This is a genomic window from Streptomyces lomondensis (assembly GCF_014651035.1).
Classification (GTDB): Bacteria; Actinomycetota; Actinomycetes; order Streptomycetales; family Streptomycetaceae; genus Streptomyces; species Streptomyces lomondensis.
This window is the reverse complement of record NZ_BMWC01000014.1, coordinates 1-109951: the sequence shown is the minus strand read 5'-3', so window position 1 is coordinate 109951 and position 109951 is coordinate 1. Positions and strand designations below refer to the sequence as shown.

The 109951-nt window shown below is 74.0% G+C and carries 104 protein-coding genes and 6 pseudogenes (1 of these 110 cut by a window edge); 56 read left to right on the top strand and 54 right to left on the bottom strand.

Going from position 1 to position 109951, the window contains the following annotated elements; genetic code table 11:
- Positions 1-684, top strand: partial view of an SCO4651 family lipoprotein gene (locus IE255_RS34040; protein WP_190054265.1) — the 3' portion only. Its footprint begins 186 nt before the window's first position; the window shows 684 of its 870 coding nt (coding positions 187-870); the start codon falls outside the window, past its left edge; its stop codon occupies positions 682-684.
- A 7-nt stretch (positions 685-691) separates the two neighbouring features.
- Here IE255_RS34040 and IE255_RS34035 read toward each other — a convergent pair whose 3' ends face one another.
- Positions 692-1642, bottom strand: coding sequence for a TIGR01777 family oxidoreductase (locus IE255_RS34035; protein WP_190054264.1), 951 nt, complete (start codon positions 1640-1642; stop codon positions 692-694).
- Between the two features lie 117 nt (positions 1643-1759).
- On the opposite strand from IE255_RS34035, the gene IE255_RS34030 reads away from it, so the two are divergent.
- The gene (locus IE255_RS34030; protein ID WP_190054263.1) at positions 1760-2086 is read left to right on the top strand and encodes an antibiotic biosynthesis monooxygenase family protein; all 327 of its coding nucleotides are present in this window, start codon (positions 1760-1762) and stop codon (positions 2084-2086) included.
- Positions 2087-2152: 66 nt separating this feature from the next.
- Here the strand turns inward: IE255_RS34030 and IE255_RS34025 are convergent, their stop codons facing one another.
- Positions 2153-3505, bottom strand: a complete 1353-nt coding sequence (locus IE255_RS34025; RefSeq protein ID WP_190054262.1) for a diacylglycerol/lipid kinase family protein — start codon at positions 3503-3505, stop codon at positions 2153-2155.
- Positions 3506-3818: 313 nt separating this feature from the next.
- Here IE255_RS34025 and IE255_RS34020 point away from each other — a divergent pair, with 313 nt between their 5' ends.
- The 3 genes from IE255_RS34020 (at position 3819) to IE255_RS34010 (ending at position 6101) form a co-directional block, all read left to right on the top strand.
- Complete coding sequence (locus tag IE255_RS34020; protein ID WP_190054261.1) at positions 3819-4325, top strand: SRPBCC family protein; 507 nt, start codon at positions 3819-3821, stop codon at positions 4323-4325.
- Positions 4325-5353 (top strand): LLM class flavin-dependent oxidoreductase, encoded by a 1029-nt coding sequence (locus IE255_RS34015; RefSeq protein WP_190054260.1) that lies wholly within the window; start codon positions 4325-4327, stop codon positions 5351-5353. Before IE255_RS34020 ends, IE255_RS34015 begins: the two co-directional genes overlap by 1 nt.
- Positions 5354-5426: 73 nt before the next feature.
- Positions 5427-6101 carry a hypothetical protein gene (locus IE255_RS34010; protein ID WP_190054259.1) on the top strand — a complete coding sequence of 225 codons (675 nt, stop codon included), beginning with the start codon at positions 5427-5429 and terminating at the stop codon, positions 6099-6101.
- A gap of 4 nt (positions 6102-6105) precedes the next feature.
- Here the strand turns inward: IE255_RS34010 and IE255_RS34005 are convergent, their stop codons facing one another.
- The gene (locus tag IE255_RS34005; RefSeq protein ID WP_190054258.1) at positions 6106-8076 is read right to left on the bottom strand and encodes a HEAT repeat domain-containing protein; all 1971 of its coding nucleotides are present in this window, start codon (positions 8074-8076) and stop codon (positions 6106-6108) included.
- A 295-nt stretch (positions 8077-8371) separates the two neighbouring features.
- On the opposite strand from IE255_RS34005, the gene IE255_RS34000 reads away from it, so the two are divergent.
- Together IE255_RS34000 and IE255_RS33995 are read left to right on the top strand one after the other, a co-directional pair.
- Positions 8372-8761, top strand: coding sequence for a hypothetical protein (locus IE255_RS34000; RefSeq protein WP_229906706.1), 390 nt, complete (start codon positions 8372-8374; stop codon positions 8759-8761).
- A gap of 115 nt (positions 8762-8876) precedes the next feature.
- Positions 8877-9962, top strand: coding sequence for a GNAT family N-acetyltransferase (locus IE255_RS33995; protein WP_190054257.1), 1086 nt, complete (start codon positions 8877-8879; stop codon positions 9960-9962).
- A 106-nt stretch (positions 9963-10068) separates the two neighbouring features.
- Here the strand turns inward: IE255_RS33995 and IE255_RS33990 are convergent, their stop codons facing one another.
- Positions 10069-10659, bottom strand: a complete 591-nt coding sequence (locus tag IE255_RS33990; protein ID WP_190054256.1) for an AMIN-like domain-containing (lipo)protein — start codon at positions 10657-10659, stop codon at positions 10069-10071.
- 171 nt (positions 10660-10830) lie between these two features.
- On the opposite strand from IE255_RS33990, the gene IE255_RS33985 reads away from it, so the two are divergent.
- Together IE255_RS33985 and IE255_RS33980 are read left to right on the top strand one after the other, a co-directional pair.
- Positions 10831-13401, top strand: coding sequence for a SpoIIE family protein phosphatase (locus IE255_RS33985; RefSeq protein WP_190054255.1), 2571 nt, complete (start codon positions 10831-10833; stop codon positions 13399-13401).
- A gap of 111 nt (positions 13402-13512) precedes the next feature.
- Positions 13513-14205: a GAF and ANTAR domain-containing protein gene (locus IE255_RS33980; protein WP_190054305.1), complete on the top strand. Its 693-nt coding sequence runs from the start codon at positions 13513-13515 to the stop codon at positions 14203-14205.
- Here the strand turns inward: IE255_RS33980 and IE255_RS40035 are convergent.
- Positions 14150-14434 carry a SpoIIE family protein phosphatase gene (locus IE255_RS40035; RefSeq protein ID WP_268255766.1) on the bottom strand — a complete coding sequence of 95 codons (285 nt, stop codon included), beginning with the start codon at positions 14432-14434 and terminating at the stop codon, positions 14150-14152. The two genes, IE255_RS33980 and IE255_RS40035, sit on opposite strands and share 56 nt — an antisense overlap.
- Positions 14435-14492: 58 nt before the next feature.
- Positions 14493-14669 (bottom strand): annotated as a pseudogene (locus tag IE255_RS40030) (SpoIIE family protein phosphatase); the annotation flags it as partial.
- Between the two features lie 199 nt (positions 14670-14868).
- Between IE255_RS40030 and IE255_RS33970 the strand changes: the two are divergent.
- Complete coding sequence (locus IE255_RS33970; protein WP_190054254.1) at positions 14869-15597, top strand: ankyrin repeat domain-containing protein; 729 nt, start codon at positions 14869-14871, stop codon at positions 15595-15597.
- A gap of 39 nt (positions 15598-15636) precedes the next feature.
- Here the strand turns inward: IE255_RS33970 and IE255_RS33965 are convergent, their stop codons facing one another.
- Positions 15637-15819 (bottom strand): hypothetical protein, encoded by a 183-nt coding sequence (locus tag IE255_RS33965; protein ID WP_190054253.1) that lies wholly within the window; start codon positions 15817-15819, stop codon positions 15637-15639.
- Positions 15820-15938: 119 nt separating this feature from the next.
- On the opposite strand from IE255_RS33965, the pseudogene IE255_RS39590 reads away from it, so the two are divergent.
- Both IE255_RS39590 and IE255_RS33960 read left to right on the top strand, forming a co-directional pair.
- A pseudogene (locus tag IE255_RS39590) lies at positions 15939-16033 on the top strand (chitosanase); the annotation flags it as partial.
- Between the two features lie 151 nt (positions 16034-16184).
- Positions 16185-17057 (top strand): annotated as a pseudogene (locus IE255_RS33960) (EamA family transporter); the annotation flags it as partial.
- A 33-nt stretch (positions 17058-17090) separates the two neighbouring features.
- On the opposite strand, the gene IE255_RS33955 reads toward IE255_RS33960, so the two are convergent.
- The 4 genes from IE255_RS33955 to IE255_RS33940 all read right to left on the bottom strand — a co-directional run bounded on the left by IE255_RS33955 (position 17091) and on the right by IE255_RS33940 (position 21779).
- A complete protein-coding gene (locus tag IE255_RS33955; RefSeq protein WP_190054252.1) occupies positions 17091-17855 on the bottom strand; it encodes a sulfite exporter TauE/SafE family protein in 765 nt (254 codons plus the stop codon).
- Between the two features lie 212 nt (positions 17856-18067).
- Positions 18068-20008, bottom strand: a complete 1941-nt coding sequence (locus tag IE255_RS33950) for a DUF1996 domain-containing protein (protein WP_229906713.1) — start codon at positions 20006-20008, stop codon at positions 18068-18070.
- 253 nt (positions 20009-20261) lie between these two features.
- Entirely contained in the window at positions 20262-20942 is a 681-nt protein-coding gene (locus tag IE255_RS33945) for a lytic polysaccharide monooxygenase auxiliary activity family 9 protein (protein ID WP_190054250.1), read from the bottom strand.
- Between the two features lie 204 nt (positions 20943-21146).
- Positions 21147-21779: a GNAT family N-acetyltransferase gene (locus tag IE255_RS33940; RefSeq protein ID WP_190054249.1), complete on the bottom strand. Its 633-nt coding sequence runs from the start codon at positions 21777-21779 to the stop codon at positions 21147-21149.
- Between the two features lie 120 nt (positions 21780-21899).
- On the opposite strand from IE255_RS33940, the gene IE255_RS33935 reads away from it, so the two are divergent.
- Positions 21900-22439 (top strand): MmcQ/YjbR family DNA-binding protein, encoded by a 540-nt coding sequence (locus IE255_RS33935; protein ID WP_190054248.1) that lies wholly within the window; start codon positions 21900-21902, stop codon positions 22437-22439.
- A gap of 75 nt (positions 22440-22514) precedes the next feature.
- The gene (locus IE255_RS33930; protein ID WP_190054247.1) at positions 22515-23585 is read left to right on the top strand and encodes a YihY/virulence factor BrkB family protein; all 1071 of its coding nucleotides are present in this window, start codon (positions 22515-22517) and stop codon (positions 23583-23585) included.
- Between the two features lie 3 nt (positions 23586-23588).
- On the opposite strand, the gene IE255_RS33925 is transcribed toward IE255_RS33930, so the two are convergent.
- The 3 genes from IE255_RS33925 to IE255_RS33915 form a co-directional block, all read right to left on the bottom strand.
- A complete protein-coding gene (locus tag IE255_RS33925) occupies positions 23589-24041 on the bottom strand; it encodes a flavodoxin family protein (protein ID WP_190054246.1) in 453 nt (150 codons plus the stop codon).
- Positions 24042-24102: 61 nt separating this feature from the next.
- Positions 24103-24591: a DUF3618 domain-containing protein gene (locus tag IE255_RS33920; protein WP_190054245.1), complete on the bottom strand. Its 489-nt coding sequence runs from the start codon at positions 24589-24591 to the stop codon at positions 24103-24105.
- The gene (locus IE255_RS33915) at positions 24588-24935 is read right to left on the bottom strand and encodes a phage holin family protein (RefSeq protein WP_267975124.1); all 348 of its coding nucleotides are present in this window, start codon (positions 24933-24935) and stop codon (positions 24588-24590) included. Before IE255_RS33915 ends, IE255_RS33920 begins: the two co-directional genes overlap by 4 nt.
- Positions 24936-25013: 78 nt before the next feature.
- Here IE255_RS33915 and IE255_RS33910 point away from each other — a divergent pair, with 78 nt between their 5' ends.
- Positions 25014-25463, top strand: a complete 450-nt coding sequence (locus IE255_RS33910) for an SRPBCC family protein (protein ID WP_190054243.1) — start codon at positions 25014-25016, stop codon at positions 25461-25463.
- A gap of 64 nt (positions 25464-25527) precedes the next feature.
- Here the strand turns inward: IE255_RS33910 and IE255_RS33905 are convergent, their stop codons facing one another.
- From IE255_RS33905 to IE255_RS33895, 3 genes are all read right to left on the bottom strand, one after another.
- Positions 25528-29862, bottom strand: coding sequence for a cation-translocating P-type ATPase (locus IE255_RS33905; RefSeq protein ID WP_190054242.1), 4335 nt, complete (start codon positions 29860-29862; stop codon positions 25528-25530).
- Positions 29863-29878: 16 nt separating this feature from the next.
- Positions 29879-30454, bottom strand: coding sequence for a hypothetical protein (locus IE255_RS33900; RefSeq protein ID WP_190054241.1), 576 nt, complete (start codon positions 30452-30454; stop codon positions 29879-29881).
- A gap of 120 nt (positions 30455-30574) precedes the next feature.
- On the bottom strand, positions 30575-30784 hold the full coding sequence (locus IE255_RS33895) for a hypothetical protein (protein WP_190054240.1): 210 nt from the start codon (positions 30782-30784) through the stop codon (positions 30575-30577).
- Between the two features lie 220 nt (positions 30785-31004).
- On the opposite strand from IE255_RS33895, the gene IE255_RS33890 reads away from it, so the two are divergent.
- From IE255_RS33890 to IE255_RS33865, 6 genes are all read left to right on the top strand, one after another.
- Positions 31005-32891: a protein-arginine deiminase family protein gene (locus tag IE255_RS33890; protein ID WP_190054239.1), complete on the top strand. Its 1887-nt coding sequence runs from the start codon at positions 31005-31007 to the stop codon at positions 32889-32891.
- A 134-nt stretch (positions 32892-33025) separates the two neighbouring features.
- The gene (locus IE255_RS33885) at positions 33026-33703 is read left to right on the top strand and encodes a nucleotidyltransferase family protein (protein WP_190054238.1); all 678 of its coding nucleotides are present in this window, start codon (positions 33026-33028) and stop codon (positions 33701-33703) included.
- Between the two features lie 11 nt (positions 33704-33714).
- Complete coding sequence (locus tag IE255_RS33880) at positions 33715-34002, top strand: BON domain-containing protein (RefSeq protein WP_190054237.1); 288 nt, start codon at positions 33715-33717, stop codon at positions 34000-34002.
- Positions 33999-34763 carry a metallophosphoesterase family protein gene (locus tag IE255_RS33875; RefSeq protein ID WP_190054236.1) on the top strand — a complete coding sequence of 255 codons (765 nt, stop codon included), beginning with the start codon at positions 33999-34001 and terminating at the stop codon, positions 34761-34763. Before IE255_RS33880 ends, IE255_RS33875 begins: the two co-directional genes overlap by 4 nt.
- 221 nt (positions 34764-34984) lie before the next feature.
- Entirely contained in the window at positions 34985-36649 is a 1665-nt protein-coding gene (locus IE255_RS33870) for an alkaline phosphatase D family protein (RefSeq protein WP_190054235.1), read from the top strand.
- A 158-nt stretch (positions 36650-36807) separates the two neighbouring features.
- Positions 36808-38175 (top strand): alpha-lytic protease prodomain-containing protein, encoded by a 1368-nt coding sequence (locus IE255_RS33865; protein WP_190054234.1) that lies wholly within the window; start codon positions 36808-36810, stop codon positions 38173-38175.
- Between the two features lie 61 nt (positions 38176-38236).
- On the opposite strand, the gene IE255_RS33860 is transcribed toward IE255_RS33865, so the two are convergent.
- The 6 genes from IE255_RS33860 to IE255_RS40235 form a co-directional block, all read right to left on the bottom strand.
- Positions 38237-39505: a serine hydrolase domain-containing protein gene (locus IE255_RS33860; protein WP_229906705.1), complete on the bottom strand. Its 1269-nt coding sequence runs from the start codon at positions 39503-39505 to the stop codon at positions 38237-38239.
- Complete coding sequence (locus IE255_RS33855) at positions 39502-40419, bottom strand: DUF6895 family protein (RefSeq protein ID WP_190054233.1); 918 nt, start codon at positions 40417-40419, stop codon at positions 39502-39504. The genes IE255_RS33860 and IE255_RS33855 overlap by 4 nt, the downstream gene beginning before the upstream one ends.
- The gene (locus tag IE255_RS33850) at positions 40416-41384 is read right to left on the bottom strand and encodes a DUF6895 family protein (protein WP_190054232.1); all 969 of its coding nucleotides are present in this window, start codon (positions 41382-41384) and stop codon (positions 40416-40418) included. Before IE255_RS33850 ends, IE255_RS33855 begins: the two co-directional genes overlap by 4 nt.
- Positions 41381-42088 carry a hypothetical protein gene (locus IE255_RS33845; protein ID WP_190054231.1) on the bottom strand — a complete coding sequence of 236 codons (708 nt, stop codon included), beginning with the start codon at positions 42086-42088 and terminating at the stop codon, positions 41381-41383. Before IE255_RS33845 ends, IE255_RS33850 begins: the two co-directional genes overlap by 4 nt.
- A gap of 21 nt (positions 42089-42109) precedes the next feature.
- A complete protein-coding gene (locus tag IE255_RS33840) occupies positions 42110-42298 on the bottom strand; it encodes a hypothetical protein (protein ID WP_190054230.1) in 189 nt (62 codons plus the stop codon).
- A 122-nt stretch (positions 42299-42420) separates the two neighbouring features.
- Complete coding sequence (locus IE255_RS40235) at positions 42421-43881, bottom strand: aminotransferase class I/II-fold pyridoxal phosphate-dependent enzyme (protein WP_190054229.1); 1461 nt, start codon at positions 43879-43881, stop codon at positions 42421-42423.
- A 248-nt stretch (positions 43882-44129) separates the two neighbouring features.
- Between IE255_RS40235 and IE255_RS33830 the strand changes: the two genes are divergently transcribed.
- From IE255_RS33830 to IE255_RS33815, 4 genes are all read left to right on the top strand, one after another.
- The gene (locus tag IE255_RS33830) at positions 44130-45314 is read left to right on the top strand and encodes an amidohydrolase (RefSeq protein ID WP_190054228.1); all 1185 of its coding nucleotides are present in this window, start codon (positions 44130-44132) and stop codon (positions 45312-45314) included.
- Between the two features lie 63 nt (positions 45315-45377).
- On the top strand, positions 45378-45911 hold the full coding sequence (locus IE255_RS33825) for a DoxX family protein (protein WP_190054227.1): 534 nt from the start codon (positions 45378-45380) through the stop codon (positions 45909-45911).
- Positions 45912-45991: 80 nt separating this feature from the next.
- Positions 45992-46555 carry a hemerythrin domain-containing protein gene (locus tag IE255_RS33820; RefSeq protein WP_190054226.1) on the top strand — a complete coding sequence of 188 codons (564 nt, stop codon included), beginning with the start codon at positions 45992-45994 and terminating at the stop codon, positions 46553-46555.
- Between the two features lie 351 nt (positions 46556-46906).
- On the top strand, positions 46907-48217 hold the full coding sequence (locus IE255_RS33815) for an MFS transporter (protein WP_190054225.1): 1311 nt from the start codon (positions 46907-46909) through the stop codon (positions 48215-48217).
- Positions 48218-48239: 22 nt separating this feature from the next.
- On the opposite strand, the gene rfaE2 is transcribed toward IE255_RS33815, so the two are convergent.
- The 10 genes from rfaE2 to IE255_RS33765 form a co-directional block, all read right to left on the bottom strand.
- Positions 48240-49646 (bottom strand): D-glycero-beta-D-manno-heptose 1-phosphate adenylyltransferase, encoded by a 1407-nt coding sequence (rfaE2, locus tag IE255_RS33810; protein ID WP_190054224.1) that lies wholly within the window; start codon positions 49644-49646, stop codon positions 48240-48242.
- Entirely contained in the window at positions 49643-50278 is a 636-nt protein-coding gene (locus IE255_RS33805; RefSeq protein ID WP_190054223.1) for a D-sedoheptulose-7-phosphate isomerase, read from the bottom strand. The genes rfaE2 and IE255_RS33805 overlap by 4 nt, the downstream gene beginning before the upstream one ends.
- Before the next feature lie 76 nt (positions 50279-50354).
- Positions 50355-51632: a glycosyltransferase gene (locus IE255_RS33800; protein WP_190054222.1), complete on the bottom strand. Its 1278-nt coding sequence runs from the start codon at positions 51630-51632 to the stop codon at positions 50355-50357.
- Complete coding sequence (locus IE255_RS33795; RefSeq protein WP_190054221.1) at positions 51629-52594, bottom strand: glycosyltransferase; 966 nt, start codon at positions 52592-52594, stop codon at positions 51629-51631. Before IE255_RS33795 ends, IE255_RS33800 begins: the two co-directional genes overlap by 4 nt.
- Positions 52591-53664 carry a glycosyltransferase family 9 protein gene (locus tag IE255_RS33790; RefSeq protein ID WP_190054220.1) on the bottom strand — a complete coding sequence of 358 codons (1074 nt, stop codon included), beginning with the start codon at positions 53662-53664 and terminating at the stop codon, positions 52591-52593. Before IE255_RS33790 ends, IE255_RS33795 begins: the two co-directional genes overlap by 4 nt.
- Positions 53661-54269 (bottom strand): D-glycero-alpha-D-manno-heptose-1,7-bisphosphate 7-phosphatase, encoded by a 609-nt coding sequence (locus IE255_RS33785; protein ID WP_190054219.1) that lies wholly within the window; start codon positions 54267-54269, stop codon positions 53661-53663. The genes IE255_RS33790 and IE255_RS33785 overlap by 4 nt, the downstream gene beginning before the upstream one ends.
- Positions 54266-55339: a glycosyltransferase family 2 protein gene (locus IE255_RS33780; protein WP_190054218.1), complete on the bottom strand. Its 1074-nt coding sequence runs from the start codon at positions 55337-55339 to the stop codon at positions 54266-54268. The genes IE255_RS33785 and IE255_RS33780 overlap by 4 nt, the downstream gene beginning before the upstream one ends.
- Positions 55336-57084, bottom strand: coding sequence for a carbamoyltransferase family protein (locus tag IE255_RS33775; RefSeq protein ID WP_229906703.1), 1749 nt, complete (start codon positions 57082-57084; stop codon positions 55336-55338). Before IE255_RS33775 ends, IE255_RS33780 begins: the two co-directional genes overlap by 4 nt.
- 115 nt (positions 57085-57199) lie before the next feature.
- Positions 57200-58165, bottom strand: coding sequence for an NAD-dependent epimerase/dehydratase family protein (locus tag IE255_RS33770; RefSeq protein WP_190054217.1), 966 nt, complete (start codon positions 58163-58165; stop codon positions 57200-57202).
- Positions 58166-58362: 197 nt separating this feature from the next.
- Complete coding sequence (locus IE255_RS33765) at positions 58363-58890, bottom strand: hypothetical protein (RefSeq protein ID WP_190054216.1); 528 nt, start codon at positions 58888-58890, stop codon at positions 58363-58365.
- 220 nt (positions 58891-59110) lie between these two features.
- Between IE255_RS33765 and IE255_RS33760 the strand changes: the two genes are divergently transcribed.
- Positions 59111-59740, top strand: a complete 630-nt coding sequence (locus IE255_RS33760) for a hypothetical protein (RefSeq protein ID WP_190054215.1) — start codon at positions 59111-59113, stop codon at positions 59738-59740.
- On the top strand, positions 59737-60270 hold the full coding sequence (locus IE255_RS33755; RefSeq protein WP_190054214.1) for a hypothetical protein: 534 nt from the start codon (positions 59737-59739) through the stop codon (positions 60268-60270). The genes IE255_RS33760 and IE255_RS33755 overlap by 4 nt, the downstream gene beginning before the upstream one ends.
- 16 nt (positions 60271-60286) lie before the next feature.
- Here IE255_RS33755 and IE255_RS33750 read toward each other — a convergent pair whose 3' ends face one another.
- Positions 60287-60610: a hypothetical protein gene (locus IE255_RS33750; RefSeq protein ID WP_190054213.1), complete on the bottom strand. Its 324-nt coding sequence runs from the start codon at positions 60608-60610 to the stop codon at positions 60287-60289.
- 128 nt (positions 60611-60738) lie between these two features.
- On the opposite strand from IE255_RS33750, the gene IE255_RS33745 reads away from it, so the two are divergent.
- Positions 60739-61593 (top strand): fructosamine kinase family protein, encoded by an 855-nt coding sequence (locus IE255_RS33745; RefSeq protein WP_190054212.1) that lies wholly within the window; start codon positions 60739-60741, stop codon positions 61591-61593.
- Positions 61594-61597: 4 nt separating this feature from the next.
- Here the strand turns inward: IE255_RS33745 and IE255_RS33740 are convergent, their stop codons facing one another.
- Together IE255_RS33740 and IE255_RS33735 are read right to left on the bottom strand one after the other, a co-directional pair.
- Complete coding sequence (locus IE255_RS33740) at positions 61598-63256, bottom strand: catalase (RefSeq protein ID WP_190054211.1); 1659 nt, start codon at positions 63254-63256, stop codon at positions 61598-61600.
- A gap of 133 nt (positions 63257-63389) precedes the next feature.
- The gene (locus IE255_RS33735) at positions 63390-64745 is read right to left on the bottom strand and encodes a hypothetical protein (RefSeq protein WP_229906702.1); all 1356 of its coding nucleotides are present in this window, start codon (positions 64743-64745) and stop codon (positions 63390-63392) included.
- A gap of 96 nt (positions 64746-64841) precedes the next feature.
- On the opposite strand from IE255_RS33735, the gene IE255_RS33730 reads away from it, so the two are divergent.
- Positions 64842-65492 (top strand): hypothetical protein, encoded by a 651-nt coding sequence (locus IE255_RS33730; protein ID WP_190054209.1) that lies wholly within the window; start codon positions 64842-64844, stop codon positions 65490-65492.
- A 152-nt stretch (positions 65493-65644) separates the two neighbouring features.
- On the opposite strand, the gene IE255_RS33725 is transcribed toward IE255_RS33730, so the two are convergent.
- Positions 65645-65881, bottom strand: a complete 237-nt coding sequence (locus IE255_RS33725) for a hypothetical protein (RefSeq protein WP_037939187.1) — start codon at positions 65879-65881, stop codon at positions 65645-65647.
- 328 nt (positions 65882-66209) lie between these two features.
- Here IE255_RS33725 and IE255_RS33720 point away from each other — a divergent pair, with 328 nt between their 5' ends.
- From IE255_RS33720 to IE255_RS33695, 6 genes are read left to right on the top strand one after another with little or no spacing between them, the layout of a single operon-like run.
- Complete coding sequence (locus IE255_RS33720; protein WP_190054208.1) at positions 66210-67862, top strand: ATP-binding protein; 1653 nt, start codon at positions 66210-66212, stop codon at positions 67860-67862.
- Positions 67859-68281, top strand: a complete 423-nt coding sequence (locus IE255_RS33715) for a roadblock/LC7 domain-containing protein (protein ID WP_190054207.1) — start codon at positions 67859-67861, stop codon at positions 68279-68281. Before IE255_RS33720 ends, IE255_RS33715 begins: the two co-directional genes overlap by 4 nt.
- Complete coding sequence (locus IE255_RS33710; protein WP_190054206.1) at positions 68278-68640, top strand: DUF742 domain-containing protein; 363 nt, start codon at positions 68278-68280, stop codon at positions 68638-68640. The genes IE255_RS33715 and IE255_RS33710 overlap by 4 nt, the downstream gene beginning before the upstream one ends.
- A complete protein-coding gene (locus tag IE255_RS33705; RefSeq protein WP_190054205.1) occupies positions 68612-69238 on the top strand; it encodes a GTP-binding protein in 627 nt (208 codons plus the stop codon). Before IE255_RS33710 ends, IE255_RS33705 begins: the two co-directional genes overlap by 29 nt.
- The gene (locus IE255_RS33700) at positions 69235-70473 is read left to right on the top strand and encodes a cytochrome P450 family protein (RefSeq protein WP_190054204.1); all 1239 of its coding nucleotides are present in this window, start codon (positions 69235-69237) and stop codon (positions 70471-70473) included. Before IE255_RS33705 ends, IE255_RS33700 begins: the two co-directional genes overlap by 4 nt.
- Positions 70470-71696: a cytochrome P450 family protein gene (locus tag IE255_RS33695; protein WP_190054203.1), complete on the top strand. Its 1227-nt coding sequence runs from the start codon at positions 70470-70472 to the stop codon at positions 71694-71696. The genes IE255_RS33700 and IE255_RS33695 overlap by 4 nt, the downstream gene beginning before the upstream one ends.
- Before the next feature lie 229 nt (positions 71697-71925).
- Here IE255_RS33695 and IE255_RS33690 read toward each other — a convergent pair whose 3' ends face one another.
- Positions 71926-73413 carry a helix-turn-helix domain-containing protein gene (locus IE255_RS33690; RefSeq protein ID WP_190054202.1) on the bottom strand — a complete coding sequence of 496 codons (1488 nt, stop codon included), beginning with the start codon at positions 73411-73413 and terminating at the stop codon, positions 71926-71928.
- A gap of 530 nt (positions 73414-73943) precedes the next feature.
- Here IE255_RS33690 and IE255_RS33685 point away from each other — a divergent pair.
- The 5 genes and pseudogenes from IE255_RS33685 to IE255_RS33665 all read left to right on the top strand — a co-directional run.
- Positions 73944-74564, top strand: coding sequence for an L-threonylcarbamoyladenylate synthase (locus tag IE255_RS33685; protein ID WP_190054201.1), 621 nt, complete (start codon positions 73944-73946; stop codon positions 74562-74564).
- 145 nt (positions 74565-74709) lie between these two features.
- Entirely contained in the window at positions 74710-75465 is a 756-nt protein-coding gene (locus IE255_RS33680) for a dienelactone hydrolase family protein (protein WP_190054200.1), read from the top strand.
- A gap of 119 nt (positions 75466-75584) precedes the next feature.
- Positions 75585-76421: an MHYT domain-containing protein gene (locus tag IE255_RS33675; RefSeq protein WP_190054199.1), complete on the top strand. Its 837-nt coding sequence runs from the start codon at positions 75585-75587 to the stop codon at positions 76419-76421.
- Positions 76422-76468: 47 nt separating this feature from the next.
- Positions 76469-77974 (top strand): metallophosphoesterase family protein, encoded by a 1506-nt coding sequence (locus IE255_RS33670; RefSeq protein ID WP_190054198.1) that lies wholly within the window; start codon positions 76469-76471, stop codon positions 77972-77974.
- Positions 77975-78029: 55 nt separating this feature from the next.
- Positions 78030-78507: pseudogene (locus IE255_RS33665) on the top strand (LLM class flavin-dependent oxidoreductase); the annotation flags it as partial.
- A 45-nt stretch (positions 78508-78552) separates the two neighbouring features.
- Here the strand turns inward: IE255_RS33665 and IE255_RS33660 are convergent.
- The gene (locus IE255_RS33660; protein ID WP_190054197.1) at positions 78553-79527 is read right to left on the bottom strand and encodes a TauD/TfdA dioxygenase family protein; all 975 of its coding nucleotides are present in this window, start codon (positions 79525-79527) and stop codon (positions 78553-78555) included.
- An 87-nt stretch (positions 79528-79614) separates the two neighbouring features.
- Entirely contained in the window at positions 79615-81159 is a 1545-nt protein-coding gene (locus IE255_RS33655; RefSeq protein ID WP_190054196.1) for a glycoside hydrolase family 32 protein, read from the bottom strand.
- Positions 81160-81319: 160 nt separating this feature from the next.
- On the opposite strand from IE255_RS33655, the gene IE255_RS33650 reads away from it, so the two are divergent.
- Genes IE255_RS33650 through IE255_RS33635 form a run of 4 tightly spaced genes read left to right on the top strand, consistent with a single transcriptional unit; the run spans position 81320 to position 85927 of the window.
- On the top strand, positions 81320-82729 hold the full coding sequence (locus IE255_RS33650; RefSeq protein ID WP_190054195.1) for an extracellular solute-binding protein: 1410 nt from the start codon (positions 81320-81322) through the stop codon (positions 82727-82729).
- Positions 82726-83682, top strand: a complete 957-nt coding sequence (locus tag IE255_RS33645) for a carbohydrate ABC transporter permease (RefSeq protein ID WP_190054194.1) — start codon at positions 82726-82728, stop codon at positions 83680-83682. Before IE255_RS33650 ends, IE255_RS33645 begins: the two co-directional genes overlap by 4 nt.
- A 17-nt stretch (positions 83683-83699) precedes the next feature.
- Complete coding sequence (locus IE255_RS33640) at positions 83700-84554, top strand: carbohydrate ABC transporter permease (RefSeq protein WP_190054193.1); 855 nt, start codon at positions 83700-83702, stop codon at positions 84552-84554.
- Entirely contained in the window at positions 84551-85927 is a 1377-nt protein-coding gene (locus IE255_RS33635; RefSeq protein WP_190054192.1) for a glycoside hydrolase family 32 protein, read from the top strand. The genes IE255_RS33640 and IE255_RS33635 overlap by 4 nt, the downstream gene beginning before the upstream one ends.
- Here the strand turns inward: IE255_RS33635 and IE255_RS33630 are convergent.
- Positions 85890-86954, bottom strand: coding sequence for a LacI family DNA-binding transcriptional regulator (locus IE255_RS33630; RefSeq protein WP_190054303.1), 1065 nt, complete (start codon positions 86952-86954; stop codon positions 85890-85892). The two genes, IE255_RS33635 and IE255_RS33630, sit on opposite strands and share 38 nt — an antisense overlap.
- Positions 86955-87051: 97 nt before the next feature.
- Here IE255_RS33630 and IE255_RS33625 point away from each other — a divergent pair, with 97 nt between their 5' ends.
- The gene (locus tag IE255_RS33625; protein ID WP_190054191.1) at positions 87052-87882 is read left to right on the top strand and encodes an aldo/keto reductase; all 831 of its coding nucleotides are present in this window, start codon (positions 87052-87054) and stop codon (positions 87880-87882) included.
- Positions 87883-87919: 37 nt separating this feature from the next.
- A complete protein-coding gene (locus IE255_RS33620; RefSeq protein WP_190054190.1) occupies positions 87920-88534 on the top strand; it encodes a DNA polymerase ligase N-terminal domain-containing protein in 615 nt (204 codons plus the stop codon).
- Positions 88535-88546: 12 nt separating this feature from the next.
- On the opposite strand, the gene IE255_RS33615 is transcribed toward IE255_RS33620, so the two are convergent.
- Entirely contained in the window at positions 88547-89440 is an 894-nt protein-coding gene (locus IE255_RS33615; protein ID WP_190054189.1) for an alpha/beta hydrolase, read from the bottom strand.
- A 90-nt stretch (positions 89441-89530) separates the two neighbouring features.
- Here IE255_RS33615 and IE255_RS33610 point away from each other — a divergent pair, with 90 nt between their 5' ends.
- Entirely contained in the window at positions 89531-90403 is an 873-nt protein-coding gene (locus IE255_RS33610; RefSeq protein WP_190054188.1) for a helix-turn-helix domain-containing protein, read from the top strand.
- Positions 90404-90418: 15 nt separating this feature from the next.
- Here the strand turns inward: IE255_RS33610 and IE255_RS33605 are convergent, their stop codons facing one another.
- The 4 genes and pseudogenes from IE255_RS33605 to IE255_RS33590 all read right to left on the bottom strand — a co-directional run.
- Positions 90419-92761 carry a SpoIIE family protein phosphatase gene (locus IE255_RS33605; protein WP_190054187.1) on the bottom strand — a complete coding sequence of 781 codons (2343 nt, stop codon included), beginning with the start codon at positions 92759-92761 and terminating at the stop codon, positions 90419-90421.
- Between the two features lie 61 nt (positions 92762-92822).
- Positions 92823-93290, bottom strand: a complete 468-nt coding sequence (locus IE255_RS33600; RefSeq protein ID WP_308280901.1) for a peroxiredoxin — start codon at positions 93288-93290, stop codon at positions 92823-92825.
- On the bottom strand, positions 93287-93667 hold the full coding sequence (locus IE255_RS33595; protein WP_190054186.1) for a DoxX-related protein: 381 nt from the start codon (positions 93665-93667) through the stop codon (positions 93287-93289). Before IE255_RS33595 ends, IE255_RS33600 begins: the two co-directional genes overlap by 4 nt.
- 71 nt (positions 93668-93738) lie before the next feature.
- Positions 93739-94479 (bottom strand): annotated as a pseudogene (locus IE255_RS33590) (AraC family transcriptional regulator); the annotation flags it as partial.
- A 90-nt stretch (positions 94480-94569) separates the two neighbouring features.
- Here IE255_RS33590 and IE255_RS33585 point away from each other — a divergent pair.
- The gene (locus IE255_RS33585; protein ID WP_190054301.1) at positions 94570-95727 is read left to right on the top strand and encodes an MFS transporter; all 1158 of its coding nucleotides are present in this window, start codon (positions 94570-94572) and stop codon (positions 95725-95727) included.
- A gap of 57 nt (positions 95728-95784) precedes the next feature.
- Here the strand turns inward: IE255_RS33585 and IE255_RS33580 are convergent, their stop codons facing one another.
- Positions 95785-96300 (bottom strand): MarR family winged helix-turn-helix transcriptional regulator, encoded by a 516-nt coding sequence (locus IE255_RS33580; RefSeq protein ID WP_190054185.1) that lies wholly within the window; start codon positions 96298-96300, stop codon positions 95785-95787.
- 170 nt (positions 96301-96470) lie between these two features.
- Between IE255_RS33580 and ligD the strand changes: the two genes are divergently transcribed.
- The 4 genes and pseudogenes from ligD to hemC all read left to right on the top strand — a co-directional run bounded on the left by ligD (position 96471) and on the right by hemC (position 100493).
- On the top strand, positions 96471-97451 hold the full coding sequence (gene ligD / locus IE255_RS33575) for a non-homologous end-joining DNA ligase (RefSeq protein ID WP_190054300.1): 981 nt from the start codon (positions 96471-96473) through the stop codon (positions 97449-97451).
- A 144-nt stretch (positions 97452-97595) separates the two neighbouring features.
- The gene (locus tag IE255_RS33570) at positions 97596-98369 is read left to right on the top strand and encodes an NPP1 family protein (protein WP_190054184.1); all 774 of its coding nucleotides are present in this window, start codon (positions 97596-97598) and stop codon (positions 98367-98369) included.
- A gap of 98 nt (positions 98370-98467) precedes the next feature.
- A pseudogene (locus IE255_RS33565) lies at positions 98468-99489 on the top strand (questin oxidase family protein).
- A gap of 68 nt (positions 99490-99557) precedes the next feature.
- Positions 99558-100493 (top strand): hydroxymethylbilane synthase, encoded by a 936-nt coding sequence (gene hemC / locus IE255_RS33560; RefSeq protein ID WP_190054183.1) that lies wholly within the window; start codon positions 99558-99560, stop codon positions 100491-100493.
- A gap of 24 nt (positions 100494-100517) precedes the next feature.
- On the opposite strand, the gene IE255_RS33555 is transcribed toward hemC, so the two are convergent.
- The 4 genes from IE255_RS33555 to IE255_RS33540 all read right to left on the bottom strand — a co-directional run bounded on the left by IE255_RS33555 (position 100518) and on the right by IE255_RS33540 (position 103351).
- A complete protein-coding gene (locus tag IE255_RS33555; RefSeq protein ID WP_190054182.1) occupies positions 100518-101039 on the bottom strand; it encodes a hypothetical protein in 522 nt (173 codons plus the stop codon).
- Between the two features lie 191 nt (positions 101040-101230).
- Positions 101231-102091 carry an ABC transporter permease gene (locus IE255_RS33550; protein WP_190054181.1) on the bottom strand — a complete coding sequence of 287 codons (861 nt, stop codon included), beginning with the start codon at positions 102089-102091 and terminating at the stop codon, positions 101231-101233.
- Positions 102051-102899 carry an ABC transporter ATP-binding protein gene (locus IE255_RS33545; RefSeq protein WP_190054180.1) on the bottom strand — a complete coding sequence of 283 codons (849 nt, stop codon included), beginning with the start codon at positions 102897-102899 and terminating at the stop codon, positions 102051-102053. The genes IE255_RS33550 and IE255_RS33545 overlap by 41 nt, the downstream gene beginning before the upstream one ends.
- Positions 102896-103351, bottom strand: a complete 456-nt coding sequence (locus IE255_RS33540) for a MarR family winged helix-turn-helix transcriptional regulator (protein ID WP_190054179.1) — start codon at positions 103349-103351, stop codon at positions 102896-102898. The genes IE255_RS33545 and IE255_RS33540 overlap by 4 nt, the downstream gene beginning before the upstream one ends.
- Positions 103352-103651: 300 nt before the next feature.
- On the opposite strand from IE255_RS33540, the gene IE255_RS33535 reads away from it, so the two are divergent.
- Positions 103652-104443: an RNA polymerase sigma factor SigF gene (locus IE255_RS33535; RefSeq protein WP_190054178.1), complete on the top strand. Its 792-nt coding sequence runs from the start codon at positions 103652-103654 to the stop codon at positions 104441-104443.
- A 34-nt stretch (positions 104444-104477) separates the two neighbouring features.
- Here the strand turns inward: IE255_RS33535 and IE255_RS33530 are convergent, their stop codons facing one another.
- Positions 104478-104819 (bottom strand): ANTAR domain-containing protein, encoded by a 342-nt coding sequence (locus IE255_RS33530; RefSeq protein ID WP_190054177.1) that lies wholly within the window; start codon positions 104817-104819, stop codon positions 104478-104480.
- 249 nt (positions 104820-105068) lie between these two features.
- Between IE255_RS33530 and IE255_RS33525 the strand changes: the two genes are divergently transcribed.
- Positions 105069-105872, top strand: a complete 804-nt coding sequence (locus IE255_RS33525) for a VOC family protein (RefSeq protein ID WP_190054176.1) — start codon at positions 105069-105071, stop codon at positions 105870-105872.
- Positions 105873-105892: 20 nt separating this feature from the next.
- Here the strand turns inward: IE255_RS33525 and glgX are convergent, their stop codons facing one another.
- Positions 105893-108061 carry a glycogen debranching protein GlgX gene (glgX, locus tag IE255_RS33520; protein ID WP_190054175.1) on the bottom strand — a complete coding sequence of 723 codons (2169 nt, stop codon included), beginning with the start codon at positions 108059-108061 and terminating at the stop codon, positions 105893-105895.
- On the bottom strand, positions 108058-108570 hold the full coding sequence (locus IE255_RS33515; RefSeq protein WP_190054174.1) for a pep a2: 513 nt from the start codon (positions 108568-108570) through the stop codon (positions 108058-108060). Before IE255_RS33515 ends, glgX begins: the two co-directional genes overlap by 4 nt.
- Before the next feature lie 361 nt (positions 108571-108931).
- Between IE255_RS33515 and IE255_RS33510 the strand changes: the two genes are divergently transcribed.
- On the top strand, positions 108932-109231 hold the full coding sequence (locus IE255_RS33510) for a DUF5133 domain-containing protein (RefSeq protein WP_190054173.1): 300 nt from the start codon (positions 108932-108934) through the stop codon (positions 109229-109231).
- Between the two features lie 73 nt (positions 109232-109304).
- Positions 109305-109951, top strand: a 647-nt coding sequence (locus IE255_RS33505; protein ID WP_190054172.1) for a maltotransferase domain-containing protein, incomplete at its 3' end; no start/stop codon positions are given.

Below are 109951 nucleotides of genomic sequence, written 5' to 3'. Positions count from 1 at the left end.
GACACCGCCCGGGTGAAGCTGCGGGTGCGGACCTCCGCGCAGGGCGCCTCGGCGACCGCGGACGGGCAGGGCGTGGTGGACCTGGACGACGGCGACAGCGTCCTGACGGTCACGGCGCAGGGGCAGCGGATCGAGCAGCGCGTGGTCGACCAGGTCCTGTACCAGAAGATGCCGAAGGGGCAGGCGCCGGGCGGCAAGCCGTGGATCAGGATCGACCTGGGCAAGGTCGCCGCGCAGCAGGGGTCCGGCGGCCAGTCCGTGAGCGACCCGGCGCAGTCCGCGGCGTTCGCCAAGGCGATCACCGACAAGGACGTGACGGAGAAGGGCACGGCCACCGTCGACGGCGTCGAGACCACGCACTACCGCGTCTCCGTCGACGTCGCCGAGCTTCCGAACGGCGACGCCCTGCGCCGGCAGGTCGGTCCGACTCTGCCGATGGACGTGTGGCTCGACGAGCAGGGCCGTATGCGCCGGCAGCAGTTCGACATGACCCTCGATCCCGCGGCGTCGACACAGCGGTCCGCCGAAGCGTCGTCCTCGCCGCGGAAGGTCACGGTGCGCACGCTCATGGAGTTCACCGACTTCGGCACCGAGGTGGAGGCGGAGGCGCCCCCGGCCGGGCAGGTCACCGACATGACCGGCAAGGCCCTGGAGCAGGGCAGGCAGGGCAAGGGCCAGTCCTGACCCGGGCTCACCTCGCGCGCCCGCCGCGCAGCCGCCGTACGAGGTCGTCCGCGGCCTCCGGCCAGGCAGGACGGTCGAAGGTGAAGCCCGCCTCCAGGAGGCGGCCGGGGACGACACGGCGGCTCTTCAGCAGCAGTTCGGTGTCCGAGCGCAGGACGAAGGCGCCCGCCTCGGCCATCCAGCGCGTGGCGGGCAGGCCCACCGGCACACCCCACGCGGCGCGCAGGGCGCGCATGAAGGCGCGGTGCGGCAGGGGCTCGGGAGCGGCGAGGTTGACCGGGCCGTCGAGGTCGTCCCGGGCGACGAGGAACTCCACCGCCCGGACGAAGTCCTGGTCGTGGATCCACGACACGTACTGCGCTCCGCCGGCCACCGGGCCGCCGAGGCCGAGCCGGGCCAGCCGCAGCAGGACGTCGAAGACGCCGCCCCGGTCGGGGCTCATCACCATGGCGGCGCGTAGGGCCACCTTCCGGGTGTGCGGGGTGTCGGCCTCCTCCTGTGCGCGCTCCCAGGCCTTGGCGATGTCGACGCTGTAGGCCCAGTAGCCGGGGACGTCGGGCTCGGCTCCGCCGATCACACCGGTGGCCTCGTCGTGGGGCGCGTCGAAGCGGTGGGCGTAGACGGTCGCGGTGCTCATCTGGAGCCAGACCCGAGGCGGCCGGGCGGTCGTGGCAATCGCCTCGCCCACGGCCCGGGCGGAGTGGACCCGCGAGTCCATCATCTCCCTGAGGTTGGCCGGGGTGTAGCGGCAGTTCACGCTGCGGCCGGCCAGGTTGACGACGACGTCGCTGCCGTCGATCTCCTTCGTCCAGGGGCCCGGGGTCGCGCCGTCCCAGTGCACTTCGCCCTGCCGTCCCGGGCGTCTGCTGAGCACCACGACGTCATGTCCCGCCGCGCTCAGCGCGCGCTTCAGGACCGTGCCGACCTGGCCGGTCCCGCCGGGTATCACGATCTTCATGAAGGCCTCCCCCTCGACGTGTGAGAGCGACCCTAGCCCATATTTGAACGCGTTCAAAACATCCGGGAGGGGCGGGGGCTCGGACGGGGCGGACGTGCCGTCGGGCAAGATGGGGCCATGAGCGTAGTCAAGATCAACGTACTGACCGTGCCCGCCGAGCAGCGGGAGACGCTGGAGAAGCGGTTCGCCTCCCGCGCGCACACCGTGGAGGGCTCCGACGGGTTCGAGTGGTTCGAGCTCCTCCGCCCGGTGGAGGGCACCGACACCTACCTCGTCTACACCCGGTGGCGCGACGAGGAGTCGTTCCAGGCCTGGATGGAAGGGCCGATGAAGGCCGCGCACCAGGGCGGCGGCGAGGGCGGCGAGCGGCCCAGGCCCGCGGCGAGCGACTCGACCCTCTGGTCCTTCGAGGTCGTGCAGCAGGCGGGGCCGAAGGGCGCGTAGCGCCCGGCGGCGCACATGCGAGGTCCCCCCTGCGCGGAACGGCAGGGGGGACCTCGTGTGCGGTGCTCAGGAACGCCAGGAACGGGAGGGTGCGGCGGTACGGCTCACGGCGGCCGCCAGTTTGCGCAGCCGGCGCCAGTCCAGGCGCGGCGGCGCCTCGGGGACCCCGGGCCGGTCACGGGGCACCCGGACGCGCAGGGCCCGGCGCGCGATGCGGCAGTGGACGGGGGCGGGCAGGGTGAGCGCCTCGCCGTCGAGGCCGACCTCCAGGTGCGGTGCGTCGGCGTGGACGACGACGTGCTGGGCGGTGAGCACCGTGAGCCCCTCCGGGCGCGGGGACAGCAGGAGTTCGGCCGCTTCCACGGCACTGTCCACGCGGACGGCGAGCACGCCCAGCCGCCCGGAGTTGAGCCGCTCGCGCCGGCCGAAGCCGAACGGGTCGTCCATGCGGTAGGGGTTGTTGCTCACGAGGACGGCCTGCGGGTCGGCGATCGTCGTACCGTCGGCGCTCGCGGTCAGACGCGGGCCGCGCTGCCGGGTGAGCAGCTCGGGCAGCCGCTCCAGGGCCGCGCCCACCTTGTCCTCGCGGTAGCCGGGGCTCTGGACGACGGCCCCGTAGACGCCGAAGGACGCGTTGTTGACGAACGGGCGGTCGTCGGCGAACCCGAGGTCGACCCGGAGTTCGACGCCGTCGGTCAGGGCGTCGAGGCACCGGGACGGGTCGTCCCGGTCCAGCCCCAGGTCCATGGCGAAGTGGTTGCGCGTGCCGGCCGCGATGACGAGGAACGGCAGCCCGTGTTCCGCCGCGACGGCGGCGACCAGGGCCTGGGTGCCGTCGCCGCCCGCGACGCCCAGGAGGTCGGCCCCGTCGGCCACGGCGTCCCGGGCGAGGGCGGTGACGTCCTGGCGCTGCTCCGGGTCGAGCAGGACGACCCGGGCGCCCAGTGCCTCGGCCTTCTCCTTCAGGGCGAACTTCTCGACCTTGCCGCCGCCGGAGCGCGGGTTGAGCAGGAGGAAGGGGCGCTGCGGCGGCGGAGTGCGGTACTCCTTGACCCGGACCGGCCGCAGGCCGGTGCTGCGCAGGGCGTAGCGGCCGCTCCAGACCGCCGCGCACCACAGCAGCAGGGACAGGAAGACCACCCAGAGCAGGTTCGCGGTCGCGAAGAGGGTGATGAGGCAGACGGGCGCGGCGACGGCCAGCGCGGCCGCCGCCATCCGCACCGGTCCGCGCCGGGACAGGACCCACCAGAGCGCGGCCGCGGTCAGGGCCAGTCCCGCCAGGCCGGCCACGAGCAGCAGCAGCCCCGCCAGACCGCCGGCGACGAGGGGCAGCAACGCGGCCGAAGCGGCTGCGGCCAGGGCTCCCCTGGCGGCCCATCTCTGCCGGCGGTGATACCACTCGCTCATCGCCGATCCCATCTCGTCCCTCCGCTCGAAGGCAGGCGCGGGCGGACCCGTGAGGCCCCGCCCGGCCGTGTGCCATGGTGCCCGCCCATGGACCGGCCCGGCCACCGCCATCCCTGATGGCTCCCCCGTCGGCGAGCACGTCAGACGTGAAGATCCCCCGGGGCGGAGCCACCGGTAGCGTACGCGGCCCCGCCGGCGCGGTTCCGCGCGCCGGGGCACATCGGCACCCGCATGGCCCTCCCCTGGCGGCTCTCCCTCTTGACCTAGTGAGTCTCATTACGCAACTCTGCTGTCCAGTCCCTGTCGTCGAGGAGGCCGGCACGCGATGGAGTGGACGGGCGCGCGGTACGCGGACAAGCCGACGGTCGAGGTGACGACGTGGATCGCCGCCCCGCCGGGGAGGGTGTGGGAGCTGGTGTCGGATGTGACGGGGATGCCGGAGCTGAGCGCGGAGTTGCAGTCGGTGCGGTGGCTGGACGGAGCCGCCGGGCCGGCCGTCGGGGCCCGGTTCGCCGGCCGCAACCGGCACGAGGCGCTCGGCGAGTGGGAGACGACGTCCACGGTCGTCGCGTACGACCCCCAGCGGGTCTTCTCCTGGGCCGTCGGGGATCCGGACGAGCCCGGTGCGGTCTGGCGGTTCCGCCTCGAACCCCGGGACGGCGGGACCGAGTTGTCGCAGTGGATGCGGATGGGGCCCGGCCGCTCCGGCCTCTCCCTCGCGATCGACGCCATGCCGGAGAAGGAGCAGAAGATCGTGTTCGTGAGGCTGCGGGAGTTCGAGCGGGGCATGACCGCCACGCTGGAGCACATCAGGCAGCGGGCGGAGGCGTGATGCGGACGGCGACGACCGTCGAGGCGGCGGCCCTCGGCTCCTGGTCCCGGCAGGCCGACTTCGTCGTCGAGGCGGAGAAGCTGGGCCTCGACGTCTGCTGGGTGGCGAGGCCGCTCAGCGCGGTGAGGGCGGAACGGATGCTGCTCGGCTCCGCCGTCATGCAGGTCGGCACGCGCACACCGGTGGCGCTCGCCCAGACGGCCATCACCCTGTCCAACCTGTCGGGCGGGCGTTTCCTGCTGGGTCTGGGGCCGTCCGGCCCGCAGGTGATGGAGGGGCTGCACGGGGTGCCGTTCGCCCGTCCCCTGGCGCGGATGCGCGAGACGGTGGAGATCGTGCGGCAGGTGTTCGCGGGCGGAAAGATCTCCTACTCGGGCTACGAGTTCACGATTCCGCTGCCCGGCGGGGAGGCGGTGCCGATGCGCCTGTCCGTGCGCGCCGAGCACCCCGTGCCCGTCTACCTGGCCGCGCTGTCGCCCGCCATGCTGCGGCTGACCGGCCGGGTCGCGGACGGCTGGCTAGGCACCAGCTTCGTACCGGAGGGCGCGGCGCAGGCCTACTTCGCCCCGCTGGACGAGGGCCTGGCCGCCGCCGGCCGCGGGCGTGCCGGGTTCGACGTCTGCCAAGGGGCCGAGGTCGGGTTCGCCCGGGACGAGGAGGAACTGGGCGCCATGGTCGCCGGACGGAAGAGGGAACTCGCCTTCAGTCTGGGCGGCATGGGTTCCGCGTCGACCAACTTCTACCACCGGGCCTACAGCCGCCAGGGCTGGGCCGAGGCCGCCGCGGAGGTACGGGAGCGCTGGCAGTCGGGCGACCGCGACGGCGCCGCCGGTCTGGTCACCGACGAGATGGTGCTGGCCACCACGCTCATCGGCACCGAGGAGATGGTGCGGCGACGGCTGCGCGTCTGGCGGGAGGCCGGGGTGGACACCGTCCGCCTCTACCCGGCCGGCGAGACGCTCGCCGACCGGCTCGACACCCTGGGCAGGGCCATCGAGCTGGTCCGTGCGACCGGTGACGGCGCGTAGCGCGGAGGCGGGCGAGTAGGCTCCCTTGCTGATCACCGGCCGACACGAACAACAGGGGGGCTCCGTGCGGGCCATGGCTACCGTGACGACGACCGCGCTGTGCCTGCTGGCGGCCGCGGCCCTGGCCGGGTGCGGCGCCGGCGACGCCCGCGAGGACAGGTCCGCCGGCGACATCCTCGACGAGGCCAACGCGACGATGCGGAAGCTGGACTCCGTCACCGTCGACATCGCCAACCGCACCACGAGCGGCACGGTCACCAGCCACCTCGTGACCGACCTCGGCAGCCGGTGCCGGTCCAGGACCACCTGGCCCGGCGGCGGCGCCCTGGAGCAGGTCCGCCTGGGCGGCACCGACTACGTCCGCCCGAACCGGGCCTACCTGCAGAAGTGGAAGAACAACCCGGGCCTCACCGGCGAGCAGAAGCTGTGGGTGAAGACGCCGGTGGACCCGGTGAGCACCGGTGACGGTCTCACCTCCTGCGAGCGGCCCTTCGACTCCTTCGGCACGGCGAAGAAGGGCGGATCCACCCGCGTCGGGGGCACGAAGCCCGTCGAGCTGATCGTGACCGACAAGGCGGACAAGGAAGGGACCTACACCTTCTACGTGGCCGAGGAAGGCGAGCCGTATCTGCTGAAGACGGTCTACAAGAGCGGTGCGCAGCACACCACCACGTCGTTCAGCGGCTTCGGCGAGCCCCTCGACATCCGGCCGCCGAAGCCGGCCGAGGTGCTGAGCCTCGGCGGCTGACCGGTCAGGAGGCCGCGGCGAGGAGGTCGTCGACCGCCGCGCGGAGGGACTCGTCGTCGGTGAAGGCGCGCCGGCCGCCGCCGAAGCGCAGGCGTTCGTCCAGGGCGGGCACGGCGCTCAGCAGGTGCGCGGCGGGCCGGGCGGCGCGGCCCATCAGGGTCAGGCAGCGCACGGCGGGGAGCATGACCGGCAGACAGATGCCCTCGGCCAGGGGGCGGACGGCCGCCAGCAGGGGCTCGAGCGTGTGGGCGGTGTCGCCGGTGGCGGCCCACAGGGCGTGCGCGGCCCGCACCCTGGTCCAGGCGTCCGAGGCGGTGGTGAGCCGGCGCAACCGGTCGGCGTGGCCGGCGGCGTGCGGGCCCAGGTCGGCGAGCTTGCGCAGGGCCGGGTGGGGGTGGTCGCCCTCCGTCGCCGCGGGGCCCAGCACGGCCAGGGCCGGTCCGGGCTCGCCTCCCAGCCGCCAGTAGGCCCAGGCGGCGAGTTCGGCGTCCGCGCCGCCGGTCGCCGTGCGCGTGAGCAGCAGGTCGCGGGCGGCGGTGTCCGCGACGCCGATGCCCGCCAGGGCCGTCGCGGCCGACGCCCAGGTCCGCTCGTCCTCCAGCAGTCCGGTCAGCCGTGGAACCGCCGCTTCCGCCGCGGGCCCCCATGCGGCGAGCACCTCGGCGAGGCCGTTCCGCACGCGAGGGTCGGTGGCGGTGCCGAGCCGGTCGCAGACCGCCGGCACCAGCGTGCCGGCGTGGTCCGGCAGCAGGACGAGCGCTTCGTGGAGGGCGGGCAGGGACGGGTGGTGGAAGTCGCCGCCGAAGTACTGGGCGGCGGGCGGGAAGCCCGACGGCGCACCCGCCAGGCAGGCGATCAGGCCGGGCAGGCAGCGCGGGTCGTTCATCCGGGCCAGCGCCCACAGGGCCGCGTCGGCGACCGTCTCCCCCGCCCGGGCGGTCCGGGCGGCGTCGTCGTCCAGCAGGCCGGCGACCGCGTCGGCGTGGGCGGCGGCCGACGGGCCGAGGCAGGCCAGGAGTTCGGCCGCCCGGTACCTGACCTCCGCGACCGGGTCGTCCAGCCGGGCCGCGAGGGCCGGCAGCAGATCGCGGGCCGGAGAGCGCCACTTGACCAGCAGTTCGCCCGCCTGCGCCAGCGCGCCGATCCTGTGCTCCGGGTCCGGGTGGTCGGCCAGCAGGCCCCGCACGAACGTGGCGGACGCGCCGGGGAAGAGCCCGGCGGTCCAGTGCTGGACCCCCATCGTCCCGTTCTCGACGGAACTGGTGTGCCGCCACACCGCCACGCTCGGATCCCGGACCGCTACCAGCAGGTCGTCCAGGGCCCGCGTCGGCAGGTCCGGGTCACTCACCGCCAGGACCTGCACGGCCGCCAGGCGCAGTTGCGGCTCCGGATGGCCGAGGAGTCCGCGGACCAGGGCGAGCGCTTCGGCCGCCCGGGCACCGGCGGGCTCCCGGAGGGCCGAGCGGCCCAGGGCGAGGACGAGGTCCAGGCGGGTCGCCAGGTCGTCCTCGGTGTGCCAGCACCGCAGGAGGGCGGGCAGGGTGGCCTCGCCGGGGCTTTCGCAGTCGGCGATCGTGTCGGCCGCTCCCCGGCGGATCCGCGGGTCGGGGTCGGCCAGCAGGGCGAGCACGTCGGGCAGTGCCCGTTCCCACGCGGGGGCCCAGCCGGGGTCCTTGGAGCGTGCGGGGACCTGGGCGGCCTCCGCGGCGAGCATCGACACGAGGTCCAGCACCGTACGACGGCACGGCACGTCCGGGTGCGCGGCGAGGCGGAGCAGGAACGGCAGCGCGGCCGGGGCGGCGGAACAGATCCATCCGCCTTGGTGGAAGAGCAGGTTGAGCACCTCCTCCGCCGCGTACTCGGCCTGGTCGGCCGGTGGCCGCGCGCACCGGCGCAGCAGACCGGACAGGTCCCGGGCGGACCCGTAGTTGTGCTCCAGTCCTGCCCAGTCGACCTCGTCGAGCCCCTCCCACATGGCGCGACCCTATCCGTGCGGCGAGGGCCGGCCGCAGGGGTTTTCCGTAGCGGCCGGCCTGGTCGGGAAGAGGCCGGGTGGGGCTGGGGATGCGGTGTTCGACGGGAGCGCTTTCCGTTGGTTTTCGGCGGCAACCGGCCGAACGGGGCGAATCGTCTCACCAGGGCTTGACGGGGCGGGACGGGCTCGGCCTACTGGAAGGCGCAGCCGGCCGTGTCGGGGGTCTGGTCCGGCGCCGGCCCTGTGGGCCGCAGCACTCCCTCCTCCCCCGGCCGAGACACGAGTCAGGGGTCTGATGGTGCGACGACGGGCGGCAGCGGTGGGGCTGGTGGCCTGCCTGCTGTTGCTGCATCTCGTCGTCCCGGGATTCGCGCCCGGCGGGCGCGCGGCGCAGGCCGGGGTCGCGGCGGCCGTGGAGGTGGACGCCGCGGAGCCGGGTGCGGCTGCGGGCGCCGGGGCCGAAGGGGCGGACGAGCCCTGTCCGTGCGAGGAGGAGCCGTCGGCCCGGCAGCCGGCGGCGCGGACGCCGCGGGCCGCCGGAGCGGCCGGGGCGGGCGCGGTGGTGACCGGGGCGCCCGTGGTGGACCGGGGCGGTACGGGCAGCCGCGCGGCGGGAACGCCCCGGTGTCCGGGGGCGGTCGGGGCCGCCCCGAACGCCGTGGAGCTACAGACGTTTCGCTGCTGAGTGACGGCAGTACCGACCAGGGCCTGCGCCGTGCGGCCCGAGTACTGCCTGGTGCCGGTACGCGGTGTTGTGCAGGCCTTCGTGTGTCCCCAAGCCGACGACACAGGAGGCAGATGTGCCTGGAAAGCGCGTTCTCGTTCTGAGGCCGGACGAACTGAGCCCGAACGACCAGAAGATGTGGCGGGAGATACGGACGGAGTCCGCGGCCCCGGCGAATCCCTTTCTCGACCCGGCGTTCACCGTGGCGGTGGGGCGGGTCAGGCCGGGGGCCCGGGTGGCGGTGCTCCAGGACGACGGCTCGCCGGTCGGGTTCTTCCCGTACGAGAGAGGGCCCCTGGGCCAGGGCCGGGCCATCGGCCTCGGGGTGTCGGACAGTCAGGGGGCCGTGTTACGCCCCGGGATCCGGCTCGACGCCCGCGGGCTGCTGCGGGCCTGCGCGTTGTCGTCCTGGGAGTTCGACAACCTCGAGGCCGGCCAGGGGGCGTTCGTGCCGTACGCGGCCGAGGAGCTCGCCTCCCCGGTCGTCGACCTCGCCGGGGGGTTCGAGCGGTACACCGAGCGGCTGCGCGCGACGTCGCCGAGCTTCCTCAGACAGACCCTGGCCAAGGAGCGCAAGCTGGCCCGGCAGGTCGGCGAGGTGCGGTTCGTGTACGACGCCCGGGACCCCGGCGCGCTGCGGGCGCTGATGGGCTGGAAGTCGGCGCAGTACCGGCGGACCGGCCGGCGGGACCGGTTCGCGCAGGAGTGGATCACGCGGCTGGTGGGCCTGCTCGGGGAGAGCGAGGAGCCGGAGTGCCGCGGGGTGCTGTCGGTGCTGTACGCCGCGGACCGGCCCGTGGCCGCGCACTTCGGCCTGCGCTCGCGCACGGTGCTGTCCTGGTGGTTCCCGGCCTACGACCGCGCCTACGCCAAGTACTCCCCCGGTCTCGTGCTCCAGCTGAGGATGCTGGAGGCCGCGGCGGCCGACGGGATCGGGACGGTCGACCTGGGCAGCGGCCCGGCCCGTTACAAGGAGTCGCTCAAGACCCGTGATCTGCGGGTGTACGAGGGGGCGGTGGTACGGCCGGTGCCGGGCGGAGCCGCCCACTGGCTGGGGCGGGAGCCCGCACGGGCCGCCCGCCGCTTCGTGCGCAACCGGCCCCGTCTGGCCGGTGCGGCCGCCCGGGCGCTGGCGGAGGCGGGGCGGCTGCGCGGCCGCTGAGCCGGTCCGGGACGGCTGCACGGCCGCTGAGCCGGTCGGGACGGTTGCGCAGCCGCTGCCTGTCCGCCCGGGGCGCCCGGCTCGGGGAGAGCCGGGCGCGCCGTGGTCAGCTCGTGGCGCTCCAGCTGTGGGCGACGTCCACGATGACGCGGTCGTCCAGCTGGAGCACCCGGAAGGGCAGCCGGGCACGGACGCCCAGGCCGATCTGGGTCTCCCCCTCGAAGCTGCCGGCGAAGCGGGTGTCCCGGAAGGTGCGGTAGCCGGTGAGGTCCACGCCCGGCAGCGGGCGCGCCACCCGGCCCGGATAGGTGGCTGCGCCGGTCTCCGGGTCGTAGGCGGGCGCGGCCACCCGCACCTCGAGGACGGCGCCGCCGGCCACGGGTATGTGGCGGCCGGATCCGTCCTGGTGGAGCCGGTCGACGTACTGGACGGTGTAGCCGACGCCGCTGCCCGCGCCGGGCACGTCGACGACCATCCGGTCGAAGCAGGCGTGGCGGCCGGTCCTGACGTTCGTCAGCGGTGCGACCGTGGAGCTGGTGCCGGTCTTGGCGACGCTTCCCCAGCCGGTCGGACAGGTCGTGGTCTGCGTGGCGGCCTGCCGGGCCGCGGCCGGTGCGGCGCCCGCCGGGAGCGCCGCCACGGCCACCGTGGCACCGACGAGCGCGAGCGTCGCGCATGCTGTTCTGATTCGTACCATTGCCGCCCCCGGGGCTTGCGTGGTTGTGATATCCGGTGAGACGGCCGTCTTGACCCAAAGGTTGCACCCACGTGAACGAAAGATTGCACCCACCGCGCCGGAGCGCCGACCATGGCACATCCTGGTGGGGAGCGATTGGTGTCCGGTGCGTCCGTACCGGGAGGACGCGAGATGGATGAGGCAGCCGCCGTACCGGACGGGCCGCGGTCATCCGGTGGCCGGATCCGGGGCGGGGGTGACGGCCGGGCCGGGACCGGGGACACGGGGCGGATCGAGGACGCCCTGACCGGCCCGCTGGTCCAGGCCGTGCGGGACCTCGGGGGCTACGGCGGACTGGTCTACCTGCGCTCCCGCGACCGGCGCTCGCTCGTGCTCGCGATGGTCACCGGGGTGCCGAGGTCGCTGCTCAAGAGCTGGTGGCGGGTGCCGGTGGGCGGTGCCCTGCCGATGGCGGAGGCCTACCGGCGCGACGAGACCCTGTGGCTGCCGGACGAGCGCGCCACGATGGTGCGCTTCCCGCACTTCACCGCCGGGCTGCCGTACTCGTTCGGCTCCGCCCACCAGCCCCTGCGGGCCGGCGGCGAGCCCGTGGGCGTCCTCGTCGTGCTGCGCTCGGCCGCCCGGACGCCGACGGACGCGGAGACGGTGGCTCTCGCGCTGCGCCCCGCCGGGCGGGACATGGAGGAGCGCCTCGGCCGCCTCGCCGCCGGCCCTTCCGGCCCGGGCTCCGCCGCGCATCGCGTCGAGTACGACGGCGAGCCCGTCGGCGTGCGGCTGCCCACCCCCGCCGTGCACCCCGTCCGGGTCGGGCTCGTCGACTGGGACCTGGACACGGACCGGTGCACCCCGGACGACGAGGCCCTCGCTCTGCTCGGCCTCGGCCGGGCGGACTTCGGCGGCACCCTGGCGGACATCGAGGCCCGGGTCAGCCCCGACGACCTGCACGAACTGCGGGCGTGCCGGCACGACGCGCTCACCCACGGCCGGGTCAGGTCCCGGCACTTCCGGGTGCGGGACGAGTCCGCGGGCAGCGGGGAGACCGGCTACCGGCCCGTCGAGCTGTGGGGCCATCTCGTGGGCGGCGGCGCCGGTTCCGCCCGGATCCTGGTGGCGGCCCTGGTCGACGCGGCCGGCGGGCTCACCGCGGCCGAGGCCGCCGAGCGGCTGCCCGACGGGATCTTCTCCCTGGACCAGGACGGCCGCCTGACCTACGCCAACCGGCGCTGCGAGGAACTGCTCGGCCGCGGCCGGGAGGAGCTCCTGGGCCGCTGTCCGTGGGAGGTGGTCACCTGGCTCCGGGATCCCGCGTACGAGGACCGCTACCGGGCGGCGATGCTGTCGCAGGAGCAGGTGTCCTTCCTCGTGCGGCGTCCGGACGGGAACTGGCTGAGCTTCGTGCTCTACCCGGACGTGCACGGGCTGACCGGCCGGGTCTCCCCGACCGGCGCGCCCACGGGCGTCGAGCCCGGGTACGCGGCCGGGTCGGCGGTCGGTCTCGTTCCCGGTGCCGCCGTGGCGCCGCCGCCCGAGCCGGTCGCCGCGGCCCGGGCCGGGGCGCTGTACCACGTGGTGCAGATGGCGAGCGTGCTCACCGAGGCGGTCACCGTGCGGGACGTGTGCCGGGCCGTGTCCGAGCAGCTGCTGCCGGCGTTCGGCGCCCGGGAACTCGCCCTGTACACCGTCCGCGAGGGCAGGATGTACCTGCTGTGGGAGTCGGGCTACCCCGAGGGCTTCCTCACCCCGTTCGAAGGCGTCACCCTCGACACGCAGCTGCCCGGCGTGCACGCCCTGACCACGCGGCTCCCGCTCTTCTTCGAGTCGCCCGAGGACCTCTCCGTCGCCTACCCGGGCATCGCCCTGGACCGCATGAACGCCTGGGCGTTCCTGCCGCTGATCGCCTCCGGGCATCCCGTCGGCTCCTGCATCCTCGGCTGGGACACCCCGCACCGGTTCACCGCCGACGAGCGTTCCGCCCTCACCGCGCTGAGCGGCCTCGCCGCCCAGGCCCTGGAGCGGGCGCGGCTCTACGACGCGGAGTCCGCCGTCGCCCGCGGCCTCCAGGAGGGGCTGCTGCCGCACCGGCTGCCCGCCGTGGAGGGGCTGCGCACCGCCGGCCGCTATCTGCCCGGCACGCAGGGCATGGCCATCGGCGGTGACTGGTACGACGTGATCAGGACGGGGCGTGGCGTGGCCCTGATCATCGGGGACGTCGAGGGGCACAGCGTGGGGGCCGCCGCGGTGATGGGGCAGCTGCGCAGTGCCGTGCACGCCTTCGCCGCGAGCGAGCGCCCGCCGCAGGAGGTCATCACGCACACCAACCGGCTGCTCACCGAGCTGGAGTCGGACGCCTTCGCCACCTGCTGCTACGTCGAACTGGACCCGCGCGGCGGCCGTGCCCTCGCCGTGCGGGCGGGCCATCCCCCGCCGCTGCTGCGGCATCCCGACGGGCACGCTGAGACGCTGGATCTGGCGGGCGGGGTCATGCTGGGTGTGCAGCCCGACGCGGTCTATCCCGTCACCGCGCTGAAGCTGGCCCCCGGCAGCGTCCTCGCCCTGTACACCGACGGGCTCGTGGAGCGGCCCGGCAGCGACATCGAGACGGGGATCGAGCAGGTGCGCCGCTGCCTGGCCGACACGTCGGCGGATTCGGTGGAGCACCTCGCCGACCGGCTGATGAGGACGGCGCGGCGCGCCACGGAGCGGCCGGACGACGTGGCGCTGCTGCTGACGGCGTACCGCTGAGCGGGTACGCGGGTTCCCGGGCCGCGACCGTGCCCCGCCCGGCGGGCGGTCGGCGGGGCGGACGCGGCGCGAGTACCGTGGTCGGAACGGGCGAGGAGAGCGGTGGTGGCGGTGGAGTGGCAGCGGTACGCCGAGCAGATGGCACTGCTCGCCCGGGACCTGGTGGCGCAGGAGTCGTTCCAGGCGACGCTGGACGAGATCGCGGCCTCGGCGGTGAAGCTCGTCGAGGGCTGTGACGCGGCGGGCATCCTGACGGTGTCCAAGGGCAAGGCCGTGACGCTGGCCGTGTGCGGCGACATGGTCGAGGAGTCCGACCGGCTCCAGGGCGAGCTGGGCGAGGGGCCCTGCTTCGACGCGGCCCGCCGCGTGGACGGCGAGCGGCTGTTCCGCATCGCCGACATGACCAGACCGCAGCCGTCCTGGCCGCGCTTCTGCCAGGCGGCCCGCGACCTCGGGATCGGCAGCATGACCGGTGTGCTGCTCTACACGGAGCAGGACGACTTCGGCGCGCTGAACCTCTACTCGCGCCGTCCCGGCGCATTCGGCAAGGACATCGAGGCCGCGGGCTGGCTGCTCGCCTCCCATGCCGCCGTCGCGCTGGCCACCGCCCGCACCGTCGACCAGCTCGAGCACGCCCTGGAGACCCGGCACGCCATCGGGGAGGCCATGGGGATCCTGATGGAGCGCCACCGGCTGAGCGAGGACGAGGCCTTCGGTGTGCTGCGGCGCATCTCGCAGCACCACAACATCAAGCTGCGCGACGTGGCGCGGCGGGTCCGGGCCGAGCGTCCCGGTCAGGCCTGACCGTCCGGGGTGGGGCCGGCGCGCAGGAGCAGCACGGCGATGTCGTCGGTGTGCTGTCCGGTGGGGGCCGTGTGGTGGACGAGCCGGCCTCCAGGTGCCGGGCGAGGTCGGAGGTGGTGCGGGTGGCGTCGATGCCGGGGATTTCGACCAGGCCGTCGGTGTAGAGGGCGAGGGTGGTGCCGGGGAGCAGGGACGCGGTGGTGACCGAGTAGCGGGCGTGGGTGCTGATGCCCAGCAGCGGCCGGGCTCGACGTCGAGGACGCCGGCGCTGCGGGGCGGGTGCGCAGCAGCGGGGGCACGTGGCCGGCGCCGGCGAAGGACGCCTGGTGGCGGGCCAGGTCGAGGTGGGCGTAGAGGCAGGAGACGAGCAGTTCGGAGTCGAGGTCGGCCAGGAGCCGGTTGGTGCGGGCGAGGACCTGGCCGGGCGCGGCGCGGGCGTGGATGGCGGTGCGGACCTGGCCCATCACGGACTCCCTAGGGGAGGCGGCCGGGCGATGACGCGGGTCGGCCCTCCTGACACCGGGCGCGGTGAGCGCCGCCGGCGGGGCCCGTCGCGGAACCTGCTGGGCGCTGGGGCCGTCGCGGCAGTCGGTCGGTTCGCCTGCCCCGGTGGGTGCCGGGCTGGCAGAATCGGAGGGCCTGGACGGTGATCGGGAGGCCGGTTTGCAGACGCTGACATCGCGGGACACGCTCGCCGTCGCCGTCACCGAGGCGATCCGCACCGGTGATGTACCCGGGCTCCGGCGGTTGCTCGACGACCATCCCGGTCTGGCCACCGCCCGCGTCACCGAGCACGGGGAGGACGGCAAGGGCACGCGCAGTCTGCTGCACATCGCGACCGACTGGCCCGGTCACTTCCCCAACGGCCCGGAGGTCGTCGCCGCCCTGGTCGCGGCCGGGGCGGATCCCCACGCCCGGTTCGGCGGCGCGCACTCGGAGACCCCGCTGCACTGGGCCGCCAGCAACAACGACGTGCCCGTCCTGGACGCGCTGATCGCCGCCGGGGCCGACATCGAGGCCCCCGGGGCGGTGATCGCGGGCGGCACCCCGCTCGCCGACGCCCGCGCGTTCGGCCAGTGGCGCGCGGCGCACCGCCTCGTCGAGCACGGCGCCCGCACGACGCTCCAGGACGCCGCCACGCTCGGCCTGCTCGACCGGGTCCGGGCCTGCGTCGAGGAGGGCGAGCCGCCGTCGCCCGAGGAGATCACCAGTGCCTTCTGGGGTGCCTGCCACGGCGGGCAGCTGGTCACCGCGCAGTACCTCCACCGGCACGGCGCCGACATCGACTGGTGCGGCTACGACGACCTGACCCCGCTCGACATCGCCCGCGCCCAGGACGCCGACGACGTCGTGCGGTGGCTGCGCGGCCTGGGCGCGAAGGGCCGCTCGTAGCGGTCGGGGGCCGCCGCGCCCGGACGTGAGCCGGGCGTCTCACAGGCAGTAGCGCACGAGCCACTCGTCCTGGTTGTACGCGGTGCGGGCGGGGTCGGGCGTGCTCGCCGCCCGTTCCTCGACCATGTCCTCCACGCGCACCGGCTCCGGCAGTGCCCCGAAGCGGGACCGGCGTGCGGCGGCCTCCGCCTCGCTTCCCTGCTGCGACGTCGCGTCGTCCACGGCGATTCCCCTCTCCGGCTGGTCTCTCCGACCGATCGGCCCTCCCTGGGCAAAGAGTTGACGTGCGAGCGCCCCTCTTGGTTCCCGCCGCGCGCGCTTGGTCGACCCGACGAACCTTCGTGAGGCACGGCGACGGCACCGACCCCCGAGCTTCCGCACCACCCGCAGGCGTGCGCTTCGCACGGCGAAGCCGCCCGCGCAGGGCGGTGACGAGGTGAGGTAGTACGGCGACAGCCACCACGTCGGCTGACCGCCGAGGGACCGTGTCAGGTTCCGAGCCGACGCGGCCCGGGGCGGATTGGTCCACCAAGGTGGCGGGGAAGTGGACCTCCCACCGGGCCGCAGGGCTGCCTAGCGTCACCGGCATGAACGCCACCACGCGCGGAGCCCTGCTCGCCGCGCTCGCCTGTGTCCTCGTCGGAGGGTCCTTCACCGCCAACAGCCTCCTCGGCGACTACCCGTACGCGGGCGGCCAGTTCCTGCGCTACGGACTGGCCTGCCTGCTGCTGCTCCCCGTGGCCGGGAGGGGCGCGGCCGCCCGGCTGAGGGCCCTCGCGCCCCGTCAGTGGGTCCGTCTCGCCCTGCTCGCAGCGGTCGGCATGGTGGGCTTCAACCTGGCCGTCATCGCCGCGGAGCGCACGGCGGAACCGGCGGTTCCAGGCGTGTTCGTGGGCTGTGCGCCGGTGGTCGTCGCCGTGCTCGTGCCGCTGCTGGACGGGCGCGGGCCCCAACGCACGGTTGTGTACGGGGCGTTGCTCGTGGCCGTCGGCGCCTTCGCCGTCCAGGGCTGGGGGCGTACGGACGGGGCCGGCATCGCCTTCTCCGTGTGCGCCCTGGCGGGGGAGGTCGGGTTCGCCGTGCTCGCCGTACCCGTGCTGCGGCCGCTCGGACCGCGGCTGCTGTCCGCCACGGTGTGCGCGGTCGCCGCGCTGGAGTCGGCGGCGGCCGGTCTGCTGGTCGACGGGGGCGCCTGGCTGCGGCGTCCGGACGGCGTCGAGACCGCCGCGCTGCTGTGGCAGGCGGTGGTGGTCACCGTGGTCGGCTTCGTGTGCTGGTACGTGGGCATGCAGCGGATCGGCGCCGAACGCGCCACCCTGTTCTCCGGCCTCATCCCGGTCGCGGCGGCCTGCACCGCGCCCCTCGTCGGCACGGGCTCCTACGGTCTCGCGCAGGCCGCGGGCAGCGCGCTGGTGGGGCTCGGTGTGGCCCTGGGATCGGGAGCGCTGGGGCGGTCCCGATCCCGGGGCGGCCCGCCGAGTGGCCACCACGGCTCAGTGGAGCACCAGGTGGACGAGGGCGACGGTGCCGACCGACACGATCAGCGTGCGAAGGACGGCGGGGCTGAAGCGGCGGCCGGTTCTGGCTCCGGCCAGGCCGCCCAGCGCGGATCCGACGGCGATGAGCAGGACGGCCGTCCAGTCGAAGTCCGCGAAGAAGAGGAAGAGCAGGGCGGCGACGGTGTTCACGACGGCCGCCAGGACGTTCTTGACGGCGTTGAGCCGCTGGAGCGTCTCGTCGAGCAGCATGCCCATGAGGGAGACGTAGATGATGCCCTGCGCGGCGGAGAAGTAGCCGCCGTAGACGCTGGCGAGCGTGAGGCCGGTGAACAGCAGCGGGCCGCCGTCCCGGCGGGTGGTGCCGCCCCTGTCGCGGCGGCGGCGCACTCTCCTCGCGATCAGGGGCTGGCAGGCGACCAGGACGAGCGCGAGGCCGACCAGGGCGGGCACGATCCGCTCGAAGGCCGCCGCGGGCAGGGTCAGCAGCAGCACGGCGCCCGCGAGACCGCCCAGGACGGCGCCGATGCCGAGCAGCAGGACGCGCCGGCCCTGGCCGCGGAGTTCCTCGCGGTAGCCGATGACCGCGCTGATCGAGCCGGGGACCAGGCCCAGCCCGTTGGACACCGTGGCGGTGACCGGGGGCAGTCCGGTGGCGAGCAGCACCGGAAAGGTGATCAGCGTTCCCGAGCCGACGACGGCGTTGACGGCACCGGCGCCCGTGGCGGCGGCGAACACGGCCACCATCTCCCCGGGCGTCACGCCACGGCTCCACCGCGTGTGCGGTTCCCTATGAGGTTCATGGGAGCACGCTAGGCGGTGAGCACTTCGGCGCCGATCGAAGGGTCCCGGAGAAGCCCGGGAGCGGGCTGTGGGCCCCGGCCGCACGGACGCGCCGGACTCCGACGACGAACGGCGGCGCGCTCCCGGTGGGGAACGCGCCGCCGTTAACGGGCCCGTGAGGGCGCTGCGGGTCAGGCGCGCCTGGCTCGGCGGAGGACGACGAACCCCGCCATGACCAGGAGGGCGCCTGCCGCGGCCGGCCAGAGCTGGGCGCCGGTGTCGGCCAGGCCGCCTTCGCCGACGGCCTGCGGTTCCGTCCGCGGCGGGACGGAGGGCGTCGCAGCGGCGCTGGTCGCCGTTCCGACGGCCTGGGACTCGCCGAGGCCGTCCGCGTCCTCGCCGGCGTCGTCCTTCGCGCCGCCCGGCTCACCGGCGTTCGCGGTGCCGCGGTCCGCGGACGGCGTCGCGTACACCTCGGGTTCGTCGGTGCGGGGGGCCGCGGAGGCGTCGTCGCCGGGCTCCGGTTCGGGAGCCGGCCTGCCCGTCGCCGGCGGCTTGGGGGCCTCGCCCTTGCCGCCGCCGGCGCCCGTGTCACCCGGCCTGCCCCCGGCGTTCCCGTCCTTCGGCGCGTCGGGGGTGCGCGTGGGCTGCTCCTGCGGAGCCTCGGGGGTTCCGCTCGGCTCCTCCCCCGCTCCCGGCCCGGAGCCCGCCCCGGCACCGCACGTGCGGCCCTCGTTGATGCAGTCGACCATCTCCCGCATCAGGTCCTCGTCGAAGACGTTGATGAAGTCGCCGTGGTCCGTGACCGGCTTGTGCAACTGCTCCGGGAAGGAGTCCACCGCGAACAGCGGGGTCGTACGGCCGCCGTCGTCCAGGCTCGGCGCGTCGACGTCGTAGACGATGCGCTGGACCAGCTGCGGGATGGGCCGGAAGCCGGCCGGGCAGGTGCCGGCGGCGTCCGCGAACGCCACGTGGGTGCGGTGGTTGGCGCTGTCGATGTTGCGGCCGTCCCAGCAGCTCTGGAACGTGAAGGTGCGCACCACGTCGCTGCCCCGCGGGCACAGCGGATACTTGTCCTTCAGCTGCCGGTCCTCGAAGCCGGTGCAGCTCCAGGACGCGTTGGCGTTGGCGGGGCCGTTGACGAACGACTTGGCGTCGCCGGTGATGATGCGCAGCAGCCGCGGCATGGCCGTGACCTTGTCGCGCGGGTTGCCGACGAACGTCAGCGTGACCTGCTTCGGCGTCACGATCTCGCCGGCGTTGCCCTCGATGCCGCCGCCGGGCGAGTTCGCGTCCTGCTCCTGGGTGCCGTTCTGGAGGCGCAGCACGGGCCAGTAGTAGGAGGACTTGTCGCCCTGGTCGGCGCAGCTGGTCTCGGCGCTCGCGAGGTCCTGGTCACTGGCGAAGGCGTTGTTGGCCTGGTTCCCGACGTAGTCGTGGAAGTGGTGGGCGCCGTTGGTGACGCCCGGCGCGGCGATGATGTTGTCGGAGTTGAACAGGCCGTTCTCGTTCACGCCGCAGTCGGTGGCGAAGGAGCCGCGGGAGGCGTTCCCCTTCGGGCGGGCAGTCTCGACGTCGGGCCGGACGCTCCTGATGTCGGCGAAGTCGGCGGCGACCGGGCCGTTGCCCGCCTGCCCGCCGTTGCCGCCCTGGCCCTCGCCCTCGCCCTGGCCGTTGCCCTCTTCCTGGCCGGGCTGCTCGCTGCCGTCCTCGCCCTCACCCGGCGCGGGGGCCTGGTTGCCGGAGTCGCGCACGGTGCACGCCGCGAGGGATTCGAGCCCTTCCGGGCGGTCCCCCACACGGTCGACGGCGATCGCGATGCGCTCGATGGTCGCGGCCCGCTTGTCCTTCAGGGGATTCATGATCGCGTTGTCGGCGAAGCCGGCGTCCTGCCGCACCTGTCGCGCCGACGCGCTCAGCCGCTGGTAGGCCTGGGCGATCTGCTCGTCCAGGAGGGCGAGTTCCTTGTCGACCTCCGGCCGCGCCTGCTCGGGGACCGAGGTCAGCCGGCTGCCGACGTCCGGGCAGTCGATCGTCGCGCCCGCGGTCCGGACCCCCGTGCCGGACCGCGGCTGTGCGGTCGCACCGCCCGAACCGCCGTCCGTGGCCGAGGCGTAGACGTTCGCCGCCATCAGGCCGCCTCCGCCCAGGATCAGCGCGACCGCGGCGAAGGTCGCGCGTCGTGGGCCGGTCGGGCGTCTTCGCGTGTTGCGTCCCAAGGGTGCTCTCCTGCGCTTCATGGCGTGCCGGGCATGAAAATCCCCTCGCCCCATACGTACGGGAGCACCGGCGCGTTCAATCGCCCGGGAAATTCTTGGAGAACTCTCAGGAAGCACGGACGGCCCGGGCCCCGCCGGCCCCGGCGGCCGGCGGGGACACGGCAGGTCAGCGGAAGTTCACGTCACTGCACAGGAAGTACGTCTGGTCCATGTGCGACGCCTGCCAGATCGTGTAGACGACGTGCCGTCCGCTCAGTCCCGACGTGCTCACCGGGATCGAGTAGTTCTGGCTGGGCGCGTACCTGCCGGTGCGGGCGACGAGTTGGAGGTCGTTCCAGGTCAGCGGCTGGGTGGTGGGGTCGAAGCCCTGCCGTGTGACGTACACCAGGAAGTAGTCGGCGCCGTGACTGGCCTGGTCGTACAGCTTCACGGTGAAGTTGCCGGTGACGTCCGTGGTCTTCCAGGCGCCGACCGTGTCGAGGGAGTTGTACCGGCCGCCCTCGGTCCGGCCGCCGCTGCACAGCTGACCGTCGGGGATGACGGCCTGGAAGTTGCCGCCGGAGCCGTTGCGGTACAGGCCGTTCCAGTTCCACATGGCGTTGGGGTTGTCCTGCCACGCCTGCCAGCACATGGGGTCCTGCTGGGCCATCGCGGGGTTCTGGAAGTCGTTCCCCCACCGCAGCCAGCAGCCGTAGTTGCGTGATGCCGGGTCGACGACGGAGCCGTGCGCGACGGCGGTGCCGCTCCACGGGAGCAGGCTGAGCAGCGCGGCGACCAGCACGCTCAGGGCGAGCGTCAGGCGGGACCTGACTCCGAGGACCTTAAGAGCATGATCATGACAATTCATGATCTCCTTCTTTCCGGTGTGGGGGTGGTCGTGCTTGCGTGGGGTGCTTGTCGTGCTCGCGGTGTGCTTTTCGTGGGGGTGCGGACGGCGCGTGGGAGCGCTCCCGCAAGGCACAGGCTGCGCCCGATGCCCCGGGTCGGCAACGCGCGATTGCGCCACTTCCGCACCCCCTGGCGCGTTCGATTCGTTCGACGGGAGGTGCCGTCAGAGCCGGTCCAGTTCCTTCGTGGTGCGGCCCAGGTAGGTGACCGGCCCGTCCTCGGGGACGTCGAGCTCGTGGAAGCCCATGCGGTCGTAGAAGGCCCTGGCCGCCGTGTTGGCGGTCGCCATCGCCAGGTGGACGGCCGGGACGCCCTGGTCCTGGAGGGCCGCGAGGAAGGTCCGCATCAGGCGGCGGCCATGGCCGCGGCCCTGCCACCCGGGGAGCAGGTCGATGTGCAGGTGGGCGGGATACGCGGCCAGTTCGGGGACCACCATCCGCTCGGGGTGGTGCAGCAGGTGCGCCACCGTCTCGTCGGGGGTCCGCGGCGGCCGGGGAGGTGCCGGGTAGCGGTCGGCGACCAGGGGGAGCCACGTCGTGCGGAAGGCCTCGGCGAAGCGCGGGGTGTCGGCGGCCCCGAGGATGTAGCCGACCGCCCGCCCCTCACCGTCGTCCAGCACGAAGGCCAGTTCCGGCTCCAGATGGACGTACGGGGCCGCGAAGGTCACCGGGAAGATGCCCGGGTCCGTGTAGTGGGGGCGGCTGTCCTGGCCGTGGTGCGCGGTGCGGACGCAGATGTCGTCGAGGGCCGGCCGGTCCTCGGGCCGGTAGCGCCGGATGGCGGGGTGCGTGGTCATGGCGGCATCGTGCCGGGGCGGGAGCGCTCCCTCAACCCGGTTGCGGGCTCTGCCGGCATCCCGGTCACGGGCTCCTCCGACGCCCTGAGCGCGGCGCGGCGCGTGTGCCAGACTCCGGCCATGACCACCGTGACGCAGCTGCGCAAGGCGGCCCTCGCCCTCCCCGAGGCCGAGGAGGGGAGCCGCTCCGGCAGGGCCGCCTTCTCCGTGCGGGGCAAGGGCTTCGCCTCGGTGACGAAGGACGGCCGGGTGCGGCTGCATCTGCCGCCGGACGAGACCGAGGCCGCGGTGGCCGCGCATCCGACGGGTGAGCGCCTGGTGCGCGCGGGAGCGCCGGCCGGTTTCGTCGTGCCGCTCGCGGACGTCGACGGCAAGGACCTCAACGCGCTGGTGCGGGCGGCCTGGTTCAGCCGGGCCCCGAAGCGGCTCGCCGCGTCCCTGGCCGCGGCCGAGGCGGCGGCCGGCGCCCCCGGCGGGGACCTGCCGGCCGGGATCGGGAGGCCCGCCACCCAAGCCCTGTGCGGCGCGGGCCTGACGACGCTGGAGCAGGTGGCCCGGCACTCCCGGGCGGAACTCCTGGCCCTGCACGGGGTCGGCCCGAAGGCCGTGCGCGTCCTGGCGGAGGCGCTGGAGCGACGGGGGCTCGCGCTGCCGGGATGACACCACGCACCCGGATGCCGGGCGCGGCTTGGACGAGCGCGGCTTAAGAGCACGGCCAGGGGTTACCCGGCCCTGATGGTGAAGCTGCATATTCCGGGACGAAAAGAACACCACGCGGCCGAGGCCCGGCCTCAGGCCTCTGCTCCTCCCCCGGCTCCGGCGGAGCCCGGGCCGGGCCCCGAAGTGGAGCGCGCGGCACCGGACACGCCGAGTGAGCTGCCCCGGAAGTCGTGGAGCGCGGTGCTGAAGGGGAGCCTGCGGGAGTTCAAGGACGACGAGCTGGCCGACCGGGCGGCCGCGCTGACCTACTACGGGGTGCTGGCGCTGTTCCCCGCTGTGCTCGTGCTGGTGTCGCTGCTCGGCATCACCGGCAGGTCGACCACCGAGAGGGTGCTCGACAACGTCCAGCAGCTGGCCCCCGGCCCGGCTCGCGACATCCTCACCCGGGCCGTCGAGCAGTTGCAGGGCAACGCCGGCATCGGCTCGCTGATGGCGATCGTCGGCCTGGTCCTGGCGGTGTGGTCGGCCTCCGGCTACGTGGGGGCGTTCATCCGCTCCGCCAACGCCGTCTACGACATGCCCGAGGGCCGGCCGGTGTGGAAGCTGCTGCCGGTGCGGGTGGGCGTGACCGTCGTGCTGATGGTGCTGGCCGTGATCAGCGCGCTGATCGTGGTCTTCACAGGCGGACTGGCCCACCAGGCCGGGACGGCGCTCGGGCTCGGCGACACCGCGCTGACGGTGTGGTCGATCGCGAAGTGGCCCGTGCTGGTCCTGCTGGTCACGATCATGATCGCGATCCTGTACTGGGCGACCCCGAACGCCAAGGTGAAGGGGTTCCGCTGGATCACCCCGGGCAGCCTGCTGGCCCTGCTGATCTGGATGGTCGCCTCCGCCGGGTTCGCGGTCTACGTGGCCAACTTCGCCTCGTACAACAAGACCTACGGCACGATGGCCGGTGTCATCGTCTTCCTGGTGTGGCTGTGGATCACCAATCTGGCGATCCTGCTGGGCCTGGAGTTCGATGCGGAGACGGTACGGCAGCGGGCCATCGCCGGCGGTCACCCGCCGGAGGCCGAGCCGTACACCCAGCCGCGCGACACCCGCACCTGGGACGAGCAGGACCGGCGCCGGCTGGAGGAGACCTGACGCTCAGCCCATGAGCCCGGCGGCGACCGTCGCGCCCAGTTCCCAGCACCGCTCGACGTCGCCCTTGCCCGGCTCGCCGGTCACGGTCACGGCCTCGGCGGCGCGGCGCCAGCCGAGGCCCGTCGTGATCGACTCGATGCCCCGGACCGCTCCGGTGACGTCGTTGCCGCCGTGCACCCAGTAGCCGAAGGGCCGGCCGCGGGTCGCGTCCAGGCACGGGTAGTAGATCTGGTCGAAGAAGTGTTTGAGGGCGCCGGACATGTAGCCGAGGTTCGCGGGGGTGCCGAGGAGGTAGCCGTCGGCGGCGAGGACGTCGGAGGCGGTGGCGGACAGCGCGGGCACGCGGACGATGCGCACGTCCTCGATCTCGGGGTCGCTCGCCCCGGAGACGACGGCTTCGAAGAGCGCCTGGCAGTTGGGCGAGGGCGTGTGATGGACGATCAGCAAGGTGGCCACGGCACCCGACCTTGCCGTCCCGGCCCCCGTCGCCGCAAGCGGCGACGGGGGCCGGTGTCGCTCAGGTGTGGCTGCGGCGGCGGATCAGCAGCCAGGCCACGAGCAGGCCGCCGGCGCCCGCCAGCAGCGCGCCCCGGTGGTCGCGTACCGGCTGCGGGGCCTTGTCCTGCCAGGCCTGCTCGGCCTGTGCGGCCTTCTGTCGCACCGGCTCCGGCAGCTTCTCCTCCACGGCGTGGGCGACCTGCGCGGCCTTCGCCTTCGCCTCCTGAGCGGCGGCGGTGCCCTTCTGCCGCACCGGCTCGGGCACCTTCTCCTCCACCGCGTGGGCGACGTGCGCGGCCTTGGTCCTGGCCTGTCCGCGCCAGGCGTGCGCCTTGGTCTCGGCCCGTTCCCTGACCGCCACCGCCTTCTCGCGGGCGCGGGTCTTCACGTCGGCCCGGTCCGCCAGCGCCTCGACGGTGTCGCCGAGTTCGTGACGGGTGCGCTCCACCTGTTCGCGCAGTTCGTCCTGGCTGCGCGCGGTGGGCTCGTCGTGCGGGGGCTGGGTCATCGCTGTGCACTCTCCTTGATCTCGGCCACGTCGGCCTTGACGCTGTCGATGGTTCGCTGCGGGGCGGGCGGGGTGGCGCGGCGCACCTGGCGGCGGCCGGCCAGCGCCGTCACGCCCGTGGCGGCGGCGAGGACGCCCGTGACGATCAGCGCCGCCGCCCAGACCGGCAGCGGTACGGCCAGGGCGGCGATCGCCGTGGCCACCAGGGCCTGGAGCGTGACGAAGCCCAGCACGCCGGCGCCGCCGAACAGGCCGCCGCCCTTGCCGCCATGGCGTTCACCTCCCGGTCCGTCGGTGCGGGCCGGGTACCCCGGTTGGGGCGGGAAGGACACCTGGCCGGACAAGTCGTGATGATCACGCGTGGCCGGCGCGAGAACTGGTACCCGCCCGTTGCTCATCGCAGGAGAAAGGGAGGTATCGCCTTGTCGCAGGTAGAGGAATCCATCGAGGTCCGCGTGCCGGTGCACACCGCCTACAACCAGTGGACCCAGTTCGAGACGTTTCCCAAGTTCATGGACGGTGTCGAGCGCATCGAGCAGCGCACGGACACGCTGACGCACTGGGTGACGAAGGTCGGCGGCCAGGAGCGGGAGTTCGACGCGGAGATCACCGAGCAGATCCCCGACGAGCGCGTCGCCTGGACCACCGTGGGCGGCGAGGCCCGGCAGGCCGGTGTGGTGACGTTCCACCGCATCCAGGAGGACACCACCAAGGTCATGCTCCAGATGGACTTCGACCCCAGTGGCGTGGCCGAGACCGTGGGCGACAAGCTCGGGTTCGTGAAGCGGCAGGTCTCCGGTGATCTGCGGCGGTTCAAAGAGTACATGGAGGCCCGTGGCGCGGAGACGGGGGCCTGGCGCGGCGAGGTCTGATCCCGCGACAGCGGGCGGCCGCCACCACGTGCGCGTGGTGGCGGCCGCCTGTTGTGCGCCTCCGCTACGCCACCGGGCTGCCGATGCCGCTGTGCAGCAGCTGCCGGGCCTGGCGGACCAGGTCGTTCAGGCGCAGGGCGAGCTGGGCCGCGCCGTCGTAGAGGCTGTGGACGGCCTGGAGGCGTTCCAGGCGTGGCGCCAGGGCGGAGAGGGCGATGGCCGCCGCGACTCCGGCCCAGGCCACGGGGCCGAGCGGGGTGCAGCCGAAGAAGTGGCTGACGCCGGGCGTCTGGACGAGCGCGGCGAGGACGGCGGCCGAGCCGAGGGCGGTGACCCACACCAGCGGGCTGTGGCGCCGCCCGGAGAGGGTCTGCACCAGCTGGGCGCCGACCACGCCGCACAGGGCCATGGTGGTGGACCGGCGTTCGGTGCCGGGGGTGAGGCGGCCGATGAGGTAGGCCGTGACCGCGCCGAGGCAGGTGGTGACGCCGCGGCGGCGGATGGAGCGCAGCAGGGGCGCGCCGAGGACGTCGAGGCCCATCGGGCCGGTCGCGGCGTGCGCCGCCGTCGAGGGGTCGTCGCTCGGGGTGACCGCGACCGCCATGGCCGGGAACATGTCGGTGAGCAGGTTGACCAGCAGCAGCTGACGTGTCGACAGGGGTGAGGCGCCGGCCAGCAGGGTGCCGAGGACGCTGAAGCCGACCTCGCCGGCGTTGCCGCCGATGAGGATGCTCACGGCGTCGGCGACGCTGCGCCACAGGGCGCGGCCCTCGATGACCGCGTCGACCAGGACGGACAGGTCGCCGGTGGTGAGCACGAGGTCGGCGGCGTTGCGGGCGGCGGCGGAGCCGCGGGACTCGATGCCGACCCCGACGTCGGCGGCGCGGATGGCGGCGGCGTCGTTGGCGCCGTCGCCGGCCATCGCCACGACCCGGCCGGCCTGTTGCAGGGCCTCCACGACGTGCAGCTTCTGCTCGGGGGCGACTCGGGCCACGACGCCCGCGCCGCGCAGGGCCCGGACGCGTTCGCGGCGCTCCATGGCGACCAGTTCGTCCCCGGTGACGACCTCGGTCTCCTCCGGCCAGCCCAGCTGGAGGGCGATGGCGCGGGCGGTCTCCGGGTGGTCGCCGGTGAGCATGACGGGCAGGATGCCCGAGCGGCGCAGTTCCGCGAGCAGGGCGTGCGAGGTCTCGCGGGGCACGTCCGCGAGCGCGACGAAACCGCTGAACTCCAGGTCCGCGAGCGGCGCGTCGAGTTCGCTCTCGGCGTCGCCGGCCACGCAGGGGCGCCGGGCGACGGCGAGGACCCGCAGGCCCTGTGCGGCCAGTTCGTGGGCGGTGTCGGTGGTGTGGGCGGGGAGGTCCCGGCAGGCGGGCAGGATCGTCTCGGGGGCGCCCTTGACGACAAGGAGTTCGCCGAAGTCGGGGTCGCCGTCGCGGCCGACAGCGGCGGCGTAGCCCCGGCGTGTCTCGAAGGGCAGCTCGCCGGTGGGTGTCCAGCCCTCGTCGGGCGGGGCGACGTCGAGGACGGCCTCGTCGGTGGCGTGGGCGACGCGGCGGCCCTGACCGGTCTCCTCCTGCGGGCAGGCGCGCGCGGCCAGGCGCACGATGGGTTCGGCCTGTGCGGTGTCCGTGGCCAGGACGGTGCCGTCGGCGGTGGCGACGCGGACCAGGCGCAGTTTGTTCTCGGTGAGGGTGCCGGTCTTGTCGAAGCAGACGGTGTCGACCCGCCCGAGCGCCTCCAGGGTGCGCGGGGTGCGGACCAGGACGCCGCGCCGGGACAGCCGGCGGGCGGCCGCCATCTGCGCGACCGTCGCAACGAGCGGGAGCCCCTCGGGGACGGCGGCGACGGCGACCGCGACACCGCCGCTGACGGCGCGTCGTACGGGGCTGCCGCGCAGCAGGGACAGCCCGGTCACGGCCGCGCCGCCGGTGAAGGTCACCGGCAGGGCCTTGCGGGTCAGTTCCTGGAGCCGGGCCTGGACGCCGGCGGGCGGCGGGGTGCGGGCGGCGAGGGTGACGGCCCGGCCGGCCTCGGTCTGGTCGCCGGTGGCGACGACGAGGGCGGTGGCCCGTCCGGCCACGACGGTGGTGCCCTCGAACACCATGCAGGCGCGCTGGGCGACCGGTGCGCCGGGCGTCGCCTCGACGGCCTTGGTCACCGGCAGGGACTCGCCGGTGAGCGCGGACTCGTCGACCTCCAGGCCGTCGACGTCCAGCAGCCGGGCGTCGGCGGGCACGACGTCGCCGGCGTCGAGGCTGATCTCGTCGCCGGGGCGCAGCCGGGCCGCGTCGACGGTGACCGTGTGCCTGCGGCCGTCCTGCCTGCGGGCCTTCGGCTGCTGCCGGGCGGCGAGCCGGGCCAGGGCCTGTTCGGCGCGCAGCCGCTGGAGTCCGCCGGTCACGGCGTTGAGGTCCATGGCGCCGACGACGAGCAGCGCGTCGACGAGCGAGCCGAGCAGCGCCGAGGCGACGGCGCCGGTGGCGAGGACGGGGGTGAGCGGGTCGTCGAGTTCGCGGCGGACGGCGCCGGCCGCCTGCCACGTCCAGCGGGCGGGGGCGACGGCCGGGTGGCGGCCCAGGCGTGCCGCCTGCCGGCGGGAGCGGTCGGCGAGCAGGGCGAGTCCGCGGGGCTCGCCGTCGCGGCTGGTGCGTCCCAGCCGGGCGCGGGCCTCGTCGGGTTCCAGGGCGTGCCAGGGGATGTGCAGCCGGGGCGGGGGCGGGGTGGCCCGGGCCACCCGGGTGGCCTGGAGCCAGCCGGTGAGCAGGGCGTTGGCGGCGGCGATGTTGACGGGGGCGTGCCGGGTGAGGGGCCACAGGAGGTGCCGGCCCGGGGGCTGCCCGCCGCGTGCGACCAGGAGGCCCGACAGGGCCGCGCCCGCGCGGGCGAGGGTCTGGGAGCGGCGTCCGACGCGCCGGGCCGCCGGGATCGCGGTCAGCAGCCGCCAGACGTCGGCGAGGCCGCCCGGTGCCAGCGCGTCGGCGCCCCAGGAGACGGCCGCCCGGCCGTCGGTGAGGGCGATGGCCACGTCGCCGGCGGGCAGTCCGGCCACCATGTGCCCGTCGCCGGACTCGTCCAGGCGGGCGACGGTCACCACCACGTGCCCGTCGTGCTGGAGGGCCCGTACGACGTCCCCGAACGGCTTGGCGCTCGGGGCGACCTCGTCGGCGAGCCGGGTGATGTCCTTCAGGTCGGAGCCGCCGGCGATCACGACGTGCAGTCCCGCCCTGCGGGCGGCGTCGAGGACGGCCTCGGCGCAGGGGTGGATCGGGTCGTCGGGCAGGCCGTCGAAGTCGCTTCCGGCGTCCGGCCGCCGGCTGCGCAGGGCGTCGGCGTGCAGCACGAGGGCGTCGGCGATCTCCAGCTGCCGCAGGCGCTCCCCGCTGCGTACGAGGATCCCGGCCCGGGCGAGGAAGGTGCCGAGGGTCGCGCTGAAGGCGGCCGGTCCGTACCGGGCCGCCTTCGGGGATCCGGCGAGGACGGCTTCGGCGGCCTCCCGCGCGCTGTGCGTGACGAGGAGGGTGGCGGCGGCGCCGGCGAGGCTGCCGGTGCTGGCGTGGGAGGCGTACTCCTGGGCCGGTGTCACCTTGAGCGGCGGCCGGATGCCCGGCGGGCAGGGCAGGCTGGTGCGCTGTTCGCGGCAGATGTCGTCGTGCAGTGCCTCGAAGGCCGCGGCCCTGGCCACGGCTTCGGTCAGCTGGCTGCCGCGCAGCAGGCCGTCGAGCACCAGGGCCAGCGGGGACTGGCCGGCGCCGTGCGCGGCGGCGTTGACGGCGGCGAGGACGAGTTCCATGCCGGACTTGCCGAACCGCTGCCGGAGCAGGGCGCGGAAGCGGGGGTTCTCCCGCAGCAGCGTGACGGTGGCGGTGACGATGCGTGAGGTGGGGGGCAGGCGCAGCGAGCGGCCGGCCAGGGCACCGGCCGCTCCCGCGGCGTCCAGCAGGATCGCTCCCGCGGCGACGCGCACCTCGCGGGGGTCGCCGGGGTGGGTGGCCTCCTCGGCGACCGGATCGGCCCCCTCTGTCAGCCCGAGGCGGGCGGCGAGCGCGGTGGCGCGCTCGGTGACGCGGTCGGTGGCGGCGTCCTCGGCGACGGTGATCACCAGGCGGGAGAGCCCCCCGTCCCAGTACGCCGCCAGCACCTCCGGGTGGTCGAGCAGTTCCCCGGCCACCTTGCGGGCGAGCGCGCCGGCGTCGCCGTCGGCGTGCCGCAGGGCGAGGTGGACGCGCTGCCCTGCCGTCCAGTGCTGCCCGCCGGTCAGGGCGTTGCGCGCGACGTTGCGGACGCGGCGCGTGGTGTCGTAGACGGACGTCGCTCCCTGGGCGGTGCTGCGGGCGGCCCCTGCGGCCGCCCCGGCCACGGCCCCGACGAGCGGGGCGACGTCGAAGCGTGTGAGCATCTGCTGTGATCCCGACTCAGCCGGTGGGGCGGTTGTCGTGTCCGGGCCGGTGGGCGTGCTCCCGGTCCGGTTCCTCGCCGTGGGTGCCGTGGTGCGCGGTGGCTTCGGCGACCTGCTTCAGCGCGGAGGCGGTGGCGGTGTCGCCGACCTTGGCGGGTTGTTCGTGGACGTGGTGTTCGGGTCGGTCGTGCCGGTAGTGGGACGTGGCGAGTTTGTCGCCGGGGCCGTACGAGGAGGGGTCCGGCTCCTCCCGCCTGTCCTGGGCGGCGGGGCGTTCACCGGTCGTGCCGGTCTGCGTTCCGCCGTTCGGTGATCCGTCGTCGGGCCGCTGTCCGGGCCGCGGCTGGGTCAGCCAGGCGACGGCCGCGCCGGTCAGCGCCACCGGCCACTCCACCACTCCGGCCACGCCGAGCACACCGGCACCGGCGTAGACGGCCATGCGGCGGCCGCGCGGCGAGACAGCGCCGATCCGGTCCAGGGCGTCTTCGGCGACCTTGCCGACCTGTTCCGCGCCGGGCAGGTGCCTCAGGCCCGAGGCCATGGCCCGCAACGGCTGCGGAAGATCAGACGAACGTGATGGCTCCTGGTTCATGTCGACCTCCACAGGCGCGTTGTCCAGCGGCTTCAACCGGTTTCCCAGCTTTTTGCCCCATATTCCGCCTTTGGTGAAGCGATCGCTTGTCTTGTTCGGCCGACGTAAGTCCGCGGGGGTTCAGACGACCGTCCGGCCGTCGTGGACGCCGCCCGCGCAGCGCTTGGTCCACCCCTGCGATCCGTCGCCCACGGCGGAGATGATGATCATGCCGCCGCCGGCGATGCACTGGCTCGCGGTGACGTCCGCGGGGCGGGCCACGGCCCGGGCGGGGGCGGCCGGCGCCGCCAGGACCAGGGCGGTGAGCAGGGCGTACGACAGCTCGCGCATGGGTGCTCATCGAGATCGGCGGTCCCGGCGTGGGTGCCGTATCAGCGTCGCCAGGGCGGGCGGGGCCGCCAGCCGGGAGGAGGGTCCGGGTGTCCCGGTAGATCGATGGATGTAGTCGTCGCCTCGGCTCCCAGCAGGATGTAGGGCGCTCGACGGCGGGCGAGCATGGTGCGCGGACGTCCTCCCGTACCGGCCCCTCATCTGCCCGAGGAGACTCGTCATGCCCGAAACGCCCAGGGCGCGCCTGCCGCGCCGCACGGCGGTGGCCACCGTGGCCCTGCTGGTCGCCGCCACCGGAACGACGGCCGCCGTGCAGAAACCGTCACCGGTCGCGGATCTGCGCGCCGATGTGAACCAGGACGGCCGCGTGGACGTCGCCGGGGCGTCCGACGAGGCGGGCGAGGAGGCGTGGCGGCCGGGACGCGGCGCGGTCTTCCTCGCGAACGTCGACGACGACTCGCGGCGCTGCCGGATGCGCCCCGGTGACCTGGACCGGATGGATCCGGCGGTGGACGAGCGGCTGGCGGCGTGCCATGACGCGGCGGACGAGCGGGTCAACGGGGTGCGGGACGAGGCGGATCTCGCCCCGTTGCGCATCCCGCCGTCCCGGGTCGGCGAGCACGCCTCGGGACACGTGGAGGTGGTGGCGGCGCAGGCGCCGTACGCGCGGCTGTTCGTCCGGCGCGACGGGGCGCTGCGGGCGCTGCGCGGGCCGCTGACGGCCCGGGAGCTGCGGGCCGGCGTGGAACTGGCCCTGGAGGGGCGGGACATCGTCCGCGACCCCCAGCGCTGGGACGGCGAGGTCACCGTCACCCTCACGGTGACCGACCGCGGGCGCACCGCCTCCGACCGGGTGCGGCTGAGGGTGGCGCCCGTGCTGTTCCAGCACGACCTGCAGCGCGCCGAGCGGGTCTTCGCGGCCCGGCCGGGCCCGGGCCGCGGGGTCCCGCCGGGGCCGTGGAGCGTGGGCGAGGCGTACCGGCCGCGGGAGTGGCGGCCGTTCGCCTCCTCGCTGGTGCGGGCGGCCCGGGCCGCGGGACTGTCCCGGCGGGACGTGACCTTCACGGCCGGTACGGAGCAGTGGTGGCGCGACATCTGGCGGCAGGACATGGTCGAACCGGCCGTGGCGAGCGTCCCGGCGCCCGGCGGAGGGGAGCACCGCATGCGGGTGCTGCTGCGCGCACCGGTGCTGTGGGCCCCGCCGGAGGGCAGCGAGGCCACGCTGAGCCGGTCGGCGCGGCTGCTCTACCGTGACTTCCGCGGGCCCGACGTCGGGGTGGTGCAGCAGTTCACGCCCGGACGCGGACCGAGCGGCATCGACCTGCAGAACTTCACCGGGAACTTCGAGTCCGTACCGCCGTACGAGGGCCACCCGCACGGGCGGGTCCTCTACGGCACGGCCCCGCACCGGGCGCCCGATCCGGCGTTCGTGCGGATGATCGAGGCGCAGGGCAGGCAGCCGGCGATCACCATCGACACATCGTGGCTGCTGGTCGGTCACGTGGACGAGACGGTCCACGTCGTCCGGGCCCGCTCCGAGCGCGGCTGGACGCTGGCGGTCGCCGACCCCCGTCAGGCGGTGCAGTTGCTGCGGCAGGCGCAGCGCGCCGGGGAGGGCGGGCAGCGGATGTTCGCGGACACGTCCGCGCAGCGCACGCCCACGGTCGACGCCCTGCTGGGGGACGACGGCTTCCTCGCCGGCAACGAGGAGGCGGCGCGCCGCATCGACGACCAGATCGCGGTGCTGCTGCGGGAGACGGGCCTGTCCCGGGACGACCTGGTCCGTGTGCCCGTGCTGTACGCGATGGCCTCCGTGGCCCCCGGCGTCCCCGAGGGCGCCGTCGCCTACTCCCCCAGCATCGCCAACGGCCTGTCCCTGACGGCCCGGGACTACGCCGCGCCCGATCCGCACGGGCCGAAGGTGCGCGGCCGCGATCTGTTCCGCGCCGCCGCCGAGGAGGCACTCGCCGCCGGCGGGGTGCGGGTGCACTGGGTGGAGAACTTCGCCTGGTCGCATCTGGCGGGCGGGGAGGTGCACTGCGCGACGAACGCCCTGCGGGACACCTCCGGGGGCGCGCCGTGGTGGAGCACGCGCCCCGGGCGGTGACCGGGATCCCGGCGCTCTTCGGAAGCCTTCCGTGTCGGCACGGGAGCGCCGGGTACTCAGAGCAGGCACGCAGGCCGTCTCGGGTCCGGGCACCGCACGGCAGCGCGGTGTCCGGTTCGGCGAATGGAGTGGTCATGACGCAGAACGGTGAGGACGCGACGCTCGTCCGGCGACCGGGCGTGCCCGATCTCCGGCCGGCGCCGGCAGGGTCCGAGCCCGCGCCACCGCAGGATCCGCAGGCCGACGAGCCGCCGCAGGAGCTGCCCCTGGACCGCAACCAGGCGATCCTGGAGGCGGCCAAGCAGGTCGGTGCCCTGCTGAAGCGGAAGGGGCACCGCTTCGCGCTGGCCGGCAGTGTGGCCGCGTACGCCCACGGCGGCGAGAAGAACCTCCAGCACGACGTCGACTTCGCCATCCGGCCCGAGGACGCGGACGCGGTGGCGGCCACGCTCCGCGAGGCGGGGCTGACGGTCTACACGCCGCCGGAGGACTGGCTGATCAAGGCCACGTGCTTCGGCCAGCCGGTCGACATCATCTTCGAGCTGGCGCACCGGCCGGTCGGCGCGGACATGCTGGAGCGGGCGGAGGAGCTCTCGGTCGACTCGGTCCGCATGCCGGTGCTGGCCCCGACCGACCTGCTGTGGAGCCTGATCGCCGCGTTCTCCGAGCACCACTGCGACTTCGGCGCGGCCCTGCCCATCGCACGCGCCCTGCGGGAGAAGGTCGACTGGGAGGAGGTGCGGCGCGAGTGCGGGGACGAGCCCATGCCCGCGGCCTTCTTCTTTCTCCTGGAGCGCCTGAACGTCATCTGAAGGAGCACCCCATGAGCACCCACGGTTCCCAGGACACGGGCGGCGGGCCGCCGGCCGAGAACCTGGACTACCGCATCGCGCACCTCCAGGACCGCCTCGCCTCGGGCGAGCTGGGAGAACTCGGCGTCCGGGTCGAGGCCCGCGGCCGGTCGGTACTGCTCACCGGCACCGTGCCCTCGGCGCCCTGCCGCGACGAGATCCTGCGCACCGTCCGAGAGGAGTTCGCCGAGGTCCCGGTGCACAGCGACCTCGTGGTCACCGAGGCGTCCTCCCCCGACCACGCGGAGGAGCTCGCATGATCCGCATCGCAGCCGTCGGGGACATCCACATGGGGCCCGACAACCAGGGCCTGCTCCGCCCCGCGTTCGAAACCCTGCCCGAGTGCGCCGACCTGCTGCTGCTGGCCGGGGACCTGACCCGGCACGGCACGCCCGAGGAGATGCGGGTGGTGGCCCGGGAGGTCCGGGACCTCGGCGTCCCGGTGGTCGCGGTCCTGGGCAACCACGACCATCACGACGACCGGCCGGACGAGGTCACGGCCATCCTGCGGGACGCCGGCGCGCACGTCCTGGAGGGGCAGGGGACCGTCGTGGAGAGCGGCGGGACCCGGATCGGCGTGGCCGGCACCAAGGGGTTCGGCGGCGGCTTCGTCGGCCGCTGCGCCGGGGAGTTCGGCGAGCCGGTCATGAAGGAGTTCGTCCGGCACTCGCGGCGCAGCGCCGACGCCCTGCGAGCCGCCCTGGAGCAGCTCGGCGAGGCGGGCTGTGACGCGCGGATCGCCCTGACCCACTACTCCCCCGTCGCGGACACGCTGGCGGGCGAGCCGCTGGAGATCTATCCGTTCCTGGGCAGCTATCTGCTGGCCGAGGCGATCGACACCGCCGGCGCCGACCTCGCGGTGCACGGGCACGCGCACGCCGGCACCGAGCACGGCATGACGAGCGGCGGCGTGCGGGTGCGCAACGTCGCCCAGCCGGTCATCGGGCGGGCCTTCCACGTCTACCACCTGCCGGTCCGGGAGCCCGCCACGACCGGAGCCGCCGCACAACAGGCCAGTTAGACCGACCCCTTTTCCCACCGCCGCCGGCGTCTCGCCGGCGGCGGTTTCCGTTGTGCGCCGTCATCTGATGCGCTCCCGTACCCCCTCTGGTGTGAACGCCCCGCACGTCGTGCCAGTTTCAGGCATTTTGTCTGCTTAGCATGCGATCTCCGCGCTCCGCACGTCGGCGATGTCCCCACGCGTCCGCCCGGGGCGCCCTGCCCCGTACAAGAGGACCCCAGATGGCGCTGACGGGCCGTCAAAGACCACCGTCCGAGCATGCATTCTCCCCGCACGACGCCGTACTGCGCACCGCGGCACCGCATGTGGCCCGGCGCCGCTTCCTGACCGTCACCGCGGCCGCCGCGATGCTCGCCTTCACCACCAACCGGCCGGCCCGCGGAGCCACCGCCGCCAAGGAACTGGACGCGGCCCGGATCACCCACGACCCGTTCACCCTCGGCGTGGCCTCCGGCGACCCGCTGCCCGACTCGGTGCTGATCTGGACGCGGCTGGCTCCCGAGCCGTTCGCGGAGGACGGCGGCCTGGGCCAGCAGCGGGTCGTGGTCTACTGGGAAGTCGCCATGGACGAGTGGTTCTTCTTCGTCGAGCACCGAGGTGTCGCCACGGCCCACCCCGAGTACGCCCACAGCGTGCACGTCGACGTCAAGGGCCTGATGCCGGACAGCACCTACTACTACCGGTTCCGGGTGGGCGCCTGGATCAGCCCCGTCGGCCGCACCCGGACGGCACCGGCCGAGGGCAGTGACACCGAAAGCCTGCGACTGGCCGCCGTCGCCTGCCAGGCCTACCAGGACGGCTACTACACCGCCCACCGGCACCTGGCGCAGGAGGACGTCGACCTGGTCTTCCACCTCGGCGACTACCTGTACGAGTACGCGGTGGACTCGGCCGGCGGGGCTCGCCGCTACACCGACCGCAAGCTGCCCGACGTGTTCAACCGCGAGACGACCACGCTGGCGGACTACCGGCTGCGCTACGCGCTCTACAAGAGCGACCCGGACCTCCAGGCCGCGCACGCCCAGCACCCGTTCGTCGTCACCTGGGACGACCACGAGACGGAGAACAACTACGCGGGCGCCACCGACGAGAAGGGCAGCCCCCCGGAGCAGTTCCTGGTGCGGCGCGCCGCCGCCTACCGGGCGTACTGGGAGAACCAGCCGCTGCGCGCCGACCAGTTGCCGCAGGGGCCCGACGCCCGGCTGTACCGCCGTCTGGCCTGGGGCTCGCTCGCCCAGTTCGACATCCTCGACACCCGCCAGTACCGCTCCGACCAGGCCTACAACGACCGGCCGCACGCGCCGGGCACCGAGTCCGACGACCCGGCCCGCACGCTCACCGGCGACGCCCAGGAGCGCTGGCTGCTGGACGGCTGGCGGACCTCGCAGGCGCTGTGGAACGTGATGCCCCAGCAGGTGTGCTTCTCCCAGCGCAAGTTCGACCTGACCGCGCCGGCCCGGGTCTCCATGGACGCCTGGGACGGCTACCGCGCCTCCCGCAACCGGGTCATGGCGGGCGCCAAGGCCGCCGGCATCGACAACTGGATGGTCCTCACCGGCGACGTCCACGTCGGCTACGCCTTCGACATCAAGGAGGACTTCGACAACCCGCAGTCAAGGACGGTCGGTACGGAGTTCACCTGCACCTCCATCGCCAGCGGCGGCAACGGCGCCGAGAAGCCGAGCGACTGGGACACGTACATGAAGGCCAACCCGCACATGAAGTACTTCGACGGCCGGCGCGGCTACGTCCGGGTCGAGCTGGGCCGCGAGAACGCCCAGGTCGACTTCCGGACCGTGTCGGCCATCACGACACCCGGGGGCGCCATCTCGACCTCTGCGTCCTTCGTCACGGAGGTGGGCTCGCCCGACCTGAAGTCCGCGTGAGGCGGCTGCCCGTACTGCACATGGAGCCCTTCCCGGCGCAAAAGCACGAAACGGCGTCGCCCGGCACATCACGCCGGGCCGTTCCGGCAAGGCCTGTGCCGGAGCTTCACCGTGATCGACATGCCTATCGGACACCCTGACCGAAGGAGACACATCGAATGGTCCACAGACATGCCGTGACCGGTCGCCGGGCGGCCCTGGCCGCGCTCGGGGCGCTCGTCGCCACCGGGATTCCCGCCGCCCAGGCGGCCGAGCCGACGCCCGCCGCGGGCCCACTGCCCTCGGCCGCCCAGACCCTCGGCGCCGACCGGCCGTCGCCTCAGCTGCTGCGCGCCCTGGAACGCGATCTCGGGCTGACCCCGGCCCAGGCGTCCCGGCGGCTGGTCAACGAGGCGGAGGCGGGCACCCGGGCCGGGCGGCTGCGCAACGCCCTGGGCTACCGCTTCGCGGGGGCCTGGCTGCGCGGTACGACCTCACAGGAGCTCGTGGTGGCGACCACGAGCGCCGCGGACGTACCGACCATCAAGGCCCAGGGCGCGAAGGCGGCCGTCGTGAAGAAGACGCTGCGCGACCTCCAGATTGCGAAGAAGAAGCTGGACGCGGCAGCGGCCCGGGTCAGCACCCGCGACACGCCCCTGTGGTACGTGGACGTCCCCGCGAACCGGGTCGTGGTGCAGGCCCGGAACAAGGCCGCGGCGGCCGCGTTCGTCAGGGCGGCGGGCCTCGACGCCAAGAGCGTGGGCGTGAAGGTGACGGCGAACCGGCCGCGCCTGATGGAGGACGTCGTCGGCGGCGACGCCTACTACATCGACGGCGCCGCCCGCTGCTCCGTCGGCTTCTCCGTCACCAAGGGCGAGCAGGCGGGCTTCGCCTCGGCGGGCCACTGCGGCAAGCAGGGCGCCAAGACGACCGGGCACAACAAGGCGGACCAGGGCACGTTCCAGGCCTCCACCTTCCCCGGCAAGGACATGTCGTGGGTGGCCGTCAACGCCCAGTGGACGGCCACCCCGAACGTGAAGGGCGAGGGCGAGCAGAAGGTGCAGATCACCGGCTCGGTCCAGGCGCTCGTCGGGGCGGCGGTGTGCCGCTCCGGCTCGACCACCGGGTGGCACTGCGGCACGGTCGAGCAGCACGACACGAGTGTCAGCTACGCCGAGGGCAAGGTGGACGGGCTGACCCAGACGACGGTGTGCGCCGAGCCGGGTGACTCCGGCGGGCCCTATGTCGCGGGCGTCCAGGCGCAGGGCGTGACGTCGGGCGGCACGGGCGACTGCAAGAGCGGCGGCACCACGTTCTTCCAGCCGGTCAACCCGCTGCTCAGCGAGTTCGGTCTCACGCTGAAGACCGCGGAGGCCGAGGCCCCGGCACCGCAGGACAACGTCGCCCAGGCGTGGGCCGCGGGCCGGGTCTACGAGGCCGGTGTCACGGTGAGCCACGCCGGTGTGCGCTACCAGTGCCTCCAGACCCACCAGGCCCAGGGCGCGTGGGCGCCCACCCGGACCCCGGCGCTGTGGCAGCGGGTGTGACGCAGGGTCAGGGCTGTCCGGCGCCGGTGCGGCACGCGCCGCCGGCGCCGGGCGGGGCCCGCTACTCCTCCGCGAGCAGCGCGTACGCGGTGGCCACGAACGGGTCGTGGGCGCGGAAGCGGCGGGTGCAGACGGCGGCCAGGGCCGTGCCGGTGCCGGGGCGGAAGCCCAGGAACGCCTGCTGGCCGAGGGTCGCGCCGCTGTGGAAGTACATGGGTCCGCCGTCGGCCGGGTGACGGAACCAGGCGATGGTGTGCACGTGCCGGTGCCCGAGGCCGCGGCGGAGCACGGGGCGGCGCACCGCGCGCAGGGCGGGGGCCAGCTGCTGGGGCGCACCGGCCGGGTCCAGCTGGGCTTCGAGGAAGGTGAGCAGGTCGTGGGGCGTGGCCCGTACGGCGCCCGCCGCCTGGAAGCCACCGGCGTCGAAGGGGGGTACGGGTGTCTCGCCGTCCTTGCCGTGCCCGGGGGCGTCGAGTCCCGATTCGTCGGCGCGCAGGGCGGTGCCGTGCAGGCCGAGCGGGCGCAGGACCTGGTCGGTGAGCAGGTCCTCCCACGGGGTGCCGGTCGCCGCGGCCAGGGCGTGTCCGAGTACGGCGACGCCGTAGTTGGAGTAGCGCCAGCGGGTGCCGGGGCGGTGACGCGGGGGGTGGCGCAGGAAGGCGTCGACGACCCGGGCGGCCGGGAAGCGGGCGTAGGGGTTGGTGTGCCAGGCGGGCAGGCCGCGCAGGTAGAAGCCGGCCGGCAGGGCGGGCAGGCCGGAGGTGTGGGTGATCAGGTGGGCGAGGGTCACCGGGGTCGCGCCGACGGGCCGTCCCCGGTCCAGGAGGGCGGTGGCCGGTTCGCCGCCGGACAGCTCACCGCCCTGGATCAGGCGGGCCAGGAGCAGGCCGGTGAACGTCTTGGTGGCGGAGCCGATTTCGTAGCGCAGGGCGTCGCGGGGCAGGGGCGGGTGTTCGGCGGTGCCGCCGCTCATGACGGTGCGGCGGCCGTGGCGGGAGAGGGCGAAGACGACGTCTGGGGCGTCCGCGGCGGCAACGGCGTCCGCGAGCCGCCCGGCGAGTGTCCCGTCGTCCGGGGGGACGTGCGCCGACGGGACGCGGTGGGCGGGGTCGGCGGGTGTTCCCTGGGGGCTCCGGCCCGGGGCAGCGCCCGTCGGCGCGGCCGGCCGGGCCGGGGTCCCGCCCGGCACGGCGTCCGGCGCGGTCCGGGGCTCGTCCGCCGGCGCGCCGGGTCGGAGCCGGGAGGCGTTCACCGGCGTGGCGGGCGGCGCCGCGGGCTCCTCGTCGTCGAGGGCGTCACCCGGCCAGGGGGTGTGCCGACGGCCCGTCATGACGCGTGCGCCAGTGCGGACAGGGCCCGGGACGTGGCCAGGAAGGACGCGAACGCGGCGACCAGCGTGGGGTGGTAGACGATGTCGAACACCTCGTCCGGCTCTCCCTCGGGCATCGTGCGGACCGCGGGCATCGCTCCGTCGGGCTGCTGTGCGGCGGCGAAGGCCTGCCAGGCGGGTTCGTCCAGGGTGGGGTGGGGCAGACAGGCGTCGACCACGAGCAGCTCGCCGAGCAGGTCCCAGCGCTCCAGGTCCAGCCAGTCGTCGATCCAGACCGGCAGCCAGGCGGCGAGGTAGTCGGCGATGCCGGGCGGCAGGCCGTCGGGGTTCTCGCCCCAGTCGGTGAGGTGGAACACCGTGTGCGTGACGTCGTAGGCCGTGTGGCCTTCCACGGTCCAGGGTTCCGGGGTACGGGCCAGCCAGGTCGCGCCGACGAGGCCGGCCTCGGGCGGGCGGGGTGTCAGGCCGAAGCGGCGCTGGAACGCGGACAGGCCCAGCCTGCGGGTCGGGGTGGTCTCGAAGGCCACCCAGCTGTCCAGCCGGTGGTTCAGTACGACGGCCCGCTCCAGATCGGGCCGGCTGTAGCCCAGTTCCTTGAACGGCACGTAGACCTCGAACGGGATGGGGGACGCCGGCTCGGTGCGCTGCCCGCGCACCAGCATCCGGCCGCCGTCCAGCGTCTCGCGCCAGACGTGGTCGAGGAGCCTGCGGGCCAGCTCCGCCTGGCGCGATCCCGCCACGCCCTCGCGGAAGAGCACGCGGCAGATCAGGGCGAGTTCGCCGATGGGCTTGAACCGTTCGAGGAAGCCGGTCTCCGGGTCCACGTCGGGCTCCAGCCGGAAACCGTCCCGGTGGGCCCACAGCCATTCCATGGCGCGGACTCCGACGGTGTGGATCAGGCGGGTGTCGGTCATCCCAGCACTCCTTGCGCGCCGTGCCTGCGGTGCGGGCCGGCCAGGGCCCCGTCGTCGAGGCGTCCGGTGGTCAGGGCCGCCGCGTAGACGGCCATGAGGGTGGAGTGGTAGTGGCGGGCGAAGTCCGGTTCGACGCCGTCGTCGCTGTCCCCCTCCTCCGGCAGCGCGCCCGAGGGGTGCTGCGCCGCGGCGATCCGCTCCCAGGCGTCCCGGAGCACGGCGGGTTCGGGCAGGTCGGGCAGGCTCGCCGCCACGGCCAGCAGCTCGCAGCCCAGGTCCCACATCCGGGCGTCCAGGCAGGTGTCGAGCCAGGGCGGCAGCCAGTCGGCCAGGTAGGCGGCCAGGTCCGGTGGCAGGCCCGCGGGCCCGGCGCGTCCCCAGTCGGTGAGGTGGAAGACCACATGGGTCAGGGCGTATCCGGAATCGCGTTCGAAGGTCCAGGGTTCCGGGAGTCCGCCCAGCCAGGTGCTCCGCAGCGCCCGGGGCATCCCGTCCGACCGGCGGACGCCGGTGCGTTCCTCGGCGTTCAGGACACCGAGCCGCCGGGTGGCGGTCTGCTCGGTGAGCTGCCAGCCACGGGTCCGGGCCACCACGCCGGCGGCCGCCTCGTAGCCGGGGTGCCGCAGCCCGGTGGAGGCGAGGGCGGCGTACACCTCCAGCGGGTAGGTGGCGAAGGGCTCCAGCCGCTGGAGGCGCGCCAGCAGCTCGCCGCGGCCGGTCTCCTCCCAGGCGAAGGCCAGCAGGTCGGCCGCGCGTGCGTGCAGCGGATCCGAGGGCGCGGTGTTCCGGGTCACGGCCGCGCACATCAGGGCGAGTTCCCCGAGCGGTTTCCAGCTGCGGTTCACCTCGCCGTCGGCGGCCAGCGCGTCGTCGCCCAGCGCGAAGTCCGCCCGGCGCGCGGACAGCCACGCCAGCGCGGCCTCGGCCGGCTGCCGGATCACCCGCGTGTCCAGCGCCGCCGTCACGCGAACGCTCCCGTCCGGGTCAGGCGTGCCGCGTGTACCTGGAGAGCCACGAGCGGATCCTCACCGCCCATCAGCTCCACGAAGTCGAGGCCGGTTTCGAGTCCCAGCGTCTCCGGGACGCCGTCCAGCAGCGTCAGCCAGCGTCCCGCGCCGGCGGCCTGCCGCCAGTCCCTGCGGCGCACCGCGCGGACGAAACCCCGGGCGACGTCGAGCGAACGGCGCCCGGCCAGGCGGGCGACCGCGCAGTCCTCACCGGGCAGGGCGAGCGCGGCCAGCACCGCCAGCTGATGTGTGAGGGACTGCCAGCTCGCGCGGTCGAGCCCGTCCGCGTCGGGTTCCGGTTCCGGGCCGTGCGCGGGCCCGTCGACGAAGGACGGGTCGAGCCGCCGCAGCGTGCGCCGCATGGCCCAGTGACTCCACACGACGGTGGGAGCGGCGTCCGCGCGGGGCGGGTAGGCCTCCACCGCCTTGCGGAACACGGCGAGTTCGTCGGGCAGCGGCGGGGCGTGCAGCAGGGTGCTCGGCAGCAGCGCGTCGGCTCCCAGCACGCGGACGGCCGCGACTGCGAGGCCCTCGGCTTCCCCGTCGACCGCCGCCGGGGCGGTCGCGTGAGTGTGGTCTCCGCTCCGGAGAGCGGAGACCACACCGGAAGCGAGGTCCCGCACCGCGCCCTGAAGGAGGGTCGAGGTGCCAGACTGCTCCATGGACTACTCCTGTCGGTCGGTTCAGCCCTTCTTCGGACGCGGGGTCGGCGGCGACAGCAGCAGCTTGCCGCCTCCTGCCTGAAGCGCCAGCGCCGCGCACTCACGGCTGTCGCGGTAGACGCCGTCGACTTCGGCCGGGTCGAGTGCCGCCTCGATGTCGACACTCGGAACACCGGTGAGTTCCTCGATGACCTTTTCCTTGGAAGGCATAGCACCATCTCCCTGAACTGAAGCGAGTACCTTCACCTTCCGGATCACCGGAATCGGACAAAGCATGCCAACTTTCTCAGAATTCACTTAAATAACATTTTCAACATCTCAGGCTGAGTGGTTCACCGCGCCACGACCCGCAGCGTGCGCACCGAGGAGTCGGCCGCGACCGGGATGAGGACGCCGTGCTCGGCACTGCTGCGCAGGTAGTCCAGGACCGCGTCGGTGACGACCTCGCCGGGCGCGATCACGGGGACGCCCGGAGGGTAGGGGCTGATCATCTCCGCGGCGATGCGTCCCGCGGCCCGCTCGGCCGGCACGTGCTCGACCGGGGCGAAGAACGCCTCGCGGGGCAGCATCGCCTGCTCCAGTTCCAGCGCCGAGGGCTCCGGGAGCCGCACCGGCGGGCGCCGTTCGATCGAGTCCGCGTGCTCGACGAGCGCGCGCAGGGCGGCCACCAGGACCTCCTCGGTCTCGTCGTCGTCGGCGTGGGTGATCGAGGCGCTGATCCGGCAGCTGTCCGAGCCGCCGACGTCCACGTGGCGGTGGTCGCGCAGCCACTCCGCGGCCTGCATGCCGCTCACGCCGAGCTTGCGCACGTCGATCACCAGCTTGAGCGGATCGAGGTCGGCGGCGAGCCCCTCCTCCACGACCTCCCGGCCCATGAGCCGCAGCCCCGGCAGATCGGCAACCGCCGCCCGGATGCGGTCGGCGCGGCGGAGGGCGGCGTCCAGGAGCTCGTGCCCCTGCTCGACCATCTGGCGGCGCCAGCCGTCGAGCGTGGCGTGGACGAGGGAGGAGGCGCTGGTGGTGCCGAGCAGGTCCTCCCGCTGCTTGAGGGCCTCGGGCGACACCCGGTCGTGCTGGAAGTGGAAGACGGAGCTCTGCTCCACGGCCCCGCCCATCTTGTGCACGCTGGTCACCACCAGGTCGGCCTCGGCGTCCATGCCCCAGGCGGGCAGGGCGGGATGGAACGGCAGGTGGGCGCCCCAGGCCTCGTCGACGATGACGGGCACGTCGAACGCGTGGCACACCCGGGCCACTCCCCCGATGTCCGCGCAGGAACCCCAGTCGGTGGGCGTGATGAGGAGCATGCCCTTGGCGTCCGGGTGCTCCTCGAGGCGCCGGCGGACGTCGTCGGGCTCGGGCGGGTGGGCCAGGTGCCGTTCGGTGTCGAACTTGGGGTGCACCCAGATCGGCTCGACGCCGTTGACGACGACGGCCGCGATGACGGACTTGTGGGCGTTGCGCGACAGCAGCAGCTTCTCGCCCGGGCCGGCCACGGCCAGCATGGCGGTCTTCACGGACAGCGAGCTGCCGCAGGTGGAGAAGAACGCGTGCTCGGCGCCGACCGCGTCGGCCATCAGCTCCTGGGCCCGGTTCAGCACGCCCTGCGACTGGCGGCGGTCGTCGAGCCCGTTGAGGGAGAGCACGTCGGAGCGGAAGACGTCGAGCCCGACGATCTCCGCCACCCGCGGGTCCACTCCCCTGCCCTGCTTGTGGCCCGGCGGGCCGTAGGCGATGTCGCCGCGGCGCCGGAAGTCCTCCAGCGCCTCCAGCACGGGCACGCGCGAGTGGTCCATGGTTCCTCCCGGGTCCGGCCCGCCCGGCCGCCGCCGCGGCGTCCACGCTGTCGTGGCCCGGCGGGTACACCGACCGTGTTGCACCGGAGCACCGGCCGAAACGCGGCGGGTGTCGCGGCGGCGGGCGGTGAAACCCGGCCGGGAGCACACCGGAACCGGCGGTGGAGCCCGGCCGGGCCCCGGGGAGCACACAGGCCCCCGGCCGCGCCCCCGGGGAACCCCACCGCCCCTGACTCCGAGGAGGCCCCGTGGCCGGCACGCTCGACGACGTTCACCGCGCCCTGCGCAAGGAGGTGGCGGCCCGGGCCGACGCGCTGTGGGACGTGGCCCTGCGGCTGCACGCCGACCCCGAGTACGCCTTCGCCGAGCACCGGGCGGCGGCGCTGCTGTCGGGCGAGCTGGAGCGCGCCGGTTTCGCCGTGGAGCGGGGCGTGGCGGGGATGCCGACCGCGTTCAGCGCCACCGCGGGCCGCGGCCGGCCCGCGGTGGCACTGCTCATGGAGTACGACGCCCTGCCCGGCCTCGGCCACGCGTGCGGCCACAACCTCATCGCGGCGGCGGGCCTGGGCGCCGCGCTGGCGCTGGCCGCCGTGCCGGAGGCGTCCGCCGGGACGGTAGTGGCGGTCGGCACACCGGCCGAGGAGGGCGGGGGCGGCAAGGCCGTCGAGACGGAGGCCGGGGTGTTCGACGACGTCGACGCGGCGCTGATGTTCCACCCGGGCGTGTACAGCTGGGCGCGGGCGCCGCTGACCGCGCAGGTGCAGTACCGGGTGGCCTTCCACGGCCGCGCCGCGCACCCCACGGGCAACCCGACGGAGGGCGTCGACGCGCTCGCGGCGCTGGTGGAGCTGTTCAACGTGCTGGCCGTGCTCGGGCGGCGGCTGCCGGAGGGCTCGCACGTGCAGGGCATCGTCACCCACGGCGGCACCGCCACCAACATCGTCCCCGAATACGCCCAGGGCCTGTTCGGTCTGCGGGCGGCCACCACCGAGGCGCTGGAGGACCTCACGGAGCGGCTGCGGGTGTGCGCCGACGGCGTGGCCCGGGCCACCGGCACCACGACCGAGGTGGAGCGGGCCACCGTGCGCTACGAGCACTTCCGGGACAGCGGGGTGCTGTCCGAGCGGTTCGCCGCGCACCTGGCCCGGGCCGGGATCCCGCTGTCGCCGCCCGCGCCCGGCGTGTACCTGGGGTCGTCCGACATCGGGAACGTCAGCACGCGGGTGCCCGCCATCCACCCGTTCGTCGCGATCATGGGCGAGGACGGCTCCGACCACACCCCGGAGTTCGCCGAGGCGGCCGCCTCTCCCCGGGCCCGTGAGGTGCTGGTCGCCGCGACGGGGGCCCTCGCGTGCACCGCCGCCGACGTGCTGCTCTCCGAGGAGCTGCGCGAGGCGGCGTGGGCGCGGCACCGTGCGGCCCGGACCGGGTGAGTGCTTCCTCGCCCGGTGGGGAACCCGGCGAGCGCTGGACCCACCGACACCCTGGAGAGGGCCATGAGTCTGTTGCGTGTGCTCGGCCGCCCCATGCTGGCCTCGATGTTCCTCGCGGGCGGCCTGAACTCCGTCCGCGACCCCAAAGAGGTCGCCGACGCCGCCGAGCCTGTCGTCCAACCGGTCACCGAACGCGTCTCGGCGCTGCCGGACCGCACCGAGCAGGTCGTACGGCTGAACGGCGCGGTGCAGGTCGTGGCGGGACTGATGCTGGCCACGGGACGCATGCCGCGTCCGGCCGCGCTCGCCATCGCGGCCACGCTGGTGCCCACGACGCTGGCGGGGCACCGCTTCTGGGAGGCGGAGGACCCCTCGGAGCGGGCCCAGCAGCGCATCCACTTCTTCAAGAACATGTCCATGCTCGGCGGACTGCTGATCGCCGCCGACGACACCGGCGCCCGCCCCTCGGTGCTGTGGCGCGGCACCCACGCCGCCCGCGGCCTGCGGCACGACGCGGGCCTGGTCCGGCGTTCCGTGCGCGCCACCGCGCGCCCGGCCGCCGCGGCCGGGCGGGTGCGGGCCAAGCTCCCCGCCTGAGCCCCCGGCGGGCCCGAACCGGACCGATCGCGCGTTAGCCCCTGGGGGCCCGGGGGACCCGGGGGCTGGAGGTGAAGGACATGGGACACGGAGGAAACGTCATCGACGAGCTGGTGACCGATCACCGCGAGGTCGAGGAGATGTTCGGCAGGATCGAGTCGCTGCCGTCCGGTCACCAGGACCGCAAGGTGTACGCGGACCAGGTCACGATCGAGCTGGTGCGGCACTCGGTGGCCGAGGAGGCCTACCTCTATCCGGCCGTACGCGAGCATGTGGCGGGCGGGGACGCCCTGGCCGACCAGGAGCTCCAGGACCACGCCACGGCCGAGCGGATCATGAAGGACCTGGAGGGCTGCGACGCGGGCGACGCGGACTTCGACCGCCTGATGGGCATGCTGATGAGCGAGATCCGCTCGCACATCGCGGACGAGGAGGGGAACCTCTTCCCGCGGCTGCGGCAGGCCTGTCCGATGGACACGCTCAACGAGCTGGGCGACAAGGTGCGCACGGCGAAGAAGACCGCCCCGACCCGGCCCCACCCGGCGGCTCCCGACAAGCCTCCGGCCAACAAGCTCCTGGCTCCCGGCACGGGGATGGTCGACCGGCTGCGTGACGCGCTGTCCGGCCGGGGGAAGTTCGAGTAACGCGCACACCACCGCACGAGAGAAGGGCCCGTCGCCTCGGCGACGGGCCCTTCTCCGTTTTCTGTGGCCGCCGTCACGCGACGCTCTGTGACCGCCGTCACGTGACGACGACCATGATCGACGACTGTGATCAACCACACTCGCGGCCCCAAATCCCTCCGAGCCGCAGGCATTTGAGATGTGCAGGAGTCGTGGACGAGGTGTGGACGGAAACGACTCGGGGTGCCCCTCTGTCACGATGGTCGGCGCCGTATCCCGGCGAGGAGAGCCACCGCGCAGCGCAGCCGGTGCCTCTCGTTCTCCTCGCCCCCTCCTGCTGAGTCCTCCGACTCGTCTTGCGAGTACCGCACTGTGTCTTCCTCGCCCTCCCCTGCCCAGCTCGCCCAGCCCGCCTCGCACTCGCCCTGGCGGTCGCTGAGGTACCGCAGCATGCGCTGGTGGTCCGTAGCGAACTTCGTCTCCAACGCCGGTACGTGGATGCAGCTCACGGTGCAGAACCTGCTGGTCCTCCAGATCACCGGGTCCGCCGCCGCGACCGGCCTGTCCATGTCCGTGCAGGCGGCACCCGCTCTGCTGATGAGCGTCCTGGGCGGCGCGGCCGTCGACCGGTGGCCCCGGAAGCTGACGGCCGCCGTGAGCCAGGCGCTGCTCGGCGCGATCGCGTTCACGACGGCCGTCCTCGTGGCACTGGACCGGCTCGACATGACCTCGCTGATGGTGCTGGCCGCCGTCACGGGTGTCGTCGCGACCGTCGACAACCCGGCGTGCGCGCTGCTGGGCAACGACCTGGTTCCGGCGGAGGACGTGCCCTCGGCCATCGGGGTCGGGGCGCTGGTGCACCAGTCGGGCCGGCTCGTGGGAGCGGCTCTCGCGGGTGTGGCGGTCGGGTTCCTCGGCACGTCCGCCGCGTACTTCGCGAACGGGCTGTCGTTCCTGTTCGTGGCCTCGGTCATCCCGTTCTTGCGCCCGGCGGCCGGAGCGGTCCGGCACGTCGCCACGGGCGGCAAGCGCACCGGCTCCGACCTGACCGTGCGCGAGGGGCTGGCCTTCTTCGCGCGCCGGCCGCGGCTGGTCGCGCTCGCCGGTGTGACCGGGATCAGCGCGGTGTTCGGCCGCAACTACGGGCTCACCCTGGCCGTGCTCGTCACCGGGCCCCTGGCGGGCGGAGCCGGTTCCTTCGGCACGGTGTCGACCGTGCTCGCGATCGGCGGCATCCTCGGCGCGGTGCTCGGTGCCCGGCTGCGCCGGCCGTCGGTGCGGCTCGTGGGCGCGCTGGCGGCTGCCGGGGGGCTGCTCCAGGTGGTGGCGGGGCTGTCGCCGTCGCTGGTGGTGCTGATCGCGCTGGTGCTGCCGATGGCCGTGGTGGAGTCCGTCTCCGACACCGCCGGCACGGCCGTCCTCCAGACCGACCCGCCCGCCCACCTGCGCGGACGCGTACTGGGCGTGTGGGGCAGCATCGGCACGGTGTGGAGCCTGGGCGGTCCGCCCGCCCTCGGCCTGCTCATGGAACTGGCCGGGGCCCGCGGTGCCCTGGTCACCGGCGGGCTGCTCATCGCCGGGACGATCGGGGCGGGCTACCTGCTGCGGCAGCGCCGTGCCGCGACCCCGGTGGTGCTCCGCACGGAGGAGGGCGACGTGCCGGCCCTGAGCAAGGCGGCCTGACCGGCCTCACCAGGGGCTCCTGTCAGGACCCCGACGGCCTGAGCGCCCCTGCCACCGCCTTCGCCGCCCTGCGGGTCAGCAGGGTCGTGGAGCGGCCGTCGAGGTACGGCAGGACGACGGCCTGGCCGCCCCAGCTCCGCAGGACCTCCGCCTCAGGCAGGTCCTGGACGGAGTAGTCGCCGCCCTTGACCCAGACGTCCGGGCGCAGCCGGGCCAGGACCGCCTCGGGGGTGTCCTCCTCGAAGACCACGACCGCGTCGACGCTGCCGAGGGCGGCGAGGACGCGGGCCCGGTCGGCCGCCGGGTTGAGCGGGCGCCCCGGGCCCTTGCGGCGGGTGACGGACGCGTCGGAGTTCAGGCACACGATGAGGCAGTCGCCGATGCGCCGGGCGCTCTCCAGCAGGCCGACGTGCCCGGCGTGCACCAGGTCGAAGCAGCCGCCGGTGGCGACCACGGTGCCGCCGCGGGCCCGGACGCTCTCCGCGAGGCCGAACGCGTCGGTCGCGGGGTCGTCCGCGGGGCCCGGCGCCGGCTGGGTCCGCCACAGGTCGGGGTTGCCCGCGCCGCCCGCCGCGACGAACGCGGCCGCCTCCGCCACGGCCCGTTGCAGCGCCTCCTCCGGGAGCAGGCCGTCGGCGAGGGCCGCCGCCGTCGTCGCCGCGAAGCAGTCGCCCGCGCCGCAGGGGTCACCGGCGGCCCGGTAGGGCACGGGGACCAGCATCGGCGTACCGGAGCCGGGCCGGGCCAGCAGGACGCCCCGGTCGCCGAGGGTGACGGCGACGCCCGCCGCGCGCCAGCGCTCCGCGAGCCGCGCCCCGCGCTCGGCGTACTCGCCCAGTGATGTCCCGCCGGAGCCGGGGTGCAGGGCGCGTGCCTCCGCCGCGTTGGGGGTGACCAGCCGTGCTCCGGGCACGGGCGGGTCGCCCTGGGGGTGCGGGTCCCACACCAGGGGTGTGCGGCGGGCGATGTCCTCCAGGTACGGCCGCAGGGCGCCCGCGGTGTGGCGGCCGTAGTCGGCGACCAGGACGGCGTGCGCGTTCGCCAGGGCGGCGCGGACCGCGTCGTCCGGTTCGCCGGGGGTGCCGCCGCCCCGGTCGATGCGGACGACGGGCCGGCCGCCCGCCAGGACCCGGGTCTTCACCGGTAGCGTGCCCTTCAGCGGGATCTCCAGCAGCCGGACCCGGCCGCGCAGGTCGCGCCGTACGGCCTCGCTGGCGTCGTCGTCGCCGAGTGCGGTCACCAGGACCACGTCCCGGCCGCCGCGGGCCGCGAGGGCGGCGGCCAGTCCGGCCCCGCCGGGGTGCCGCCGGTCGCCGGTGACGTCGACGACGGGTGCGGGGGCGTCCGGGGAGAGCCGGATGGAGACGCCTTCGATGTCCTCGTCGAGGAGGGCGTCCCCGACGACGGCGAGCGGTTTCGGCCCGGTCATGGCGTGCTCCCGTGGGTGAGGACCGTGCGGCGTGCGAGGGGCGTGGACACGGCCGTGTCGAAGCACTCGCAGAGCAGGTGGACGGCGACGAGATGGGTCTCCTGGACGGTCGCGGTGCTGTCCGCGTCGATGCACAGGGCGTCGTGGGCGGCTTCCGCCAGGGGGTTCGGGCCGCGTCCGGTGAGCGCCCACACGCGCAGTCCGGCCTGCCGGGCGGTCACGGCCGCGGCGATGAGGTTGGCGCTGCGGCCGGAGGTGGACAGCAGCATCAGGATGTCGCCGGGGCGGCCGTGGGCGGTGACCTGGCGGGCGTAGACGTGGTCGAAGCCGTAGTCGTTGCCGATGGCGGTCACGCTGGAGGTCTCGGCGTGCAGGGCGAGCGCGGAGTAGGCGCGGCGCTCCTGGCGGTAGCGGCCGACGAGTTCGGCGGTGAGGTGCTGGGCCTGGGCGGCGCTGCCGCCGTTGCCCGCGGCGAGCAGCCGGCCGCCGCCGGTGAGGACGTCGGCGAGCCGGCCGCCCCAGTCCGCGATCCGGTCCAGGCCGTGCCGGCGGAACCGGCCGAGTGCCTCCTCCAGCGACTCGCAGTGCCGACGCGCGGCGTCGAGGGCGGGGTGTGCGGGGAGTTCGTCCATGCGGATCGGGCGTGCCGCCGCGGGGGTGGCGGCGGGCCCACACCTCCTTCGGGCTCTGGGCGGGGCGCGGGCCGGTTCAGCCGGCGCCGGTCGCGGCGGGCTCGGCGTCGAGGACCTCGCAGTAGGCCGCCTCGGTGGCCGCGGCGACCCGGCCCCAGCCGTACCGGCTCAGGACCCTGCGGCGGCCGGCCGCCCCGCAGGCCGCGCGGGCCGCCGGGTCGGCGAGCAGTCCGGCGACGGCACGGGCCAGGGCCTGGGGGTCGCGGGGCGGCACCAGCCGTCCGGTGCCCGGGTCGGCGACGGTGTCGAGCTGCCCGCCGACCGCGCTGGCCACGACGGGCACGCCGCAGGCCATGGCCTCCAGCGGGACGATGCCGAAGGGCTCGTAGTCGGCGGGGCACACCACCACGTCGGCGGAGCGCAGCAGCGCGGGCACGTCCTCGCTGGCCACGGCGCCGGTGAAGCGGACCCGGTCGGCGACGCCGGCGTCCCGGGCGATGCCGCGCAGCCGGCGCACCTCCGGGTCGTCGTCGAGCCGGTCGGCGGGCGGCCCGCCGACCACGACCAGCTCGGTGCCGGGCAGCCGGGCCAGCGCGGCGACGGTGACGGCAGCGCCCTTGCGCGGCACGAGGCGGCCCAGCTGGAGCAGCCGGTGCGGGTGCGGTCCGCGGGGCGCGGCCGGGCCCTTGGGGGTGAACCGGTCGGTGTCGACGCCGCACGGCACGATGCCGACCTTGTGCGGGGGTATGCCCATGCGGGCCAGTTCGACGGCCTCGTCGCGGCAGGTGGCGATGACCCGGTCGCAGCCCAGCCCGATCTCGATCTCGCCGGGGATCCGCTCCGGCGGGCTTGTGTCGGCGAGCCGCTGGTGCCGCTTCTTCACCGTGCCGAGGGCGTGGTACGTGTGCAGCAGGGGCAGGTCCCGCGCGCGGGTCGCGCGCAGGGCGGCCAGGCCCGACATCCAGTAGTGCGAGTGCACGAGGTCGGGGGCGCGGGTGCGCCAGCTGCGGGCCAGGTAGCGGCCGAACTCGGCCATGTACGGCAGGAGCGCGTCCTTGGGGAGCGGCTCGGCCGGCCCGGCGGGCACGTGGTGCACCTCGACGCCGTCGCGCAGCTCCACCCGGCAGGGCAGGTCGGACGCGTCGCGGCGGGTGTAGACGGTGACGCGGTGGCCCCGGTCGGCGAGTGCGCCGGCGAGGCTGGCGACGTGCACGTTCTGCCCGCCGGCGTCGACCCCGCCGAGCGCGGCGAGCGGGCTGGCGTGCTCCGAGACGAGCGCGATCGCCAGGACGCCCGGGTCGAGGGGGTCGCCGCCGAGCGGTCCGGTGGGGAAGGGGCTGAGGGACGGGGTCATGAGCACACCTCCGTGAACAGGCGCTCCCAGTCGGCCAGGAAGCGCTTGAGCCCGTAGCGCTGGAGGGCCGCCTGCCGGGCCCGGGCCCCGTCCGCGGCCGCGGCCTCGGGTTCGTGGAGGTAGCGGCGGGCGGCGCGGGCCAGGACGTCGGGTCGGGTGGAGAGGGTGCCCGCGCCGGGCGGGACGGCCTCGACGGCCTCGGTGGTGGCGAGCGCCAGCACGGGCAGGCCGAGGTGCATCGCCTCCAGCAGGGACAGGCCGAGGGAGGTCCAGCGCACCGGGTGCAGGTACATGCGGCGTTCGGCCAGGGCCGTGTGCAGGTCGCCCTGGGCCAGGTCGGCGGTGCGGCACCGGTCGGGCAGCAGGCCGAGGTGCCCGGCCAGGCCCTCGGTGCCCATGCCGAACACGTCGAGCGGCACCGCCTCGGCCAGGGCGGGCAGCAGGTCCGTGCCGGTGTACCGGGCGCGCCGCACGGGTTCGTTGACGACGACGGCGGCGCGGGCGAGCCGCCCGGTGTAGCGGTGGCCGGGGTCGACGACGCCGTGCTCGACGACCTCGGTGCGGGTGCTGCCGCAGTCCCAGAACAGCCGGTTGAAGTGGGTGACGTGCACGATCGTCAGGTCGGTGCGGTCGGCGCACGGGTGGCGGGTGTCCGGTACGTCGCCGTCGGGCGCGTTGTGCTCCAGGTACAGCGCGGGCACGTCCCGGCCGGGGCGGCGCCCGCCGAGCCACCGTTCGGCCAGCTCGATCTCGTGCGGGCGTTGCAGCAGCACCAGGTCGACGGGCGTGTCGCGGAGTTCCTCGGGGGTGGCCTCGCGGACCGAGGCGGGCCAGGGGAAGGTGCGGGCCCGGCCGAGGCCGTCCGGGTCGCGGCCGGGGGTGACGGGGACGAGGTAGGTGTGCGGTCCCTGGACGAACGCGGTCGTCCAGGAGCCGTGCACGTGCCACAGCAGGATGTTCATACGGTCGCTCCTCGCTCCGTGTGTTCGCCCTGGTCCGCCGGGTCGTCCGTGAGGGCCGCCACGGCCGCGAGCACCTCGGCGTCGGCGATGGCGTCGAGGCAGGGGTGTCCGGGTACGGGGCAGTGCCGGGCCCGGGTGTCCGCGCACGCGGCGTGCGGGTCGCCGAGCAGGATGTGCGGGACGCCGTAGGGGGCCCAGCGCTCGGCGGGCACGACCGGGGCGAAGAGGCTGACGACGGGCGTGCCGACGGCGGCGGCGAGATGGGCCGGGCCGGTGTTCCCGGCCACCACGACCCGCGCTCCGGCCAGGACTCCGGCCAGTTGGGGCAGGTCGGTGGCGCCGCCGAGGTCCAGCGCGTGCCGTCCGGCGACCCGCGCGGTCAGCTCCCGCTCGGCGCGGCCGCCGGTGACGACGACCCGGTACCCCTCGGCGGACAGCGCGGCTACGGCCCGGGCCGCCCGCCCGGGGCTCCAGGCCCGCGCGGGCACGGCGGCGCCGGGGTGGACGACGACGTACGGCTCGGGCCCGGTGAGGCGGGTGGTGCGGGGCGGCGCGGTGACGCGGAGCCGGCCGTCGTCGCCGGGCGGCAGCGCGAAGCCCGCCGCCCGCGCCAGGTCGAGGGCGGCGAGGGCCTCGTGCCGGTGCGGCAGTCTGCGGTGCCGCAGGTCGAGGAGCGCGCCCGGGTAGTCCTCGCAGTCGGCGGCGGTCCAGCCGATCCCGGCGAGCTTCAGCAGCAGGGCGGCGGGCAGCGGGCTCTGGTGGTACGACACGAGGACGAGCGCGCGGTCGAAGCGGCCTGCCGTGAGCGTCTCCATCAGCCGCCGGGTGGCCGCCCGCGTCACCGGCGGGGGTTCCGGCCCGACCCACGGGGCGTCGTGGGTCAGCACCTCGTCCACGCCGGGCAGCATCCGCCCGGCCGCCTCGCCCTGTGGCCCGCACAGCAGCGCGGTGTACGACGATCCGGCCGCCACGGCGCGTACGGCGGGACCGGCCAGGAGGACGTCCCCGGCGCTGTCGAGGCGGACCACGAGGGTGCGGGGCGGACGGCTGCGGGACGGGAGGGACGTCATCGCGCCTCCCCCGCCGGCACGGCCGAGTCGAGGGCGAGGCGTACCGCCTCCGGCAGGTCCGATGCCGTGGCGCCGGCCTCCGTGACCTCCTCGGGCCGGGTGACCGCCGTGGGAACCAGGACACCACGGGCCCCCGCGGCCCACGCGGCCTCCACGTCCGCCCCGATGTCCCCGATGACGACGGTGCGTTCGGGCGGGACGGCGAGCCTGCGGCACGCGGCCAGGACCAGGCCGGGGGCCGGTTTGCGGCAGCCGCAGCCGTCCCTGGGCCCGTGCGGGCACACGGCCCAGACCGCGAACGGCCCGAGCAGTTCCTCCACCCGCAGGCGTACGTCCTCGACCTGGCGGCGGGTCAGCACGCCCCGGGCCACGCCCGACTGGTTGGTCACGACACCGACGGGCACCCCGGCGGCGCGCACGGCGTCGACGGCCTCCCGCGCGCCCGGCATGAGCGCGACGCGCGAGGGGTCCCCGTTGTAAGGGACGTCGGCGATGAGCGTGCCGTCGCGGTCGAAGAGGACGGCCGCGGGGAGCGAGCGGACGGGCTGGGGCGGCCGCACGCCGGTCGGCTCGTGCGCCGCGGGGAGCAGCCAGGGGCGGGTCATGACCGGAGCCGTTCCCGGACCGGCGGGCGGGGCGTGGGGGTCGGCTCCCCCGTCCCGGACGGGGTGTGCGGCCGGGCCGTGCGGTGCGCCAGTTGCCCGCGCAGCCAGTGCCAGGTCGCGGCGGGCGGGACGAGCGCGCTGGTCACGGCCATGGCGAGCACCTCGTCCCGGGTGCGCGGCCCGGGCAGGATCCGGGCGAGGGCGAACTCGGCGGTGCCGGCCAGCCAGGCGGCGGCGCAGGCCGCGGCCGGGCGGCGCAGGCCGAGCAGGGCGCAGCCGAGCGCCGTCACCCCGGCTCCGGTGACCGCCAGGTGCGCGGGCAGGCGCCCGCGGGGCGCCTCCGCCCGGCGCCACCAGTGGCGGCCGTGCAGCCGGGTCATCAGCACGTCGTCGGCGTTGCCGGCCTGGAGCCGGACGGAGATCCAGCGTCCGGCCGGCCGTACGGGGTGGGTGGTGGTGCGCCGGCCCCCGGTGAGGGTCCAGCCGGCGTCGAGCAGGCGCAGGGCGAGGTCGGCGTCCTCCCGGAAGGCGCGCCGGAAGCGTTCGTCGAAGCCGCCGACGGCCGCGAGCGCCGCCCGGCGGCAGGCCATGTCGGCGGTGATCCAGCGGGCCGTGGCGAGCCCGGCCGTGTTGCGTTCCCAGTCGGTCGGGCGGCGGTCGGGCGGCAGGGGGACCTCGATCCGGGCGGTGATGGCGGCGGTCCGGTCCGTGGCCGCGGCCAGGTCGAGGGTGAGGTCGTCGCCCCAGGTGGGCCCGGGTACGACGTCGTCGTCGAGGAAGACGATCCAGGGCACGTCGCCGGCCGCCCGCCAGCCGAGGTTGCGCGCGGCGGCGGGTCCGCGCGCCCCGCCGGGGACGACGACGGTGCGTGAGCGCAGGGACGGCGGGACGTCGGCGGTGAGGAAGGTGCGGTCCCGTTCGGGCCGGTCGTCGACGAGGACCACCCGGACCGGCCCCGGCCCGGTCGCCTCGGCGAGGGCGTGCAGACAGGTGCGCAGGCTGGGCCGGCCGAGGGTGGGGATCACGACGGCGTACTCGGCGTCCCGGGCGAGGGCGTCGGGATCGGTCATCGCGGGCCTCCGGCGTCGTCGCCGCGGAAGTCGGTGCGGAAGTCGGTGCGGAAGTCGGTACGGGAGTCGGAAAGGAAGTCGGAACGGGAGTCGGAAAGGAAGTCGGTGCGGAAGAGGTCGCCGCGCCGGATCGCGTACGGGCCGATGGCCAGCAGGTCGACGGGCGAGGAGCCGAAGCACTCCAGGGCGTCGCGGGGATCGTCGACCATGGGCCGGCCGGCGGTGTTGAGGCTGGTGTTGACGACCACGGGCAGCCCGGTGAGCCGCTCGAACTCGCCGAGCATCCGGGCGACCAGGGGTTCGCGGGCCGGGTCGACGGTCTGGATGCGGGCGGTGCCGTCGACGTGCACGACGGCCGGGATGCGGTCCCGCCACTCCGGGGCCACGTCGTGCACGAACAGCATGTAGGGGCTGGGCAGCGGGCCGTCGAAGATGTCGGCGGCGCGGTCGGCGAGGACCATCGGGGCGACGGGCCGGAACTGCTCGCGGCCCTTGACGTCGTTGAGCCGTTCCAGGTTGCCGGCGTGCCCGGGGTGGGCCAGAAGGGAGCGGTGGCCCAGCGCCCGAGGGCCGTACTCGGAGCGGCCCTGGAACCAGGCGACGATCCCGTTGTCCGCCAGGGCGCGGGCGACGGTGGCGGCGATGTCCGGGGGCCGCTCGAAGGGCACGGCCGCGGTCTTCAGCCAGGCGCCCAGCTCCGCGTCGGACCAGTCCCGGCCGAGGTCGGCGCCGGTCATGGGCTCGGGTTCGTCGCCCTCGCCGGCGGACAGCAGCAGGGCGCCGCCCAGGGCGGTACCGGCGTCACCGGCGGCGGGCTGCACCCACACCCGGGAGAAGGGGCCCTCGCGGGCGATACGGGAGTTGGCGACGCAGTTGAGGGCGACGCCCCCGGCGAGGGTGAGCACCTGGTCGTGGGTCCGCCCGTGCAGCCAGCGCACCAGGTCGAGCAGGGTCTCCTCCAGCACGGCCTGGGCGCTGGCGGCCACGTCGGCGTGGTCCTGCGTCCAGGGTTCGTCGGGCCCGCGCGGCGCGCACAGCTCGTGCCAGGGCACGCCGGTGGCGTGGAAGCCGCCGTCGCCGGTGGGGTACACGTGGCGGCGCAGTTCGGCGAGCATGCGCGGTCTGCCGTGGGAGGCGAGGGCCATCACCTTGAACTCGTCGGAGGAGCGCAGGAACCCGAGGTGTCCGGTGAGTTCCTCGTAGACCAGGCCGAGCGAGTGCGGGAGTTCCTGGGCGTGCAGCGCCTCCAGCCGGTCCCCGACGCGGCGAGCGGCGAGGTGGGAGGCGCGTTCGCCGCGGCCGTCCAGGACCAGGACGGAGGAGTTCCCGGCGTCCGGCGCGGCGAAGGCGCTGGAGGCGGCGTGGGCCATGTGGTGCGGTACGAAGCGGACGATGCCGGGGTCGAGCCCGGGCAGGGCCGTCCGCAGGAAGCCGGGCGCCTCGCGGGCGTAGGTCAGCCGCAGGTGGTCCCACGGGTCGTCCAGTCCCATCTCCTCGGCGGGCCGGGCGAGCGCCGGGTCGAAGGAGTAGGTGACCGCGTCGAGGTCCTGGGGGCGCAGCCCGGCCCGCTTCAGGCACCAGGCGGCGGCCTTCTCGGGCAGTTCCCAGGCGGAGAACGGCACGGGCCGCTTGCCGTGCTTGCGCCGGGAGAACCGCTCCTCCTCGGCGGCGGCGACGGTCCGCCCGTCGATCACCAGGGCGGCGGCGGGGTCGTGGAAGAGGGCGTTGATTCCGAGGATGCGCATGGGGGTGGCCGGCCTTTCGGCGAATGCTTCGGCGGTGCTCTTGGGCGGTGACGGGCGGTGATTCGGGCGGTGGGAAGAGAGACGGACGCGGCGCCGCGGGCGAACCCGGGCGGGGTCAGTCGTCGGTTCCGTCCTCGCGGAACCAGGCGATCGTGCGCCGCAGCCCCTCCTCGACGCGCACCTGCGGCTCCCAGCCGAGCTTGTCGCGGGCCAGCGTGATGTCGGGGCAGCGCACGGCCGGGTCGTCCACCGGGCGTTCGATGAAGCGGATCTCCGAGGGGGACCCGGCGAGTTCGACGACCAGCCGCGCCAGGTCGAGCATGGTGACCTCGGTGGGGTTGCCGATGTTGACGGGGCCGCGCATGCCGTGGGCGGCCGCCGCGAGGATGCCGCGGACGGTGTCGTCGACGTAGCACAGCGACCGGGTCTGGCGGCCGTCGCCGGTCACGGTGAGGGGCTCGCCGGCCAGGGCCTGCCGGACGAAGGTCGGCACCGCGCGTCCGTCGTGGCCGCGCATCCGGGGGCCGTAGGTGTTGAACAGCCGCACGATGCAGGTGTCGGTGCCGTGGGTCTCGGCGTGCGCGGTGGTCAGCGCCTCGCCGAAGCGCTTGGCCTCGTCGTAGACGCTGCGCGGTCCGACGGGGTTGACGTTGCCCCAGTAGCGCTCGTCCTGGGGGTTCTGCTGCGGGTCGCCGTAGACCTCGGAGGTCGAGGCCAGGACGAAGCGGGCCCGGGCGGAGTGCGCGAGTTCCAGGGCGTTGCGGGTGCCGAGGCTGCCGGTCTCCATGGTGTGCAGGGGCAGCCGCAGGTAGTCGGCCGGGGACGCCGGGGAGGCGAAGTGCAGGACGAGGTCCGGCGGCCGCTTGATCCGCAGTCCCTCGGAGACGTTGGCCTGCACCAGGGTGAAGCCGGGCTGTTCGAGCAGCGGCGAGATGTTCTCGGGCCGGCCGGTGCTGAAGTCGTCCACGCAGGTGACGGCCGCGCCCGCGTCCAGCAGGGCGGCGCACAGATGGGAGCCGACGAACCCGGCGCCGCCGGTGACGACGGCGTGTTCCCAGCTCCGTGAGAGGGCGATGGTCATGGCGGTCTCTCCTCCGTCAGCGGCGTCACTGCCCGGCGCGACGGCCGTCGGAGGGTGGCCGGAGGCCGTCGAGCCCACGATCAGCGTCCGCCGACAGCGGAGGCGGGGCACGGTCGCTTACGGCAAACCGGTGAGTCACGGAGGGTGAGGAGTGCGGGCAGCGGGCCGTCCGCGCAGGTGGGAGGAGGCGGTCCGCGTCAGGCGATCAGCGTGCGGCCCGGGTTCAGGCGGTCGAGGAGCTGCGCGTGGTGCAGTGCGGACACGGGCGCGAGCAGGTCGGGGTGGCGCAGCAGGGCGGCGGCGCTGCGGTCGCTGTCGTCGGGTGCGACGAGCCGGCGGAACTCGGCCGGGGTGCCGGTGCTGTGGCCGCCCTCGGTGAGCGCGGCCACGGCCAGGGCGGCCAGCTCGGGTTCGGTGAGCAGACTGGCCGCCCAGCTCGCCACGACCTCGTCGACCCAGGTGCGCCAGGGGTGCGCGGCCAGGTCGTCGCCCAGGGCCGCGTCGGCGCCGGTGACCCAGTCGAGCCGCGCGGAGCCGCCGGGGCCCGCCATGCCGACCAGGGCGGCGTCCATCGCCGTCGGGTACCTGAGCCACGCCGCGACCGTCACGGCCTGCCGGGCCTGCACCTCGCACAGGGCGGAGGCCAGCGCCCCGCCGGACGCGGGGAAGGCGCGGGTCAGCCACTGGGCGGTCGCCGCGATGACCGGGGAGAGATCTGCTTGCACTGCCGGGCCGTCCGAAGGAGGGGAACGGGGATCTGGTCGTAGACGGTAGCCGCCGTTTCCCGGGCCCGGACGTGATCGGGGCCTCGTCCGTGACGTGGCCTCGGCCACATCGGCCGGGCCGAGTGGCGGGACACCGGTCCCGTTTCGCGGCAGAGGGGCCGGGCACCCGGCCCGCGTGCGCTTCCACGGACCCGAACCCGCCGGCCGGTCCCGGTCGCCGGTGCGTTCCCTGCGTTTCGACGGCTGGATCGCGGGGATCGGCACGGCCTCCGGTGCCCGCGTGGTGCTCGGGCACTGGGCGAGTTCGCCGTTCGGGCCGTTCAGCGACGTGATGGTCGAGGGGGCCGACGGGCGGCGGCTGCTGCTGGCGCCCTCGCGGGAGACGGCGGACTTCGTCGCCGGCACGTACGTCTTCGACGAGGTCCGGGTGGTACCCGTCCGGGTGCGGGTCACCGGCCGGCACTGGACCGTCTCCGCACCGCCGCTCGACCTGCGCTTCAGCACCGGCCGGAGGAACCTGGCGGGCCTCGCGCTGCGAACGGTGCCGGGCCGGCTCGCGACCCGGCCGGGCTGGATCGCGCTGTGGGACCGGCCCGCCCGGCTGCTGCTGGGTGCGGGCACCCACGGCAGCGCCCGGCCCGGCCGGCACCAGTGGTACGGCGCCCGGGACCTGCACCCGGTCACCTCGGCCGCCGCCGGCTACGAGGGCGGGAGTCTCGGCGCCCTCGCCCCGGTCGAGCCTCCCGTGCGGTTCGGGTCCGGCTCGGCACCCCGCAGTCCCTGTGTCGTGCGCGTCACCACGAGGGTGGCCGTGGAGCAGGGCCGGAGTACGACAGGAGCAGCGTCATGACGGAACAGCGAGCGGATGCGCCGGGCGCCCAGCGTGCCCCGGCCACGGACATGTCCCTGCTGGGCATCTACCTCAACGACCATCTCGCCGGCGCCACCGCCGGAACCGCGCGCGCTCGCTATCTGCTGCGCTCGTGCCGCGGTTCGGCGCTCGCCGACGCGCTGGCCCCGGTCACCGCCGGGATCGCCGAGGACCGCGAGAGCCTGCTCGGTGTCATGCGGCGGCTCGACGTCCCGGTGCGGCGCTACAAGGTCTACGCGGGCCGGGCGGCCGAGCAGGTGGGGCGGCTGAAGAGCAACGGCAGCCTGGTACGGCGGTCCCCGCTGAGCACGCTGTGGGAGCTGGAGGCGCTGCGGCTGGGGGTGGAGGGCAAGGCGGCGCTCTGGCAGACGCTCCGGAACCTGTCCGCCACGGACGAACGCCTCGACCCGGGGCAGCTCGACGAGCTCATCGCACGGGCCGGGCGGCAGCAGGCCACGCTGGAGGAACTGCGCCGCAAGCAGATCGGCGTCACCTTCCGCGAGGCCTGAGAGGGCGGGCCCGGACTCACCAGAACCTGCTGCTGAGGGCGGGCTGGTGGGCCAGTTGCACGGCGTCCCGCAGCCGCAGCGCGACGCTGATGGTGGCGCGCAGGGCGGAGGGGCGGACGGTCTGGGCGGTCTCGGTGGCGAGCACCAGCAGGCAGGCCGCCGCCTGCTCGACCACCGAGAGGGGGAGGATGAAGTCGCTGTCGGCGGCCGCGCGGAACGCCTTGAGCGGGATCGCGGCGCCGTCGATGGCCCGGCGCGCGGCCTGCTCCAGGTGCTGTGCGGCCTGTTCGCACACGGGGGCGGGCAGGGCGATGGTGCGCTGGAACGGTGAACTCGTCATGCCCCGACTGGTCCCCCGGCGAGGGCCGGTTCTGTCGGCGGGCGGCGGGATTTCACCGTCCCGCGTGACCGGCCGGGCGCGGCCGTACTCTGGGTGCCGATCACGCTCGGAGTTCGGGAGGAGTACGGATGACCGCCCCCACGGATGTCGCGGCTCGGCTCACCGGGCGGGCCGTCAGGGCGCAACGGCCCCTGTCCGGTGACCTCGCCGAGGTCACCCTCGACGACGGGCGGGTGGTGGTCGTCAAGCCGTCCGACGGGCCCGGGGCCGCGCGGGCCGAGGCGGCCGGGCTGCGGTGGCTGGCCGGTGCCGGGGCCGTGCGGCTGCCGGCCGTGCACGGGCACGAGGAGGGCTGGCTGGTCATCGACCGGGTTCCGCAGGGGCGGCCGGGCCGGGAGGCGGCGGTCCGCTTCGGGCGGGACCTGGCCGCCCTGCACGCCACGGGGGCGCCCGCGTTCGGCGCGCCGCCGCCGGACGGGCCGGCGGACGCGTACATCGGACTCGCGCCGATGCGCAACGAGCCCGGCACCGACTGGCCGGGCTGGTACGCCGAGCAGCGCGTGCTGCCGTATCTGCGGCGCGCCGTCGACCAGGGCACCGTCCGCCCCGGCGAGGCGACCGTCGTCGAGCGGCTGTGCGAGCGGCTGCCCGCACTCGCGGGGCCCGCCGAGCCGCCCGCGCGGCTGCACGGCGACCTGTGGAACGGCAATGTGCTGTGGGCGGCCGACGGGCACGTCTGGCTGATCGACCCGGCCGCGCACGGCGGGCACCGCGAGACCGACCTGGCGATGCTGCGCCTGTTCGGCTGTCCGCACCTGGATCAGGTGCTGGACGGCTACCAGGAGCGGACGCCGCTCGCCGACGGCTGGCAGGACCGCGTCGGCGTGCACCAGCTCTTCCCGCTGCTGGTGCACGCCGTGCTGTTCGGCCGGAGTTACGCGGAACAGGCCCTCGCGGCGGCCCGTTCGGCCCTGGCGGGGTGACCGGTCAGCGCGTGACGACGTGCCGCTCGTCGGGGACGCAGTGGGTCATGGTGAGCCCCTCGACGTCACGCGGCGGGTTCTTGCCCAGCTTGGACAGGCGTTCCCGGTCCTCGTCCGTGAGGTCCTGGCTCGCCAGCGGCTCCAGACCGGCCACGTCCTCCGGGCCGATGCCGAGTCCCTCGCCGACGCGCAGGCCCAGGTCGTTCTCGACCAGCAGGAAGTGCCAGACCATGCGCTCCTGGATCGCCCGGTCGCACCGGGACAGTTGACCGATGAAGTTCTTCACCAGGTCGTCGCGCTCCCAGTCCTCCAGCAGCAGGTAGCGCTGCCCGGCCTGGAGGTAGTCGTTGGTGCGCGGGATGCGCTTGCGGGTGAGCCGGCCGGTGATCTCGGGGCCCTGCTCGTCGTGGGTCGGGTACGCGGCCTCGCGCAGGCCGCCGGTGATCGACGGCTCGTAGTTGACCTGCGGGTTCTCTCCCCCGCCGTCCACGTGGTAGGCCATCTGGCCGTCGCGCTGGTTGGTGCGGACGTCCGCGTTCTTGGCCTGGTTGACGGGCAGCTGGAGGTAGTTGGGGCCGACCCGGTAGCGCTGGGTGTCGCTGTAGGAGAAGGTCCGGCCGACGAGCATCTTGTCGTCGGAGAAGTCCAGTCCGTCGACGAGGACGCCGGTGCCGAAGGAGATCTGCTCGTTCTCGGCGAAGAAGTTCTCCGGCATCCGGTCGAGCACCATCCGGCCCACCGGCTTCGGGGGGAAGTCCTGCTCGGGCCAGGTCTTGGTGTCGTCCAGCGGGTCGAAGTCGAGTTCCGGGTGGTCGTGGTCGTCCATCATCTGGACGAGCAGCTCCCACTCCGGGTGGTCACCGCGGGCGACCGCCTCGTACAGGTCCTTGGTGGCGTGGCCGAGGCTGTCGGCCTGGACGTTGGCCGCGTCCTCCTCGGTCATGCTGCGCACGCCCTGCTTGGGCATCCAGTGGTACTTGACCAGCTTCGTCTCGCCCTCGGCGTTGACCCACTTGTAGGTGTTGACGCCGAAGCCCTGCATATGGCGGTAGTCGGCGGGGATGCCGCGCGGGCTGAACAGGTTGACCAGCATGTGCATGGCCTCGGGCGTCTGCGACATGAAGTCGAAGATGCGGTTCGGCTGCTGCTCGAAGGTCACCGGGTCCGGTTTGAGGGCGTGGATGACGTCCGGGAACTTGATGGCGTCGCGGATGAAGAAGACGCCGAGGTTGTTGCCGACGAGGTCCCAGTTGCCGTCCTCGGTGTAGAACTTCACGGCGAAACCACGCGGGTCGCGGGCGGCCTCGGAGGAGTCGCGGCCGCCGATGACGGTGGAGAAGCGGACGGCCACGTCGGTGCGTTTGCCGCGCTCCTGGAACAGCTTGGCCCGGGTGTAGCGGCTGATCGGCTCGTCACCCCAGGTGCCGTAGGCCTCGAAGTGGCCGTAGGCGGTGACGCCGCGGGCGTGCACGACGCGCTCGGGGATGCGTTCCCGGTCGAAGTGGCTGATTTTCTCGAGGAACTGGTAGTTCTCCAGCGTGGCCGGGCCGCGGGCGCCGACGGTGCGCTGGTTCTGGTTGTCGTAGACCGGATGGCCCTGGCGGTTGGTGAGGACCTTGCGGTCGTCGCCCGGAGCGGGACCGGTGCCGGATACGTCCGTCATATGCGTGGGCTCCTTCGGCTCGGGGCCGGCGGCCGACCGGGTCGGCGCCGCGAGCGGCCGCCCGGCCGGTCGTGGCGGGACGGCCCGGGTACCCGCAGGGGCGGGGTCAGTCACGTCCCACGGGCCTCTCCCGTCAGGAGCCCGGCGGCCGGGAAGGCCGCTCCTCGCACACGGACCGGATCTCCGCGAGGAGGGTGGGGTGGTCCTCGCCGTACGCGGCCACGGCCGCGTCCACCGCGTCGAGTGCGGCCCGGAGCGGGTCGTCCTCGGCGGCGCCGGTCACCGCGGGGAGGGCCATGTGCGGCTGCGAGAGGCGCGGGGCGGGATCCGGCGGGCGTGCGGTGACGACGAGGCCGTACCCCGAGGAGCCAGAGGGCAGTGGCGTCGGCGGGCCGGCGGTGACGACCAGGCCGTACGGCGAGGAGCCGGAGGGCATCGGCATCGGCGGGCCCGGGCGCTTCGCCACGGCGGCCGCCGGGCCCACGACCATCCGCGACGGCGGCATCCGGACGCCCGTGGACCCGGGCGGCTGGAAGGGGGGCCGCTCGGGCGGGACGGCCCGGCCGACGGTCCGGTCGGGGAGGCGCGGGTCGGTGGCGAGGGTCTGCCACATGCGGGTCTCGTCGTCGAAGGGCGGGGGCAGCGGGCGGCCTTCGGCCAGGGCCGTGAGCGCGTCGGCGACCCAGTCGAGGGCGGTGAGACCGGCCGCCTCGCAGGCCCGGCGGGCCGCGAGCAGGGCCACTTTGCGCTGGGTGGCGGGGCCTGCGGCGTCTATGGCGTGGACGAGGGCGGGGTCGAAGCGGAGCAGTCCGCGTACGCCCCCGCCGCCGACGGCGCGCAGGGCCTCGCTCGGCAGTCGTCCGCCCCAGGTCCAGCGCTCGTGGGCGAGCAGGTGTTCGCGCACCGCTGCCTCCTGCGCGAGCCGGGCCCGGCGTTCGGCTTCCGCCCGTTCGGCCGGGGTCGGAGGGGGCGGCAGTTCGCGGGCGTAGCCGTGCCAGTAGGCGGCGCTCCGCGAGGTCTGTTTCAGGACGCGGTCCGGCTCGGGCGGGGCGGGCCAGAACTGGAGGAGATAGCGGTCCCGTTGCGGTTCGTCGTGCAGCCGGGTGTCCTCGTCGCGCGCCTCGTCCATGCCCTGGGCGCAGTACCGCACCCGGTGCTCGGTCTCCGCCAGGCCGAGCGGCCAGGAAGCCTCCCCCGCCCACTGCACGAGCCTGCTGTCCGCCGACGCGGGGCGGAACGACACCTCCACCACGTCCTCCCAGGCCGGGTCCAGCGGCGGTGCCTGCTCGTGCACCTCGACCGTGAACCCGACGTTGCCGGTGTGCAGGCCGGTGTTCAGCCACAGCGCGCCCGGGACCGCCGCCCCGCACAGTCCCGTGCTCTGCCCGGCGAACGCCTCCGCGAGGTCCGGCCCGAAGCCGTCCGGATCGCTCTTGACGTAGATCTGGCCGTAGTGCACATGGACTTCTCCCTCGACCGGCCTGCGCACGATCGGCTCCTCCTCGCCCGGGGATGGAATGGTGAGCTGTCGGCATCCTGGCATCCGCCACTGACAATCGGAGCGCGAGCACGGGAGAGGGGAAGCATGCGGTCAGGCCGGCACGACGAGGTTTCCGCGGGGCTGCGGCACGTCTACTGGATCGGCGGCGGGAGCGGCGCGGGCAAGTCCACGGTCGCCCGCCGGCTCGCCGCCCGGCACGGCTGGCGTCTGTACGCCACCGACGATGCGATGGCGGATCACGCGCGCCGGACCACCGCCGGGGAAGCGCCTGCGCTGCACGCGTTCATGGCCATGGACATGGACGAGCGGTGGGTGAACCGCTCTCCCGAGACCATGCTCGAGACGTTCCACTGGTTCCGGGGCGAGGCCTTCCACCTGATCGTCGAGGACCTGCTGCGCATGCCGCGGGACACCTGTGTCCTCGTCGAGGGCTTCCGGCTGCTGCCGCGCCTGGTGCAACCGCTGCTCACCACTCCCGGGCACGCGGTCTGGCTGCTTCCCACGCCGGAGTTCCGCGAGGCCGCGATCCGGAGCCGTACCGGGCCGGGAGGCGATTTCACGGAGCGGACCGGCGATCCGGCGCGCGCGAGGCGCAACCTCGCGGCGCGGGACCACCTGTTCACGATGTACCTCCGCGAGGAGACCGCGCGTCTGCGCCTGCCGTCGGTCACGGTGGACGGCACCCTGACGGAGGACCGGCTCACCGAGCGGGTCGGCGACGTCTTCCGGCTGTGACCCGCTGGATCACTCTCCTGCGCACTACGTCGTAAAGGAAGGCAGGGTGTACGCGGGCTGAACCGCGCCCTCACGACGAAAGGCCGCCCTCGCGGCAAAAGGCCCGGACGTCGCCCTCCCGGCGGTGTCCGGGCCCTGCGGGCCGGCCGGGCTCAGCCGCCGTCGAGGCGTGCGCGCAGCAGCCCCTTGCCCAGTTCGGCACCCTTGCGGCTGTCCGCCTGGGCCTTGCGGAACAGGTCCGCGACCTCGGTGTCCTTGGCACGCTCCGCGTCCTGGATGTAGCTCTCCAGGCGCAGGGCGTTGCTCAGGCACGCCTCGACGTACCAGATCAGGTTGTAGTCCTTGTCCTGCGTACCGGTCACGCCGCCGGTCTCCGTCTCGCTGGTCATTCGGACCTCCTTCTTGCGGAGCGGACCTCTTCAGGCGCCGGACGGGTACCCGTCCTCCGGACGGACACACAGCCCGTCACGGTCACGTTCGGTGACACCTCGGTCACGACCGTCGAGGCGGGCGGGTCAGACCCGTACGCACCTCCAACTCCCCTCCCCCGTACGGCAATTCCGACAGTTGCCACAGAAACGAACAGACGCCGGTCACTTTCGGAGCGAAGTGGCGTTCCACCGTGCGAGACCGGTCGATGACGGTGTGTACTGTGCTGCGGGTGCCTCGTCAGAGCACCTCGGACTCCGCCCTGCCCGACTCCCCACTGGAACCGCGATGATCGCATTGCCGGACCTGGTCGTCGGCGGCCTCGCCGTCGGCACACTGTCCGCGTTCGCCCTCGGCGGCGGGCTGCTGCGCTCCCGGCGGCACCTGGCCGCGCAGCGCGCGAAGACGGCCGCGCTGCGGGCGCAACTCGACGGCACCTCCCGGGTGTTCACCGCCGAGGTCGAGCATCTGGCGGCGCGGCGCGTGCCCGCGGCGGCCCGGCAGGCCGCGCATCCGCACGTCGCGGTACCCGGCCCGCTGAACCCGCAGCTGGCCGGTTCGCCCCTGGGATCGGCGCTGGAGCAGGTGCTGAAGGGGCTGCACGCCGAACTCGCCGCGCAGCGCACCCGGATCGACGCGGCGGCGCAGGCCGGGATGCGCGGGGCCACCCGGGAGATCCAGGCGGCGCTCTACCGCATGCAGGACGCCCTGCGCGGACTGCAGCAGCGCTACGACGACCCCGAGCTGGCGCAGACCCTGTTCGAGCTGGACCACGAGAACGAGCAGTCGCTGCGCCGCGCGCAGATCGCCGCGGTGGTGTGCGGGGCCTGGGTCGGGCTCGCCCGGGAGGAGTCCCACCTCGTGGACGCGGTGACGGGCGGTCAGGCCCGGCTCGCGGGCTACCAGCGCGTCAAGGTCCACAACCATCTGCCGGCGGGCACCGCCCTGGTCTCCCACGCCGTCGAGCCGGTCGCCATCATCGTCGCCGAGCTGCTCGACAACGCGCTGCGGCACTCCGCGCCCGACACCGAGGTCGTGGTCAATCTGGAGGCCGTCCACCACGGGGTCTGCGTCACCGTCGACGACGCCGGGCTGGGCATGACGCAGGACGAACGGGCCCGGGCCCAGCGGATGGTGGCCGGTTCGGAGCCGATCCTGCTCACCGAGCTCGGCGACCCGCCGCGCATGGGACTCGCCGCCGTCGGCCAGCTGACCCGGCAGTTCGACCTGGGCGTGGACCTGTCCTCCCCGTCCCCGTACGGCGGGGTGCGGGCGGTGCTGCGGGTCGACAGCCACCTGCTGACGCGGATCGACCCCGAGGAACTGCCTCCGGCGGCGAGCGCCCCGCGGTCGACCCGCAGGGCCGCGGTGCGGGACACGGCGAACGGTTCCGCCGCGCCCGGCGGTACCGGACCGAAGGCGGGCGCCCCGGCCGCCGAGGGGTCCCGGCCGGCCACCGCGGTCCCGTGGGACGAGCCCCGTCTCGCCGCAACCCCGCAGGACGAGGCGCGTCCCGCCGCGACCCCGCAGGACGAGCCGCGTCCCACCACGGCCCCGTGGGACGAGCCGTATCCCGCCGCGACCCCCGACCACGGTCACGGCTACGGCACGGACCAGGACGACCAGTCCGCCGCCCCGCCCTCCGACCACCACGGTCCGCGCGACAGCGGCGGCCTCCCCCAGCGCCGCCGCCGCAGCCGGGCCGCGGGCCAGGCCGGCGCACCCGCTCCCGAAGCGGCGCCGCGCCGCCGCCCCGAGGAGGCCGCCGCCGCCCTCGGCGCCCTCCAGTCCGGCACCGCGGCCGCCCGTTCCGCCGCCGGTCCGAACACCGGGGCCGTTCCAGCCGTATCTGATGGTGCCCCGGCCGCGAACACGGCCGGCACGGCAGCCGACGACACCGGCCACGACCGGAACGACGACGAAGGAGGAACGGCTCGATGAGCAGCCGCGCAACGGGGGACACGGCCTGGGTGCTCGAACCGGTCCTGGAGGTGCCGCACGTCGTGGCCGCCGTCCTGCTCACCCGGGACGGGCTCGTGACGGGCTACACCGACGCGCTGTCGCAGCCGTCGGCCGAGCGGGTCGCGGCGATCACCAGCACGGTGCAGGGCGCCTGCCGTACCGCGGCGGCGGCGTTCGCCGACACCGACCGGGCCGACATCCGGCAGGTCGTCATCGAGTCGGACCACGGCTATGTGCTCATCGTGCCGACGGACCACGGCACCTGCGTGGCCGCGTACGGCGATCCCGAGGTGCGCCTGGACCTGCTCGCCCACCGGGTGCACTCGCAGGTGGCGCGGCTGGGCGAGAAGGCGATGGCCGCCGGGCCCCGAGGTGCCGACGGCGACGCTCCGGCATGACCGGCCGCCGAGGCGGCCGTCCCCTGGTTCCCGCGTACCTGTCGACCGGCGGGGTGGCGCGGCCCAGCCGTACCCATCTGGAGCGGCTGTCGGTCCTCACCGGCAGCGGTGAGCGGGCGCCGGCCGAGCTGCCCGCCGCCCAGGCGGCCCTGCTGGAGGAGCTCGAGCACGGGTCGCTGACGGTGGTGGAGGCCGCGGCCCTGCTGCGGCTGCCGGTCTCGGCGGTGCTCGTGCTGGCCGCCGACCTCATCGACCGCGACCTGGTGCTGGCCCGCGCGCCGATCCCGCCCGCCCGGCGTTTCGACCCCGACCTGCTGAAGAGAGTGGCCGATGGCCTCCGCGACCTCAAGCACCCCTGACACCCGGCAGGGCGGGGCGGAGATCCACCTGCCCGACACCGCCCGGGACCTGGTGAAGATCCTGGTCACGGGGCCTTTCGGGGTGGGCAAGACCACCCTGATCCGCTCCGTCTCCGAGATCCGCCCGCTGCACACCGAGGAGCGGCTCACCGAGGCGTCCGCGCAGGTGGACGATCTCGCCGGAGTGCGGGAGAAGTCGACCACCACGGTCGCCATCGACTTCGGCCGGATCAGCCTGCCGGGCGGGATCGTGCTGTACCTGTTCGGCACCCCCGGCCAGGAGCGGTTCCGGGCCCTGTGGGACGACATCGCCTACGGGGCGCTCGGCGCGCTCGTCCTGGTCGACGCCCGCCGGATCGACGCCTCGTTCGACGTGCTCGGGCTGGTGGAGGAGTCGGGACTGCCGTACGCGGTCGCCTTCAACACCTTCCCGGACGCGCCCCGCCACCACACGCCCGAGCAGTTGCGCGCGGCCCTGGACCTGGAACCCACGACCCCGATGGTGACCTGCGACGCGCGGGAGGCGGACTCCTCGATCGACGCCCTGCTCGCGCTGGTCCAGCACCTGATCGACCACCGACCCGCGGAGCCCCGGTGACCCAACCGTCCCCCGCCGAGCAGGCCTTCTCCCTCGCGGCGCCCGTCCGCCTGTGGGAGGACGGCTTCGCCCGCGACCCCCACTCCTACTACGCCGCCCTGCGCGCCCAGGGCCCGGTCGGCTGGGCGGAACTCGCGCCCGGTGTGCCGGCGTACGTCGTCACGGACCGGCGGGCGGCGCTGGACCTGCTGCACGACACGGAGACGTTCTCGCGCGATCCCCGGCCCTGGGAGGCGACCGTCCCCGACGACTCGCCGGTGCTCGGCATGATGCGCTGGCGGCCCAACACCCTGTTCGCCGACGGTGCCGCCCACATCCGCTACCGCACCACGCTGATCGACGCCTTCGACCTGGTGGAACCGCACGATCTGCGGGCCCGGGTGCACCGGGCGGTGCACCTGCTGGTGAGCCGGATCGGGCCGCGCGGTGAGGCCGACCTGGTCGGGGAGTTCACCAGGCCGCTGATGGCGCTGGTGTTCAACAGCCTGTTCGGGCTGCCGGACAGCGCGAGCGACCGGCTCGACGCCGCGATCGGCAAAGTGATCGAGGGCGGCGCGCAGTCCGCGCAGGGCGAGGCCGAGTACGCCGGGTACGTGCTGCAGTTGATCGCCGCCAAGACCGAGCGGCGCGGCGACGACCTGCCGAGCTGGCTGCTGGACCATCCGGCCGGGCTGACCCCCGAGGAGGTCACCTGGCAGGTGTTCCTCACGCTCGGCGCGGGGCACGAGCCGACGTCCAACCTGGTGTCCAACGCGCTGTCCAGGATCCTCGGCAACCCGGACTACTACTCGACGCTCACCAGCGGCGCCCGCCCCGTGTCGGACGCGGTGCTGGAGGTGCTGCACCACGAGACGCCGCTCGCCAACTACGGCATCCACTACGCCCGTACGCCCGTCACCTTCCACGGCGTGTGGATCCGGGCCGCGGTACCGGTGGTGATCTCCTACGGGGCGCTCGCGCAGGCCGCCGAGCAGGAGCGCGGCGCGGACCGCCGCCCGGGTGACGCCTCCCACCTGTCCTGGTCGGCGGGCCCGCACGCCTGCCCGGTCAAGCAGCACACCCTGCTCATCGCCACCGAGGCGATCGAACGACTCACCCAGTGGCTGCCCGACCTCGAACCGGTGCTGCCCCGCGAGCGGCTCACCTGGCGGCCCGGCCCGTTCCACCGCTCGCTGACGGCGCTGCCCGTCCGTTTCACCCCCCGCTCACCCGACCAGCCCGGAGGACGACCGTGACCGTGACCGACCGCATAGCTCTGGACCCGCTGGGCGCCGACATAGCCGGCGAGAGCGCCCGGCTGCGCGCCCTCGGCCCGATCGTGCCCGTGGAGCTGCCCGGGGGCATCCCCGCCTGGGCGCCCACGCGCTACGACACGCTGAAGGAACTCATCCTCGACCCGCGGGTCAGCAGGGACCCCCGGCTGCACTGGCGGCTGTGGCCCGAGATCGGCGAGCATCCCTCGTGGGGCTGGATCCTGGGCTGGGTCGGCGTGGTCAACATGCTCTCCACCTACGGCGCCGACCACACGCGGCTGCGCAAGCTGGTCGCGCCCAGCTTCACGCACCGGCGCACCGAGGCGATGCGGCCCCGGGTGGAGGCGATCACGGCGGAGCTGCTGGACGCGCTCGACGCCGCCGGCGACGAGGTCGTGGACCTCAAGGAGGCCTTCGCCCATCCGCTGCCGATGCGGATCATCTGCGAACTGTTCGGCGTGCCGGAGGCGTTACGGGACGACACCGTCCGGCTCGTCGCGGCCATCATGGACACCTCCGACCCGAGCCCGGAGCACGCGGCGTCCGTGCAGCGGCAGATCGGCACGGTGCTGCCCGCGCTGATCGCGCACAAGACCGCGCACCCCGGTGACGACATGACCACCGAGCTGATCCGGGTCCGCGACGAGGACGGCGACCGGCTCAGCGACGAGGAGCTGCTGTACACGCTGCTGCTGGTCATCGGGGCCGGGTTCGAGACCACGGTGAACCTGATCGGCAACGCGGTCGTCGCCCTGCTGCGCCGGCCCGAGCAGCTGGCAGCCGTGCGGTCCGGGGAGATCGGCTGGGACGCCGTCGTCGACGAGACGCTGCGCGCGCACCCGTCGGTCGCGTCGCTGCCGCTGCGGTTCGCGGTCACCGACCTCACCGTCGGGGGCGTCGAGATCCCGGCGGGTGACGCCATCATCACGACGTACGCCGCCGCGGGACTGGATCCGGAGCACTACGGGCCGGACGCCGGCCTCTTCGACGCCAGGCGCGCCGCCGACGACCATCTGTCGTTCGGGATCGGCGTCCACCGCTGCATCGGCGCCCCGCTGGCCCGCCTGGAGGCCCTCACCGCGCTGCCGGCGCTGTTCGACCGGTTCCCCGGCCTGCGCCTGGCCACCGGCGACGAGGGGCTGCGGCAGGTGCCGTCCTTCATCGCCTTCGGCTGGAGGGAGATCCCGGTACGGCTGCGGGGCTGAGGCCCCGGCGGTACGACGCCTCCCCGGGGCAGCTCGCGGGAGCGCGACCGGTCCCCCGTTCCGGTCGGGCCCCCGCGGTGCCTCGAACTTACGTCCACGGCCGAGGCCTTGTGAACCGCGTCGATGCCCGCTGCGGGCTCAACTGGGCTCACCCGTGCACAGCCGAGTCCGGATGGCCCGGTTTCGTCCCGCCGTGATCCGGCCAACCGGTTGCCCGAGGCGGGTCCCGTCACGCGTGGCGGTGGAGAACCGGCAGGTCGAGGTCGCCCAGGGCGAGGTGGGCGAGCACGACCTCGTACAGGTCGGTGCCCCCGGCCAGCAGCTGGCGTTCCAGGACCGGTTCGGCGCTGCGGACGTGCTCGCGCACGGTCTGCGCGTGCACGCCCAGGGCCTGCGCGGCCCGTTCGGCGTTGCCGCCGGCGGCGATCCAGGTGCGCAGCGTCCGGCGCGGGTTGCGTGCGTCCTCGTCGAGGCGGCCCAGCAGGTTCTGGGCCCAGGTGCGCACGGCCGGCCCGGACAGCAGGTCGGAGAGCCGCGGCCCGGGGTGTTCCGCGTCGCCCGTGGCCTGGGCGTCGGGCAGGCCGATCCGGGTGTTGAGCGCCAGGTGGACGACGGCCCGGACCGTGAGGTCGTCGAAGTCCGTGCCGAGCAGGGTCTCCACGCGTTCCATGCGGGCGCGGACGGTGTTGCGGCTGACGCCGAGGACCTTGGCGGCGTTGACGGCGGTGAACTCCAGGCCCAGGCGGTTGGTGGCGAGGAGCTCGGCGCGGGTGTGGTGCGGCAGGGTGTCGAGCGGGCGCAGCAGGCGGGCCGACCAGCCGCGCAGCGCCACCGGGTCCATCAGGCGTTCGGGGTGGGTGCGTTCGGCGTACACGGCCGTCTTGTCGGGCCGGAAGTGCGCGACGGCCAGGGCGCTGACGGCCTGTCCGTAGGCGGTGGCGGTCCGTGCGAGGCTCTGCCGGACGCTGCCGCCGAGGAAGATGTCCGGGCGCCGTCCGACCAGGGACCGCAGGGCGTCGCCCATGGTGTCGCGGGGGCTGACGACGATCACATGGCCGTCCATGGCCGGGCAGCGCACGACCAGCGCCTCCTCGCGGGTCCGCTCCAGGCACTCCTCGGCGATGCGGTCGCGGTCGGCGGGATCGGACTCCACGACGTACACGCACGCCGTGTCGGCGTCGAGCAGTCCGGGCCAGAGTCCGGCGGCGACGCGGCGGGCGGCGACGGTGTCCTCGACCATCAGCAGTTGCAGGATCGCCAGGCGCAGGTCGGAGGTGGCCCGCCGGAGCCGGTGCCCGGCCGCGGTCGACTCGCCCGCCGTCAGCAGCAGTTCGATCACCTGGGCGGTGTGGGCGACGATGTCGGAGGCCCGCCGGTCGAAGGGGGTATCGCGGGACACGGCCAGCACGCACGCGTGGGACGGGTGCTCCACCCGGATCAGGCGCAGGTGGCGTTCCTGGCTCTCCCAGGCGGCGGAGGCGATGCGGCCTGCGGTCATGTCCGCGACGAGGCCGTCGTCCAGCGGGAACCGGGTGCCGGCCACGAGGTTGCCGGCGGCGTCCTGGAGGGCCACCGACCCGCCCACGGCACCGGCGAGCCACGCGACGACCCTGCGGACGTCGCGTCCGGCCGGGCGCAGGTGCTCGAGCAGTTCCTCCGCCCAGGCCGCACCGCCCGGCGTCCCCTGCCGCCGGTTCCCGTCCTCTCGGCCAGCCACCTCGGCCTTCCCCTCGCTCCTCGCGCCGCCTCCGGCGCACCGGTCGGGGACGTTACCTCACGGCCCCCAGCCTCTCATTCCGGGCCGAACGCCGGACCGGACGCCGGGGCCACGTCCCGGGCGATGCCCCTTGGTCCGGGGCCGGACGTCACCCGCGCACGGGCCTACGTTCCGGGCGATGCCCCTCGGCCCGGGGCCGGACGCCACCCGCGCACGGGCCGGCGACCCGGGCGGCGCCGCCTGGTGAACCCGAGGAACCCGGAGGCTTCCCACGGGGTGCCCGAACAGCCCTGGGGGCCGCGGCCGCGACGGCCCGGCGTCCGCCTCGCCGGGTCCGGCGCCGTGCCGAGCCCTCGCACACCCAGCCCGTACAGCACGAGCCGCGCCCCCGGGCCGTCACCGCCCGGCCCAGGCCCGTGCCCCACCGTGAACACATCCCGTCTCCCCCACCCTCGGTACGAGCGCGGCAGTGCGGACCCCGACACCCCACCCTCCGCGGCCGTCCCACCCGGGCGGCATAAGCTCGGCGGATGGCCAAGTACTACGACGTGCACCCCGACAACCCCCAGCCGCGCACCATCGGCCAGATCGCCGACAGCATCCGCGCGGACGCCCTCGTCGCCTACCCCACGGACTCCTGCTACGCGCTGGGCTGCCGCCTGGGCAGCCGCGACGGCATCGAGCGGATCCGGACGATCCGCAAGCTGGACGACCGGCACCACTTCACCCTCGTGTGCCAGGACTTCGCGCAGCTCGGCCAGTTCGTGCGGGTCGACAACGACGTGTTCCGCGCGATCAAGGCGTCGACGCCCGGCAGCTACACGTTCATCCTGCCCGCGACGAAGGAGGTGCCGCGCATGCTCCAGCACCCGAAGAAGAAGACGGTCGGCGTGCGGATCCCCGACCACGTCGTCACCCAGGCGCTGCTCGCCGAGCTCGGAGAGCCCCTGCTGTCCAGCACCCTGCTGCTGCCCGGCGAGGAGGAGCCGATGACGCAGGGCTGGGAGATCAAGGACCTCCTCGACCACGTGCTCGACGGCGTGGTCGACTCCGGTGACTGCGGCACCGAGCCGACGACGGTCATCGACTTCTCCGGCGGGGAGGCCGAGATCGTACGGCGCGGCGCGGGCGACACCTCACGGTTCGAGTAAAGGGCGCGCCAAGGGCCGTTCACGGATACGCCGCGTGCCGGGGGTGGGCGAAATGCCCCGGGAAGCGGCGTGTCACGATGACCATGATCCGCCCCGTGACGCGGACGGGTTGACGCCCCACACTCCGCAGAGAGGCAGCCCAGCCATGACCGCTGTACAGGGAACCGCTGTCGACATCCGCACCGAGGACGGCATCGCGGACGCGTATCTGGCCCGTCCCGCCGACGGGGCCGCCCACCCGGCGGTGCTGCTCTTCATGGACGCGTTCGGGCTGCGTCCGCAGCTGCGGTCCATGGCCGACCGACTGGCCGCCGAGGGCTACACGGTGCTGGTGCCGAACGTGTTCTACCGGGCCGGCCGCGCCCCGCTGTTCGATCTGCCCGAGTTCATCGACCCGGGGGCGCGCCCCGAGATATTCGAGCGGATCATGCCGGTCATGCAGGCTCTGACGAACGAGCGGGCGATGCGGGACGCCGGTGCCTACCTGCGCTGTCTGGCCGAGTCGCCTGCGGCGGCGGACGGGCCGGTCGCGCTGACCGGCTACTGCATGGGCGCCCGCCTCTCGCTGCTCACCGCCGGCACCTACCCGGAGCGGGTCGCGGCCGCGGCGGGCTTCCACGGCGGACGGCTGGCGACGGACTCCCCGGACAGCCCGCACCTGGTGGCCGGCCAGGTCACGGCCGAGTTGTACTTCGGCCACGCCGACCAGGACCCCTCGCTGCCGCCGGAGCAGATCGACCGCCTGGAGGAGGCGCTGACCGCGGCGGGCGTCCGCCACCGGTGCGAGGTGTACACCGGCGCGCCCCACGGTTTCACGCAGCGGGACACCGCTTCCTACCACCAGGAGGGCGAGGAGCGGCACTGGGCGGCCCTGCTCGACCTGCTGAAGCGCACATTCTGACCTCAATCGACTCTTGGTCAGCAGAAGTTGTTTCCCTACCGGCGGTAAGGGCTTGCTCTCCCCCGATCCCTGCACGTAGACCTTGCTGGACACAGCCGTGACTCGGGGGGAGTTGGCTCATGGACGGCACGGTCGAGGGGTTCCGCTACGGTGCGGTGACCCCGGTGGCGGCTTATCTGATGGCCTGTCTGGGAGGGGCGCTGGGGCTGCGGTGCATCGTGCGCTCGCTGCCGAACGCCCGTTCCGGGAAGCCGGGCTGGCTGGCGTTAGGCGCCGCCTCCATCGGGTGCGGCATCTGGACGATGCACTTCATCGCCATGATCGGCTTCCACGTGGAGGAGACCCGGGTCCGGTACGACGCGGCCACGACGGTGCTCAGTCTCGTCGTGGCCGTCGTCGTGGTCGGCATCGGCGTGTTCATCGTCGGCTACCGCGGCACCAGCGGTGCCACTCTGGCGGTCGCGGGGGTCGTCACGGGACTGGGCGTCGCCGTCATGCACTACCTGGGCATGGCGGCGATGCGGCTGAACGGCGACATCGACTACGACCCGGTCGGGGTCACGCTGTCCGTGCTGATCGCCATCGCCGCCGCGACCGCCGCGCTGTGGGCGGCCGTCACGGTCCGCGGCCTGTGGACGAGCCTCGGGGCGAGCCTGGTGATGGGCGTGGCGGTGTCCGGCATGCACTACACGGGCATGGCCGCCGTCAGCGTCCATGTGCACGACACGACCGGCGGGACCTGGGCCGGCGACTCGCCCCTGTCCCTGTTGCTGCCCATGCTGCTGGGGCCGGTCGTCTTCCTGCTGCTGGCCGGGGTCGTGGTGATGGTCGATCCGCTGCTGGTACTGGGCGAGCGGCAGCCCCCGTCCGGCCGGGACGCCAGGGCGCCCATCAACTCCGTACCGGCGCCCCGCAGTTCGCGGCACGACACGGTGTCGCCCGTCCGGCGGCGGTGAGGAACCCGCCTGCGGATGGCCCGGAGATCGATTGTTACGGTGCACCGGTGTCTGACTCCTCACGCGATACCGCCGAGGGCGCCGGCTGGAATTCCACCGAACACGGCGCCTACCGGCAGTTGATGCCGCGGCAGGTCGAGAAGATTTCCTGGCTCGACCCCCGGATGCTGTGGGCGGCCCGCAACGGCGTGCTGGCCTCCTGGTTCGGGGACCCCACCGGCCGGACCCGCGCCCGGTGGGTGGCCCAGCGTGCGGCCGCCGGGGCACCGGCCGACAAGGTGATCCGGCGCGACGACCCGGACCGCTTCTCGTTCCTGGTCATCGGCGACACCGGCGAGGGCGACGACCCGCAGTACGCGGTCGTGCCGGGCCTGCTGAAGACGGGTCAGGACACCCGCTTCGCGATCCTGGCCAGTGACGTGATCTACCCGGTGGGCAGCGCGGACGACTACGGCACCAAGTTCTTCCGGCCGTACCGGGACTACCGGGCGCCGATCTACGCGATACCCGGCAACCACGACTGGTACGAGGATCTCGGCGGCTTCATGCGGGTCTTCTGCGACGACGCCCCGCCGCTGCCGCCCGAGCCCCGGCCGCGTCCCCTCGGCCGGGCCAGGCTGCGGTCCCTGCTGTGGCACCGGCCGCGTCCGGACGACGGACAACGCCTCGACGAGGCACGGAAGTTGCGCTCGGCTCCCGCCCAGCAGGCCGTCCAGCCCGGCCCGTACTGGGCGATCGACGCCGGACCGGTGCGGATCATCGGCATCGACACGGGCCTGCTCGGCACCCTCGACGCCGAGCAGGGCGCCTGGCTGCGCGAGGTCTCCCAGGGGCCGCGCCCGAAGATCCTGGTCACCGGCTCGCCGCTGTACGTGGACGGCCGGCAGGAACCGTGCGCCATCGAGGGGGGCGGCACGGTCGACGCCGTCGTCCGCGACCCGGCGCACCACTACGTGGCGGCGATCGGCGGCGACATCCACAACTACCAGCGCTATCCGGTCCGGCTGGACGACGGGCGCACCCTCCAGTACGTGGTGGCGGGCGGGGGCGGGGCCTTCATGCACGCCACCCACACCATCCCCCGCGTCGACGTCGCGAACGTCACCGAGCGGGACTTCCGCTGCTACCCGCTGCGCGGCGACTCGCTCGCCTTCTACAGCCGGCTCTACGGCCGCCGCCTGCGGATGCGCCGCTTCTTCACGCTCACCGAGGCCGAGGCGACCGCCGTGATCGCCGAGCGCCTCGGCATCCCGCCCACCCGGGTCCCAGGTGCGGACACGCGCGTGACCCGGCGCGTCCGGCTGGTCGCCGGGCTGCTCGGCACCGGCCGCCGCCCCGACCGGGCCAAGCGGTTCCGGCTGCCCGTGCGGAAGATCTACACCTCGTTGTTCTCGCCGAGCTCGGCGACGTACAGCCCGCCGTTCTTCAAGTGCTTCCTGCGCCTGGACGTCTCCCCCGAGTCGGTCCGGCTGCGCTGCTACGCGGCCACCGGCAACCGCGCCCAGGAGCTCGACCCGCCGGTCGAGGACGAGGTGACGATCCCGCTGCGCTGACCCGCGGCGGGAACAGCGCGGGCCGCCGCCGGGTTGGCACAGCCGTATGCCATTGAACCTCCAGTACGGCATCTCCTCCCCCGCCGCCGTCCTGGCCACCGTCGACCTGCTGTCGGGCGGCCGGCTCAACCCCGGCGTGAGCATGGGCCCGCCGACGCACTTCGACCAGGTCAGGGGCGCCCTCTACCCGGACACGGCCGACGCCGAGGACTTCGGCTACGGGCGAGTGGAGCGGCTGCTGGACTCCGTGCGGGGCAAGCCGGTGACGGACTTCAGCGGGACGGAGGGGTTCGAGACCTTCTCCGACCGGGTGCAGCCGCACTCCCCCGGGCTGGGCGGGCGAGCACGGCATGAACCTCCTCACCAGCAGCGTCGTCAAGGCCGAGGCGCCTCAGGGCCCCTACGACTTCGCGGAGATCCAGCTGGCCCAGATCCGCGCCTTCCGGGCCGCCCACCCCGACGGTGAAGCCGCCCGGGTCTCGCAGGGCCTGGTCGTGATCCCGACCGACTCCGCCTCGCCCGGCGACATGGCGACCGGGCTCGGCCCGGCGCTGGGGTGGCGGCCCGCCGCGTGAGCGTCACCAGCGGCCGGGCTCGCTCCCGGTGATCGCTTCGGACGGCGTGCCGTCCACCCCGGCCGGCACGTCCCCAGCGAGCATCACGCGGTGCATGATCCGCGGGTGGTCGAGGTGGGCGGTGTCGCCCGGGGCCAGGTGCATCGTGGCGCGGTTGTCCCAGAACGCCACGCTGCCCGGCTCCCAGCGGAACCGGACCGTGTACTCGGGCCGGACCGCCTGCTCCAGCAGCATCTGGAGGATCGCGCCGCTCTCGGGCCGGGAGAGGCCGGCGATCTGCTCGACGTAGTAGCCGTTGACGTACAGGATCCGCTCGCCCGTCTCGGGGTGGACGCGCACCAGCGGGTGGAGCGAGGCGACCTGACGGTCCAGCAGGTGCCGGACGTACGCGTCGTCGCCCGGGCGGGGCTGGTAGCCGACGCCGAGCCGGTGCTCGGCCCGCAGTCCGTCGACGAACTGCCGCAGCGGCGCGGAGAGGCCGGCGTACGCCGCCGCCAGGTTCGCCCAGGTGGTGTCGCCGCCGTAGGGCGGGACGGTCTCGGCGCGCAGGATCGTCGCCGCGGGCGGGTCCACGCGGGCGCCGTGGTCGCAGTGCCAGCCGCGCAGCAGGGTGTGGCGGCGGCGCCGCAGCCACTCGTCGTGCTCCATGCCGTACCGCCCGCCCAGTTCCAGCCGGTCGGCGGTCGTCTCGATCTCGGGGAAGTCCGGCGGCGAGGCCTTCCCGCGGCGCGGCAGCACCACCGGCTCCCCGAACCGCCGCGCGAGCGCCACATGCCCGGCGTGGTCCAGCCGCTGCCCCCGGAAGAACACCACCTTCCACCGCAGCACCGCCGCCCGGATCGCCGCGACCACGGTGTCGTCGAGATCCGCGGCCAGATCGACGCCGCCGATCTCGGCCCCGATGTACCCGGCGACCGGCCTCACCTCCACCCCGGCGTCCCGCGCCGCCTCGTCCGTCGTCCGGCTGTCCGTCGTCATGCGCACTCCGCTGGTCGTGGGCGTGGTCCGTCCTTCCCGAAGATCGTGACAGTGATCCCCGCCGAGGGCGACACCGCAGCGGCGTCCTCACACGCTGAACTCGCGGATCACGGTGTTCCGGAACACCGCCCTCCCCTCGATCGTGAAGAGCGCGAGCCCGGTGTCGACCAGGTACGGGAAGGCCGCCGACGAGTGGGTGTACCGGCCGTCGTCCACGAACATCTCCACGGAGGTGCGGTCGACCAGGATGCGCAGCCGCACCGCCCGCCGGGACGGGTCGAACGGGCTGCGGCTCTCCTGCCAGCGGCCCGACATGTCCGGGGACACGCTGGGGCGGCGGTTGAGGAAGGCGTAGTCGCGGTGGACGCCGGCGTCGATGTGCCGGACACCGTCCGGGGAGCGCCGCAGCTGCGCTCCCGCGCCGGCCGACTGGTCCCAGGTGATCTCGCAGGTCAGCTCGTAGGCCGTGCCCCGGTAGTCGAGCACGCGGGTGCCGTCGACCTCCAGGTCGCCCAACCGCACCGTGCGCGAGACGTACCGGTCGAGCGCGGCGACCGGCCGGGACGCCAGGTGGTACGTGCCGTCGGCCGCGCGCTTCAGCGTGAGTTCGCGGACGATCGAGTCGGTGCCGTTGAAGCCGTCGCTGTCGATGGTGGGCGTGATGTGGGCGTAGTCCCAGTTGTTCAGCCAGCCGATCGCGTAGCGGGTCGTCTCGTCGAGTGCGCCGTCGGCGGCCCGCTTGTCGAAGGTGACGGCCCCGTACCAGTCCCAGCCGTGGTCGAGCCACTGCGGCTCGGAGGCGTCGGCGGTGAAGGCGCCGCCGTCGAAGGAGCCCGTCCAGTACGCGTACGTGTTCGGCAGCCCGGCCCCCTTGCCGTTGGCGCTCACCCCGAGCACCCACTTCACCGTGCCGTCCCCGGCGCGGATCCGGAACAGGTCGGGGCACTCCAGCACGCCGATGCCGCTCTTGACGAAGCCGCTCACGTACGTCCAGGACTTGAGGTCGGCGGAGTGGTAGAAGCCCACCTTGTCGTTCTCGGCGAGGGTCATCACCCACCGGCCGCGTTCCTCGTCGCGGATGACCTTGGGGTCGCGGAAGTCGCGCACGCCGGGGTTGGGCAGCACCGGGTCGGTGCCGTACGGGGTGAAGGTGCGGCCGCCGTCGGTGGAGTAGTACAGGTACTGCGCCTGGTCGGCCGGGCCGTCGTGCGGGGACATCGTGGCCAGGACGACGACCGCGCCCGCCCCGAAGCCCGCGGTGTTCTCCGTGTCGACGACCGCCGAGCCCGACCAGACGTCGCCGTTGGGCGTGGTGTCCTTGGGCACGGCGATCCCCCGGTCCGTGAAGGAGACCAGGTCGGTACTGGTGGCCAGGCGCCAGGCGGTGCCGACCTCGCCGGACAGGTAGTCGGCGTTGTGCAGGTAGTAGTAGTGGTACTCCCCGTCGATCCAGACCGGGCGCTGCGGGTCGTTCTTCCACTGCTCGGGGACGGTGAAGTGGTACGCGGCCCGGTAGCTCGTACGGGCCGGCCCGGGCCTTGCCGCGGCCGGGCCCGCCGCGGCGGGGAGCACGGCGCCGGCCGCCCCCACGGCCGACCCGGCGAACAGCGCTCTCCTGGTGATCCTGCCCATCACACTCGTTCCTCTCGTCGGAAACGGCGGCTCATGGGATCAGGACTTTCGGACCTAACTCGTTAAAGGTCAAGCGCCCGCACGCCTTGACAGGTTCTCGTCGCGCTCACATCATCTGGGGCATCAACCCACGGCTAACACGAGTTAGGCCCCTCACACGATGACCGACTCGCACCTCACCCGCCGCGCCCTGCTGCGGTACGGCGCCTACGGCGCGGGTGCCGCCGCCCTGGCCGGCACCGCCGCGAGCTGGGACCGGCTCACCGGAGCCGACATCCCCGGCCGGGACGACGGCTCCCTCGTCGTCGCCACGCTGGGCCCCGCCTACGGGCCGGAGGCCATCCGCACGCTCCGCGAGGGCTTCGCCGAGCTGCACCCCGACATCAAGCTCCGGATCAACGCGGTCCAGGCCGTCGACTGGTCGGACTTCTTCGCGAAGATCCTCACCCAGGTCGCGGCGGGCACCGCCCCCGACCTCGTCTATGTCGCCACCGAGGGCGTGCAGCTGTTCGCGCAGCGCCTCGGCGTCGCCCTGGACAGGTGGGTGAAGCGGGACGCGGCCGAGCTGAAGGAGTACTTCGCCGACGTCCACCCGTCGCTGGTGGAGTCGATGATGTACGAGGGCAGCCTGTACCAGCTGCCGGTGGAGTTCAACGCCGCCGACATGTACTTCAACCGGCAGGTGCTGGAGCGGGCGGGCGCCCAGTTCCCGCCGCCCGACTGGAGCCGGGACGACTTCACGGCGCTGCTGCGGGACATGAAGAGGTCGAGCGGCTCCCGTTTCACGCCGTACTTCTGGACCAACCGGCTGTGGGGCGGTGTGGTGCCCTGGCTGTTCGCCAACGACACCAACCTGCTCGCCGAGTCCAAGGCGCCCGGCGGGCAGTGGCTGTGGGACGGCTTCTACCCGGCAGGGCAGCGCGCGGGCCGCGGCGGGGGCTTCCGCTGGACGACGCCGCAGGCCACGCACGACCGCGTGGAGGAGGTCTACGACTATCTGGCCTCGCTCATCCAGGAGGGCCTGTGCACCCGCCCGGAGGGGGGCAACGGCCAGAACCTCATCGGCGTGTTCTCCACCGGCCGGGTCGGGGTCACCCCGGCGGGCGGCTTCTGGGCGGGCGGACTGCACCTGGCGGGCATGGAGCGGGACGGGTTCGACGTGCAGTACTTCCCGCGCTGGCGCACCCAGCGCATGCAGTACGGCGCGGCCGGCTACGCGTTGCTGCGCACCTCGAAGATGCAGGACGAGGCGTGGGAGTTCATCAAGTACGCCGCCCGCAGGGACACCCTGGAGCGGCTGTTCACGACGAACCAGACGACCCCGGCGCGCCGCTCGCTGCTGACCGCCGACCGCTACGAGAAGTCCGGCCCGGCGAACTGGCCGGTCTTCTACGACACCCTCGACCGGTTCCCCGACACGGGACCGATCCCGGCGCCGCCGCAGGTCGCCGAGGTCGAGCAGGTGCTGTTGAAGCACACCGGCACGGCCCTGGCCTCCCCGCGCTCGGTGCGTCCCGCGCTGCGCCGGATGCAGGGCGACCTGGAGAAGGCCATGGAGCGTGACGTATGACGAACACCCAGATACCGCCCGTGCGCGCGTCCGGCAGCGCGGCCCCGCCGGCCCCGGCTCCACAGCGTCCCCCAGCCCGGGACCGCGGTACCCGCCTGCTGGCCACGCTGTTCCTGGCCCCGACGATCGTCGGCATCGTCGTCTTCACGGTCGTGCCCATCGTCGGCTCGGTGGTGCTGAGCCTCTTCCACTGGAACGTGATCGACCCGCCGCGCTACGCCGGACTCGCCAACTACGGCGAGGTGTTCGGCGACGAGACCGTGCTGGTGTCCTTCCGCAACACGCTGGTGTTCATGGTGCTCGCGGTGGCGCTGCAACTGCTCGTCGCGCTGGTCCTGGCGCTGGCGGTCAACGGGCGGATGCCGGTGTGGCTGCGGTCGGTGTTCCGCTCGGCGTTCTTCTTCCCGCTGGTGCTGTCCGCCGCGTCCATCTCGGTGGTGATGAAGTACCTGTTCAACCAGGACTTCGGGGTGGTCAACTGGCTGCTCGGCTTCGTCGGGATCGCGCCGGTGCCGTGGCTGACGTCGGAGAACGCGGCGATGGCGACGGTCGTCCTGGTCTACGTCTGGCAGCAGTTCGGCTTCTCGTTCCTGCTGTTCGTCGGCGGGCTGAACAACATCCCGAAGGAGGTCCACGAGGCCGCCGCCCTGGACGGCGCGACGGGCCTGCGCAAGCACCTGTCCGTCACCCTGCCGCTGCTGTCCCCGACGCTGCTGGTCGCCTCGGTCGTCGGCATCATCAACGCGCTCCAGGTCTTCGAGCAGCCCTACGTCCTGACCAACGGCGGGCCGGGCGACTCCACCCGCACGGTCGTGATGGTGATCTACGAGAGCGCCTTCGAGCAGCTGCGCTTCGGCGAGGCGTCCGCGGTGGGTGTGCTGCTGTTCGTGCTGATCATGGCGGTCACGGCCCTCCAGTTCCGGCTCAGCCGGCGTTTCGTCCACTACCAGTGAGCCGGGTGAGTCTTCCCATGAGCCAAGCAACCCTGTCCTCCAGCCGCGTGCGGCACGGGCTGGCGCCCTGGGCGCGGATCGCCGGGCTGACCGTGTGCGCGCTGCTCACGCTCGGCCCGGTGGTGTGGACCGTCTCCACCTCGCTGCGCACCCCCGCCGAGGCGTTCGACCTGCCGCCCCAGCTCATCCCGTCCGACCCCTCCACCGAGGCGTACCGTGGGGTGTTCGACCAGATCGACGTCTGGCTGCTGGCGCTGAACTCCACGCTGGTCACGGCCCTGATCGCGGTCGGCCAGATGATCACGGCGGGACTTGCCGGATACGCCTTCGCCCGGCTGGAGTTCCGTTTCAAGAAGCCGCTGTTCGGGCTGGTCCTGGCGACGATGATGGTGCCGCTGCAGGTCACCATCGTGCCGGTGTTCCTGGTCCTGAAGTCGATGAGCCTGACCGACACCCTGCTCGGGCTGATCATCCCGGCGTTCCCGACCGCCTTCGGCACGTTCCTGATGCGGCAGTACTTCCTGGGCATGCCCAAGGACCTCGGCGAGGCGGCGATGCTGGACGGGGCCGGGCCCTGGCGGACCTTCCGGTCCGTGTACGCCCCGCTGGCCGCGCCCGGCCTCGCGATCGTCGGTGTCCTGGCGTTCAACTACCACTGGAACGAGTTCTTCCGGCCGCTGATCCTGGAGACGTCGGGCCAGAACTACACGTTGCCGCTGGGGCTGGTCTCCCTCCAGGGCAACCTCGGCACCGGCTCCATCTCGGTCGTCCTCGCCGGTGTCGTGCTCTCCATGATCCCCGCCGTCCTCGTGTTCGTCGTCGGCCAGCGCCCTCTGCGCGAGGGCATCACGTCCGCAGGAGTCAACCGTTGAGCCTCGCCGCTCCCCCGCAGGACCCGCACGCCCCGCGTTTCCGGGTCCGCCCGCCCGCCCACTGGATGAACGACCCCAACGGTCCCTTCCGCTGGCGTGGCCGCCACCACCTCTTCTACCAGCACAACCCGGACGCACCCGTGCACGCGAACGTCCACTGGGGCCACGCCTCCAGCGCCGACCTCGTCACCTGGGAGCACCACCCGATCGCGCTCACCCCGGCCCCGGGCGGCCCGGACGAGGCGGGCTGCTGGTCGGGGTGCGTCGTCGACGACGGGGGCGTGCCGACGGCCGTCTACACCGGGGTCGACCGGAACCACACCGGCCTCGGCGCGATCTGCCTGGCCCGGGCGGCGGACCCGGACGACCCCGCGCTGACCGAGTGGACTCCCCTGCCCCACCCGGTCGTGACGGGCCCGCCGGAGGGCCTGGACGTGACGATGTTCCGCGACCCGTTCGTCTTCCGGCACGACGGGCGGCGCTGGGCGCTGGTCGGCGCGGGGCACGCGGACGGTACTCCGTCGGTCCTGCTGTACGACTGCGACGACCTGTCCGACTGGCGGTTCGCGGGCGTACTCCTGGACGGCCGGGACCCGGCCGCCCGGGCCGCGTTCGGGGACCGGGCGACCGGCTGGGAGTGCCCGCAGCTGTACGCCACGCGGGGCGGCGACTGGGTTCTGGTCGTGTCGCTGTGGGACGGCAACCCGTGGACGACCGGCTACCTGACGGGCCGTCTGGACGCGGAGCTCCGCTTCGCCGCGCGCACGGGCGGCCGGCTCGACCACGGCCGCGACTTCTACGCCCCCGCCGTGCTCCAGGAGCCGGACCGCGCCCTGATGTGGGGCTGGTCCTGGGAGGCCCGCGAGCAAGGCGATGCAGACTGGGCCGGTGTCCTCACCGCTCCCCGTGTCGTCGACGTCCACCCGGACGGGGCGCTGCGCGTGGCCCCGGCCCCGGAGCTGGACCGGCTGCACGCCGCCGAACCGTTCGTCACCGCCCCGGGCCGGGCCGCGCTGCCGGAGGCGTACGACCTGACCGTCAGCGCCCGTGGCCGCACCAGCGTGAGTCTCCTGCGCTCGGCTTCGGGCGCCGAGCTGACGGTCGCCCTGGATCCGGCCGAGGGCACGGTGACGCTGGACCGGGGCGACTGGCCCCGCACGGACGCCGGGACGCCGATCGTCGTCCGGGTGCCACCGGGCGAGGAGCTCACGGTACGCGTCCTCGTCGACGGCTCCCTGTACGAACTGTTCGTCGGCGACCGCGCCACGATCACCGAGCGTGTCTACCGACGGGCGGACGACACCAGGGAGTTGAGCGTGCCGTCCGGCGCGGCCGTCACCGGATGGGCGCTGGTCCCACCGACGCGCGGCTGATCACCGGGCAGGCCAGGCGCCGCACCGTGGCGGGCGGCGTCCGGCCGGTGGCGATGGCGTCCAGCAGGAGCCGCGCGGCCGTCTCCCCCATCGCCCGGTGGGGCAGCGCGACGGTGGTGAGGGGCGGCGCGAGGTAGGCGGCCATGTGCTCCTGGTCGTCGTAGCCCACCACCGACAGGTCGCCGGGTACGGCGATCCCGAGCCGGGTCGCGGCGTGCAGGATGCCCGCCGCGACCCGGTCGTTGTACGCGAAGACGCCGGTGGGCCGCCGGTCGGCCGGTGCCCCGTCGAGAAGGCGGACGGCGCCCTGGTACCCGCCGGAGATCTCCCCTCCGGTCCGCACGACCCAGTCGCGGGGGACGGTGATGCCCTCGGCGCGCAGCGCGTCGCGGAAGCCGCGCAGCCGCTCCACCGAGGCGATGTCGTCCTGCCCGCCGACGAGCGCGACCCGCCGGTGTCCCTGCTCCAGCAGCAGCCGGGCCGCCGTACGGCCGCCCGCGCGCTCGGCGGGGATGACGGCGGGCAGCGAGTCGTCCTCGGGCAGGCAGTTGGCCAGCACGGAGTGGGTGCGGTGCAGGCCCTCGGGGACGCGGACGCGGCGCAGGGACATGGCCGCGTAGATGATGCCGTCGACGCGCCGGTCGAGGAGTTCGGCGACCGCCGCGTCCTCCTTGGCCGGGTCGCCGCCGGAGTCCACGGTGAGGACCAGGTGCTCGCCGGTCCAGGCGGTGTCCATGGCGCCGCGCAGCAGCCGCCCGGCGAAGGGCGAGGAGGCGATCTCGTCGGTGACCAGGCCGATCACGGCCGTACGGCTGCGGCGCAGGCCGCGGGCGACGGGGTCGGGGCGGTAGCCGAGCTGGGCGGCGGCCTGCCGGATGCGTTCCTGCGTGGCGGGCGAGAGGTTGCCCTCGGCGCGGCCGTTGAACACGAACGACACCGCGGTGTGCGACACGCCGGCGAGCCGGGCGACGTCCCGCGAGGTGGGACGCCCCGATCCCGTCGCCGGCCGCTGCTCGGCGCTGCCCATGCCGTCCGCCGTCCTCATCCCCCACCTGTCCGGTTGATCATTGCTCACCCTATCCGTGACGCTGGAGGGACGACACAGTCAACGGGAAGGTCCGACGGTGATCAGCATCCCGACGCACACGCTCAACGACGGCACCACCCTCCCCGCCCTGGGCCTGGGCACCTGGCCGCTCGGCGACGACGAGGCGCAAGCGGCGGTCCTCTCGGCCCTGGAGGCGGGCTACCGCCTGATCGACACGGCGACGAACTACCGCAACGAGACGGGGGTCGGCCGTGCCGTGGCCTCCGGCGTGGTGCCGCGCGAGGAGATCGTCGTGACGACGAAGCTCCCGGGCCGGCACCACGGCTACGAGGAGACCCTCGCCTCCTTCGAGGAGTCCCGGGCCCGCCTCGGGCTGGAGTACGTCGACCTGTACCTGATCCACTGGCCGCTGCCGCGCGTGGACCGGTACGTCGACTCCTGGAAGGCCATGATCAAGCTGCGCGAGGACGGTCTCGTGCGGTCGATCGGCGTCTCGAACTTCACGGCCGGGCACATCGAGCGGCTGGAGAAGGAGACCGGGGTCCTGCCCTCGGTCAACCAGATCGAACTGCACCCCTTCCTGCCGCAGGACGAACTGCGCGCCTTCCACGCGGGCAAGGGCATCGTCACCGAGAGCTACAGCCCGTTGGGCCGGGGCACGCCCCTGCTGGAGGACCCCGCCGTGACACGGATCGCCGAGGCGCACGGGGTCACGCCCGGGCAGGTCGTGCTGCGCTGGCACACGCAGCTGGGCGCGGTGCCCGTCCCGAAGTCGGCGAACCCCGAGCGGCAGCGCGCCAACCTCGACGTCTTCGGCTTCGAGCTGGGCGAGGACGAGATGCGGGCCGTGGCCGGCCGGGCGCACCGGCGGGTCGGCGGGGACCCCGAGGTGCACGAGGAGTTCTGACGGGTACCCGGGGCCCGCGAGCAGGAGGGAGCCGCAGGTGGCTGAGCGGGACCGGCTGCGGGACTACCGCGGCAAGCGCGACTTCGACCGGACCGGCGAGCCCCGGGGCAGCGGTGCCTCCTGCGGGGACCTGCCCCGGTTCGTGGTGCAGATCCATGACGCGTCCACGATGCACTTCGACTTCCGGCTTCAGGTGGACGACGTGCTGAAGTCCTGGTCGATCCCGAAGGGCCCCTCGGCGGACCCGAAGGACAAGCGGCTGGCCGTGCCCACGGAGGACCATCCGCTGGAGTACGAGGAGTTCGAGGGCGTGATCCCGCGGGGCGAGTACGGCGGCGGCACCGTGATCGTCTGGGACCACGGCACGTACGAGCCGCTGAGCCACGACCGCAAGGGGCGGCCCGTAAACTTCGCGGAGTCGCTGGAGCGCGGGCACGCCACGTTCCGGCTGAGCGGCTCGAAACTGCACGGCGAGTACGCCCTGACCCGGTTCCGCAGCGGTGCGGGCGGCGACGGTGAGGAGGCCTGGCTGCTGGTGAAGCGGGCCGGGGACCGGGCCCGTACGCACGGCGCCCCCGATCCGCGCCGGGCGCGTTCGGCCAAGTCCGGCCGCACCCTCGCCCAGGTCGCCTCGGACGCGGCCGGGGAGTGAGCGCGTGAGGGGTCAGGATCCGGCGGCGAGGTGGGTGGCGTAGAAGGCGGTGAGCTTGGCGACGGCCGGGGTGACGTGCTCGTCCTTGTCGTAGAGGGAGATGTGCGTGGCGCCGTCGATGACGAAGAGTTCCTTGGGCTCGGCTGCCTGCTCGATGGCTGCACGGCTGATGTACGCCGTGTTCGCGTCGGACCCGACGATCATCAGCAGGGGGCGGGGCGAGATGAGGCGGATCAAGGCGTACGCCTGGAACTGGATGATCTGGTCGAGGCTGCGGACGGGCCAGGGCCGGACCGCGCGGGGGTGGTGACCGCGCGGAGTGCGGTAGTACTCGTAGGTCTCGGCGTCCACGGCCTCGGTGATCCACTCCTGCCGGGGGACGGCCTCGCCGCGGGCCTGAGCGGTGCGTGCGGCATTCGCGAGTTCGAGCATCGAGCGCATGGTCCGCGGGTCCTGGGTGCGGCCCAGGCCCTCGCGCATCACCGATCCCAGGTCCACCGCGCTGACCGTGGCGACGGCCTTGACGCGCAGGTCGGTCTGGGCGGCGTAGGGGACGTAGCCGCCGGAGGCGCAGATACCCAGAGCGCCGATCCGGTCCGGATCGATCTCGTCGCGGGTGGCCAGGAAGCTCACGGCGGACTTGATGTCCTCGGCGCGCCGGAAGGGGTCCTCCAGACCACGCGGCTCGCCCTCGCTCTCGCCCTGGTGGGCGGCGTCGAAGACCAGCGCGGCGAAGCCCTCGCGGGCCAGACGCTCGGCGTAGATGCTCGCGGTCTGCTCCTTCACGCCGCCGCCCGGGTGGGAGACGACGACGGCCGGGAGCCGGCCGGCGGTGGGCGCGTCGGGCAGGAAGAGGATGCCGGCGAGCGTGAGATCGCCGCTGAGGAAGGTGACGTCTGTCTTCATGCCCTCGACCCTGGCAGGCGCCGCACGCGGGGATAAGGGGACAGAACTGGCCCCCTCAACGGGCCGTTCCGCGCTGCGAGACTTGATCGCATGAGCAGCGAACTGGGCGACTTCCTCAAGGCCCGGCGCGGGGAGCTGAGCCCCGCGACGGCCGGGCTCCCCGACGACGGGCGGCGGCGGGTCCCGGGTCTGCGCCGGGAGGAGGTGGCCCTCCTGGCGTCGATCAGCCCCGACTACTACACCCGCCTGGAACAGGGGCGTCGCCGGGCCTCCGAGCCGGTACTGCACGCCCTTGCCCGCGCGCTGCGGCTCAGTGAGGACGAACGGGCCTACCTCTTCGAGCTGTCGGGCAAGGACGCCGGCCGACCACGCCGGCGGCCCGCCCAGCAGGTCCAGCCGCAGTTGCGGCGCCTGCTCGACGATCTCACCAACACCCCGGCCCTCGTCCTCGGCCGGTGCACCGACGTCCTGGCGTGGAACTCGCTGGCTGCCGCCCTGTTCACCGACTTCGCACTCATCCCGGAGGATCGACGCAACTTCGTACGCCTGGTGTTCCGCGACCCGGCCGTACGGGCCCTCTACATCGACTGGGACTACATGGCGCGAGCCTGCGTGGCGCAGTTACGGATGGAGGCGGCCCGGGACCCGGAGAATCCGCGCCTGACGACGCTGGTGGGAGAACTGTCGGTGCGGGACCCGGACTTCAGGACCTGGTGGGGCGACCACCGCGTGGCCGCACGGACCGCGGGCACCAAGGACCTGCGCCACCCGATGGTCGGCGAACTCACCCTCGACTGGTCCACCCTGACCGACGCGGCCGACCCGGAGCAGCACCTCATCGCCCTCACCGCCGCGCCCGGCACTCCCTCCCACGACGGCCTGCGCCTCCTGGGCGCCGTCACCGCGGTACCGTCCGCCTCGCCACGATCAGCAGGCGGCTCCGCTGAGCTTCCCGATACCTAGAGTCTCCTGATCCGGTCAGAACAGCGGCGTCAGCGACTGCTCGCACCAGATCGTCTTGCCCCGGGTGGTCTGCCGGCTGCCCCAGCGCTGGGTGAGCTGCGCGACCAGCAGCAGGCCGCGGCCGCCCTCGTCGTCCTGGTGCGCCCGCCGCAGATGCGGGGAGGTCGAACTGCCGTCGGAGACCTCGCAGATGAGGGTCTGGTCGCGGATCAGACGGAGCTGGATGGGCGCGGCGCCGTACCGGATGGCGTTGGTGACCAGCTCGCTGACGACGAGTTCGGTGACGAAGGCCGTCTCGTCCAGGCCCCACGCGGTCAGCTGGTCGGTGGCGGCCTGGCGGGTGGCGGCCACCTGCGCGGGGTCGGGCGTCACGTCCCAGGTGGCGACCTGGTCGGCGCCCAGCGCCCGGGTGCGGGCCAGCAGCAGCGCCACGTCGTCGCCGGGCTCCTCCGGCAGTACGGCCTTCAGCACGGTGTCGCACAGGGCGTCGAGCGAGTCGGCCGGCACGGTCAGGGCGCGGCACAGCTCGTCGGTGGCGTGGTCGACGTCGCGGTCGCGGTCCTCGACGAGGCCGTCGGTGTAGAGGGCGACGACGGAGCCCTCGGGCAGCTGGAGCTCCGTCGCCTCGAACGGCAGCCCCCCGACGCCCAGCGGGGGCCCCGCGCTCATGGGGATCAGCCGGGCGGACCTGTCGGGCAGCACCAGGGCGGGGGCGGGATGCCCGGCGGCGGCCAGGTTCAGGCGGCGCGTGACGGGGTCGTAGACGGCGTACAGGCAGGTCGCGCCGAGTTCCGGGACCTCGTCGCCCTCGTCGTCGGACGCGAGGTGCGTGACCAGGTCGTCCAGGTGGGTGAGGAGTTCGTCCGGCGGCAGGTCCACGTCGGCGAGGGTCCGTACGGCCGTGACCAGCCGGCCCATGGTCGCCGAGGAGGGGATGCCGTGGCCCACGACGTCCCCGACGACCAGGGCGACCCGGCTGCCCGACAGCGGGATCACGTCGAACCAGTCGCCGCCGATGCCGGCCGCCGAGCCGGAGGGCAGATAGCGGTGGGCGACCTCGACGGCGGCCTGGCCGGGCAGGCCCTTGGGCAGCAGGCTGTGCTGGAGGGCCAGGGCGGTGGTGCGTTCGCGGGCGAAGCGGCGGGCGTTGTCGACGCAGACCGCGGCCCGGCTGGCGAGTTCCTCGGCGAACACCGAGTCGTCGTCGCCGTAGTCGTCCGGCTGCGCCACGCGGACGGCCACGGCGACCCCCAGTGTGGTGCCGCGGGCCCGCAGCGGTACCGCCATCATGGAGTGGACGCCCATGCGGTAGGGGCGTCCTTCCGGGGCGCGCGCGTTGCGCTCGGCGACCCAGCGCATGAACGCCGGCTCCCCTGCCTGGCTGATGATCGCCCGGCCCTCCCGCATCGCCCGGGCGATCGGCGAGAACGAGGGGTAGACGTCCACTTCTCCCAGGTGCACGGCCGCTTCCGGCGTGCCCTCGGTGACGGAGCCGTGGGCGACCCGCCGCAGCGTGATCTCGTCGGCGGACACCGCCGGCGGCTCGTCCGCGCCGAGGACCCAGTCGAACAGGTCCACGCTGGCGAAGTCCGCGAACCGGGGCACCACCACGCCGATCAGCTCCTCGGCCGTGCGCACCACGTCCAGGGTGGTGCCGATGGCGGCCGCGGCCTCGTTCAGCAGGGCGAGCCGCTGCCGGGCCCAGTACTGCTCGGTGCTGTCGAACGCGGCCAGGGCGGTGCCCAGGAGTTGGCCGGCGGCGTCCCGGACCGGCCACATCTCGGTGACCCAGGCGTGCTCCCGGTTCAGGGCGGGTGCGCCGGTGTAGCTCTCGTACCGCAGCGGCCGGCCCGTCTCGACGACGTGGCGCAGGTGCCAGTTGAAGCCCCGGCTGTGCTCGGCCTCCTCGACGGTCTCCGGGAAGTGCCGGCCGAGCAGGGTCTCCTCGGACACGCCCATCACCTGGCAGGCGGCCTCGTTGAGCCGCAGGTAGCGCTGGCCGGTGTCGAAGACGGACATCGACATGGACGCCTGCTGGAACGCGCGGCCCGCGAGGGAGGTCTCCGCGCGTCCGGGTGGTGCGGCGGTGACCACGTATCCGTGCGGTTTCCCGTCCCGGCTGGTCACGGCGCACGCTGTCACCCGGACCCCGACGAGGTAACCGTCGCGGTGGCGCACCATGACGGTGCCCGACCGCGCGGCCACCGCCTCGGGCGGCACATCCTCGGCGAGCAGCTCCCGCACGGCCCGGCCCACGGCCTCCTCGGCCGAGTAGCCGGTCAGCCGCCGGGCACCCTCGCTCCACCCCGTCACAATGCCGCGGGCGTCGATGATCGCAGCAGCGGAGGCGTCCTCCATATCGTCCAGGATTATCCCTTTGCCGCCCTGTATCAACCGCGGCGCGGCATTCGTGACGGTGTCAGGCCTGGTGGGCGCGGAGCGCGGCGAGTGCCCGGTCGGCGTGGGCGTTCATGCGCAGTTCGCTGCGGACGACGTCGAGGACGGTGAAGTCCCGCGCTATGACGAACGTGGTGCGCTTGGTGGGCGCCAGGGAGAAGCCGCGCTGCACGCCGAACCGCTCGCGGACGGTGCCGTCGGCGTCGGACAGCAGCGGCATGCCGAGGGCGTGCCGGTCGGCGAACTCCTGCTGCCGCTCGACGGCGTCCCCGCTGATGCCCACGGGCCGGGCGCCGACGGCGGCGAACTCGGCGGCGAGGTCGCGGAAGTGGCAGGCCTGCGCGGTGCAGCCGGGGGTCAGGGCGGCCGGGTAGAAGAAGAGCACGACCGGCCCCTCGGCGAGCAGCCCGGACAGGCTGCGCTCGGTGCCGGTCTCGTCGGGCAGGACGAAGTCCCCGACCTTGTCCCCGGTCTCCACGCGCGCGGTCACGACCGGCCCTCCGCGTTCCGTGCGACACCGCGCGCCCACAGCACGAGCGGCACCTGGAGGGGCAGGCGCCCGAAGGCCGCGGCCTTCTGCGGCGTGGGGCGGTGGCGCCAGTCGGCGGCCATCTTCACGTTGGCGGGGAACACCGCGACGAAGAAGGCCGCCGTGGCGAGGGCGGCCGCCTTGCGGGTGCGCGGCAGGGCGAGCCCTGCGGCCAGCGCGAGTTCGGCGGCGCCGCTGGCGTGGGTCCAGGTCCTGGGCGTGCCCGGCAGGCCGCGCGGGATGGTCGCGTCGAACGGGCGTGGCGCGGCGAAGTGGGCGATCCCCGCGGCGGCCAGCAGGCCGGCGAGCAGCAGGGGCGAGCGTTCGGACCGGGGCACGGTTCCTCCTCTGATGGCCTGCCGCGCGATATTACTGGACGGTAGACGGGTCGGTTCGCCCGGCCCTGCGAGCGCCGGTGGTGGGTACCCGGCGTGTAGCCGAAGGAGCGCCGGAAGACATCGATGAAGGCGCTGGCGGAGGACCAGCCGCAGCGGTGGGCGACGGTCGTGACGGGCAGGCCGTCGGCCAGCATCCGCAGGGCGTGGTAGAGCCGCGACTGGGTGCGCCACTGCGGGAACGTCATGCCGAACTCGCTGCGGAAGAGACGGCTGAGGGTGCGCTCCCCCACCCCGGTCGCGGCGCCGAGCGCGGCCAGGGTTCGCGTGTCCGCCGGGTCGGCGTGCACGAGCGCGCAGACGGCCGCCAGGCGCGGGTCGGCCGGCGTGGGCAGGCGCAGCGGCTGCTGCGGCGAGAGGCGCAGCTGATCGCGCAGGACGGCGCGCAGCCGGCGGCGCTCGGGGCTGTCGTCGCCGGGGTCGCTGGTGTAGGCGAGGATCAGCTCGCGCAGCAGGGGGCTGACGGCGAGGACGGCCGGGTGGTCGAGGCCGAGGGGGTTGTCGCCGGCGGGCAGGCCGACCAGGAGCAGGTCGAGCCGGCCGTGGGCGCGGTGGGCGTGCACGGTGCCGGCGGGGACCCAGATGGCACGGGTGCCGGGCGCGAACCAGGTGCCGGCGTCGGTGGTGACGGCGACGACGCCGGAGCCGGCGTAGACGATCTGGTGGTCGTCGTGCCGGTGGGCGTCGATGCGGTCGCCCGCCGTCAGTCGCTGGGCACGGGTCGGTGCCGTCGGGGTGTGGCGGATGTTCGGCACAGTCCGGCAGATTATCGGAAGCGGGCCAGGCGTCCCGGCGGCGACGATCGCCGGGTGACCGCTTCGAGACGCAACCGACCTGTTGTCCTGATGTCGCTGGGGCACGCCTGCGTGGACGTGTACCAGGGGGCCGTGGCCGCTCTGGTGCCGTACTTCGTCGCCGAGCGCGCCTACTCCTACGCCGCCGCCTCGGGCGTGGTCCTCGCCGCATCCCTGCTGTCGTCGCTGGTGCAGCCGCTGTTCGGGGTGCTCACCGACCGGTGGGCGATGCCGTGGCTGCTGCCGCTGAGCGCGCTGACGGCCGGGGCCGGTGTGGCCCTGAGCGGGGTGACCGGCTCCTACGGGCTGACCCTGGCGGTGGTGGCCGTGTCGGGGATCGGCGTGGCCGCCTACCATCCCGAGGCGGCCCGGGTGGCGAGGGCCGTCGCGGGCGGCCGGCACACGGGAATGGGCTGGTTCTCCTTCGGCGGCAACGCCGGTTTCGCCCTGGCGCCCCTGCTGGTCTTCGCCGTGGTGGCGACGGGCGGGCTGCGCGCCTCTCCCCTGCTGATCGTCCCGGCGCTGGCGGGGGCGGCGCTGTGTGCCGCGGCGGTGCGATCGGCCGGGACCGGCACCGAGGGCGCCCCCGCGCCCGACGCCGGGGGCCGGGACGACTGGGCGTCCTTCCTGCGGCTGTCCGGTGCGGTGGTCTGCCGCTCGGTGGTGTTCGTCGGCCTGAGCGCGTTCGTCTCGCTCTACGTGCGCGAACGCACCGGCGGCGGGGAGCCGGCCGGTACGGCGGCGCTCTTCGTGCTCTACGCCGGGGGCGCGGCGGGGACGCTGGCCGGGGGCCGGCTGGCCGAGCGGTACGGGCGGGTGGCCGTGGTGCGCCGGTCGTACGCCCTGACAGTCCTGGCCGTGGCCGGTCTGGTCCTGGTGCCCGGGCCGCCGGTGTACCTGTTCGTGGCGTTGACGTCGGCGGGCCTGTACGTGCCGTTCTCGCTGCACATCACCCTGGGCCAGGACTTCCTGCCCCGGCGGGTGGGCACCGCGAGCGGTGTCACGCTGGGCCTGGCCGTGAGCGCCGGCGGCCTCGCGGCTCCCGCGCTCGGGGCACTGGCCGACGCGACGTCCCTGCGGACGGCTTTGTTGCCGCTGATCGCCCTGCCGGCGCTGGGCCGGCTGCTGCTGTGCGGGCTGCGGGAGCCCACGCCACCGGGTCCTGCGGTCGCCGAGCGAGCGGATCCGCGGGATCCGGCCGCACGGTGACCAGCCCCGCGGTGACCAGGGGTCAGGCCTTGCCGGGGAACCGGCTGAGAGCGAGGCTCAGGCCTTGCCCGCCGGGGCGGACCGGGGTTCGGGCTCCTCGTCGGCGGCGTGGGCGAGGAAGTCGTCGACCATGCGATGGAAGAGCGTGGCGAGCTGCCGCAGTTCCTCGGGCGTCCAGCCCGACAGGGCCATCTGCATGCCGCGGACCCCGGCCTCGCGGACCTTGGCGATGGCCTGCCCGCCGGCCTCGGTGAGCTCGATGCGCTGCGCGCGGCGGTCGTCCGGGTCGGGGACGCGGGTGACGTAGCCGGACTTCTCCAGCTGCTGCACCGTACGCGTGACGTGCGAGGCCTCCACCCCCAGCCGGGCGGCGAGCTCCCCCGGCCGCAGCGGCTCGGAGTCGGCGATCTGCCGCAGCAGCGCGACGGCGGCACGGTCGAGCGGCACGCCCGCCAGGGCCATCAGCCGGTCGTGCCGGCGGGCGCGCGTGCTCAGGTAGGTGATGCGGGTGAGCGCACGCTCGATCTCGACGACTTCCGGGGAGGGGACGTCGGGGAGCGGTGGTGTGGACATGGAGCCACTTTACCATCTCGTTGCGTAACTCAAGTAAATCGAGTGGTTCACTCCACCCCCCGACCTGCCTACTCAGGCAATGCCACCGGAAGGGACACCCGTCGACGCCGTTCAGGGGAATGACACGCGAAACGCGCGTGACCGCACACCCGCCCGTCGACAACTCACCCGTGGACCTGCCGCTGATCCCGCCCATGCTCGCCACGCCCGGCACCCTGCCGCCCGCCGCGCAGGACGCGCGCTGGGCCTACGAGACGAAGCAGGACGGCCAGCGGGTGGTGGTCTATCTCCCCGGGGACGGCGGCGTGCTGCTGCGGGCCCGCTCCGGGGAGGACATCACGGCCGCGTACCCGGAACTCCGCCCGCTCGGCACCGCGCTCGGGACCACGGCCGCCGTGCTGGACGGGGAGATCCTGGCCCTGGACGAACACGGCCGCGCGAACTTCCAGTTGCTCCAGTCCCGGATGGGCCTGGCGCACGCCCCCGCCCGGGCGGCGCGACGGGCGGCGCAGGCGCCGGTCCATCTCGTGCTGTTCGACCTCATGCACCTGGAGCCCCACTCCCTGCTCCGGCTCCCCTACGCGCGGCGCCGCGCGGCGCTGGAGGACCTCGGCCTCGCCGGGCCCTCCTGGTCGACCCCGGCCGCGATCGTCGGCCACGGCGCCGAGGCCCTGCGCGCCACCCGCGAGCACGGGCTGGAGGGCCTGGTCTGCAAGCGGCTGGACTCGGTGTACGAGCCGGGGGTGCGCTCCCGGGCCTGGATCAAGATCCGCAACATGCGCACCGAGGACGTCCTGGTCGGCGGCTGGCAGCCCGGCAAGGGCCGGCTCACCGGTCTCCCGGGCGCGGTGCTGGTCGGGCAGCGTGCCGCGGGGCGGCTGCGCTACGTCGGGAGCGTGGGCACCGGCTGGAGCGAGGCCGAACGCACCGAACTCGCCGGGCTGTTGCGGGCCGCCGCCACCGACGTCTGCCCTTTCGACCCCGCCCCGCGCGCTCCGGGGGCGCACTGGGTCGTCCCCCGGCTGGTCGGCGAGGTCCGCTACAGCACGCGGACCCGGGAGGGGCTGCTGCGGCAGCCGTCGTGGCTGCGGCTCCGGCCTGATCTCGACCCCGAGGAGGCGGCGGCCGACATCCCGGACGACCTGGTCTGAAACGGCGCCGGGACGCCAACTATTGGGCTGTGCTTCACTCCTGGGATCCTCCACCCCTCTTGGCATGGACGCGTCCGACGTGGAAGCTGAACCTCCCTTTCCCCCACAGCCGTTGGGCTGCGCCCGGACCAAGAGGAGGACGCAGTGTCGTCACGCGAGTTCGCACACCGCAGGAGATGGCTCACCGGAGCGGCCTGTGCCGCGGCCCTCGTCCTGGCCTTCCCCGCCGCGGCCTTCGCCGCCCCGCCGCGGGCGCTGCCGGCCAACGCGGAGTCGCTGGAGCGGACGTACCAGCCCGCCTACGACTACGACACCGACGGCTGTTACTCCACACCCGCCGTCGGCCCGGACGGCACCGTGAACGGCGGGCTCGACCCGAGCGGCGCCCTCAACGGCGACTGCCGCGACGCCTCGGACCTCGACAACACCAACGGCTACGCGCGCTCCAAGTGCAACAACGGCTGGTGCGCCATCCTGTACGCCCTGTACTTCGAGAAGGACCAGGCCGTGGCGGGCAGCGGCATCGGCGGCCACCGGCACGACTTCGAGCACGTCGCGGTGTTCGTGCAGGACAACCAGGTCAAGTACGTGTCCACGTCCGCCCACGGCTCGTTCGACGTGCACGCGGCGTCCGCGGTGCGCTTCGACGGCACGCACCCGAAGATCGTCTACCACAAGGACGGCGCGAGCACGCACTGCTTCCGCCTGGCCGGCTCGGGCGACGAGCCGCCGGAGAACCACAAGGGCACCTGGCAGTACCCGCCGCTGGTCGGCTGGAACGGCTACCCGGCCGGGGTGCGCGACAAGCTCACGTCGTACAACTTCGGCAGCGCCAACTTCGGCCTGAAGGACGGCAACTTCGCCAACCACCTGGCGTCCGCCAAGCCGTCCGGCATCGCCTTCGACCCCTACGCGTGATGCCGCCCGCCCGGCCGGAGGGCCTAGGACCCCGGCCGGGTCCGGCTTCCGTCCCGCGTCCGATCCGCCGGCACCGGACGGCCGCATAGCGTCCCGTCATGGACACGCACGACACGACGGGAACACTCGAAGAGGCGCTCGAACGCCTCCATGCCTCGGGCCCGGAGCGGCGCGGCAGGCTCACCAACCACGCCCCGATGGTCGTGGAGGCGCTCGCCGCGCACGGCCGGGCGGGCGCCGTGCACCGCTGGCTGGACCTGTACCGGCCCAAGCTGGAGGACTTCCCCCGGCCCTGCGCTCCCGTGACGGACGCCAACTGGCGCGAGGCACTGGGTGATCCGCGCCGGGCCGCCGACTGGATCGGGTATTTCCGCCAGGCACTCGCCGAACAGCCCTGGCGGGACGTCCTCGCCGTCTGGTGGCCGCGCCTGCTGCCCGGGATGTACGGCGGCTCCACGCACCCCGTCATCCGCGTCGGACATGCCGTACGCGCCCTGGAAGCCGGGGAGAACGCGCCACGGCTCGCCGAACTCGCCCACGGCCTGGGCTACTGGGCGGCCCGGCACCACCCCGTGTCCGGCATCGCGCCACTGCCTCCGGCGCCGAGTGCCGCGCAGTCGCTGGACGCCGTGCCGCCGGTCACCGATCCCCGGGGCGGGTTCCCCGACCGGCTGGCGGCCGTACGGCAGTTGCCGCGGTGGTCGGGTGACGTGACCGACCCGGACACCGCCCGGGCCGCCTGATCGAGCTGGTCCGCGCTGCCACCCACCGGTACGCCACCCACGGCCACGGCGAGGAGACCATGCTCGTGCACGCGGCGACGGCCCCCAACGCCGTGCTGCGCACCCTCCCTGCCCTGCCGCGCGAGCTGTGGGCGCCGAGCCTGCACGCGGCGTGGACCGCGTCCGCAGCGGTCACCGCCATGTACGCCCCGGCCGAGCCGGTCGCCCCCGTTCCCGCGCCCGGTCGCACGGGGCAGGAGGTGCTGGAACTGGCCCTCGCCCACGGCGACGAACACGTCGTCAAGCTCACCGACACCGCCCTCGACATCGGCGACGAGCGGGCCCTCGCCGCGGCCCTGCGCGCGATCGAACTGAGCGAGCCGCTCGCCCCGAACTGACGTGCGCCGGCGGGCAATCGAGGGAGGTACGGCACAAGCGCGCCCCGGGGAGGGTCTATCGTGTCCGCATGTCCGTCCCCGAACTGATCCGCATCGTCTCCCGCGACTCCCCCATGGCGCTCGCCCAGGTGGAGCGCGTCCGGGCCGAGTTGGCCGCCGCCCACCCCGGAGTGCGCACCGAGGTCGTCCCGGTGAAGACCACCGGCGACAAGTGGATGGGCGATCTGTCCCAGGTCGAGGGCAAGGGCGCGTTCACCAAGGAGGTCGACGCGGCGCTGCTGGCCGGCGAGGCCGACCTCGCCGTGCACTGTGTGAAGGACGTGCCGGCCGACCGGCCGCTCCCGGCGGGGACGGTGTTCGCCGCGTTCCTCAAGCGGGACGACATCCGCGACGCCCTGATCCACCCGGGCGGGCTCACCCTGGACGAGCTGCCGGCCGGGACCCGGATCGGCACCTCCTCGGTGCGCCGCGTCGCACAACTGGCCGCCACGCACCCGCATCTGGAGTGCGTGCCGTTCCGGGGCAACGCCAACCGGCGCCTGGCCAAGCTGGAGGCCGGAGAGGCCGACGCCCTGCTGCTCGCGGTCTCCGGCCTGGAGCGCATCGGCCGGACCGACGTGATCAGCGAGATCCTCTCCACCGAGACGATGATGCCGCCCATCGGCGCGGGCGTCCTGGCCCTCCAGTGCCGTGAGGACGACGCCGACCTGATCGACGCGGTGAGCGGACTCGGCGATCCGGACACCTACCGGGAGACGACCGCCGAGCGCATGTTCCTGCATGTGCTCCAGGGGCACTGCAACAGCCCCATCGCCGGGTTCGCCCAGGTGGACCGCAGCGGCGAACTGTCCCTGCGCGCCTGCGTGTTCACGCCGGACGGCAAGACGCGGCTGAACGCCCACGAGTGGGCGGGCCGGCTCGATCCGGCCACGCTCGGCACCTCGGTCGCCGTGGCCCTGCTGCGGCAGGGCGCCCGCGAGATCATCGACGGCATCCCGCACTGACCGCCGCGCGGCCCTGACGCCGGATCAGGCGGTGCCTTCCTCCGCCTGGTCCCGCAGGAAGACGCTCACCTGGTGCGCCAGCCTGTCGCGCACGGCGCCCTGCTGGGCCCCGGCCGGCCCCTCGTGCGCGCCGATGCCGCCCGACCACAGCCGGCGGTCGGTCCACTCCTCCTCGACGCGCAGCTGGACCTGGACGTCCACCAGGCTCAGGGACGCCTCGGCGCCGGCCGCGTACAGCACGGCGGTGGCCCGGCGCAGCGGATAGACGTCGAAGCCCTCGATGAACTGCGAGTTGCGCCAGTCGATGAAGGCGCTCTCCCCGTCCGGGCCGATCCGTACGTCGATCTGGCCGTCCTCCAGGTGGACACCGAGGTGCCGGCTGCCGCGGTTCTCGACCGTCACGCGGAGGCAGAAGTACGTCAGCCCTTCGGCGGCGTCGTCACGGCCCCGGGGCGGCTCGGCCAGTTCCAGACGGTGGACGCGGACGCGCAGACCGGCATGCTCGTCGTACTCCTGCCAGTCCCCGACCACGTTCGGCTCGTACACGCTGCACCTCTCGACCTCTGGAAGCTGCTTCCTATCTGTGGTCCGAGCGCACTGTCAAATGAGCAGAATGCGCTGTGGCCTGGCAGTTCATCCCTTTTGATCGGTGATCAAGCCGTGCCCAGCGGTTATCCGGAGACAGTCGGAGAAAGCGCTTGCCGAAGCGTGCCGCACATCACTTTCCCGGGTGAAGATCAACGGGCCAGACGGCCCAGCAGGGCCGAGGCGGCGGTGACGCCGAGGGCGGCGGCCACGAGCAGCACCGCGAAGTCGGACGCCAGGTGGTGGGGTGTGCCGAGGAGGAGGCCGCGCAGGGCGTCCACCTCGTAGCTGAGCGGGTTGGCCCTGCTGGCGGCCTGGAGCCAGCCCGGCATCACGGACACCGGGTACAGGGCGTTGGAGCCGAAGAACAGCGGCATGGTGATCGCCTGCCCGAAGCCCATGAGGCGGTCGCGGCTGAGGACGATGCCGGCGATGGTCATCGACAGGCAGGAGAAGAAGGCCGAGCCGAGGACGACGATCGCGGCGACCGCGAGCAACTTGAGCGGGTTCCAGGTCAGGGCCACGCCGAGCAGGGCGGCGATGAGCAGGACGACGACGGCCTGGACGAGCGACTTCACGCCCGCCGCGAACGCCTTGCCGGTGATCAGCGCGGACCGCGGGGTCGGCGTGACCAGGAGCTTGTTCAGGATGCCGGCGTCGCGCTCCCAGATGATCTGGATGCCGTAGAAGATGGCGATGAACATCGCGGACTGGGCGATGATGCCGGGCGCCAGGTAGTCGACGTAGGGGATGCCGCCGGTGGGGATGGCCCTGATGCGGGTGAAGGTCTGGCCGAAGATCAGCAGCCAGAGGGCCGGCTGGACCGCCCGGGTGTACAGCTCGGTGCGGTCGTGGCGCAGCTTCTGGAGTTCGACCGCGCACATGGCGCCGACGCGGGCGGGCAGCAGCCGCCAGGCGGCGCGGGGCCGTGGGGGCTTCAGCAGCAGGTCGATGCCGTGGGCGGGGGCGGGGTCAGCCGACCCGGCGGGCGGTGCGGCGGGTGCTTCGGACATCGCGGAAATCTCCTGCCTCGTCGTCGAGACCGCTGCCCGCCACGTCCCGGAAGACGTCCTCCAGCGTGGGCAGCGCGCCCGGAGCCGCGCGGCGGCGTGCGCCGAGCCTCTCCCGGAGCTCGGCCGGGGTGCCGAGGGCCCGGATCCGGCCGCGGTGCATCAGGGCGACCCGGTCGCAGTACTGGTCGGCCTCGTCCATGTAGTGGGTGGTCACCAGCACGGTCATGCCGGTGGCCGCGCGCACGGCGCCGATGTGCTCCCACACGCCGGTGCGGGCGATCGGGTCGAGGCCGATGGTGGGCTCGTCCAGGATCAGCAGGCGCGGGGCGCTGACCAGGGCCTGCGCGAGTTCGAGCCGGCGGACCATGCCGCCGGAGTACGTGGCGGCCAGGCGGTCGGCGGCGTCGGCGAGGTCGACGGCGGCCAGGGCCTGGGCGACGCGCTCGGCGCGTTCCCGGCGGGGCACGTCGAAGACGCGGGCGAACAGGGCGACGTTCTCCCGCCCGGTGAGTCCGGCGTCGGCGGACAGCTGCTGCGGTACGTAGCCGAGCAGGCGGCGTACGGCCATGCGGTCCCCGGCGGCGTCGTGTCCGAAGACGCGGACCATGCCGGCGGGGACGGGCAGCAGGGTGGTGATGCAGCGGATGGCGGTAGTCTTGCCGGCGCCGTTGGGGCCGAGCAGGCCGAAGACCTCGCCCGGCCGGACGGTGAGGTCGAGTCCGTCCACGGCGCTGGTGTCGTCGAAGGCGTGGGCGAGGCCGGTGCAGGCCACGGCGTCGGCCTGCCGTCGGCCGGTGTCCCGGGTCATGACTCCTCGGCCTCCTCGTGCAGGGTGTCGGCCAGCTTGCGCAGGGCCGGGATCGCCGCGAGCAGCGCCTGCCGGTCGGCCTCGTCGAGGCCCGACACGTGCCGGCGCACGAGGGCCGCGCGGCGCCGTCGCCACTCGCGCAGCCGCGTCTCGGCGGCGGAGGTGGGCAGCAGCCGGGCGGCCCGCCGGTCGGCCGGGTCGGTCTCGCGGACCAGGTAGCCCGCCCGTGCCAGCTGGTTGACCAGGGTCGACACCGAGTTGGCCGCCAGACCGAGGTCCCTGGCCGCGTCGGAGATGCCGATGCCGGGCCGGGTGACGACCAGGCGCAGCAGTTCGGCCTCGGCGCCGCGCAGCCGGGGGTCGGGCATCTCGCGGCGCAGGCGCCGCCGGATCAGCCGCTGGACCCCGACGAGCGCGTCGGCCAGCTCTTCGGGGAAGGTCTCCGGCTCCATGCGCCGAGATTAGCTCTGCAACAGAGCTAATCGGTCCAAGGCGGGGTCAAGAGAAGTCAAGGGAGTACCGGGCGGTTGGGGAGAGGTGCTCGGAACCGCGGCGGAGCCAACGCGCCCCGAATGCCGTATTGTCTGAATTGTTTCGTTATATCCCTGCCCGGGAATGGGCAGTGAAGTGCTTCGGACAGGAGGCACGTCCGTGGGAGCCGGTCAGCCGGGCCCCGGTGTTCTCCGTGAGGTCCGACTCCGCGCATCCCATGGTGTCTGTCCATCCGGCACCTGCTCAGGGAGGTGCGCACCATGCGCAGCGCCGGCAGCACCCGAACGCACCCCCACGACGACGCCCCCGACACCGCCGAGGCGTTCGCCCGTCTCGCGCGGCTGCCCGAGGGGCCCGAGCGCAAGGCCCTGCGCGACGAGCTGGTCGAGGCCTGGCTGCCCATGGCGGAGCGGATCGCCGTCCGCTTCCGGGGCCGTGGCGAGGCCCTGGAGGACCTGTACCAGGTGGCGGCCCTCGGTCTCGTCAAGGCCGTCGACCACTACAACCCGGCACGCGGCAACGCCTTCGAGGCGTACGCCGTGCCGACGGTCACCGGCGAGATCAAGCGCCACTTCCGTGACCACATGTGGACGCTGCACGTGCCCCGCCGGGTCCAGGACCTGCGCAACCGGGTGCGGCACGCCGCCAAGGAGCTGTCGCAGACCACCCCGGGCCGCACCCCCACGGTCGCCGAGATCGCCGAGTACGCCCACCTCACCGAGGGCGAGGTACGCACCGGCATGGAGGCCCTGGAGTGCTTCTCCGCGCTGTCGCTGGAGGCGGAGATGCCCGGCACGGACGGCTACGCCCTCGGGGACGCGATCGGCGGCCCGGACCCGGCCTTCGACACCGTCGTCGACCGCGTGGCCGTCAAGCCCTGTCTGGAGGCCCTGCCGGAGCGCGAGCGCATCATCCTCTACCTGCGGTTCTTCAAGGGCATGACGCAGAGCCGCATCGCCGAGCAGCTCGGCATCTCGCAGATGCACGTCTCGCGGCTGCTCAGCAGCTGCTTCGCCCATCTGCGTGAGGAGCTGCTCACCGAGGCCCGGTGAGCGGGGGCCTGAGGGACCCGGCGCCGTCGGAGGGTCAGGCCTCCGGCGGCGCTCCCGGCAGCTCCGGCGGTGCGCCGGGGATCTGGGTCGGGCCGGCGCGGTCGAGGGCGTCCTCCAGCTCGGCCCGTATCTCCTCGGGCATCACGCCGGTACGCCCCCAGATGATGATCAGTTCCGCGACGTTGCGCAGTTTGATGTTGGTGTGCTGGGAGACCTCCTTCAGCACCGCCCACCCCTGGTCGGGCGAGACCCGGCCCAGCGCCACGACCATCCCGATCGCCTGGTCCACGACCGCGTGGGAGACGACCGCCTCCTTCAGCTGCTGGACTTCCGCCTGCAACGCGAAGATCCGCTCCGAGCCCCCGTCCGTGGGCATGGTCACCTCCGGGTCCGGTGCGCCGCTGCCCCCAAGGCATCACTGGGTGCTTGAGTGCCTTGACGCAGTGTCCGACCCATCCATCGTCGTCACTCGGACCGCCCCGTGCCACCGGGGCGGAGCGGGCCGGTCCTCGACGCCGTTTCGGCGCCGCCGCCGGGGTACTCGGCAGGCGCCCACAGCGGTTCCGGTTGGACACTGGTGTCATTCCTCCGGTGTCTGCCAGGACGAGATCAGGACGCGACTGCCATGAACCACGACATGCCCACCCCATCCCGCACGAAGGACGTCGTCTCATCACACTCCGTGTTCGGTGCGCCCTGCTGGGTGAGTCTGACCAGCCGGGACGTCAAGGCCACCGAGGAGTTCTACGGGGCCGTGCTGGGCTGGCAGTGGCGCCCGGCCAAGCTCGGCGACCGGTTCCGGATCGCGCTGGCGGACGGCTCGCCGGTGGCCGGCATCGCGGGGGTGGCGACCATGTGGCAGATGGCGGTGGCGTGGACGCCGTACTTCGCCGTGCGCAGCGCGGACGAGGCGGTCGCGCGGGTGCAGGAGCGCATGGGCACGGTCGCGGTCGGGCCGATCTCGCTGCCGCCCGGGCGGGCGGCGCTGCTGGCCGACCGGGACGGGGCGACGTTCGGGATCTGGGAGGGCGACCTCTTCACCGACTGGGAGACCTGGCGCAACGCGCAGCCGGCCTTCATCACGCTCCACACCCGGGACGCCTTCGACGCGGCCATCTTCTACGGCGAGGTCCTCGACTGGGCGTCGGAGCGGCCCGGCTGCTGCGAGGTCCACTACGAGGGCGGGGAGGTCGTGCTGCGCAGCCGCGGTGACGTGGTGGCGCGGATCGAGTCGGGGGCTCTGGAGGCGGCCCCGGATCCCACGATCCGGCCGCACTGGCAGGTCCACTTCACCGTCGAGGACGTGGAGGCCTGCACCCGCGCCGCGGAGCTGCACGGCGGCAGCGTGCTGTCCAAGGGCAGCGACGAGGCGGTGCTGCGCGACCACGACGGCGCCCAGTTCACGGTGACGGCCCGGCGCGATCGCTGACCAGGGTCTCCCGGGTGCCGTCACCCCGTCAGCCACCTCGCCCCGCGGCGCGACGCCCGCGACGGTCGTGACAGCAGGACCAGGCTGCGGGCGCCGACCGTCAGCCCCGTTCCCGCCTTGTGCTCCGACTCGTCGGGGGTGCCCTCCGGGTCGGCCGTGTCGATCAGGGCCGTCCAGCGCTCGCCGTAGGCGGCGTCCGGGAGGCGGAAGTCGACCGGCTCCCAGTGGCTGTTGAACAGCAGCAGGAACGAGTCGTCGAACACGGGACGCCCGCGCGGGTCCGGCTCGGCGATGGCGTCGCCGTTGAGGAAGACGCCGACGGAGTGCGCGTCGCCGCGCTGCCAGTCGTCGTCGGTCATCTCGGTGGCGTCCGGCGCCAGCCACACCAGGTCGGGCAGCGGCTGGTCGGCGCGGGTCGGGGTCTCGCCGAGGAAGAAACGGCGCCGGCGCAGCACGGGGTGGTCGGTGCGCAGCCGGATGACGTACCGGGTGAACTCCAGCAGGTCGCGCTGTTCCCCGGTGAGCCGCCAGTCGATCCAGGAGATCTCGTTGTCCTGGCAGTAGGCGTTGTTGTTGCCGCGCTGGGTGCGTCCGAGCTCGTCGCCGTGGCAGAGCATCGGGATGCCCTGGGACAGCAGCAGCGTGGCGAGGAAGTTGCGCTGCTGGCGGGTGCGCAGCTCCAGCACGGCCGGGTCGCGGGTCGCGCCCTCGGCGCCGCAGTTCCAGGACCGGTTGGTGCTCTCGCCGTCCTGGTTGTCCTCGCCGTTGGCGTCGTTGTGCTTGTCGTTGTAGGACACGAGGTCGCGCAGGGTGAAGCCGTCGTGCGCGGTGACGAAGTTGACGCTGGCGCGGGGCCGGCGCCTGCTGTGCGCGTACAGGTCCGAGGAGCCGGTCAGACGGGAGGCGAACTCGCCGAGGGTGTGGTCCTCGCCGCGCCAGAAGTCCCGGACCGCGTCGCGGTACATGCCGTTCCACTCCGACCACAGCGGCGGGAAGTTGCCCACCTGGTAGCCGCCCTCGCCGACGTCCCACGGCTCGGCGATCAGCTTGACGCGGCTGATCACCGGGTCCTGCTGGATGAGGTCGAAGAACGCCGACAGCCGGTCCACCTCGTGGAACTGCCGGGCCAGGGTCGCCGCGAGGTCGAAGCGGAAGCCGTCGACATGCATCTCGGTGACCCAGTACCGCAGCGAGTCCATGATCAGCTGCAGCACGTAGGGGTGGCGCATCAGCAGGCTGTTGCCGGTGCCGGTGGTGTCGTAGTAGTGCTCCCAGTCGCCGTCGACCAGGCGGTAGTACGAGGAGTTGTCGATGCCGCGGAAGGAGAGGGTGGGGCCCTTCTCGTTGCCCTCGGCGGTGTGGTTGTAGACCACGTCGAGGATCACCTCGAGCCCGGCCGCGTGCAGGGTCTTCACCATCTGCTTGAACTCGGCGACCTGCTGACCGCGCGTGCCGTGGGCGGCGTAGCCGTTGTGCGGTGCGAAGAAGCCGATCGTGTTGTAGCCCCAGTAGTTGGACAGGCCGCGGTCGTGCAGCACCCCGTCGTGGACGAACTGGTGGACCGGCATCAGCTCCACCGCCGTGACGCCCAGCGAGGTGAGGTGCTCGACGACCGCGGGGTGGGCCAGCCCGGCGTAGGTGCCGCGCAGTTCGGCGGGCACCTCGGGGTGGGTGCGGGTCAGGCCCTTGACGTGTGCCTCGTAGATCACCGTGTCGGCGTAGGGGCGGCAGGGCCGGGTGTCGTCGCCCCAGTCGAAGGCCGGGTCGGTCACCACGCCGAGCATGGTGTGCCCGGCGCTGTCGGCCGGGTCGGGGCCGTCCGGGTTCCGCTCGTAGAGCGAGGGGTGGTTGTCGATCTGCCCGTCCACCGCGCGGGCGTACGGGTCGAGGAGCAGCTTCGCCGGGTTGCAGCGGTGGCCGGCGGCCGGGGCCCACGGCCCGTGCACGCGGTAGCCGTAGCGCTGGCCGGGGCCGACGCCGGGGAGGTAGCCGTGCCACACGAAGCCGTCGACCTCGTTCAGGGGTACCTGGGTGTGCGTGCCGTCGTCGTCGACGAGGACCAGCTCGACGCGCTCGGCCACCTCGCTGAAGAGCGCGAAGTTGGTGCCCTCCCCGTCGTAGGCGGCGCCCAGCGGGTAGGGGCGCCCGCTCCACGCGGACACCCCTTTCCGTGTCTGCCGGCGCGTCACCGGGCCTCCTCCAGGACCTCGCCCGGCGTACTGGCGGGGCCGGCCAGCTGCGCGACGCGCACCTCGCGGGGCACCTCGAGGCCCTCCCGCTCCTGCGGGGCGGGCGCGGTCGGCACCAGCGGGACACGTTCGCCGGCGCGGGCGCGCTGCGAGAACCAGATGACCTTGCTGCCGGTCTCGGTGGCGCAGCAGCCCCAGCCGTCGCTCATCGCCGCGAGGTGCTCCAGGCAGCCGCGCAGCTCCTGATCCGGGCGCAGGGCGCGGTCGTTGTCCCCGATGGCGGTGATCAGATGCTGGCCGTTCCACCACATCTCGATCGACGTGTTCTTGTCCGTGGCGTGCTCGTCGATGGCCTTGAGCAGCATCTCGGCGCCGCCGCAGACGGGCTGGACCAGGTTGTCCAGGTCCCAGAACCTCAGGTGAGCGGCCAGAATGCGGCTGACCTGTCCCACCCGTTCCGGGCTGACTTCCACGTCGAGGTGGTAGTAGCAGGGCACTGCGGTCTTCATCGGTCGGCTCCTCACCGCGAAGCTCAGCTCCTCCTCGCTCCCGCGGTCTGCGGGACGAGCCCCGAACACGGAACGTGAGCACGTATCGCTTCTGAGTCACCCTCAGCCTGAAGGGGCTAGCCCGTTCGTGCAACACGAGCGCACGGTTGAGGCGGTGGAGCGCGCAAGTGAGCAGACTCTGAGGGCCTGGACAGCGCAGCCGAAACCCGACTGGTTGAAGCTCCAACAAGACGCTGCGTCGCCGCGCATGCACCATGTGTGAAGAACTCGATCGCCGTTACGGGTCCGTGTCGCTGTGCGCGCGGCCGCCGTCCGACCGTCGGGAGACCGTGTCCCTCGAGCCCGAAAGGTGATCGGCGCCATGCTGCTACCCGCCAAAGCCGAAGTCGCCCGGCAGTTGCGGCGTTACCGGGCCTGGGAACGCGTGATGCTCGCGGCACCGAACGACCGCACCGTGCGGGCCACGTTCGAGGACTCCGGCTACACGCTCTGCGTGCTGATGGGCAAGCGCTGCGCGCGGGAGGCGGCGGACGCGGCCGAGCGGTACCTGCGCACGAACGAGGTCACCTGTCTGGAGGAACAGGACGAACGGCCGCGTCCGGCCGCCGCCGTCGGACGAAGACCGCCGGCGGCGGAGCGCCGATCCCCGGCGGGAAGGTAACGGCCTTCGCGCACATCTTGTCCCCCGAACCGGGCCCCGGGCCCGGCTTCCGAGCACGGTGGAGGTGAGGACCATGAGTAGGACCCGGGCCATCGGCCGTATCCCGGTACGGGACGTCCGCCCGGCCGTGGAGAGCGGCAACCGGCCGGCCAAGGCGGTCGTGGGAGAGACGTTCGAGGTCACCGCCACCGTGTTCCGGGAGGGGCACGACGCGGTGGCCGCCAATGTCGTGCTGAAGGATCCCGAGGGCCGCCCCGGTCCGTGGACGCCCATGCGCGAGCTGGCCCCGGGCAGCGACCGCTGGGGCGCGGAGGTCACCGCGGACGCGGTCGGCCGCTGGACGTACCGGGTGGAGGCCTGGAGCGATCCGGTGGCCACCTGGCGTCACACGGCGGGCATAAAGGTCCCGGCCGGCATCGACCAGGGCCTGGTCCTGGAGGAGGGCGCCGACCTGTACGAGCGAGCGGCGGCCGGCGTGCCGAAGGAGGCCGGCCGCGGTGTGCTGCTCGAGGCGGCGCAGGCGCTGCGCGACGACACGCTGCCCCCGGCGTCCCGGCTGGCGGCGGCGTTGACGCCCGAGGTGGACGCGGTCCTGGCCCGCCATCCCCTGCGCGACCTGGTCACCACCTCCGAGCCCCTGCCCCTGCTGGTGGAGCGGGAGCGGGCGCTGTACGGCTCCTGGTACGAGTTCTTCCCCCGCTCCGAGGGCACCCCCGAGCG

Bases quoted from the DNA above. Each gene is read 5' to 3' on its own strand.
- IE255_RS33585 (WP_190054301.1), top strand. From the start codon at position 94,570: ATGTCGCTGGGGCACGCCTGCGTGGACGTGTACCAGGGGGCCGTGGCC.
- IE255_RS34020 (WP_190054261.1), top strand. From the start codon at position 3,819: ATGGAGTGGACGGGCGCGCGGTACGCGGACAAGCCGACGGTCGAGGTG.
- IE255_RS33950 (WP_229906713.1), bottom strand. From the start codon at position 20,008: ATGGCGGCGAACGTCTACGCCTCGGCCACGGACGGCGGTTCGGGCGGT.
- IE255_RS33730 (WP_190054209.1), top strand. From the start codon at position 64,842: ATGCGGTCAGGCCGGCACGACGAGGTTTCCGCGGGGCTGCGGCACGTC.
- IE255_RS33675 (WP_190054199.1), top strand. From the start codon at position 75,585: ATGGACGGCACGGTCGAGGGGTTCCGCTACGGTGCGGTGACCCCGGTG.
- IE255_RS34035 (WP_190054264.1), bottom strand. From the start codon at position 1,642: ATGAAGATCGTGATACCCGGCGGGACCGGCCAGGTCGGCACGGTCCTG.
- IE255_RS34015 (WP_190054260.1), top strand. From the start codon at position 4,325: ATGCGGACGGCGACGACCGTCGAGGCGGCGGCCCTCGGCTCCTGGTCC.
- IE255_RS33660 (WP_190054197.1), bottom strand. From the start codon at position 79,527: ATGACGACGGACAGCCGGACGACGGACGAGGCGGCGCGGGACGCCGGG.
- IE255_RS33605 (WP_190054187.1), bottom strand. From the start codon at position 92,761: ATGGAGGACGCCTCCGCTGCTGCGATCATCGACGCCCGCGGCATTGTG.
- IE255_RS33935 (WP_190054248.1), top strand. From the start codon at position 21,900: ATGACCACCGTGACGCAGCTGCGCAAGGCGGCCCTCGCCCTCCCCGAG.
- IE255_RS33685 (WP_190054201.1), top strand. From the start codon at position 73,944: ATGGCCAAGTACTACGACGTGCACCCCGACAACCCCCAGCCGCGCACC.
- IE255_RS33715 (WP_190054207.1), top strand. From the start codon at position 67,859: ATGAGCAGCCGCGCAACGGGGGACACGGCCTGGGTGCTCGAACCGGTC.
- IE255_RS33825 (WP_190054227.1), top strand. From the start codon at position 45,378: ATGAGTCTGTTGCGTGTGCTCGGCCGCCCCATGCTGGCCTCGATGTTC.
- IE255_RS33890 (WP_190054239.1), top strand. From the start codon at position 31,005: ATGCCCGAAACGCCCAGGGCGCGCCTGCCGCGCCGCACGGCGGTGGCC.
- IE255_RS33870 (WP_190054235.1), top strand. From the start codon at position 34,985: ATGGCGCTGACGGGCCGTCAAAGACCACCGTCCGAGCATGCATTCTCC.
- IE255_RS33805 (WP_190054223.1), bottom strand. From the start codon at position 50,278: ATGGACGAACTCCCCGCACACCCCGCCCTCGACGCCGCGCGTCGGCAC.
- IE255_RS33940 (WP_190054249.1), bottom strand. From the start codon at position 21,779: ATGACCACGCACCCCGCCATCCGGCGCTACCGGCCCGAGGACCGGCCG.
- IE255_RS33615 (WP_190054189.1), bottom strand. From the start codon at position 89,440: ATGAAGACAGACGTCACCTTCCTCAGCGGCGATCTCACGCTCGCCGGC.
- IE255_RS33860 (WP_229906705.1), bottom strand. From the start codon at position 39,505: ATGACGGGCCGTCGGCACACCCCCTGGCCGGGTGACGCCCTCGACGAC.
- IE255_RS33795 (WP_190054221.1), bottom strand. From the start codon at position 52,594: ATGAACATCCTGCTGTGGCACGTGCACGGCTCCTGGACGACCGCGTTC.
- IE255_RS33750 (WP_190054213.1), bottom strand. From the start codon at position 60,610: ATGACGAGTTCACCGTTCCAGCGCACCATCGCCCTGCCCGCCCCCGTG.
- IE255_RS33775 (WP_229906703.1), bottom strand. From the start codon at position 57,084: ATGCGCATCCTCGGAATCAACGCCCTCTTCCACGACCCCGCCGCCGCC.
- IE255_RS34030 (WP_190054263.1), top strand. From the start codon at position 1,760: ATGAGCGTAGTCAAGATCAACGTACTGACCGTGCCCGCCGAGCAGCGG.
- IE255_RS33640 (WP_190054193.1), top strand. From the start codon at position 83,700: ATGAGCCAAGCAACCCTGTCCTCCAGCCGCGTGCGGCACGGGCTGGCG.
- IE255_RS33855 (WP_190054233.1), bottom strand. From the start codon at position 40,419: ATGACCGACACCCGCCTGATCCACACCGTCGGAGTCCGCGCCATGGAA.
- IE255_RS33525 (WP_190054176.1), top strand. From the start codon at position 105,069: ATGAACCACGACATGCCCACCCCATCCCGCACGAAGGACGTCGTCTCA.
- IE255_RS33985 (WP_190054255.1), top strand. From the start codon at position 10,831: ATGGATGAGGCAGCCGCCGTACCGGACGGGCCGCGGTCATCCGGTGGC.
- IE255_RS33900 (WP_190054241.1), bottom strand. From the start codon at position 30,454: ATGAACCAGGAGCCATCACGTTCGTCTGATCTTCCGCAGCCGTTGCGG.
- IE255_RS33510 (WP_190054173.1), top strand. From the start codon at position 108,932: ATGCTGCTACCCGCCAAAGCCGAAGTCGCCCGGCAGTTGCGGCGTTAC.
- IE255_RS34025 (WP_190054262.1), bottom strand. From the start codon at position 3,505: ATGGGATCGGCGATGAGCGAGTGGTATCACCGCCGGCAGAGATGGGCC.
- IE255_RS33840 (WP_190054230.1), bottom strand. From the start codon at position 42,298: ATGCCTTCCAAGGAAAAGGTCATCGAGGAACTCACCGGTGTTCCGAGT.
- IE255_RS33680 (WP_190054200.1), top strand. From the start codon at position 74,710: ATGACCGCTGTACAGGGAACCGCTGTCGACATCCGCACCGAGGACGGC.
- IE255_RS33945 (WP_190054250.1), bottom strand. From the start codon at position 20,942: ATGAATTGTCATGATCATGCTCTTAAGGTCCTCGGAGTCAGGTCCCGC.
- IE255_RS33790 (WP_190054220.1), bottom strand. From the start codon at position 53,664: ATGACGTCCCTCCCGTCCCGCAGCCGTCCGCCCCGCACCCTCGTGGTC.
- IE255_RS33800 (WP_190054222.1), bottom strand. From the start codon at position 51,632: ATGACCCCGTCCCTCAGCCCCTTCCCCACCGGACCGCTCGGCGGCGAC.
- IE255_RS33705 (WP_190054205.1), top strand. From the start codon at position 68,612: ATGGCCTCCGCGACCTCAAGCACCCCTGACACCCGGCAGGGCGGGGCG.
- IE255_RS33655 (WP_190054196.1), bottom strand. From the start codon at position 81,159: ATGGGCAGGATCACCAGGAGAGCGCTGTTCGCCGGGTCGGCCGTGGGG.
- IE255_RS33720 (WP_190054208.1), top strand. From the start codon at position 66,210: ATGATCGCATTGCCGGACCTGGTCGTCGGCGGCCTCGCCGTCGGCACA.
- IE255_RS33630 (WP_190054303.1), bottom strand. From the start codon at position 86,954: ATGGGCAGCGCCGAGCAGCGGCCGGCGACGGGATCGGGGCGTCCCACC.
- hemC (WP_190054183.1), top strand. From the start codon at position 99,558: ATGTCCGTCCCCGAACTGATCCGCATCGTCTCCCGCGACTCCCCCATG.
- IE255_RS33530 (WP_190054177.1), bottom strand. From the start codon at position 104,819: ATGCCCACGGACGGGGGCTCGGAGCGGATCTTCGCGTTGCAGGCGGAA.
- IE255_RS33610 (WP_190054188.1), top strand. From the start codon at position 89,531: ATGAGCAGCGAACTGGGCGACTTCCTCAAGGCCCGGCGCGGGGAGCTG.
- IE255_RS33990 (WP_190054256.1), bottom strand. From the start codon at position 10,659: ATGGTACGAATCAGAACAGCATGCGCGACGCTCGCGCTCGTCGGTGCC.
- IE255_RS33710 (WP_190054206.1), top strand. From the start codon at position 68,278: ATGACCGGCCGCCGAGGCGGCCGTCCCCTGGTTCCCGCGTACCTGTCG.
- IE255_RS34010 (WP_190054259.1), top strand. From the start codon at position 5,427: ATGGCTACCGTGACGACGACCGCGCTGTGCCTGCTGGCGGCCGCGGCC.
- IE255_RS33545 (WP_190054180.1), bottom strand. From the start codon at position 102,899: ATGACCCGGGACACCGGCCGACGGCAGGCCGACGCCGTGGCCTGCACC.
- IE255_RS33785 (WP_190054219.1), bottom strand. From the start codon at position 54,269: ATGACCCGCCCCTGGCTGCTCCCCGCGGCGCACGAGCCGACCGGCGTG.
- IE255_RS33645 (WP_190054194.1), top strand. From the start codon at position 82,726: ATGACGAACACCCAGATACCGCCCGTGCGCGCGTCCGGCAGCGCGGCC.
- IE255_RS33875 (WP_190054236.1), top strand. From the start codon at position 33,999: ATGATCCGCATCGCAGCCGTCGGGGACATCCACATGGGGCCCGACAAC.
- IE255_RS33845 (WP_190054231.1), bottom strand. From the start codon at position 42,088: ATGGAGCAGTCTGGCACCTCGACCCTCCTTCAGGGCGCGGTGCGGGAC.
- IE255_RS33820 (WP_190054226.1), top strand. From the start codon at position 45,992: ATGGGACACGGAGGAAACGTCATCGACGAGCTGGTGACCGATCACCGC.
- IE255_RS33905 (WP_190054242.1), bottom strand. From the start codon at position 29,862: ATGCTCACACGCTTCGACGTCGCCCCGCTCGTCGGGGCCGTGGCCGGG.
- IE255_RS33725 (WP_037939187.1), bottom strand. From the start codon at position 65,881: ATGACCAGCGAGACGGAGACCGGCGGCGTGACCGGTACGCAGGACAAG.
- IE255_RS33920 (WP_190054245.1), bottom strand. From the start codon at position 24,591: ATGACCCAGCCCCCGCACGACGAGCCCACCGCGCGCAGCCAGGACGAA.
- IE255_RS33770 (WP_190054217.1), bottom strand. From the start codon at position 58,165: ATGACCATCGCCCTCTCACGGAGCTGGGAACACGCCGTCGTCACCGGC.
- IE255_RS33650 (WP_190054195.1), top strand. From the start codon at position 81,320: ATGACCGACTCGCACCTCACCCGCCGCGCCCTGCTGCGGTACGGCGCC.
- IE255_RS33580 (WP_190054185.1), bottom strand. From the start codon at position 96,300: ATGTCCACACCACCGCTCCCCGACGTCCCCTCCCCGGAAGTCGTCGAG.
- IE255_RS33740 (WP_190054211.1), bottom strand. From the start codon at position 63,256: ATGACGGACGTATCCGGCACCGGTCCCGCTCCGGGCGACGACCGCAAG.
- IE255_RS33895 (WP_190054240.1), bottom strand. From the start codon at position 30,784: ATGCGCGAGCTGTCGTACGCCCTGCTCACCGCCCTGGTCCTGGCGGCG.
- IE255_RS33885 (WP_190054238.1), top strand. From the start codon at position 33,026: ATGACGCAGAACGGTGAGGACGCGACGCTCGTCCGGCGACCGGGCGTG.
- IE255_RS33755 (WP_190054214.1), top strand. From the start codon at position 59,737: ATGACGGAACAGCGAGCGGATGCGCCGGGCGCCCAGCGTGCCCCGGCC.
- IE255_RS33540 (WP_190054179.1), bottom strand. From the start codon at position 103,351: ATGGAGCCGGAGACCTTCCCCGAAGAGCTGGCCGACGCGCTCGTCGGG.
- IE255_RS33745 (WP_190054212.1), top strand. From the start codon at position 60,739: ATGACCGCCCCCACGGATGTCGCGGCTCGGCTCACCGGGCGGGCCGTC.
- IE255_RS34000 (WP_229906706.1), top strand. From the start codon at position 8,372: ATGGTGCGACGACGGGCGGCAGCGGTGGGGCTGGTGGCCTGCCTGCTG.
- IE255_RS34005 (WP_190054258.1), bottom strand. From the start codon at position 8,076: ATGTGGGAGGGGCTCGACGAGGTCGACTGGGCAGGACTGGAGCACAAC.
- IE255_RS33880 (WP_190054237.1), top strand. From the start codon at position 33,715: ATGAGCACCCACGGTTCCCAGGACACGGGCGGCGGGCCGCCGGCCGAG.
- IE255_RS33865 (WP_190054234.1), top strand. From the start codon at position 36,808: ATGGTCCACAGACATGCCGTGACCGGTCGCCGGGCGGCCCTGGCCGCG.
- IE255_RS33535 (WP_190054178.1), top strand. From the start codon at position 103,652: ATGCGCAGCGCCGGCAGCACCCGAACGCACCCCCACGACGACGCCCCC.
- IE255_RS40235 (WP_190054229.1), bottom strand. From the start codon at position 43,881: ATGGACCACTCGCGCGTGCCCGTGCTGGAGGCGCTGGAGGACTTCCGG.
- IE255_RS33515 (WP_190054174.1), bottom strand. From the start codon at position 108,570: ATGAAGACCGCAGTGCCCTGCTACTACCACCTCGACGTGGAAGTCAGC.
- IE255_RS33930 (WP_190054247.1), top strand. From the start codon at position 22,515: ATGGTGAAGCTGCATATTCCGGGACGAAAAGAACACCACGCGGCCGAG.
- IE255_RS33550 (WP_190054181.1), bottom strand. From the start codon at position 102,091: ATGTCCGAAGCACCCGCCGCACCGCCCGCCGGGTCGGCTGACCCCGCC.
- IE255_RS33780 (WP_190054218.1), bottom strand. From the start codon at position 55,339: ATGACCGATCCCGACGCCCTCGCCCGGGACGCCGAGTACGCCGTCGTG.
- rfaE2 (WP_190054224.1), bottom strand. From the start codon at position 49,646: ATGACCGGGCCGAAACCGCTCGCCGTCGTCGGGGACGCCCTCCTCGAC.